This window comes from Paenibacillus sp. MAHUQ-63 (genome assembly GCF_028765165.1).
GTDB lineage: Bacteria > Bacillota > Bacilli > Paenibacillales > NBRC-103111 > Paenibacillus_E.
The window spans coordinates 1496332-1611674 of record NZ_JARADB010000001.1 but is presented as its reverse complement, the minus strand read 5'-3'; the positions used below and the strand labels follow the sequence as shown (position 1 = coordinate 1611674).

The window sequence follows — 115343 nt, the reverse complement described above, 5'->3', positions numbered from 1 at the left end:
TTCGGGCGGTTGTCCCTGCGGTCACGCAGGACCGGTCGACCTCCCAAGATATTGAGAATGTCGCTTCCGCGCTCTTGGAAGGGAAATGGCTGCAAGCGGTTGAGGCGGTAACCGGTTCGTTATTTTAAATCGAAGGAGATGGTGGGATGACAGGCGCAAACGAACATGGACAGAGAGCAGTCCGCGCACCGCGCGGCACCGAGCTTTCTTGCAAGGGGTGGGTGCAGGAGGCGGCGCTGCGCATGCTGATGAATAATCTCGACCCGGAGGTGGCGGAGCGTCCGGAAGATCTAGTGGTCTATGGCGGCATCGGCAAAGCGGCGCGCAATTGGCCGGCATATGACGCGATTGTGCGGGAGCTTCGGCGTCTGGCAGACGACGAAACGCTGCTCATTCAATCCGGCAAGCCCGTCGGCGTATTCAAAACCCACACGCGCGCACCGCGGGTGCTGCTGTCCAACTCGGTGCTCGTGCCCAAATGGGCGAATTGGGAGCATTTCCGTGAGCTGGAAGCGAAGGGGCTTATGATGTACGGACAAATGACGGCGGGCAGCTGGATCTACATCGGTACGCAGGGCATTCTGCAGGGAACCTACGAGACCTTCGCCGAGGCGGCCAGGCAGCATGCGGGAGGAACGCTCAAGGGTACGCTGACCTTGACGGCGGGCTTAGGGGGCATGGGCGGCGCCCAACCGCTGGCGGTCACGATGAATGAAGGCGTCGTGATTGCGGTCGAGGCCGACCGTTCGCGCATCGAGCGCCGTATCCAGACACGGTACTGCGACGTGCTGGCCGAATCGTTGGACGAGGCGCTGCAGCTTGCGGAAGAAGCGATGCAGGCTGGGAAGCCTCTGTCCATCGGGCTTCTCGGCAATGCGGCGGAGGTGTACCCGGAGGTCGTGCGGCGCGGGGTGAAGCCGCAATTCGTAACGGATCAGACGTCGGCGCACGATCCGCTCATCGGGTACATTCCCTCGGGCTTCACGCCGGAGGAGGCGGCTAAGCTGCGGGCGAGCGATCCCGAGCAGTATGTGCTTTTATCCAAGCAAAGCATTGCCGGCCATGTGCAAGCGATGCTCGATATGCAGCAGATGGGCTCCGTTGTATTCGACTACGGGAACAATATCCGTCAAGTCGCTTATGACGAAGGCGTCTCCGGAGCCTTTGATTTTCCCGGCTTCGTCCCAGCCTATATTCGCCCGCTCTTCTGCGAGGGCAAAGGGCCGTTTCGCTGGGCGGCGCTTTCCGGCGATCCGGAGGATATCCGCAAGACCGATGAGCTGGTGTTGAAGCTTTTCCCGGACAATGCGCACCTGCATCGTTGGATCCGGATGGCCGGAGAACGCGTCGCCTTCCAAGGGCTTCCGGCCCGCATATGCTGGCTCGGCTACGGCGAGCGAGAGAAGTTCGGGCTCGCTCTCAACGAGATGGTGCGCAGCGGAGAGCTGAAAGCACCGATCGTCATCGGCCGCGACCATCTGGATTGCGGCTCCGTCGCCTCGCCGAACCGGGAGACAGAGGCGATGAAGGATGGCTCCGACGCCGTGGGCGATTGGGCGATTTTGAACGCGTTGATCAACACGTCGGCCGGAGCCTCATGGGTATCGGTCCATCATGGCGGCGGCGTGGGCATGGGCTATTCGCTGCATGCGGGCATGGTTGTGGTCGCAGACGGAACGGATGCAGCGGCAGAGCGGCTGAGCTGCGTACTGACGTCAGACCCCGGCATGGGTGTCATCCGCCATGTCGATGCAGGATATGACGAGGCGGTGAAGACGGCGGAGAAGCATGGCATTCGCATCCCGATGAGCGAGCAAGGCTAGGAAGGAGGCTTACGATGGAACGGATTGATCTGCTTATCACAGGCATCGGGCGCTTGGTCACACCGCCGGGCAATGCGCCGCGTTGCGGACAGACGATGAAGGAAATACGTGAGATCGAAGATGCGGCAATTGCCATACGCCAAGGGCGTATCGCATGGTTCGGCCCAGCCCAAGAGGTTTGGCAGAGCCTTGAAGGGGTCGCCATTGCCGAGACGATCGATGCCGGCGGGCGCTTGGTCACTCCCGGCCTCGTCGACCCCCATACGCATCTGGTGCACGGAGGCTCGCGTGAGCACGAGCTGGCGCTGAAACGGTCCGGCGTGCCTTATTTGGATATTTTGGCGCAGGGCGGGGGCATTCTGAGTACCGTGAAAGTTACCCGGGCTGCCGGCGAGAGTGAACTGTACCACAAGGCGCGGCGCAGCCTCGATGAGATGCTGCTGAACGGAGTCACAACCGTTGAAGCGAAGAGCGGATATGGCCTTACCGTGGAGGATGAGATGAAGCAATTGCGCGTTGCGCAGCGCTTGCGGAGCTCGCATCCCGTCGACGTGGTGCCGACCTTCATGGGAGCGCATGCCGTCCCGCCCGAGTTCAAAGGGCGGACCGAAGCGTTCGTGGACCACATCGTGGAGGATATGCTCCCACAGGTAGCGGAAGCGGGGCTTGCGGAGTTCTGCGATGTGTTTTGCGAGGAGGGCGTTTTCTCGGTGGATCAGTCACGCCGGATACTGACGGCCGCCCTGCGGCTTGGACTGCGTGCCAAAATCCATGCCGACGAAATTGTCCCGCTCGGCGGAGCCGAGCTCGCCGCCGAGGTGGGAGCGATATCTGCCGAGCACTTGCTCGTCGCTACAGACCAAGGGCTTGCGGCGCTTCGGGCAAGCGGTGTCGTGCCGGTGCTGCTGCCGGGTACTTCGTTCAATCTCGGGTTGCTTTCGCACGCGCGTGCACGTGACATGATCGACACTTACGGGCTGCCGGTGGCTCTGTCCACAGACTATAACCCTGGCTCTTGTCCGACCGAGTCGATCCAACTCATTATGATGCTGGCGTCGCTTAACTTGAAAATGACCCCAGAGGAAATCATAACCGCCTGCACCCTCAACGCAGCGAATGCGTTGGGCCGCGGTGACGAGATCGGCTCCATCGAGATCGGCAAAAGAGCGGATCTCGCCATCTTCGACGCACCGAATATCGCCTATTTGCCGTACCATTTCGGTATTAATCACACGTTCGGCGTTGTGAAGAACGGAAAAGTCGTCGTGTGGAACCGTTCGCTGACGGATAAGGAGGCGGTAGAATGAGCCAGGACATTCCCTATCTCCGGGCGCCCGACCAAGCCGCCTTCCGCGATCGGATGGAGACGAAAGTCGCTCATTGGCTCCGCCAGTGGGACGGCAGCGAGCCGCTGCTTGCCGGCATCATCGGCGTTCCGCTCTCGAAGTCGTCGATCTCCCACTCCGGCGCTTCCGCGACGCCGGCCTCCATACGGGCGGCGTTCAAATCTTTCACGACGTACTCGTTGGAGTACGGAGTCGATTTGCAGGATTTGGCCGTCCGGGATTTTGGCGACATCCAGATGCATGTCACCGACATCGCAGAATGCCACCGCCGCATCGAGGAAAGCCTGCGCGCGCTGTATCGGAAGCAGCCTGCGCTGATCCCGATCATCGTCGGCGGCGATCATTCGACGAGCTGTCCGTCGCTCAAAGCTTTCGCAGACCGCTATCCCGGGCGCAATGTCGGTATCATCCACTTTGACGCACACCATGATGTGCGCAATTTCGAGGATGGCGGGGCGACGAACGGCACGCCGTTTCGGGGCATTCTGGAGTCAGGTGTCGTGCAAGGCCGGCACATCGTACAGATTGGCATTCGCGGGTTCATGAACTCGAAGCCGTACCACGAGTATGTGATAAACCAAGGCGTGCATGTCTTCACCTCACGGGATGTCAGACGCATGGGCATCGATGCCGTGCTGGACCAAGCGCTTGCGCTTGCCGGACAGGAGACGGATGCGCTCTATGTGAGCTTCGACGTGGACGTCATCGATCAGGCTTATGCGCCTGGCTGTCCCGCCATCGGCACCGGGGGCATGCATCCGTGGGATGCCATGGATGCGCTGCACCGACTTGGAGCGCTGCCGCAAGTACAAGGGCTGGATATGGTCTGCATCGATCCGACCGTCGATGTGCGGAATGTCACTTCACGGCTTGCGGTGCAGTTCATGCTCAGCTTTTTGGCCGGCGTTGCCCTGCGTCCGGTGTAGGAAAGAGGCACCTGCCAGATGAACTGGCAGGTGCCTTTTTATGGCTAAATCGGTAACGTTGATGGAAACTAGTGGGAAACTCTATCCCAAACGGCGGATAAATTGTACAATGTATGGAGCAAATTGAAGATGCAAATGTTTTTCTTGTTGGAAAGGATGAAGGAAATGGACAAGCGCCAGAGCGCAAAACATCAGAATGAGGCTGCTGTAGGGGGGGGATTTTATCCCGAAATGACAGTTCCGCTTTCACTCGCTGACCGTCTTGTTCGATTATCGAAGGGCGAATTAACGGAAATCCGTACGAATTTGGAGATTAAAGGCGTAAGCTCACTGAAAAAACAAGATTTGGCGATTGCGTTGGAAAGGCATATTCCGGATGCGCTGCCAGTTCTGCTTCATAAAATGGACGAGACCCGTTATCAGATTTTGAAACAGGTTGCCGGACGCGGAGGCGTCTCTCACACGCCGATAGACTTCTTTCAGCTGCATTATTTTGAGAGCAGAGGGCTGCTGTTTGCCGGTATTCACAAGGGGAAGTTTACGTTGGCTATGCCGCAGGAAGTGCTTCATAGCTTTCAGAAGCTGGACGTCAATGCCTATCGTGAGAAGTTCAAAAGGAACGCGGAATGGATCAAGCTGACGAGCGGCATGCTGTTTTACTACGGGCGGCTGAACGAAGATGAAATGTTGAACCTTGTCAAACAGCATATGGGATCTGACGTACAAGTGAGCGAATACTTGACGGTTATTAAGGAAGCCATTCCTTTCTATCAGCAAATCGTGCCCGATTCCAAAGGCTATCACAACATTGAGTTGATCAATCCGAAGCAAGTGCAGTTGGAGCAGGAATCCAGACTTAGCATCTCGTTGTATCCTTTTACCAAAAGCCAGCTGCTTGCTGCGGGAGAGCCTGGATTTGTTGACCGGAACCAGGTGCACAAAGCTTTTATCGATTTTATCCGCAAGAACTACTCCGTCGGATTTGAGGATGCTGATTTGATCGTAGAGGATTGTGTGGATCAAATTCGTAATGGCGCTGCCGCAGGTGTCATACTTCAATCCCTCCAGCAGCAGCTTGAAATCGATGATCTGGAGTTGACCAGAGGCTTCATGAGCTGCATTGCAGCACTCAACAACGGGACGCGTATGTGGGCCCTTAAGGGCTACTCGCCTAGCGAGCTCTCTGCGGCAATCAAGCCGGCGGGTGTTATGCAGCAAGCTCCCGCGCAAGCGGATGTCATCGATATGAGAACGCGGACGAAGATTGGCCGGAACGATCCCTGCCCGTGCGGCAGCGGCAAAAAGTTCAAGAAATGCTGCGCAAGTTAATATAACGGCGTGAAGTACTGGAGCAACACGTTTAACCGAGTAGACCGTCAGGGGATTGTTCCTTGCGGTCTATTTTGTTGTTGTGGCACTATCCCGTCGGCTCAGGCATCTTCCTGCTAACTTCCGGTACCGCTTTGGTCCAGCCTTCAGTCGGTCAGATGCCCGAAGTCTTGGGCCACTATCCCGTTGGCTCAGGCAGCTACCCGCTTAGTTCCGATACCGCTTGGTCCATCCTCCAGTCGGTCACGCACCCGAAGTCTTGGGCCACTATCCCGTTGGCTCAGGCATCTTCCTGCTAACTTCCGGTACCGCTTTGTTCCAGCCTTCAGTCGGTCAGGCGCCCGAAGTCTTGGGCCACTATCCCGTCGGCTCAGAACAGTCTCCCGCTAACTTCCGGTACAGCTTGGTCCAGCCTCCAGTCGGTCACGCACCTGAAGTCTTGGAGCACTATCCCGTCGGCTCAGCTACAACTTATGCGTCTTAAGGTCTCCGCATTTCTCCTTTGTACATATTACAGAATTAACGAGTTTAAACATTAATGCCTCTAACGAAAACAGAGCAGCTTCAAATGGAGGTGCCTATAGATCATTTGCATTTAAGTTCACTCAATCCGGATACGCGAGGGTAGCGCCAGTGTAGATACCACAGAAAAAGCAAACCAACGATACGATGCGTCAATGAGCGCCCTAACCGTAACCATTGGTGGCAGCGCAGTGGGTTGGGCAAGGAATGTGAGGTTGCGCCTATAGACTCATTTGCATTTGAGTTTACGGGGGTAGCAGCCAATGCAGTAGCAGTGCGGCGGACGATTGGAGACGAGTGCGGTCCAGAAGCCCGTCTGGATGCCCTAGCTCACATTTGATATTGCTTCCGGTGTTTTGTAAGATGGAGAGCAGATGAGAGACATTGGCAATGCTTGGAGGAGGGAACCCATGGCGCGCTCGAAGTCGCTTTGGTTATTGATAGGATGGTTTCTGGCCGCCGGCGCGGGTTTGCTCGTGCTGCAGTGTACAGGTATTTTGAAGCATATGGATTTAAGCCGGCTGACGGAGTGGCTGCGGGAGTCGGGTCCGCTCGGCGGGTTGTTGTACATTGTTGTGTACACGCTGCGCCCGCTCGTTTTGTTTCCGGCAACGCCGCTAACGCTGTATGGCGGTTATGTATTCGGAGCTTTCTGGGGGACGATCTACGATATTATTGGGGCCGGCGCCGGGGCGCTGCTTTCTTTTTATATCACGAGAAAATGGGGGCGTCATGGCTTTCAGCATATTTTGCGCAATAAGAAGCTGCAGTCGTTCGATCAAAAGGCTGAAGAGAGAGGCTTTATGGTCGTGTTGTACATGCGTCTGATGCCGTTTTTCCCGTTTGACGGTGTTAGCTATGGGGCTGGACTGTCCAAAATTCGTTTTTGGGACTATACATGGGGAACGCTGATTGGTATAATTCCCGGTGCTGTGGTGTATAACGTATTCGGTGCGTCGCTGCAGGATATCGGTTCAGGCAAGTTTTACGCAGCTGTCGGGATGTATGCGGTGTTTGCGCTCGTTCCGCTGCTTATTAAGCGAATGCAAGCTGTAAGAGCCCGTAAACGGGCGTAGCTGCAAAAGATATTAATTGGGGGAGAGTTCGGTCATGCAGGGGAAATCTTCGTACAGAAATGCGGTTTGGGGAACCGGTGCGATGGTGGCGATCTGTGCGCTGCTCATTGTATTTGTGGTAATCGCTTTAAGTTTATCGTCCGGTTGGCTGCAGGTCTTCGATATGACGCTAGGGCGCGTTGTCCAGTCTTTAAGAAGCGACGGGCTCACGCCGGTAGCCAAAGGGATTACGGTGCTGGGGAAAAGCAAAGCGGAATTCGCCGTTTTCGTCGTCGTGGCATTGATCTTGCTGTTCAAGCTGAAACAAAGAGGCGAGACGCTCGTGCTGCTTGTCGGCGTATTGACGGCGTGGGGACTGAACACCGCGCTCAAATATGCGTTCGGCAGAGAGCGCCCGCCAGGCCCTTGGCTGATCGAGGAAACGGGCTTCAGCTTCCCGAGCGGACACGGGATGGTGTCGAGTTTATTCTACGGGCTGATCGGCTATTTGTTCTGGCTGGCTGTGCGCGAGCGCTTCAAGGCGGCCTGGCTGATTCCAGCTGCGACAGCCGTACTGGTCGTCTGCATCGGACTGAGCCGCATTTACTTGGGCGTGCATTATCCAAGCGACGTGTTGGCTGGATTTGCTGTCGGCGGCGCCGGGTTCATCGGATGTATCATGACGGTACAGCGTATTCGCGACCGCAGAACGAATGCCACCCCAGGTGTGGATCGTTCCAATTCCAATCCCAATTTGCCAGCATAGTGGAAAAAGAATGGCATAAAGTTAAGCCGGAGCCATACACTTGTAGTAATTGCAGATCTATGTCGTAATCGAGGACAACGCCTTCAAGGGGTTCGTCCTTTTTTTCTTTTGTATCCGGGACGTTGTATAATCAAGATCATCGGCAGATGACTCAGAAAGAAGGGATGACTATGCTGAAATTAAGTATTCTTGATCAGTCACCGGTATCTTCCGGTTTTACACATAGCGAAGCGCTCCGGCAGACGATTCAGCTGGCGCAGGCGGCTGACCGCCTAGGCTACACGAGATTCTGGGTGTCGGAGCATCACAATTCGGTCGGCCTTGCCGGCTCTTCGCCGGAGGTATTGTTGTCAACCTTGGCGGCCCGCACCAGCCGCATTCGCCTCGGGTCCGGCGGCGTGCTTCTGCCGCATTACAGCGCCTACAAGGTCTCGGAAAATTTCCGCATGCTCGAAGCGCTTTACCCGGGGCGCATCGACCTGGGCATCGGCCGCGCGCCGGGCGGCACGCCGCACACGGCCAAGGCGCTGCGGGGCGTCGGCGCCGATCTGTTCGAGGGACTTGAGCGGTTCCCGGCGCAAGTCACGGACCTGCTCGGGTTCCTCACCGACTCGTTGGAACCCGGGCACGTGTTCGAGGGCATCCGCGCGACCCCCTTGGTAGAGGGAGTGCCCCAGGTATGGCTGCTCGGCTCCACCGGACAGAGCGGGGTGTACGCCTCGCAGGCAGGCGCAGCGTTCTGCTTCGCGCACTTCATCAACGGAGCGGGCGGACAGCATGCGGTGCGCAGCTACCGCAGCTCATTCAAGCCGTCCGCGCTCAACGTCGTACCGCAAGCGACGGTGTGCATCTATGTGCTCTGCGCCGATACGCAGGCAGAAGCCGAAGTGCTCGCTACTTCGATCGATTTGCGCATTCTGCAAATGGAAAAAGGCGAATTCACCGGAGTGAAATCGCCTGAGGAAGCGGCTGCATATGTGTACTCCGATTGGGACCAGACCCGGATCAGGGACAATCGGTCGCGGATGATTATCGGCGATCCGGGACAGGTCAGGGAGCAGTTGTTGAATTTGGCCGACAGCTATCAAGTCGATGAAGTCATGGTCGTCACAGGCGGCTATAGGCTGGAGACGAGGCTGCGGACCATCGAGCTGCTGGCTGACGCCTTCGGCCTGACCTAGGCACGACGAGCACATTCGCCATATTAACGCTACCGTTTGTTTCGTTTCTCGATCTCCTGTGTGACAACAAAGGCAAGCTCTTCGTTACCGAAGAGAGAGAGAACGCCCAGGACGGTGGCATCTTGGACATCACCGGCCTCCTCTTTGGGCACAGTCAGATCAAGCGCCTGCTGCAGGGCGGCATTGTTGGGCTGCTCCGGATAAGCGGAATGATACAGCGCAGCGGGATCCAGATCATGGTTAATGCACCACTGGGCAAAGACGAGAATCATCATATGTTCCTCGCGCTTATAATTTTCAATCATTTGTTCTTCCAGTTGTTTTCTATTCATACGAGGTCAGACATCTCCTTCAAACGGCCTAATCAGCTTTATCATACAGATGGGTTCATTATAACGAAAGTTCAGGTGCAATCACAATGATTAAGAATGACAAAATCAAAGCCTCCGAAGTTCAACTCACCGGTATGGACGGTGAAGACTTAGGCGTCATGTCCACGAAAGAAGCGCTGCAATTGGCGAAACAGCTCAAGGTCGATCTGGTCTGTACGTCGCTGATGAGCTCGCCGCCGCCTTGCAGGCTGATCGGCTCGGGGCAGGCGAAGCAGGAAGCGCTAGCCGAGAAGCAGCAAGCCCGCAAGCGGGAGCAGGGGCCTAAGGTTAAGGAGCTGCGTCTGACGCCGCAGATCGAGGATCACGACCTGGATACGAAGCTCGGTCAGGCGCAGCGGATTCTTCAAGGCGGCGATGCCGTCCAGTTCGTAGTAAAAATATCGGGCAAAGAAGGCGCCAAAGCGAAGGAACTCCTGGAGTCGCTCATACGGGACTTGAGCGCATACGGACGCAAGCAAACGGGCATCCAGCTCAGCGGCAAGCAAGCGTCGGTGCAGCTAGACCCGGTATAACAGCAAGCATGAACGCAGCTCCGGAGCAGGAGCGGACGTTCGTGCTTTTTTTCGCTGTCATACAAGCGCGGTCAAGCCGCATAGGGTAGGAAGGCGGGAGAATCGCGCGGGGCTTGTGCGCAAATAATGATAACCGCGTGGGGCATCCTCTCATAGAATAGGGTAAAATGGTAGATAATACCGGCTTAACGGATATGAGGGAAGCTTATGAATAATCATGAAGATGAGAAAAAAGCGCTGGAACAAGCTGCGATTGATATTTTCCTGGAAGTATACAATCTCAATAACGATGTGCCGCTGCGGATGATCAGACAGCAGGAGAAGCCCGATGCGCTCCTGGAGGGCGCGGATGCTCAGCCTGTGGGGCTGGAAGTGACGCATCTGTTCTACGATACGGAGGAGGCCAGGCTCATGATGTCGCGTTCCGAGCTGACGAAGCCGGGCTCCGAGGTGATCGACAACTTCATTAAGGTCATTAATGACCGGATTGCGATTAAGGAGCTGAAGTTCCAGGATTACTCGCATGAGTATCCTTGTATGCTGCTTATCCGGAATGTCTCCTTGCTCTTCGGCATGTCCGATGTGCTTAGCCATAAGCATAAGCTGGTGCAGCCCAAGGGATTGTTTACGCAGGTGTGGCTGTTGTCCAGAGATTTCACACCGGACTGGTTGTTAATTAATCTGAATGATGTAGGGAGCGGGGGATGAAATGAAACGGCTCTATCTGCTGCTTGGCGCAGCCTTCGGCCTGTATGCGTTGGGGATGATCGTGTATTTGCTCCAAGGAGATCTGTTCCGAATTCCGAATGACCTCATCGGCACGAGCGCAGACCCGCATACGTTCATGACACACCAGCAAATGGCGAAAGCCGAGTCGTTATCCCGCATCCGCTCCTTGGCCTATTTCTTAAGCGCACCGCTGCAAATCGGACTGATCCTGCTGTTCCTGGGCGTGGCTGTGCGAATTCGGAGTCTGGCGGAGAAGCTCTTCCGCGCTTCCTTGCTGCAGCTCACCGTATTTGTGCTGTTGTTCACGCTGCTGATGGACGTGCTCTTCCTGCCGGTGGATGTGTTTCTGTTCAAAGTCGATCAAGCCTACGGGTTATCCACGGAGACGCCGGCCATGTTCCTCAGCGACCAAGCCAAAGATTATCTGATTGGCAGCCTGGGGACCATCCTACTGGTTTGGCTGTTCAGAGCTGTCGTGCAATGGAGCCCCAACCGCTGGTGGTTCTGGTTCTGGCTGCTGTCCGTTCCGCTCATTGTATTCGTCACGTTCATTCAGCCTGTTGTGCTCGATCCGCTTTACAACGATTTCAAGCCGCTCCAGGATCAGGAGCTCAAAGCGCAAATTCTCCGGCTTGCCGCCGAGTCGCACATCCCGGCCGATCAAGTGTATGAAGTGAATATGTCCGAGCGGACCGCTGCGATTAACGCTTATGTGAACGGAATCGGCGGGAACGCCCGCATCGTGCTGTGGGATACGACACTGAAGAAGCTGCAGTCGGATGAGATATTGACCGTGATGGCGCACGAGATGGGACATTATGTGGAGAAGCACATCTATCTCGGGCTCGCCTACGGGATCGCGCTCAGTTTGTTAGGCCTGTGGCTCGCCTTCCACGCCTACCGCTTCTTCCTGAGACGTTGGGGCGCCAAATGGGGCATCCGGGGCGAGAACGATCTCGCCGCATTGCCTGTGCTGCTGCTGCTCATGACGCTGATGGGCTTCATCTCCGCTCCGGCGCAGAACGCCTTCTCCCGGGTGCTCGAGCATAGGGCGGACGTCTACGCGATGCGTATGACCGGAGACGGCGATGCAGCCATCCGCGCGTTTCAGCAGATTGCGATAGAAAATCTCTCCCCCGTGGCGCAGCCCAAGCTCGTTCAGTGGTTTCGCGGCTCGCATCCGGAGATTGCGGAGCGGATCATGTATTTCAAACAGTTCGAATAGCGCCATGTTCGCCGACTCGTTCGGAGAGCAGGCGCTTTCTTTGTCTGAAGCAATGCCTTATTGACAGTAGAAGCGTTTATTGACTAAGATAAACTATCTGCGGAAGATCAGATGACCAAAGGGAGGGACATTCTTGAAAGGGTTTACATACAGGCCGTTTTTTAACCGTTCCTTATTTCGCAAGCAGCTGCTTTCGTATTTCATAACCGTGCTGATCCCTACGCTAATGATTGTATCCGTATACTCTTATACGATTAGTGAAGATTTGACGTCCCAACTGGAGCAATCCTCCGACAGCAGTGTACAGCGCGTTTCCAAAAATATAGAGACGCTTATCGATCAAATCAGCTATTTCTCCTTGCAGCTGTCGTTTCTGCCGAATATGAACACGATGCTGCAGGATCCGTCCGCTTTTAACATGTACGACTACTATCAACTGAAAGAGCAGCTTCGTACGCAGGTCGTTTCGAATAAGCTGTTCTCCTCCGTATACATTTACATGGCGCTGAACGGCCGGTTTATGACTTCGAATGAGGGGTTGTTCGACGCAGGCGCTTTCTACGATAAAGAGGCATTGGAGCAGATTAAGCTGCATAGCGGTGCAACGTTCTGGTATCAAGTAAGGGAGAACGATCTGACGTTCTACAAGTCGATCCCCGTCACGGCAGCCAAGCCGCTCGGCACGCTCGTCATCAACATCCCGAAAGCGCTGTTTCTGAGCACCATCTATAACATGAACAGCGGCGGCGATCAGCGGATTTTCATCGTGGACAGTAATGCGCATGTCATTTCCCAATTCAGCAACGAAGAGAATGAGGCGATTAACAAGCTTCTGGCAGCGAACGCAGCTACAGCTTCGGATACCCTGCAGAAAATTCAAATCGGAGAGACCGCCTATTTCGCCCATACCCAAGCTGTCAAAGGCAACGGTTGGACGATCGTGAACTTAATTCCCTATGTCCATTACAAAGAACGGCTGTACGAGAAAATGTCCAAGCTCCTGCTCATTGTCCTTGCGGTTTTCTTTATCGGACTGGCCGTAGCGTACGCCTTTGCCGTGAAGATGTATAATCCGTGGAAGAAAATTATTGAAGCGCTCTCCGGCTCCGGGGACAATAAGCATGCGGCCGACGAATACTCCGTCGTGAGCGGGGCGATCTCCTCCATGATGGATACGATCAAACAGAACGAGCCGATGATGAAGGCTCATCTCATCTCGGACATTCTACGCAATAATATGACGGACAAAAGTACGATTCCGGCCCGATTGGAGCAGGTGGGCCTTACGTTCCACGAGCCGTATTATGCCGTCATCGTGGCGGTGGTCGATCCCTTGACGCAAGAGGATGCCGAAGATCCGCAGCGCAAGCTCGTCATCTACAGCATGGTGTCGGAGACGCTCAAGCGTTACTTGCCCGTGGAAGGCACCATGCTGGACGGCAGCAGACTCGGCTTTATCGTGAATTTGCCTAGAAGCCGCTGGGACGGCGAGCTGCGGGAGCTGATTCAGCGCGGTTGCGCCGACATGAACGCCGCTCTGCAAGGACAGCTGCAGGTGTCGCTGCAATTGGTCGTCAGCGGCTTGGGAGCGGCCGACCGCCTTCACGCCGCCTACGAGCAGACCCGCCGAATTCTGAATTATAAAGCGGTCATCACCAGGGGCGATGTCGTATTCATTGAGGATCACCAGAGCGAGCTGAAGTTCGTGTATCCTATGTCGCTGCAGAAGCAGCTGATTCACTCCGTGACCTCGATGAACCGGGAGAAAGCGGTCCAGTGCGTGGCCGATTTATTTGAACAATATTTATACAAGTCAAAGTATCCGCTGGAGAAGCTGCAGGGCATGATCGTCGTGCTGATGAGCTCCGTCTTGAATGAACTGCTGAAGGAAGGCCACGATATCGGCAGCTTGAACGAGGAAGTGGATATATTCAAATTGCATGAATGTCAGAATAACGATCAACTGCATCAGTTCATGATTACGCACATCCATAAAATCATCGCTTTCCTGGAAGGTCTGCAGGACAAGCAGGTCACGAATCTGTATGTGTCCAAGACGATCGCATATATGGAAGAGCAATATGCCCGCAATATTTCCATCACCGACATTGCCGATCATATCGGAGTGAGCAGCGGCCATCTGAGCCGCACGTTCAAGGCGGAGACGGGCAAGTCGATGCTCGAATTCCTCACCGAATACCGCATTAAGAAAAGCAAGGAGCTATTAAGCAGCCGAAGCGATTCGCTCCATGAAATCAGTCAGGCCGTTGGCTATAACGATGTGCAGAGCTTTATCCGGTTCTTCAAAAAATACGAAGGCATGACACCCGGTGAATACCGCAAAACGATCTAGAAAAACTGATATCAATGCGAAATTTATAACATCCGGCGTGCAATGATCATAAAATCCTCATGTTTATTGCAAACTGAGGATTTTTTTCATTCCCTTTCCCGGCTAGGATGAAAGCGTACACAACAACATGTGTAACGCTTCGGCGAAAGGAGGAGACGCTATTTGGATAAATCGGTCAAGGCTTCGGTACGTACGGGGATCGCTCCGGCGGCGCATGCCAAATCATCGGCATTCCTGAGAGGGTTTCATAAACACAAGTATTACTATTTATTGCTGCTGCCCGGGATCATTTATTTCGTCATTTTCAAGTACATCCCGATGGGCGGAGTCATGATCGCTTTTCAAGATTTCAAAATTGCCGGCAGCATGTTCACAAGCCCTTGGGCAGGGCTGAAATGGTTCCGCATTCTGTTCGAGTCGCCGGATTTCTGGGTCGCGCTGCGGAATACGGTTATCATCAGCTTCTATAAGCTGCTATTTAATTTCCCGGCACCGATCATTCTGGCCTTGCTGCTCAATGAGGTTCTGAACGGCGCTTTCAAGCGGATCATTCAGACCATCGTCTATTTCCCGCATTTCGTATCCTGGGTAGTATTGGGCGGGATCCTGTTCTCCGTATTTTCCGTGGACACAGGGCTGTTGAAGCTTCTGGGACTCTCGACGTCTCCGCTCATGAATCCGGAGGTATTCCGGGGATTCCTAGTCGGTACGGAGATGTGGAAAGAGGTGGGCTGGGGAACGGTTATTTACTTGGCGGCGATTGCCGGCGTCAATCCGGACCTGTATGAAGCGGCACGGATGGATGGAGCTAACCGCTTCCAGCTCGTTCGCCATATTACGCTGCCGTGCATTACGTCTACGATCGTTGTTCTGCTCATTTTGCGGACCGGCCAAATCCTCAACGCAGGGTTCGATCAAGTATTTATTCTGTACAATCCGCTCGTATATGGCGTATCCGATATTCTGGACACTTATGTGTACCGCGTCGGGTTAACGATGGGCAGATATTCCTTTGCTGCAGCAGCAGGACTGTTCCAATCGGCAGTAGGGCTCTTGCTGCTGATATTTACGAATTGGCTCGTCAGACGAATGGGCGAACGAGGACTTTGGTAAGGGGAGGGGGAGTGGCATGATCAAGAAAAGCATGGGGGAACGCCTATTTGAATGGTGCAATTATGGGTTTCTCCTAATCCTTAGTGCCGTGACGTTTTATCCCTTATGGCACGAAATATCGATTTCGCTGAGTACGTCGTCCTTGGCGATGAGAGGCGGCCTGTTCTTATGGCCGAGGGGGTTCAGCCTTGACGCTTATGGCCAGGTGCTGTCCTCGAGCTTTATTTGGCTGGCCTACCGCAACAGCATCATTGTAGCCGCAGCCGGTACCGTTCTTCACGTGCTGTTCACGGCAACGACGGCGTATCCGCTTAACCGCAAGAGCCTTCCGGGCGTGAAATTGTTAACGATCTTAATTATTTTCACGATGCTGTTCAGCGGCGGCTTGATCCCGACGTATTTGCTTGTCAAAAGCTTGGGCATGATCAACACGCTGTGGGCGCTCATGATCCCGGGACTGATCTCGGCATTCAACGTCATCGTGATGCAGAGCTTCATGCGTTCGATTCCGGAGGAGATCGAGGAGTCGGCGACGATGGACGGAGCCAACCCGCTGCGGATCTTTTTTACGATTATTTTACCGTTATGCAAGCCTGTACTGGCGACGATTGCCCTGTGGGAATGCGTTGCCCTGTGGAACAATTTCATGCAAGCGCTTATTTACCTGAATGATAAGTCATTGTACACGCTCCCGTTGCTGATCAAGGAAATTATTGCGGGTCAGCAGACGGCTTCGGAGTCCGGGCAATTCACGGTGTTTTCCGCCGAATCCGCCGTAGCGGCTACGATTATTGTCTCGATAATTCCGATTCTCGCAGTCTATCCGTTCCTGCAGAAGTATTTCATGAAAGGCACGATGCTGGGTTCCGTCAAATCCTGATATGACAATAGTGGAGGGGTCTTAGGATGAAAAAAATGAGCAAAATGCTATCGTTGGTCTGTGTCACATGTATGATGGGAGCTGTTCTCGCAGGCTGCGGCGCCGAGAATGAAACGGCGGGCAGTTCCAGCACGGGGGCGGATAACAGCGGCAAGGCTGCCGGCAGTAAGTCCCCGGTGACGTTTAACATTTTCATGAACGCGGGAATCCCTGAATATCCTGAAAATGGCGGGGAGGCCAAAGCCAAAGTGATCGCCCAGATGGAGAAAGCAGGCATCCAAGGCGTCGATTATAAGGTCAGTCTCCTTGCCGGAGACGAGTTCAAGACCAAACTGAACCTGCTGGCTTCCTCCGGGGAGCTGCCGGATTATTTCAGTGTCGATTCGACTACGCTGGCGCAGTATGTCAATCAAGGGCTGGTGAAGCCGCTCGACGATCTGTTGGCGAAGGCTCCGCACTTAATGAAGGTTGTGCCGAAGGAGCGCTGGGAAGGCGTTAAGTTCGACGGCAAAATCTATGCCATTCCATACGGGGTTCGGGCGGAATCGTTCAATTCCCCGAATGTCTCCGGCTTGCTGTTGCGGCAGGATTGGCTCGATAACTTGGGCCTTAAGAAACCGAAGACGCTCGATGAGCTGCACGATGTGCTGAAGGCTTTCTCGATGAACGATCCGGATAAAAACGGGCAAAAGGATACCTACGGGTTAGGCGGCAACAAAATGTCCATGTTCAGCTCCATTTTCGGCGCTTTCGGGATAAGCCTTGTCTCGCCGGGGACGACAGGACCGGTGTACTGGACGGAGAGGGACGGTAAAATTGTGAAAAGCTTCGTACTGCCGGAAACCAAGCAAGCGCTTGCCCTCTTGCAGTCGTGGTACAAAGAGGGCTTGATCGACCCTGAATTCCTAGTTATGGAGATCAAGCAGGGCGAATCCAGAATCGTCAATTCCAAGATCGGCGCTTATGAAGGCGATGTGTTCCATGTGGATCCCAAAGGGCATCAAATCCCTGAGGCGCTGGTGAAAGCGACGCCGACGGCGAAGCTGACGATGGTCGCTCCTCCCGTGGGGCCGACAGGCAAGCAGGGCATGCCGGAAGTGAATCCGTTCGCCGGGGGCAGCTTGCGGGCCGTCAGCGCCAAAGCCAAGGATCCGGAGAGATTGATGCAGATGCTGGATTGGTCGGTGAGCGAGGAGCCGAACGGCGGGATCAACCTGGTGACTTATGGGGAAGAGAACGTGGACTATACCTTCGATGCGGCCAAAAACTTAATTACGCAGAAATCCACGTATACGGAGCTGTATAAAAAAGGGTTCTCGAATCCGATCCGCTTCGTTCAGGTGACGGACCGCCGCTGGACGAACGAGGACGTTCGCGGGGCGCTCGATATTTCCTCGAAATATTTGCTGAAGAACGCGCTATGGAAAACGGTGCCTGCCGAGCTCGATTACCCGGATCTGGAGAAGAAGCTGTGGACCGAGTACTTCGTGAAGATTGTCACCGGCGTCTGGTCCATTGATAAGTTCGATGAGTTCGTACAAAAGTATTATCAGCAAGGCGGACAGAAGATTGAACAGCAAGCTAATGAGCTGTGGAAGAAGGGCTAAGGAGGGAAACCGCGGATGGCAGGCAGGGATGAGAGAGGCGCAGGATCGCAAGCAGGGATAGGAGCAGTTTCGGAAGCGGAATTAAGAGCTGGGGCAGGCGGAGAGAGAAGGGCAGAGGTGCAGGCAGAGACGGGCTCGAAGGCGCAGGCGGAGAGTCAGACCGGGACTGGGGCAGAGACTGGGAGCCAGGCTGGGGCCGAAACTGGGACCAAAGCTGGGACCAAAGCTGTTACCAAAACTGATACCAATGCGGGGACCAAAACTGAGACCAAGACACCAACGGGGAGGAAGCCGAATGTCATCGTCTTCTTCACGGATCAGCAGCGCTGGGATACGGCCGGGGTGCATGGCAACCCCCTCGATTTGACGCCGAACTTCGATCGCATGGCGATGGAGGGGACGCACGTCTTCAACTCGTTCACATGTCAACCGGTATGCGGTCCGGCGAGGTCCAGCCTGCAGACCGGGAAGTACGCCACGGAAACGGGCTGCTACGTGAACGGCATTCCGCTGCCGCAGGAGTCGCGGACGCTGGCCCATTACTTCCGGGAGCACGGATACCGAACGGGCTATATCGGCAAGTGGCACTTGGCTGACCGTGAGCCTGTTCCCCAGGATCAACGAGGCGGCTATGACTATTGGCTGGCTTCCAATATTCTGGAATTTTCCTCGGATGCGTATGACACCGTGATGTACGACAACGACGAGAGACCGGTTAAGCTGCCGGGCTACCGGGTGGATGCGCAGACGGATGCGGCGATCCGGTATGTGGACCGGCATCAGGACGATCCTTTCTTCCTGTTCCTCTCGTACATCGAGCCGCACCATCAGAACCATGCCGACAACTATCCGGCACCGATCGGGTACGAGGGACGTTACAGCGGCAAGTATGTTCCGGCGGATTTGGCGGCGCTGGGAGGAACGGCACACCAGCATCTAGGCGGCTACTACGGGATGATCAAGCGGCTCGACGAAGCGCTTGGCCGCTTATTCGACGCGCTGAGAAGCCTCGGGCTGGAGGAGGACACGATCGTGCTCTTTACTTCGGATCATGGCTGTCACTTCAAAACGAGGAACAGCGAGTACAAGCGCTCCTGCCATGACAGCTCGATTCGTGTGCCGACCGCGCTGACCGGCGGCTGCTTCCAAGCCGGTGGCCGCTTGCAGGAGCTGGTCTCCTTGGTGGATATCCCGCCGACGCTGCTGGATGCCGCAGGCATTCCGGTTCCCACGGATATGCAAGGCCGTTCCATCCTGCCGCTGCTGCGCGGCGAACGGGCGGACTGGCCGGAGGAAGTGCTCGTCCAGATCAGCGAGTCGCAGGTCGGCCGGGCGATCCGGACGAAGCGCTGGAAGTACAGCGTAAGCGCGCCGCATTTGGACGGCAACCGGATCAAGGGCTCGGAAGCGTATACCGAGGAGTTTCTCTACGACCTGCAGGCCGACCCGCACGAACTGTGCAACTTGGTCGGGCTGGAGCCGTACCAGGGCATAACCGCCGATCTGCGGGAGCGGCTCATTCGCAAGATGCAGGAAGCGGGAGAGTCGGCACCGTCGATCGAGTCCGCGCAGCCGAGAAAGCACGGCGCGCGGCGCGTTTCGGTGGAGGAGCTGCGCGTGAAGCTGTAACGTAAGGCTGCCGACCAGGCGGCAAAAAAGGCTAGTGAAGAGCGGAATCGCTGCTTCACTAGCCTTTTGGTGTATATCGAAGGGATCCGGCCTGCGGGCTAATCGACTAACGGACACACCAGCTCTTATTCACCCCAATCGAGCGGTTGTGAAATTGTAACGGACATGGCAGCCGTTATTCTCTCATTTCCGCGTGATTTCACCTTGCCATCGGGCAAATAAGGTCCCTGGTGTCCGTCAGATCTGCAGCGCGGCTGAATTCAGGGAATTAACGGCCGCGGTGTCCGTTAGACCTGAATGATGCAGACCGTTTACAGCTCATTCCGCCGCGTCATTTGCTGCCATACGGAGCCCTCGGCGGCATGCCCGCCTTCGATCCGCTCCAGCGCGATCTTCACCTGCATGCGGACCTCGAACTCGGGGTCGTCCGCCGCTTCGTGCAGGTCCTTCAGCACGGAGCTGTCGCCGACTTCGTATAAGAAGCGCGCGGCGCGCCAACGGACCAGCTTGTTGCGGTCCTTGAGCGCCTTCGCCATGGCCGGCATAGCGGCCGGGTCGCCCAGATCGGACAGCGTATCGCCCGCTGTCCGGCGCACTGAAGCCGTATCGTCCTCCAAGGCGCGATACAGGTAAGGCAGTACCTCGGGCTCCTTGATGTCCCCGAGGTACACCGTCGCCAGCCGCCGGATCGACGTGTTCTCGTCCTGCAGGGCATGGACGAGAAGCGGCAGCGTCTCCAGCGACGGCTGAATCCTCTGAAGCGCGGCGTAGCGCAGCTTCCAGTCGCTGTGGCGCAGCTGCTCCAGCACTGCGCCTGCTTCCAGGCCGGCTTCGGCATCCGCGGAAGCCGCGGCCGGGGTCTCCTGCATCGCCATGGAGACCAGGGATTCGACGCGGGCGGTGTCATAAGAAGCGTCCAGTTCCTGGACGACTTCGCCCGCGATGTCTTTGAGCTCGCCGTAGCGCACGCCGAGCTCTTCGAGCTTCCGCTCCTTGATCAGGTTCGGCGATGCCGTACCTGCGCGGACCGCCGCCTCGGTGAAGCGTTCGGGCATGGCCGCCCGAACTTCTTCACTGCCGGCGCGCACGCGTACCTGGAGCGGGATGCCGCGGAACATCTGCACGAGGACTTGGGCCTCGCCGAACGAAACATCGGCCTGCGGTTGTTCGGCCATCAGTCCGGTTCCGGACGCAGCCCCCGCAGCTTCGCCGAAAATGTCCCGGGCCTTGGCCAGAATGAACTGCCAGTCCCCTTTGGAGGTGCGGTCCAGCGCGATGAAGTCGGCTGCATGGAACACGCTGATGACGCCTTGAACGGCCATCAGTTGGCGGATAGGTTCCGGAGCCCCGGCGATGTTATCCTTGGTATAGGTGGTACGAACCCCTGCGGGCAGGGATTCATCCATGTTCAGCTTCATGGAATTCGGGCTTGGTGTAGGTTCGATAGAAATGATTTTCATAACGAAATGCTCCTTTCCGTCAATTGAAAAGACCCGGACGCATGACGTCCAGGCCTGTTATAGGCTGTATGTTAATCCAGATCAACCAGATTCCGGTTCAAATATTTGTCCAACGTCTTGGTCAGATCAAAAACGGTATGGGCCAGATCCACATTCTCGAAGACGTGATCGCACTGATCGCGGTAAGCCATCTCATCTTCATAATGAGAGAGATATTTCTGAATCATGTCTTCGGAATCTCCGCTTTCTCTCATCCGCTCCTCGAGGGTATTCCGCTGCGCATAGATGAAGACAAGCACGACGCGGTCGCCATACAGCTTCTTGAGCGTCTCCGCACCGAAACGGTTCAAGATCAAATAAATGCTGCCGCTATTCTCGAACATATGTTCAATATCGGCGCTTTTGATGCCATATAAATGATCATTGACGGTACTGACCTCAATGAATTCACCGTTTGCCTGCGTCTGGACGAATTGGGCAGGGGAGATAAAGTGATAATCTTGACCGTCTTCCTCGGTTGCTCTCGGAGGTCTGGTGGTGTAAGAAATCACTTGCTTCATGCCCAGTGTAGATCCCGACATTTCAGCAACTGTTTTACGACCAGCTCCGTGCGGACCGGTGAATACAAAAATCATTTCCTTGTCCTTTAATGCGTACATGGAACATACCTCCTTATTTGTGAAAAGTGGGGGGTAAATCCTACGTGCCTGCAACGGTGTTGAAACGATTTTTGTCTAAGTAGGATCATTTTCAACCATAGTTATATTTTACATGGTTCAGGTTGTTCGGTAAAGGTCTGGCTTTGAAAACGCTTTTTCGACTAGCGGTTTCTGCCGCGTCCGCCTTTCGGCGCACCGTCTCTAGATGCAGATCCGCGAGGTGCTGATCCGCGGGTTCCACTGCCGCGAGGCGTGCCGCCGCGTGCGCCGAAGCTATCGCTGCGGGAGCCGCGCTCCGCACTGCCGCCGCGTGCGCCGAAGCTATCGCTGCGGGAGCCGCGCTCCGCACTGCCGCTGCGCGCGCCGAAGCTGTCGCTGCGGGAGCCGCGCTCCGCATTGCCGCCGCGTCCACCGCCGCGGCCGCCGCGGGAAGCACCAGCGGCATCGTTACGTTCCGTACCGGCGTACTTGTTGTACGGCGAGAAGGAACGATCGCCGTTCTGTACGGTGCGCTTGCGGTCTGCACCTTCGCTGCGGCCTGCTGCGCGCGGAGCGCGCTCATCGCCGCGGCCCCAAGTGACGCGCGTCTTGCCAGCGCTTCGGCCGTCACCGCGGCCCGTTTCCACGCCTTCGGGTTCCTTGCTCACGGCGCGGCCCCATGTATTCGGATGGCGCTCCGAATTCACCTTCGACGGCCGTGCGCCTCTAGGCGCATCGCCGCGGCCTGCGCGGCCTGTGCCGTATTGCACGCCGGCTCTGTCTTCGCGTGCACCTGATCGGCCCCGGCTCTGGCGGCCTTCTCCGGCTCGCTCGCCGCGGCCTGTGCGGGAGCTGCCGCCGCTGCGGCGCCCGGAACCTCTGCCGCTGTGCTCAGCGAATTCCTCCGAAGTGGAGCGTACGCGGCGCTGTTGAGACTCGCCGCCGCGCAGCGACATTTTGATGCCTTTCTCGATCAGCTCGATCGTCGGCATATCCCGCTGCGTTGCGAAGGTAACGGCAACCCCCGTCTCACCGGCGCGGCCCGTACGGCCGATTCGGTGAATATAGCTCTCGGCATCCTGCGGTACATCGTAATTGAACACATGCGTAACGCCTTCGACATCCAATCCGCGTGCGGCAATGTCCGTTGCAACCAGGAGCTCGACGCGGCCATCGCGGAATCGTTTCATGACTTGCTCCCGCTTGGCTTGGGACAAGTCCCCGTGCAGCTCGTCGGACATTAGGCCCAATTCCTGCAGGGCTTCATTCAAGGCGATGGCTCTTGCCTTCGTACGGCAGAAAATCATCGCCAGATAAGGTCTGTACTGTTTGATGGCCGCAACCAAAGCGTCTAGCTTTTGGCGGTCGGTCGTCGGTACAAGCACTTGCTGAATTTCCGTCAATGTGACTTGTTTGCTTTGAATTTTGATCTCTCGCGGTTCTTTCATATAGGCCTTGGACAAGTTCATCACTTGGTCAGGCATGGTAGCGGAGAAGAGCAGAGTTTGGCGATAAGGAGACGTCTGGGCAATGATATCCTTCACTTCATGAAGGAAGCCCATGTGCAGCATCTGATCCGCTTCATCCAATACAAGTACTTTCAATTTATAGAAATTGATAGAACCGCGGCGAAGATGATCCAGCAGCCTTCCCGGAGTTCCTACTACTATATGTATGTTCCCTTGAAGTTTTCTAAGCTGTTTTTCTACATCCTGGCCGCCATAGGCCGCAAGTACCTTAGCTCCCGTAACGGGGGCTAGTGTTTTCAATTCGTTGGTGATCTGAATCGCGAGCTCCCGCGTAGGCGTCATAATCAGAGCTTGCACATCCGTGCTTTCTACATCGATGGTCTCTAATATCGGAAGAACGAAGGCTAATGTTTTGCCTGTACCTGTCTGTGCTTGTGCAATAACATCCGTGCCTTGCAGCAGCACGGGGATAGCTTCTCGTTGAATGGGGGTCGGTTCTACGACGCCTCCTGCTTGTAATACTTGGACAAGACGTTCTCTAATTCCTAATGAGGCAAATCCATTTGACATGGTAAATTGGCCAGCTCCCTTTTTCCTACTATTTATAGGGAACTTTGGTCATTGACCAAAATCTCCCCGGTGTAAGACGATTCCCCCATTGTACAGGAATGCCAGACAAATGAAAACAGGAGCCGGCCTACATGCAGTAATTATCTTCTTTATATATAGAAGAAATTCATCAGAACGTTGTTTAATCTTCCGGCAAAACCTGCGCCGTACCGAAAACCCGTGATACGGTCTGGTTGAAATCCGTTAAAAGCGGCATCAGCGAATGCCCTTTCCAGCTTTCTTGCGCATAGTTGTTCATTTGGTTAAGAAAATCACGGTTGGCGGAAATGTAAACATCCATCACACTTGGTTGAAGCAGACGAATTTTCTCAGCCATAGCTTGTTTGAAACGATGGGAGAGAAGATCGTGATGAATCGCTGTTTCATAACTATTATATCCATTGCTTAGATCATTGGAGGGCAGATAATCGTTGAACGGGGCATTATCATTATAGAAGCCTTTCAGCGTACCTTGGTTGTTTGCTTCCTTGGTCGTGCCTTTGGTGCCCGTTGCGCTGCTGTCGATCATTAGGGCGACATAGGCGTTTTTATCCGTTGTCATAACGATGGCCGTATTCACACCATTCATGGCATTCAGCTGATTGGATAGGAATTGGTTGTATTCCAGCTTCGTATTATCGTGCTTGACCGGTCCGTAGAGCTGCTGCGTTTGGTAGGCTCTCTCGGAATCTGTCGATTTGTCGACAGGGGATCCGAAGTTGGTATGGTCCGGGCTCTTGCCATATTCCCTTCCGCCTTCCGTACATCCGGTTAAAGCCAGCATGAGGAATAGCATTCCAGAAATAGGAAAACCTAACTTACTGAGCATCATAAATGACCTCCCTTATCACGTGTAATGTCTATTAGGATGGGATGTTTCTCTCCTTTTATTCGTGTTCACAAATATACACTTTTGTGCATAGAGAGGTGGGTGTATGGAAATAGCCATGGAGGGAAAATATATCGCTACAGAGCGGTTTAAGAACAATTTGTGAACTCTGCTCCAGCGATTGACAAAAACTTTTCACGAATTTATAGTTAATAAAGTGAATTGACATGGGCATGGCCATCGTGGTAAAAATAATGTTTTAAAAGTGGGGTTGATACAATGAGTCGATTGAAAAAGTTATGGCGTCTGCTACCCCTTCTAGCGGTAATGACGTTCTTGCTAACCGGGTGTGGAGACCCAACTCTGTCTGCTTTACAGCCAAAAGGTCCTGTTGCATCAGAGCAGCTATTCCTGATGAAATTAAGTCTCTTTATCATGGTTTTTGTCGTAATTGTCGTTTTTGCAATTTATGCGTATGTTTTGGTTCGCTACAAGAAACGCGATGGCGACAACAGCATACCGAAACAAGTGGAAGGAAGCCACGTGCTTGAGATCATCTGGACCGTCGTTCCGATTCTCTTGCTGTTAGTGCTTGCGGTGCCGACAGTATCCTACACTTTCAAACATTCTAAGAATTACACGCAGGACAAAGCCGCCGTTCACGTCAAAGTCACTGCACATCAATTCTGGTGGCAGTTCGAATATCCGGATCTGGGTATCGCAACAGCTCAAGAGCTTGTTGTACCAAAGGATAAAATCATTGCATTCGAACTCGTTTCCGCGGACGTTTCTCACGCATTCTGGGTACCATCCCTGGGCGGTAAAGTAGATACGAACCCTGGAATCTCCAATACGCTTTACTTGCAAGCTGATGAAATCTCCACGTTCCAAGGAAGATGTACAGAGCTTTGCGGAGCTTCTCACGCCTTGATGAATTTCACAGTTGAGTCTAAGAGTCAAGCTGATTTCGATGCTTGGGTAGCGAAAATGAAAGCGCCTGTTACTGTGCCGGCAACTGCACAGAAAGGTGAAGAACTTTTCAAAGAAAATTGTATGTCTTGCCACGCTGTTACAGCTAACGGCCCTGGTGTTGCTCCGAACCTCAAAGGTTTCGCAGACCGCGATACGCTTGCTGGTGTTCTGGAACATACGCCTGAGAAAATGGCTTTATGGATACATAATCCACAAGAGCAGAAGCCAGGTAACAAAATGCCGGCCTTCGGCAAAGAAGCAGGCGGCAAGCTTGACGATGCCCAAATTAACGATATCGTTCAGTACTTACAGACTTTGAAATAAACTTCTCAGGTAAAGGAGGTTCATACGTTGGCTCACTCTCATCCAGTAAAAAAACATACCGGACTTATGGATTGGCTTACAACAGTCGATCATAAGAAAATCGGTATCCTGTACTTACTTGCGGGCGGGTTCTTCTTCCTCGTAGGTGGACTTGAAGCCATTCTGATTCGGATTCAGCTGGCTTACCCCGACCAACATATTTTCGTCGGCGATGCATTTAACCAATTAACAACGATGCACGGAACTACGATGATTTTCTTTGCGGCGATGCCGGTCATCTTCGCATTCATGAATGCCATCGTTCCTCTACAAATCGGTGCAAGGGACGTTGCGTTCCCATTCGTGAACTCGCTTGGTTTCTGGCTGTTCTTCGCGGGCGGCATTCTGATGAACACAAGCTGGTTCTTGGGCGGTGCACCGGATGCCGGATGGACGGGGTACGCTCCGTTGTCCTCGATCACGGACTCCGGTTGGGGCCAAACGCTTGAAAATAACTTGCAAGGAACAGACTTCTATGTACTCGGTCTGCAAATTGCCGGTATCGGTACGCTTATCGGGGGGATTAACTTCCTCGTTACTATCATCAACATGCGTGCACCTGGTCTGACATATATGCGTATGCCGATGTTTACATGGGCTGCATTCATCACATCCGGTTTGATCGTTCTTGCTTTCCCTGCCATTACAGTTGCCTTGGTTGAGCTGATGTTTGACCGTGTCTTCGGCGGAGCATTCTTCGATGCAGCCAGAGGCGGTAACAACGTACTATGGGAGCATCTATTCTGGATCTTCGGTCACCCCGAAGTTTATATCTTGATCCTTCCTGCATTCGGTATCATCTCCGAGATCGTTTCGACGTTCTCTAAGAAACGTCTTTTCGGATATAGCTCCATGGTCTTCGCAACTGTGTTAATCGGTTTCTTGGGCTTCATGGTTTGGGTTCACCACATGTTCACAACAGGCTTGGGTCCCGTTGCCAACTCGATCTTCTCGATTGCAACGATGGCGATTGCGGTTCCTACAGGCGTTAAAATTTTCAACTGGTTGTTCACGCTATGGGGCGGACAAATCCGTTTCACAACGGCGAACGTCTTCGCAACGGCTTTCATCCCGACATTCGTTATGGGTGGAACGACAGGGGTTATGCTCGCGATTCCAGCGGCTGACTTCCAATATCACGATACGTATTTCGTAGTAGCTCACTTCCACTATGTTATCGTTGGTGGTCTGGTACTTGGCTTGTTCGCAGGTCTGTATTACTGGTGGCCCAAAATGTTCGGCCGCATGCTGAGCGAAGGTTTGGGTAAATTGCATTTCTGGTTGTTCTTCATCGGCTTCCATTTGACGTTCTTCCCGCAGCATTTCTTGGGTCTGATGGGGATGCCGCGTCGGGTATTTACGTACCAGCCAGGCTATGACCTGGAAGTAGGGAACTTGGTTTCTACAGTAGGCGCATTCTTGATGGGTCTTGGAACTATCGTGTTCTTGATCAACATCATCTCTACAATGAGAAAACCGGTTACAGCTGCAGCCGATCCATGGGATGGCCGCACATTGGAGTGGGCAATTCCTTCACCTGCACCTGAATACAACTTCAAACAAACTCCGCTCGTTCGCGGATATGATGCACTTTGGAAAGAGAAAATGGCTGGTAACAAACAGATGACTCCGGCTGAACCTGTTGGTTCGATTCATATGCCGTCCGCGTCGATCCTGCCGCTCGTTATGTCCATCGGCTTGTTCATTGCAGGTTTTGGTTTCATGTACAAAAACTACATTGTTGCAGGCGCGGGTTTGGTCATCACCCTGATCGCGATGTTCTTGCGTTCGGTCTATGACGACCACGGTTGGCATATTGAGAAAGAAGAGCTTGAAAATGACAAGGGGGTAAAGGCATGAGTAGTCATCACACGGGCGCACTGCCTGCTAATCCGGAAACGGCTACCCTCGAAGGGAAAAATAAGGTCCTCGGATTCTGGTTATTCCTTGGCGCCGAGGTTGTATTGTTCGGTTGCTTGTTCGCGACTTACATCGCGCTTCGCAACTCTGTTCCAGATGGTCCTACAGCAGAGGAAATTTTCAAGCTCAGCACAGTGGGCTGGTCGACATTTATCCTCTTAACAAGTAGTTTGACAAGTGTATTCGCGATTATCGCGATGCACAAACAAAAGCTAGGCCAACTATTGTTCTGGCTGTTGATTACGGTATTGTTCGGTCTTTCGTTCTTGGGTCTTGAGATTTATGAGTTCGTTGAGTATGTTCACGAAGGTCATAAGTTTACAACAAGTGCTTTCTCAACTTCGTTCTATACGCTTGTCGGGTTCCACGGAGCTCACGTAGCGTTCGGTATTTGCTGGATTACGCTGTTGATTTTACAAGGACTGAAGAAAGGTCTTACCGTTGTTACAGCTCCTAAGTTCTATGTAGCAGCACTGTACTGGCACTTTATTGACTTGGTTTGGGTATTTATCTTCACAGTCGTTTATCTGATGGGGAAGGTGGGTCACTAAGATGAGCAGCAACTCTCATGATACACACGCACCTAACAAACGAGTCAAACATGAATCTCCTTTGAATCACTACTTGTCTTACATTATCTCGATCCTGTTGACCATGCTTGCATTCGCAGTCGTTCTTTACGGAGACTTGGATCGTTCGTTCATTCTCATCTTTATCGTGACTTTGGCCCTTGTGCAAGCGGTCATTCAGTTGTTCTTCTGGATGCATGCCAAAGAAAGAGGTCACTTATTTCCACTGATCTTCATTGCGGGTGGAGCTTTCGTAGCTCTGACTGGTGTAATTACAGCCGTATATTGGATGTGGTGGTAAGCCATCAAGGAAGAGGCAACTTTGTCTAGGCAAAGTGCCTCCTCTTTGTTTTCAAGCGAGTTGAAAGGAGAAAGAGATCAGCTATGGGCCAAATTGGTGGATTTTTCGAGTTGTGGAGTCCTGTATTACTATTGGTGGTCGTTGTTGTCGGATATGTATATCATCGCTTTGTCACTAAGGGGAATGGGCAGCCTGCAAATTTCGAGACGGTTTCGGCCAGCCAGCGGATCTCTTTCTACAGTGGACTCGCGCTATTCTACATCGGTCAAGGCAGTCCGATTAATTATATCGGCCATCACTACTTGTTCAGTATGCATATGCTTCAACAAACGCTTCTGTATTTAGTCGTGCCGATTCTGATCTGGCAAGGGATGCGGGGATGGATGCTGCAGCCGCTGATGAAGAATGCTATTTTCCGCGTTGTGCTTACCTTTTTTACCCGTCCGCTCATTGCGCTTTTCTTATTTAACATGCTCTTCTCGATTTATCATATGCCGGTGATTATGGATTACTTGATGACCAATGATCTGGCATTGTTCGGCTACCATACGGTACTGCTGTTTACAGCGTTCATGATGTGGTTCCCTGTCTTCTGTCCGATCGATGAGCTGAATCGCTTGAACGATCTGAAGAAGATGGCCTATATCTTCGGTAATGGCGTCTTGCTGACACCGGCCTGTGCGCTTATTATTTTCGCAGACACGATCATTTATGACATGTATGCGAATGTGACGGTGCCGTTCCCTCATTTGTCGCCTCTTGATGATCAACAGCTTGGCGGTGTTCTTATGAAAATCGTTCAAGAAGTCGTCTATGGCGGTGTTCTTGCGTATATCTTCTTCCGTTGGTATCGCAGAGAGCGGAAGGATGACGACGATATGGAGCTGACGGAAGTACAAGAGGGCTTGAATAATCAGGGCGGGAACTGGAATCGCGCTTAGAAGAAAGGATTTAGGGAGATGCACATTTTACCGACGATTTCTACGATGTTTATTGTGATCAGCGCCATCTTTGTCGGGTTCGGCTGGTATCATATTGTGAAAGGCAACCGGGACACGCATCAGAAGCTGATGGTCCTGGGAGCGATCTTCGCATTGGCGTTCTTCATTATCTATATGTCTCGCACGCTGTTCGAAGGCAATACTTCATTTGGCGGGCCCGAGAGCTTGAGGCTGCCATATCATTTATTCCTATTCTTCCATATTGCTCTGGCAACGCTCGGCGGTGTTCTTGGTTTGATCACGCTGTGGCTGGCTTATAAGAACAAGTTCCTGAAGCATAAGAAGGTTGGAAGAGTGGCGGCGATCGTGTGGCTGCTTACAGCGCCTACCGGTGTGATGGTGTATGTTCTGCTGTATCTGATGTATCCGGGCGGTACGACGAAGCCTGTGATTGATGCGATATTTGGTTTATAAAAGAAAACCGAGCCTGTGGATGTTCACGGGTTCGGTTTTTTTGTTGTGAGCAAATACTAACGGACACACGGGCCTTTATTCATTGAAAAGGGCTTTTTGGAACGTCTAACGGACACACGTGCAGTTATTTGCCCATTTGGGGCGCGGTTTGCTTCAAAAACCTGACAATAAGGTACGCTGTGTCCGTTAGAATAGGCAAGGTGAGGTTTGGCCTTAGCCGGTGGCAGCCAAAACGGGTCGGCCAATTCAGCGGGGTGGTTGTCATATTTTACAAGATGACGGTGGTCAATTATTTAGGTAACCTAATAGAATCAAGATATAGTTAAGGAGTGCATCATGAGTAATCATCAGACATCATTGCAAGCTTCAAGCAAGAAAGCAGGGGCGGCGGAGCGGTTCACCTCTACCGGCTTTATTTTGGCTGCGATCGGCAGTTCGGTCGGGCTGGGTAACATGTGGAAGTTCCCTTATATTACGGGCAAGTATGGGGGGGCTGCTTTTTTCCTGCTTTTTATCGTGTGCTTAATCATAGTCGGGCTGCCGATTCTGCTGGCAGAGATGACGATCGGCCGCGGCGGCAGAGGGAACGCATCCGTGTCCTTTGTGAATTTGACAGGCAAAAAATACTGGGGAGCCTTCGGGTTACTGTCGATCATCACCGCTTTCATGATTATGTCGTACTATGCCGTCGTTGCAGGCTGGACGCTTCATTACACAGCCCAGTCGTTTACCGGACTCTTGTTCCAAAATGGCTCGGATTATAAAGAGAAGTTTGTATCGTTTGCCGGCGGTTACTGGCCAATTTTCTGGCAAGCCCTCGTTATGCTCATCACAGGCGGAATTATCGCCAAAGGGATATCGGGCGGGATTGAGAAATTCAACAAAATTTTGATCCCTGGATTTTTGGTGATCTTACTGGTGTTGATGGTCCGCTCGCTTACACTACCAGGGGCTTCGGAAGGGGTATCGTTCTTCCTGAATCCGGATTTCTCCAAGCTCAATGCGGAGTCTGCGCTTGTTGCGCTGGGACATGCCTTCTTCTCCTTGTCGTTAGGCATGGGTTGTATGCTGACGTACGGTTCCTATGTGGAAAAAAGACAATCGCTTGGCGCAGCAACGCTGGCCATCGGCTTTGGCGATCTGCTCTATGCCTTCATTGCCGGTTTGGTCATTTTCCCTACGGTGTTCTCCTACGGGCTGAAGCCTGGCGAAGGTGTGGGCTTAGCGTTCATGGCGCTGCCTGCCGCGTTCTCGCAGATGCCTTTCGGTGCTTTCTTCGGGGGGTTATTCTTCCTGCTGCTTGCTATTGCGGCCTTGACGTCGGCAATTTCCATTCTGGAAGTGCCGGTCGCCTATGCGATGCATAAATGGCAGTGGAGCCGTAAAAAAGCAGCTACGATTCTTTCCGTTCTGTGCTTCTTGGTAGGGGTTCCATCCGGCCTATCCGTCGGAGGGGTTCTCGGCAATTTCACGCCTGGCGGCAAAAGCATTTTTGACTGGATGGATTTCACCACCTCATATGTTTTGATGCCGTTCGGCGGGTTAATCGTGACCTTGTTCACTGCGTATGCGTGGAAAAAGGCGGGGGAAGAAGCCGGCCTGACGGGCTTCTGGTATAAGGCATGGATGTTCCTGCTGCGTTATGTGGCACCGATTCTCATTATCTTCGTTTTCTTGTACTCGGTAGGTTTGATCAAGTTTAACTAATGCACGAAGGCAAAAGCGGGCGCGTCCTGCTTTTGCCTTTTTTGCGCGGTGGCCGCAGCATTTCAGTTATTTTCCAAATTCCTGTAAACTAGGGATAGGCAAGTTACTTCGACAGGAAGGCAGGTGCAGAACGTGACATACCCGCTGACGGTAGACAACGTCTCCAAGCAGTACGGCGAGAAGACCGCCGTGAACTCGATTAACCTTCGCGTGAAGCAAGGCGAAATTTACGGGCTGTTAGGCGCGAACGGAGCCGGGAAGACGACAACGATGCGCATGGTGTTAGGCCTTATTTATCCGGATGCCGGAAGCATTATGTGGCAAGGGCGCGGTTACCGCGAGGAGCTGACGCGTTTGATGGGCTATTTGCCGGAAGAGCGCGGCTTGTATCCCAAGATCAAAGTAAGCGAGCAAATCATTTATTTAGCCGAGCTCAGGGGCTTAACCCGCAAGCGAGCGGAGGCCGCGCTCAAGACTTGGCTGGAACGGTTCGAAGTGCCGGAATACTATCATAAAAAAGTCGAAGAGCTATCCAAAGGGAACCAGCAGAAAATTCAATTCATTGCCGCCGTCATACATAATCCTGATATCTTAGTTCTGGATGAAGCTTTCAGCGGGCTTGATCCGGTGAATGTGGAATTGTTGAAGAAGATGGTCAAACTCTTGCGCGACGAAGGAAAAACGATCTTGTTCTCCAGTCACCGCATGGATCATGTGGAAGAGCTGTGCGAACATATTTGTATCCTGCACCGCTCGAATACGATCTTGCAGGGCAGCTTGAAGGAGATCAAAGCGTCTTTTCCGAAGGAGCATATCGTGCTGGAGACGGAGGAGCAGGTCGAAGGTTTGGAGCGGCTTCCGGGCGTAAGGGCGGTCGAGCGGCAGCAGAGCGGGTACCAATTGCGCATCGATTCGTCAGCTGATCCGCAGTCTATTTTGCGGCATGCCATGGAGCAGTCCAGCATCCAACGCTTTCAAATTATGGAGCCCACACTGAACGAAATTTTTATTCAAAAGGTGGGAAACGCACATGAATAGCACGCTAACCGTTATCAAATTTACGTATATGACCCGTTTCCGTTCCAAGTCGTTCCGCGTGATGTGTCTGATCCTGATCGTCCTGCTGTCCGTGCTCATCCATCTGCCTGCAATCATGGCCAAGCTATCTTCGCAGGAGGCGGCCACGGTCGGCGTCTTCCCGGGCAAACAAGCGGAAATTGCGAATAAGCTGGCCGCTTACTACAATACGCAGAATAACCCGGACATTAAGATAGTCCCGTTACAGGATGCCGGCAGCGCTGCGGGAAATGAGGCGCTGGCCAAGCAGCTCATCGCGGACAAGAAGATCAAAGGCTATCTGGAATTTACAGATGCGGCGGCAGCCGGCTTCCCCAAAGCCGTCTACAAATCTCCAGGCGCAATGGAGTTCTCGCTCAAGAGCAAGCTCCAAACCGGACTGCAGCTTGTGAAGACGGATGTCGCCCTGCAGGGCGCAGGCATAGCGTCTGAACAGAAAGCGATCATTCAGGCGCCCGTTTCGCTGGAAACCGTGCAGATCATGCTGAATGATCAGGGGGCAGCAGGCAAAACCGAATCGCAAATGGTGATGTCCTATGCGCTCGTATATGTAATGCTGTTCATGCTGTACATGGGTGTTATCGGTTTCGGCAACATGGTAGCGATGGAGATTACCGCCGAGAAGAGCTCACGGGTGATGGAGCTGCTCATTACGAGCGTAGCGCCGCTGAAGCAGATGTTCGGGAAGATCGTCGGCATCTGCTTGCTGGCGCTCACGCAAATTGCGCTATCCATCGCTGTCGCCGTCGTCAATCTCAGCTTGTCGAGCGGCAGCCGGCTCGTCTCGCAGATGAACTTGAACTGGGAAGACATGCAGATCTCGCTTATCGCATATTTCTTGATCTTCTATCTGTTGGGCTTCTTCATCTATGCCACGGTTTTCGCCGCGGTGGGCTCCTTGGTCAGCCGAACGGAGGATGTGGGGCAGGCGATTATGCCGGTTACGATGCTGATCGTTGCGGCCTTCATGATCGCGATCTTCGGGCTGAACAACCCGAATGCCGGCTTCGTCGTCACGATGTCCTTCGTGCCGTTCTTCTCCCCGCTGATCATGTTCCTGCGGATCGGCATGAGCTCTCCCGCTATCTGGGAGGTGTGGCTGTCCATCGCGATACAATTGGTTGCGATCGGCGTTATGGCGTGGATCGCCGCCAAAATATACCGCACAGGCGTACTGATGTACGGCAAGCGGCCTACCTGGCGGGAGCTTAGGAAGGCGATGCGGGCTTATAAGGTTTAGACAAATGAAAACCCTAGAACATTCATCCTTGAATGATCTAGGGTTTTTATCATGAAGTCGCACGGGGGTTCGTTCCCTTCATGATCCATGTGATCCATGTCACAAGCCCCCCTGAATGGGTGTGACATTTTTCACTTACAGGGCTTATGCATTTGATTAAAGTAAAGTTATACAAACTTGATTAAGGGAGAGTGATGGTGATGCTTACAGGAGTCATTTTGGCCGGTGGAGCGAACCGTCGGATGAAGGGAGAACTGAAAGCATTGCTTCCGTTTGGCGGACAGCCTCTCATTGTCCGGCAAGTGGATCGGATGAGGACGGTGTGTGATGAAATTATCGTCGTAACTAACGATCCCAGACCATATCTTCCGATTCTGGATCGCTCCGTACGCATTATAACTGATTTTTTCGCTGGTCATGGGACACTCGGCGGCATGCACGCGGCATTATCGTTAGCCAAGCATAACTCTGTATGGGTCGTAGGCTGCGATATGCCATTCATTTCATCCCAAGCCGCTGAGCTTATGCGGTACAGAAAGCAGGATGGCTTTGAGGCTGTGATTCCGCTCGTGGCGGGTAAGTTAATTCCCCTTCATGGCATTTATGACCGCGCATGCACAACGAGAATTGTTCCACTGTTGGATAGAGGTGAAACCACGCTATCGGCTTTACTGGATCATATCTTCTGGAGCGAGTTAGCGGATAGATACTTTCAGGAGAACGGAGTCGATCTGAATTTCATTTCCAGTATGAAGACTATGGAGGAGTACGAGGCTTTGCAAAACATTTGGATGCCGGGGATGTAACCAAAGATTCCGTTTTTAGTTGAGCGGATGTGATATGAATCACAGTGGTTGCGGGAGAATGCTTCTACAATAGGGACATAGCACAGCTAATTGAAAGTTGGAGGCGGGTCTTATATGAATGCTAGAAAGTTAGGCAATGAACAACCAGATCGAGTAAGGACCGATAAAGCGGATCAGGAACCAGCACTGAAGGGCACATTTGCCGCAGTCATGCTGCTAGGTGCATTTCTGGCCATAAGCTGGGTTGCTGTTTTCATATTATTCCTTGCAAGACAATAGTACAGATCATTATTCATTAAGGTGGGGTAGGCCATGCATATTCATAAACTAGAGAAAATTTGGCTAACAATTGGAATCAGTATGCTATTCGTGTTTCTCGGCGTATTGGGTGTCTCCGCATTTGCCATGGGGGTAAAGCCGCCGAGCGAGCATCATCATCAGATTGATCCTTCCAAGGTCCAAGAGACGGCTCCATTCGACAAACCCGGTTTGCATCAGACAGGGGAGCAAGAGTACGAAGCGGTGATGACCGCTTTTACCTTCGGCTATGCGCCGGATAAAATGGAAGTGCCTCTAGGAGCTACGATTAATTTTATCGTCACGAGCCAGGATGTCGTACACGGCTTTGAGATTCCGGGGACGAACGTCAATATGATGATTGTTCCAGGGGAAGTGAGCCATGTGAGCCATACATTTACGAAGCCGGGCGAGTACCTCATCTTATGCAATGAATATTGCGGTGGGGCGCACGAATATATGAAAACAACCATTATCGTAAAATGACAGCAAGTTACACAGAAGGGAGGATATCCGCATGAAGTTAGAACGTTTGGATAGGTTTGAACACAAATTCGATCTCAAAGACGGTAAGCTTGTCGTTGCTCATATCATCGTCGCTTTCATTGCTTTGCTCATTGGGGGAATCGCCGGGCTGCTGCAAACGATGGTGAAGAGCGGGACGATTAAACTGCCATATGGCATCGGCTATTATGAGTTGTTGACGGCGCACGGTGTTTTGATGGGGATTGTGTTTACGACTTACTTTATTATTGGTTTTCTATACTCCGGCATCTCATATACGTTGGGCGGTAAATTGCTGCCGATTGTACACCGTATGGGTTGGCTTGGGTTTGCTTTAATGACGGTGGGAACAGCCCTCGGAGTCGTTATGGTTTTGACGGGAAAAGCGAGCGTGCTCTATACGTTCTACGCACCTATGAAAGCTTCCCCTTACTTTTATATCGGTTTAGCCCTATTAGTGGTGGGCAGCTGGATTAGCGGGTGGGGGATCTTCTACCAAATGAAGTATTGGAAAAAAACGCATAAAGGCAAGCACTCTCCGCTGTTCGCTTTCATGGCGGTCATCACGTTCCTGATGTGGCAAATTGCTACGCTCGGTGTTGCCGCCGAGGTTCTGATTCAGCTCATTCCATGGTCCTTCGGATGGGTGGAAACGATCAATGTGATGCTCAGCCGCACCCTGTTCTGGTATTTCGGCCACCCGCTCGTGTATTTCTGGCTGATGCCTGCGTATATGTGCTGGTATGTGATCATTCCGAAGATTATCGGAGGCCGCATTTATAGCGACTCGCTGGCTAGACTGTCCTTTGTCCTACTGCTGCTCTTCTCGATTCCTGTAGGCTTTCACCATCAGCTGATGGAGCCGGGGATCAGTTCATTCTGGAAGTACCTGCAGGTTGTCTTGACCTTCATGGTTGTTGTTCCGTCGCTCATGACGGCCTTCTCGTTGTTTGCGACATTTGAGCTGAATGGCCGTGCCAAAGGAGCTAAGGGGTTGTTCGGTTGGGTCAAGGTGATGCCATGGAAAGATGTGCGGTTCTTTGCACCGTTCATGGGGATGTTGATCTTTATTCCGGCCGGTGCGGGCGGTTTAATTAATGCCAGTAACCAAATGAACGCAGTCGTCCATAATACACTTTGGGTGACCGGACATTTTCACTTAACCGTCGCGACAAGCGTGGCGTTAACGTTCTTCGGGATCACCTACTGGCTGCTGCCGGCTGTAACAGGCCGAGTGCTTACGCCGCGAATGAATAAACTTGGCATCATACAAGCCGTCATTTGGTGTGCAGGCATGTTCCTGATGTCAGGCGCCATGCATCTAGTCGGACTCTTCGGTGCGCCGCGGAGAACCGCATTCACGACCTATGAGGGGCATGCGGATGCAGCAGGCTGGATGCCGTATTATGTGTTCATGGCGGTTGGAGGCACCGTATTATTCATTGGCGTTCTGTTGATGGTGTACAACGTCTTCGCACTGCTTCGGGCGCCGAAGGGCGTAACCGAGTATCCGGTCGGCGAAGCCATGGAACAGGCTGAAGCGACTCCCGCTTATCTGGACCGATGGAGTGTGTGGATCAGTTTGTCGGTGGTGTTAATTTTGATTGCTTATACGATACCGTTAATGGATATGATGATGCAGCCAGGTGTCGGCTCCAAAGGTTTTGTGACTTGGTAACGTGAACTTGAGCACCAGTTTGAAGTGGGAAAAGGCTGGTGCTTTTTCTTCCAATTATGTTGTGAAATATTTCACAAAATATTCGTGGAACTGTTACTCCGAAAGTCCCTGATTGTGACATTTATCATAGTTGCAAGCAGGCCTTGAAGATTAAGCTAAGATCAGAAGACACAACCAGCGGCAACTCATCACTTAACTATAGAGGAGTGGATCGGCTATGGCAATGAAAGAGATGAAGATGAAGGAGCAAATCTCCGCGCAGGATGAAGTGGATCAGTTGGTTGCAAGAGCTAAGCTTGCGCAACAAGCTTATATGGAATTGGATCAAGAACAGGTGGATGCCATCGTCCAGCAAATGGCGCTTGCCGGGATCGACGCTCATATGACGCTTGCCAAGCTGGCTGTCGAAGAAACGGGCCGAGGCGTCTATGAGGATAAAATTACGAAAAATTTATTCGCTACGGAGTACATCTATCATAGCATCAAAAACAACAAGACCGTCGGCGTGATTGAGGAAAATACCTTTGAAAGCTACCGGATGGTAGCCGAACCGATTGGCATTATTGCCGGGGTAACGCCCGTCACGAATCCGACTTCGACGACGATGTTCAAGTCATTAATAGCAGCCAAAACCCGAAATCCCATCATATTCGCATTCCATCCGTCCGCTCAGCAATCCAGTGCCGCGGCTGCTGCAGCGCTGCTGGATGCCGCTGTGAAAGCAGGAGCCCCCGAGCATTGCATCCAGTGGGTGAAGCATCCGTCCGTGGAAGCTACTCAACGGCTGATGAATCACGCGGATGTCGCGTTGGTTCTGGCTACAGGCGGATCTTCCATGGTGAAGGCCGCATACAGCACAGGTAAACCGGCACTTGGTGTCGGCCCCGGCAACGTGCCTTGCTTTATCGAGAGATCGGCGAATTTACCTCAGGCCGTCAATGATTTGATTTTGTCCAAAACATTCGACAATGGCATGATATGTGCGTCCGAGCAGTCCGTTATTATCGAAGAAGCCGTTTACGCGGAAACGAAAAAGCTCATGGCGGATCAAGGGTGTTATTTCCTGGGCAAGGAGGAGACCGAGGCCGTATCCAAGCTTGTCATCAACTCGGACAAATGCGCAGTCAATGCCGTTATCGTCGGTCAATCCGCTGTGAGAATCGCGGAGATGGCAGGCGTCAAAGTACCGGCAACGACGAAAGTACTGGTCGCTGAGCTTACTGGCGTAGGGGAAGCCTTTCCTTTATCTGCCGAGAAATTAAGTCCTGTGCTTGCCTGCTATAAGGTGAAAACGGCGGAGCAAGGGATAGATCGGGCGGCCGAAGTGGTCAGATTCGGCGGTATGGGCCATTCCTCGGTCATCCATTCGCAAAACAAGGATGTGATCGAAGCCTTCGCAGCTAAGCTGCAGACAGGACGCGTAATTGTAAATTCACCGTCTACGCATGGCGCTATCGGGGACATCTATAACACCAACCTGCCTTCGTTAACCCTTGGCTGCGGATCTTACGGACATAACTCCACAACCTCCAATGTGAGTGCCGTGAACCTGATCAACGTGAAGAGAGTTGCTTATCGGACGGTTAATATGCAGTGGTTTAAAATACCGCCCAAAATTTACTTTGAGAAGGGCGCTACGCAATATCTGGAGAAAATGCCTGACATCACGCGCGTAATGATCGTTACGGATCCTATGATGGTGAAGCTGGGCTACGTAGAGCGGGTCGAATATTATCTGCGTAAGCGTAAGCTGCCCGTCTACATCGAAGTCTTCTCGGATGTTGAACCGGATCCGTCTGTTGAAACCGTAGAGCGAGGCAGAGCGCAGATGGCAAGCTTCGGGCCAGATTGTATTATTGCCTTGGGCGGCGGCTCTCCTATGGATGCAGCCAAAGCGATGTGGCTTTTCTACGAATATCCGGATACGAGCTTCGATGCCTTGAAACAGAAATTCATGGATATTCGGAAACGGGTTTACAAGTATCCGCGGCTAGGACGCAAAGCTAAGTTCGTTGCGATTCCAACCACTTCGGGTACAGGATCCGAAGTGACTTCCTTCGCGGTCATCACCGATAAGGAGAAAGGTAATACCAAGTACCCGCTGGCGGATTACGAGCTGACTCCGGACGTTGCCATCATTGATCCTGACTATGTCTACAGCTTGCCGAAGACAGCTGTTGCCGACACCGGCATGGACGTTCTGACGCACGCGATCGAGTCTTATGTATCCGTCATGGCCAATGATTACTCGGATGGTTTGGCCCTGAAGGCGATCCAGCTGGTGTTCCACAACCTGGAGAAATCCTATGCCACCGGCGATCCTGTCGCACGGGAGAAAATGCATAATGCCTCAACGATAGCGGGGATGGCTTTCGCGAATGCGTTCCTTGGCATTAACCACAGCTTGGCTCACAAATGGGGCGGCGAATATCATACGGCTCACGGCCGCACCAATGCGATCCTGATGCCGCATGTCATCCGCTATAACGCCAAGCTGCCGACAAAGTTTACATCGTTCCCGAAATACGATCACTTCGTGGCGGACCAGCGATATGCCGAGATCGCCCGGATGCTGGGGCTTCCTGCCCAAACAACGGAAGAAGGCGTCAACAGCCTGATCGAAGCCATTCGCCAATTGAATCAGAAGCTCGGTATTCCTGAGAAATTCCAGGATCTGGGCTTCAATCCTGAACAATTCGAGGCACGTGTCGATTACTTAGCGGACCGGGCTTTCGAAGATCAATGTACGACTGCGAATCCACGGATGCCTTTAGTCACAGAGTTAGCAGATGTTTATCGCAATGCGTTCTACGGCAAGTTCGAGTAAATGGAAATCAATCATCTAGCGAAATGCGGAGGTGCCGACAATGGCTGTACGAGAAGCAGATGTGCATATGAATAGTTGGAGAGGCTTTACGAAAGGCAAGTGGGAGCATCAGGTTGATGTCAAAGATTTCATTGATACAAATGTGACCCCCTACACCGGGAATCATGCCTTCTTAGCTGGTCCTACGGAAGCTACGGAAGAGCTATGGCGAATGGTCAGTGAATTGACCCGCAAGGAAAGGGAGAACGGCGGCGTTCTGGACGTGGACGTCAATACCGTATCCACAATTACCTCGCATGCGCCGGGTTATATTGCCCGGGAGAAAGAACAGATCGTCGGGCTGCAAACCGACGCTCCTTTGAAGCGCTCCATACAGCCTTTTGGCGGCATCCGTATGGCCGTAGATGCATGCGAAGCTTACGGTTTCAAGCTGCCTGAAGACATGGTCCGTCTGTTCACAGATATTCGCAAAACGCATAACCAAGGCGTATTCGACGCTTACACCACGGAGATGAAAACAGCCCGCAAAGCGGGGATCATCACAGGTCTTCCGGATGCATACGGACGTGGACGCATCATCGGCGATTATCGGCGTGTGGCCTTATATGGCGTGGACCGATTAATTGAGGAGAAAAAGAAGGACCTGCTTCAACTTGAAGTAGACGCCATTACCGAGGACGTCATCCGGCTTCGTGAAGAATTGTCCGAGCAAATCCGCAGTCTGCATGAACTGAAGCAGATGGCGAAGTCTTACGGCTATGATATTTCATCGCCGGCGGCTAATGCCCGCGAAGCCGTACAGTGGGTGTACTTCGCTTATTTGGCTGCCATTAAGGAGCAGAATGGCGCAGCTATGAGCCTTGGCCGCGTATCCAGCTTCCTCGATATATATGTCGAACGAGATTTGCAGGAGGGTACTCTGACGGAAGAGCAAGCGCAGGAACTCGTTGACCATTTGGTTATGAAGCTGCGTATCGTTAAGTTTTTGCGCACGCCGGATTATAATGAACTGTTTAGCGGAGATCCGACTTGGGTAACGGAGTCGATCGGGGGGATGGGACTGGACGGCAGGCCGCGTGTTACCAAAAATTCCTTCCGCTTCCTTCATACCTTGTACAACTTGGGTCCCGCCCCTGAGCCAAACCTAACGGTACTATGGTCTACGCAGCTTCCCGAAGATTTCAAAGCGTTCTGTGCGAAGGTATCGGCGGAGACCAGTTCGATTCAATATGAGAATGATGATCTCATGCGTCCTTATTATGGAGACGATTACGGCATCGCCTGCTGCGTCTCGGCGATGCGGATCGGCAAGCAAATGCAATTCTTCGGCGCCCGCGCCAATCTAGCGAAAGCATTGCTGTATGCCATCAACGGCGGTGTGGATGAGAAGCTTGGCATTCAAGTCGGACCTAAACTGGCTCCAATCGCTTCTGAAGTTCTGAACTATGAAGAAGTGGCAGAGAGATTCGATACTATCATGGAGTGGCTGGCGAAGCTGTACATGAACACGCTGAATGTCATTCACTATATGCACGATAAATACTGCTACGAGCGGTTAGAAATGGCATTACATGACCGCGAGATTCTACGAACGATGGCCTGCGGCATTGCCGGATTATCCGTAGTCGCCGACTCGCTCAGCGCCATCCGACATGCCAAAGTGCGCCCGATCCGCAACGACAAGGGGATTGCCGTCGATTATGAGATCGAAGGGGATTATCCGCAGTACGGGAACAACGATGAGCGCGTGGACGCAATTGCCGTCCAGTTGGCCGAAACGTTCATGAATAAGCTCCGCAAGCACCAAACTTACCGCGGCGCGGTTCCGACGATGTCCGTTCTGACGATTACATCCAACGTCGTCTATGGCAAAAAGACAGGAAGCACGCCAGATGGACGGAAAGCGGGCGAGCCATTCGCACCGGGCGCGAATCCGATGCACGGACGCGACCGTAAAGGGGCTTTGGCCTCACTGGCATCCGTATCCAAAATTCCGTATGAGCATTGCCTTGACGGTATTTCCAATACGTTCTCCATTGTGCCGAAGGCGCTCGGGCGTGAAGAAGATACGCGCATATCGAACCTCGTGGCTCTGCTGGATGGCTACATGGCGAACCAAGGGCACCATTTGAATATTAACGTATTCGACCGCGCTCAGCTGCTAGATGCCATGGAGCATCCGGAGCAGTATCCGCAGCTCACGATTCGCGTATCCGGTTACGCGGTTAACTTCATCAAGCTGACTCGCGAACAGCAGCTTGATGTCATTCACCGTACCTTCCATGGGACGATGTGAGAACAGAAAGGGGTGCAGACCCGATGAAAGGACGCATTCATTCCTTCGACACCTTCGGCACCGTTGACGGTCCGGGCATCCGCTTCGTGCTTTTCATGCAGGGTTGTGCGCTGAAATGTCAATACTGCCACAATCCGGATTCATGGGAAATGAACGCAGGAAGGCAGATGGACGTAGAGGAGATATTAGCGGAAATAGAGCCTTACTTGGCGTATTATCAACGATCCGGAGGGGGAATTACCGTGACAGGGGGGGAGCCGACCTTGCAAGCTCCCTTCCTGGCTCGTCTGTTTGCCGAGTGCAAACGACGTTATGGCTTGCATACGGTATTGGACACCAACGGTTTCTGTGAGCAAGGTCATGCCAATGAGCTGCTGAGCGTTACCGATTTGGTCCTGCTGGATCTGAAACAAATAAATCCTGACAAGCACATCGCACTTACGGCTCAGCCGAATGACCGGATCAAGCGCTTTGCCGTTCATTTGAACGAGATCCATAAACCCGCTTGGATCCGTCATGTTTTAGTCCCCGGTTGGACGGATGACTACTCGGATTTACTTGAATTGGGCAGGTTCATTGGGTCTTTGGACAACGTGAAGAAAATAGAGCTGCTCCCCTATCACAGGATGGGGGTGTATAAATGGCAGCAAATGGGCAAAACGTATCCGCTCGAGAGCTGCCCCATTCCAACCGATCGGGATGTTGCCCGTGCGCGAAGCATTATGGATCAGGGCATTCAAGCCAGCCCCAAAGAAGTGATCATGGATATCCATACAAATAGCGCCGGACTTTGATCCGGCACTATTTGTTATGTACTCTTACACTTCGAGTCTCCGATCGGGGATGATGTGATGTAACGCACAGCAAGAGTCAACGGTTGAATTTATACTATAGTTAGAAGTAAACGCCGTACTTTGGAGGGATTGTAAATGGCCATACATGCAATAAGCTCCATTTTGGGAATAGCCGCCTCGAACCCGTCTGAACTTGAGTTTGCCACCGATCGATTGCGGGAAGAGCACGATCGGCTGCGATACCAATTGAGAATTCTTGAAACAAGCGCCAAGGAAGTGGGATTGCTGAACGATCCTGCGAAGGGAATCCAAGTTCTGCATGATTTAAGGCAGCAAACTTCAGCGTTTGTTCAAGCTCTGGAGCGTCACGCCGAGTGGGAAGACCAGGAGTTGTTTCCCTTCCTGCAGGATTATTTCGACAGACAACCCGTTCCATCGATCACACCCTCTTTCTGGGTACTTGAAAAGGATCATCAATTGGCGCTTTTATTTATTCAAACGTTTCATGAAGCTGTTATCGATTTAACGCCGTTAGTCGCCAAAAAGCAGCTCGTTGAGGCAACGGCACATCTGATCCAGGCTTGTTTGATCCTTAACGACCACTTGACCATGGAGGAGCAGCTCGTATTCCCTTTGGCAGAAAAAGTGCTAACCGATTTAGAATACTTTTTCTCATAGGTGAAATAACGGCACGCTACACAAGGAGGAGATATTCAATGATTATTGAGCTCGGTTATCCCATTCATGAGATGCAAACCACCCCTTTCAAGCAGGTTGTACAACGATTGAAGGATGAGCACGATGCGTTAAAAAAGGAGCTCGACCTTGTCCAGGATAAAACAAACCATTTACGCGGTTCAGATGAATGGACGGATCTACTTCGAGAAATTCGGAAACAAATGGCCGCATTCATGACACAGCTGGAAGAGCACGAGCATTGGGAAGAAGAGGAAGTGCTTCCTCTCCTTGCACGATATGCCAATCAGGGCATGGAGCCGTCTTTTATAACTTCGACATGGGTCATGGAAGAGGATCACAAGCAGGCGGAACGCTTCGTTCGCTCGTTCAATGAAATTGCGGATCAATGTATGGCAACGAACGGCAAGGAGTTGAAGAGAGTGATCTCGCTGCTTCGTGTGGCATGTTCGGTATTGAATGAGCATCTCCTCGCGGAAGAGGAAATGTTCTTCCCAGTAGCAGATCAAATGTTAAATGAACGATAAGATGAGGTTCTTCTGAGGCGCTCTCATCCCGGTATCATTCGGGGAGGGCGCCTGTTATTTGTGAGCAAACGGGATTGAAACTTCAACAAAAAAAAGACCGCTCAGATTGAACGGTCTCTTCCTGGTTTCATCATTTTTAAATATGTCTCGGACGTATGGTTCCGGTAGGTTTGTTTTTTGTGCCTTCTTTTTTGTGAGTGAGTACATGGCGAAGCAGCGGCAGGAGGTAGTGGTCGACGCCGAATTTGCCTGTATTTGCTCCCCCTAGGAACAAGATCCCGCCAATGAGGATGAACCATGGGTTCGTGCTTACGGTGCCGGCGAACATGAACATGAAGTTCATGAGAAGTCCGCAAAACGCTGCCGCGGTTGTGAAAGCTCCGAGAATTAAGCCAAGGCCGACCAGGAATTCACCTAGCGGGATCAGGAAGTTAATAATCTTGACATTCGGCAATGCGAAGTTGGTTACAAAAGCGGTGAAAGTCGGATAAATAAGCTCGTTCGTCGCTTTGTCGATAACCGGGTTATTCACCGCATTATTGAGGAACCCTCCGGCATTGAAGTTCCCCATCAATTTTTCCCATCCGTGCGTAAGCCATTCATACCCTAGATACAATCGAACGAATAGAAGAACTGCAGCAGCGTACTTATTCTCTCTAAGCCAGTTCACTAACATCACAATCATCTCCTAAGTGAAATTTTCCACAAGAATCCTGACAAATGTCTTTCCGTGCATCCATAGAGATCGTTTCATAAACATTATCGTCTCTTCGGTTTATTTGCTGTCTCTCTACACTTTTATCTTACAATGTTCTGTGGTAACTGGATGTGATCAATGTCACAAGGAATTAATTTTAAATCCCGGTATAAGTCAGTAGCGAACGGTCACAATAGATAAGCAGGAGGTGAATATCTCTGTGGATTGTGATCAACCAGGTAAAGAATGTGGAATCGATAAAGAGTCATTGAAGGAAATTCTTCAGCAAACATTGGAACAGGAGACGGAACTGCTCCGTACTTATACCCTTACGTCAGAAAGCCTGCATGACAATGAGGAATTGAAAATTAGACTGCAAAATTTTGCAGAAGGAAATGCAAAGCGGTCTCGCCAGCTGCAAGATGAGTTGGATCGAATTTAGGCATATAAGAACCGGAGGCCTTATGCTAGATGAGCATAGATTTCCGGTTCTTCTACATACGGCAAATTTCTTTAGGGCAGTTCTCGCAGTGGCAGATATCGCGGAGATAGGTCAAATCTTTGATCACGATCTGTCCATTTTGGATCTCAACGGCATCCTCCTTTTTCATATCGCTCAACATCCGGTTGACGCTTTCCCGTGTAGCTCCGATCATATCCGCCATTTCGGTATTATTGATCTTGTAATTAATCAAAGTATGCGGACCTTTTGGAACGCCGTACGAATTGCTAAGTCGGATAAGCAACGAACAGAGTGCGCCTGGTTTCCCGTACATCATCAAATCGCGAAACTTCGTTTCCGTCATGCGGTGCATGAGCCCCATCCATTGCATAAACTCGATGGCCATATCCCCGTGCTGCCAAAGTAATACCTCGAGGTCTTTCCGCTGCATCACGCCAATCTCGCAATCGGTTGTGACTTCCGCGCTGAAGCTTTGTACGGAGTTCTGAAACGGATCCATCTGTCCGAATAAATCACCTGCTTGGTGCAGATATAAGATAAAGCTTTTGCCTGTTTCCGACAGCTTGGTGATACGGACTCCGCCTTTGATGATATAGTACAATTTATCCGCGACATCGCCCTCCCAGAAAAGATAATCGCCCTTCACCGCATGCTTGAGATACATAATGCTTTGTAGCTTATGGAAATTCTCTTCGGAGAAAAACTTCGTAATCCCTTTGTTATCTTCATTCCATTGACACTTAACGGCCATCTGTGCCAGCTCCTCAACGATTGTTTGTTAGCTATATCATAACGAATTCGAATGGATTTGATTATCGGGAGTTCTCCTGATCTTTGAAGGGTAAAACCCTTATATTGGAGTGAGAAAAATCACAGGTTCATACCTGATTTTCCTGATAACAGCCTGAGGGAATCCAAGGGATAGCCGGCATAAAACCCTGATCTTGAAATCAGGGTTTTCCCCGACTTACAAGACGAGTTCAAACGTCTACAATGGAAAGTAGGATAAATCTGCTCTGGTGCAGAATGGGAGGTGGCCAATATGGCAGATGGCGATGCAGAGATCATAGAGGAGCTGGAGCGCTTGCGAAGCCTGACGTCAAGTGATTTCATCGCGCTGGCGCCATTGAATGGCAATGTTAATGCCCATAACATACGTTGGAAGTATGCTATAGGCTTCAGAAATAAACGCTATCAGCAAATGGTGATTAAATCAGGTCAAGGCTTAGCAGGTTCTTCCCTGCGTCTGGGCAGATGGGTGAAAGTGGATGACACCCATTCGGATGCGGATGCCGTTCGACGCAGCTGTCCTGTTATACTTGCCGAACAGCTGCAAACAGCGGCTGTATTTCCGATCCTCACGGATTCCGATCATCCGCGTTCTTGGATAAGAGGATTATTGTTCATAGGGAAAAGAGCGCAGCTAAGGTATGAACAAGAGGAGATCCTGGCCGTTCAAGAGAAGCTTCATGTACTGGCATGGCATCTTAGGAAGCATAAAGGTGAAATAGCGAAATGAGTTCCATTACCGGAATTCATTCTTTTTTGTTATGATTAGGGTAATAATGATGGCGGGCCGTACTAGCCGATGAATTGGAGGATGGATATGCTCAAAATCCTGGTAGTTGATGATCATGCCGTAGTCAGGTCAGGCTTAATGAGTCTGCTGCATGGTAAGCATAACATAGAAGTGATCGGAGAGGCAGCTGACGGAGAAGAAGGCATTCAAGCCGCTCATCTGCTTAAACCGGATGTCGTATTAATGGATTTAAATATGCCTCAAGGCATGGATGGGCTTACCGCGACAGCGGAGTTAAAGCGGCTGATGCCGAATTTGGCCGTATTAGTCCTGACGATGCATGATGACGACGAATACCTGTTCAGAGCTATACACGCAGGCGCTTCTGGGTATATTTTGAAAAGCGCCCCGCACGAGGAGCTGCTGACCGCCATACGCTCTGTTGCTGCCGGCAACGCCTATCTATATCCAACAGCGACCAAGCGGCTCATGAGTGAATATATTGAACGTTTGAAGCACGGGGAAAATACGGGAACTTACGAATCTCTCTCGGAACGGGAAAAGGAAGTATTGGCGCTGATTGCCAAAGGATTCTCGAATAAAGAGATAGCCGACCAATTGATTATCAGCGTCAAAACGGTGGAATCGCATAAAAGCAACGTCATGGAGAAACTTGGGCTAAAAACGAGACCTGAGCTGGTGAAGTTTGCCGTCAAGAAAGGATTGTTGAACTTTGAGTAAGGATCTAAGCAGGGAGTATCCGGAAGTGATTGGCGAGAATGTAGCTGAGCTTATCGCACACCTGGACGATTATATTACTGACTCTTTGTTTCAAGATCACCTGAAGCAGTCGCTTAAACAACTGTCAGATGTTAAGTTTGCCCTAGATGAATCTTCCATTGTGGCAGTCACCGATCAAAAAGGGAAAATACAATATGTGAACGATAAATTTTGTGCGATTTCCAAATATTCACGTGCTGAACTGCTCGGTCAAGATCATCGCATTATTAATTCGGGTTATCACCGCAAAGAATTCATGACCTCGTTGTGGCAAACGATTTCTTCCGGCCAGGTGTGGCATGGAGAGATCAAAAATAAAGCGAAAGATGGCACGTATTACTGGGTGGATACGACGATAGTGCCATTTGTGGATGCACAAGGTCATCCCTACCAGTATCTTGCCATTCGCAATGAAGTAACGCAATTAAAGCGTGTCGAGGAAGAACTGCAGCTTATGATGTCACAGGTCATGCAAATTCAAGAAGAGGAACGAAGGAAATTTTCGCGTGAGCTGCATGATGGCATCGGTCAGAGTCTCTTCTCCCTATTGATACAGATGGATAAACTAATCGGAGAAAGTGAAAATTCAAATACTGAAATCACCCATCTACGGCAAGTTGTCTCCGGAATCATTGAGGAAGTTCGTAATTTGGCCTGGGAGATCCGTCCTTCTGTTCTGGATGATCTGGGGGTCGTGCCTGCCATTCGTACTTATATAGAAAATTATATGGAACATTACGGCATACGTGTAATCCTTGATAGCAATCTGCGTAGGCGATTAGGGGCGGTCGAGGAAACGACGATTTACCGTGTTATTCAAGAGGCTCTTACCAATATAGCCAAGTATGCCGATGTTTCCGAAGCTCATGTATCCGTTCATGATAAAGATTCGGTTGTTGAAGTGCGCATCGAAGATCGGGGACAAGGGTTTGTTCAAAGCGATGTCACGAAAGGCGTCGGTCTGTTCAGTATGGAGGAAAGAGCCAAGAGTGTTGGCGGACAATTCGATATTCGTTCGGCACATGGCCAAGGAACATGTGTCACCTTGATCATTCCGAAGAAGTGATTGTTTTCGCATCCGCTCATCAGATAGGGAACGTAATAATGGACGTATAGCCGGCGAGGCTATACGTCCATTTGTGTTTTATTGCGAAAGCATCGCTGCCATGTCCTCTTGAGCATCGCTGATTAGTTTAAGTCCGAAGGTCTCCACAAGCACATTCATCACGCCTGGATTGATGAATTCCGGAGGTTTAGGTCCGATGCGAATATCTTGAATTCCCAGGCTGAACAAACCGAGAAGAATAGCAACGGCTTTCTGCTCAAACCAGGAGAGGACGATGCTGACTGGCAGATCGTTGACGCTGCAGCCAAATGCATCGGCCAAAGCCATGGCGATTTTGACGGTGGAACCCGAATTATTGCATTGGCCAAGATCGATATAGCGAGGGATGCCCGTATCGGCCACCGTACCGTAATCGACATCATTGAAGCGGAATTTACCGCAGGAGGTCGTGAGAATGACGGTATCGTTAGGCAGTGAGGTGGCGAGCTCGCGGTAATATTCGCCGCCGGTTCCGGGCGCATCGCAGCCGGCAATGACGAAGAAGCGCTTGATTTTGCCTGCTTGCACAGCTTGAATGATTTCGGGAGCGAGCCCGATCACCGTTTCATGATGGTAACCGGTCGTAAGAACCTGCTCCGATTCTATGGTGACAGCGGGCAGTGACAAAGCTCTGTCAATCAATGGGGTGAAATCATCGCCCTCGATTTTGGTAACGCCTTCGAGACCTGCGATATCGTACGAAAAGAAGCGGTCGGCATAGGTGCCTTTAATTGGCATCACACAGTTGGTTGTAGCCAAAATGGCTCCTGGGAACTTCTCGAAAATACGCCGTTGGTCAAACCAGGCTTTACCTATATTTCCTTTCAGATGCGCATATTGCTTCAGTTTGGGGTAACCGTGGGCCGGAAGCATTTCGGAATGGGTATAGATGTTGATGCCTTTGCCCTCCGTTTGCTTCAGCAATTCCTCCAAAGCATAAAGGTTGTGCCCGGTTACGACGATGGCATGGCCTTCGATTTTGTTCTGAGATACCGTAATTGGCTGCGGCACTCCGAAGTGAGCCGTGTGAGCGCGATCAAGAACATCCATGATTTTAATGGCAGCAGAACCGACTTTCATAGCCATATCTATATGTTCCTGAAGATTGAAATTAGAATTCGTCAAAGTCATATACAAGGCTTCATGTGTAATGCGATCTACGTCAGGGTCGCTATAGCCTAGCTGTCTGGCATGCGTAGCATAAGCGGCAATACCTTTTAACGCAAATATCATAGTGTCCTGCAGGCTGGCGATATTTTCATCTTTTCCGCAGACACCGATGACCTTGCATCCACCTGTCGGGGTTTGCTCACATTGATAACAAAACATGGAATAATCCCTCCGTACCCATTTAGTAATATCCTCAGAACATAGATTAACAGATCCCCTTGAGAACATATGTGATCTATCTCACAACTGGATCAGGAATTGTCATAAACGGAGGTTAAGGGCACGGAGAGAGGAGATCAAAACCTGCCCCCTGCTGGTGTCGCCTCAGAGAGTCTACAGAAAACTCATATTCCCCTGACACTCCACGAATAAAAAACCAATTGAAAGACTTTCCGCAGGTTGTTGTTTTATCGGGGCACTCGCACTTGAATATTAACGACGAGCGTTCCATTTATCAGAAAGACTATACAGCACGCCGTTACCTTTTTATAAACTCTTAATGTTCGACCAAACTGCTCAGAGGCACTTCTTGTTCTTGCTCAGGCTGATCTAATGGATAAATGGTTGACGTTCGTTTCAATTTCCGAAGTATGAATTTTGATACACGTATGGACTAGTCGGTTCTTTTTGCGTATCTATCGTTTTTGCAACGATCGTTAATACGTTTTTACCGTCAAACATGCGTTTTTCGATGGTGCCGAGGGCGACCGCATACGCATTGTTATGCCATAGTTCGGGGGTATCGGTCTCGACGAGAATGGCAAGCGGCACAGAGTCTGTGACACAGCACCGCATCGAGAACCGTCCCAAGGCGAACTGGTTTTGAAGACCGGGCCGGCCATCATAAACACGATGCCGATATAAGGCGGCATGCCTTTGCGGATTAGCCGATGCACCACAGGGATGATTCCGCATTCGCAAAGCGGGAAGATGATGCCAAGCAAACAACCGAACAGGATGCCGGGAATCGTTTTTTTCGGTATCCACCGCTGTAGCGTCTGATCGCTAATAAAGGTTTGCAGCAGGGCCGAAATCGCGACGCCAAGTAAAATGAAAGGAAAAGACTCCAATAAAATGCCGATGACCATGATGCGAGAGTCGCTTATAAAGCTCATTAAGCTCATAAAACATAAAGTCCCCCCCTCTTGAGAATATGATAATGTCTAAAAAAAAGTGTTTTTCGTTTGTTTAATGTGTGTTTCGTTTGATATTATCATTGAAATGTTAGAACTACAATATCGATTTGTTAAAATAATGTAAATTATGACTGAAAATCAAGCTTGTTTGTAAACTATGTGTAAACTTACTTGACTTAAATGAGGTTATTTTCTTCAGTTTTTAATGATTCAGGATCAACTTTCAATAAAACCATAAATAATGTTATGAATTATGACATAAAGATCATTGACATACAACAAAACACAACATATAATCTGCGTATGAAAACAACTAAAAACAATTAATTTCAATTTATGAGTGTTGTTTTTGAGTTTGTTTTTGTGCTAATAACGATGCGGGGGGGATCTTTGATCGAAGATCGATCATCGAAAACGACTTTAGCACCTGGAGAAGACAAAATGAAAGCAGAGAGAAGAGTGCGGATCATCGGATAGGCCAGATCTCAGGAGAGGGAGAGGAATCGATACAATGAGAAAAAAATTAACTAAAAGTTTAGTCGTTGTGGCCACATTGGTATCATTACTGTCAGCGTGCGGAAAACCTGCAACCATGAATGAGGCGACCCCCGGGACGGCAAGTCCGGCAGGAACCGGGAGTTTGGATACTGCCAGCAAGGAATTAACCGTCTATACGGCTCTGGAAGACGATGCGATCAAGAACTATTTGGCCAGCTACAAGAAGAAATATCCTGATGTCAAAATGAACATTGTCCGGGATTCGACAGGTGTGATCACGGCCAAGCTACTGGCTGAGAAAGAAAATCCGCAAGCAGACGTTGTCTGGGGATTAGCGGCAACAAGCTTGCTGGTGCTTGATCAGAACAATCAGTTGGAGCCCTATGCTCCGCAGGGCGTAGATCGTATACTGCCAGATTTTAAAGATAAAAATGTACCTGCGCACTGGGTTGGCATCGATGCTTGGGAAACAGCTTTCATCGTGAACAAAAGAGAGATGGAGAAGCGCAAGCTGCCAATTCCCGAATCCTATGCGGATTTAATTAAACCGGAATACAAGGGCCTTATTACAATGCCGAATCCGTCTTCCTCAGGCACAGGCTTCCTGACCGTCTCCGGATTTATTCAACTGGATGGCAAAGACAAGGCATGGGACTATATGAGCAAGCTGCATGACAATATCGCCATGTACGTCCATTCCGGGTCGAAACCGGCTAAGCTCGCCGGCACAGGCGAGTACCCGATCGGCATTTCTTTCGGATACCGCGGTTTGCAAGAGCAGAAGAAAGGTTCCCCGGTTGAGGTCGTATTTCCGAAAGAAGGCTCAGGCTGGGATGTAGAAGCCAATGCGCTTATTAAGAAGAAATCGATCAAACAAGTATCTCAACAATTCCTCGATTGGGCCATTACGGATGAAGCGATGCAAGAATACAACAAAAATTTCGCGATCTTGGCTATCAAAACGGACGCTTCCAAGCTTCCTGAAGGTTACAAAGTAGACCCGATCAAGCAGTTAATCAAGAATGATTTAAATGAAGCTGCGAAAAATCGCGAGAGTATTTTGACTGAATGGGATAAGCGGTATAACACGAAGAGCGAGCCGAAATAGTCAAGCGAGTTTCCGGGCGGCTGCTCATTCATCCGTTGCTGTGAGCAGCCGCTTGCTTCTCAATCTAAGTTCAAGGAGGCAGCTTATGCCAGAAGCCTATTTATCCATTCAAGGTGTGAACAAAACATTCGACTCCTTTACGGCGCTTAGAGACATCAACATCGACATTCGTAAGAACGAATTCATTTGTTTGCTCGGTCCGAGCGGCTGCGGCAAAACGACGCTGCTGCGCATTATCGCCGGTCTTGAGAAGCCGACACGCGGGCGAATTACGGTTGGGGGCAGGGACATCACACAGCTGCAGCCGTCCAAACGCAATTTCGGCATGGTCTTTCAATCCTACGCCCTATTTCCGAATTTAACAGCCGCTCAGAATGTGGCTTATGGGCTGCAAGGAAGAAAGCTCACCAAGCGTGTAACCGACGAAAAAGTAAGCGAGGCGCTGTCGCTGGTCGATCTTCTGCACTTGAAAGACCGTTATCCCGCCCAGCTTTCAGGCGGACAACAGCAGCGCATTGCCCTAGCCAGAGCGTTCATCTTATCGCCGGATTTTCTCCTGTTGGATGAACCGCTATCGGCACTGGACGCCAAAGTTCGGACCAAGCTGCGGGAAGAAATATGCAATTTGCAAAAGAAGCTGGGCATTACAACGATTATGGTCACCCATGATCAAGAAGAGGCTTTGACCATGGCCGATCGGATTGTCGTCATGAATAATGCTGAAATGGTGCAAATCGGAACCCCTCAGCAGGTGTACGATCAGCCGGAATCGCCTTTTGTAGCCGATTTTATAGGATCCATTAATTTCCTGGCCTTCGGGCCGCACAAAGGGAACCTCCCGCTTACCGATTTTGCTGTCAGACCAGAGCATATCCGCATTTCTTCTCCAGGCTCAGGCTACCAAGCTGTCGTCAAACATATGGAGTTCAGAGGACCGTTTTACAGATTGCTGCTGCAGCCGATTCGCGAGCTGAAAGATCTGATCGGGAATCAACTGCTGGCCGTGGATGTATCTGCCGGGCAAGCGCATAAGCTGAGCTTGATGAAGTTCTCTGAAGTATCCGTTGAGTTCCCGCAAGAAAGGCTCATAACGTTTACGCCGGATGCCATGGTGACTGCATGATGGAGAAGCCGACTGCCACATGGATGCCGCCTGTTCGCCATAACTACCGAGAACTTTTTAATTTGCAAAATACCCTTATTGCCGTACTTGTTGTCACCCTGTTAATCACGACATTCGTGCCGCTCTGTTTATTGTTCAGTAAAGCTTTCTTCAACGCCAAAGCTGAATTTATCGGGATTCAGAATTTTATCAAATATTTTACTACGCCTTCTTTGGCGCAATCGTTATGGAATACGATAAACGTTTCATTGGCATCAACCGGCATTGCCGTCACGCTGGCTTTTCTGTATGCGTACGGAATTAGCCGAACGGCCATCCGCGGCAAATCCTACTTGTACTATGTCGCGATGCTGCCGCTTTTTGAACCGACGATGATGCACGGCATAGCCTTAACGTATTTATTCGGCAATCAGGGGCTGCTCACCAATGGCTTGTTCGGATTATTGCCTAGCGGCATTCATATCCAGATATACGGGCCCGTGGGCATCATCATATCCGAAGTGATTTACTTGTTCCCGCAAGCGTTTCTTATTTTCATTACCGCCCTGTCCATTACGGATCAGCGTCTGTACGAAGCCGCGGAAACATTGGGAGCGAGCAAAGCGCGGGTGTTTTTGACGGTTACGCTGCCTTCGGTCAAGTATGGTTTAATCAGCGCGATCTTTGTTTGTTTCACTGCCTGCTTTACGGATTTCGGAGCGCCGCAAGCGATCGGCGGCAAATTCAACGTATTGGCGACGGATATTTATAAGCAAGTCATCGGACAGCAAAATATGTCGATGGGTGCTACGGTTGGCATTTTGTTAACGATACCCGCTATTCTCGCCTTTGCCGTTGACCGGATGGTTGAACGAAAACAGCGTTCCATGCTTTCATCCAAATCGACGCCTTACCGAATTCATGCCGGTAAAACTCGCGATACGCTATATCAACTATTTGGTTTGATTATTTCTACCGGAATTCTTATCCCATTAATCACGATTGTCTGTGCTTCATTGATGAAAGTTTGGCCTTACAATTTAAGTTTCAGCTTCAAGCATTATGACTTTTCCAACGTCGCAGGCTCCGGCCTCGACCCGTTCTGGACCAGCTTGCAAGTGTCGCTGTTTACGGCGATAGCAGGAACGTTCATCACCTTTTTATTTGCTTATTTGATTGAGAAATCGCGTCATTTGAACGGTCTTCGGCAGATAGGCTATTTTCTGTCCGTATTGCCGCTTGCACTGCCCGGTATGGTAATTGGTCTGGCCTACATTTTCTTCTTTAACAATCCGGGCAATCCCTTGAACTGGATTTACGGAACGATGGTGATCCTGGTGCTGGCGAATATCACTCACTTCTATGGCGTGCCGTTCGTCACAGCGATGACTGCGCTGAAGAAGCTGGATAAAGAATTTGAGCTCGTTTCCGAATCGATGCGCGTCCCTTTCTACAGAACATTGCTAAAAGTAACGGTTCCGATGTGTCTGCCGGCCATTCTTGAAATTGCTATGTATTTCTTTGTCAACTCGATGGTTACCGTTTCAGCCGTTGTGTTTCTGAGATCTGCGGATTTGAATCTGGCTGCGGTTGCCCTGGTGAATATGGAGGATGCCGGCGACGTTGCAGCGGCTGCGGCCATGGCGGTACTCATTGTGCTTACGAATATTATCGTAAGACTGCTGTACACCGTACTTTCGAAGAAAATAAGAAGGAAGACAGAGGCATGGCAAATTCGAAAGTAACGGGCAAGGAGGTTACTGTGCGTGTCATTAATCGGGGAAGAACGTAAAGCGTATATTCTTCAACTCATACAATCGGAAGGCAAGGTCATTACCAATGAGCTTGTGGAAGTGCTGCAAGTCTCTTCCGAAACGATCCGCAGGTATCTGGAGGATCTCGAAGAGGCTAACAAGCTGAAACGGGTCTATGGAGGGGCGGTGAGGGTGAACCGTTCTCGCGAAGAGCCCTCCCATTTGATAAGGGAAGTGCTGCATGCGGACGAAAAACGAAGGATCGGCAAGGCCGCCGCAGCGCTCGTCCAGGACAATGAAGTGATTTTCATCGATGACGGCTCAACGACGCTGCAGATGATTGAACATTTACTTGATAAGACAAATCTCACGATCTTGACAAACTCTTTCCCTGCGCTTTACTCGCTCATTGATTATAAGAACAGGGAGCTTTACACAGGGGAACTATTTTTTATTGGCGGTAAAGTCAGTTCGATGCAATTCAGGGTGGTAGGCTCGCTAGCTGAGAAGCTGGTAACTAATTTTTATGCGGACAAAGCGTTTATCTCCATTGATGGGATGATGATCGACAAGGGAATTACAGCGTTCGATGAGGAGCGCGGAAAATTCGCACGGAAGTTGATGGAGCATGCCAAAACGAATATTGTGGTTTCCGACCATTCCAAAATCGGCATGGTGCAATTTCATAAAATGTCGGATTTGCAGGACATTGACATCATTGTCAGCGGAGTTCCCGCACCGGAAGCCTGGAAACCTGAATTAGAGCATATGGGTGTAGCGTGGATCGCATCCGAATAACGATAATGAAGAGACTTGGAAAGGGATGGTTTTAGTGGCGAAAAGTATTGAAAATCAGATTCAAGCGGTTATTTTTGATTGGGCAGGTACGATGGTGGATTACGGGTGTTTCGCGCCTTTGGACGTGTTTCTCCGAATTTTCGAAAAACGGGGGATTGCCATTACCGCCGAAGAGGCTCGCGGCCCGATGGGGCTTTTGAAATGGGATCATATCCAAACCTTATGCCGCATACCGCGAATCGCTCAATTATGGAAGGATAAATATGGCGCATTGCCGATAGACGCAGATGTGGATGATTTGTATGCCGATTTTGAACCGATGCTCTTTGATATTTTACCGGCCTATACGGATCCAATTCCTGGCGCCTTGGACTTAGTGAAAGAATTGCGGGCAAGAGGGTTGAAAATCGGTTCAACGACCGGATATACCGCAGAAATGATGAAGGTCGTCAGCCGGGAAGCCAAAAGGAAAGGCTATGAGCCGGATTCGTTGGTGACTCCTACCGAAGTGATCGCAGGTAGGCCGTATCCTTGGATGTGTTACGTAAATGCCATGAATTTGGGGGTTTATCCTTTTAAGTCGATTGTCAAAGTTGGGGATACAGTCAGCGATATCCAGGAAGGCGTCAATGCCGGCGCATGGAGCGTTGGCGTCGTGAAGGGCGGAAGCGAGCTCGGGCTTACCGAGGAGGAAGTGAACGCTCTGCCTGCCGAAGCATTGAAAGCGAAAATGAATGTCGTTGAGAAACGTTTCTTCGAGGCGGGAGCGCATTATGTAATCCCGTCGATCGGCGATCTTGTGCACGTCATCGATGACATTAATGCCCGTATGGCAGGAGGCGAGCAATAGATGAACAGAACAAATGTGACTGCAACGATGAATATGGATCTGATCGAAGACAACCCGTATTTGCTTTTGACGCCCGGACCGCTATCGACGAGCAAAAGGGTGAAAGCGGCCATGCTGAAAGACTGGTGCACATGGGATGACGACTATAATCGAATTGTTCAGGATATTCGCGGCAGGCTTGTACAATTAGCGACGAAAGAAACTTCGCTTTATAGCTCGGTTCTGATGCAAGGCAGCGGGTCGTTTTGCGTGGAATCCGTCATCGGAAGCGTGATTCCGCCGCATGGCAAGCTTCTCGTCATGGCGAATGGCGCTTACGGCCAGCGGATGGCGCAGATGGCAAGAATGCTGAACATCCCGCTCGTTCTTTTGGATAACGGAGAGGTTGCTCCGCCTGACTTGGGCCAATTGGAGCAATTGCTTCTTAAGGAAACGGATATCACGCATGTAGCGGTTGTTCATTGCGAAACGACGACAGGCATGTTAAATCCGATCAAAGGCGTCGGTGTAATTGCTAAAAAATACAACAAAACCTATATTGTGGATGCGATGAGCTCTTTCGGCGGAATTCCGATGGATATAGCGGAGCTGCAAATTGATTTTCTGATCAGCAGCGCGAACAAGTGCATCCAAGGCGTACCCGGATTCGGTTTTATCATCGCCAAAATTGATGAGATGAAAAAATGCGCAGGGTGGGCCCGTTCTCATTCCCTCGATCTATATGACCAATGGGATAAAATGGAAAATTACAATGGAAAATGGCGTTTTACATCGCCGACTCACGTTGTCCGGGCTTTCTATGAAGCGCTGAAAGAGCTTGCAGACGAAGGCGGAATCATCGCCAGACATAACCGTTACAAAGCAAACCAACGGGTGCTCGTTCGCGGGATGAAAATGCTCGGTTTTGAAACGCTGCTGCCGGAGCCATTGCAATCGCCGATCATCACCTCGTTTCTTTACCCGGAAAGCGAGGCCTTCCAGTTCCAAACGTTATATGAGAAATTGAAGCGCAGAGGCTTTGTGATTTATCCGGGCAAAATTACGAATGCGAACACGTTCCGGATCGGTAACATCGGAGAAGTGCAGGTAGAAGATATGATTCGTCTTGTCGATGCGATACAGCAAGAAACGTTTTGGACCTAACTAAAGGAGATGAATGAGTATGATTATTGGCGTGCCGAAAGAAATAAAGAACAATGAAAATCGGGTTGGCCTGACACCTGCCGGTGTCGTCACTTTTCAACATAACGGGCATGAGGTTTGGGTAGAAGCTAGCGCCGGTTCTGGGAGCGGCTTTGCAGATGAAGATTATATCGCAGCAGGTGCGATAATCGTTCCTTCCGCCAGGGATGCTTGGTCGGCTGAAATGGTTCTTAAAGTCAAAGAACCGCTTGCCGAAGAGTACGCGTATTTTCGCGAAGGATTAATTCTGTTTACTTACCTGCATCTTGCAGCGGAGCCGGAGCTAACTCGTGCGTTAACCGAAAAGAAAGTGATCGCTATCGCCTATGAAACCATTCAATTGAACAACGGCTCGCTGCCGCTTCTGACGCCGATGAGTGAGGTCGCCGGCCGGATGTCCATTCAAATCGGCGCCCAATTTCTGGAGAAGTCAAAGGGCGGCAAAGGGATTCTTCTCGGCGGCGTTCCTGGCGTAGCGCCGGCTGAAGTTGTCATTATCGGTGGCGGCGTCGTAGGGACGCAAGCGGCGAAAATGGCCGTCGGCTTAGGCGCAAGCGTGACGCTGCTTGATGTCAATGCGGAGCGCCTGCGTGAGCTGGATGATCAATTTCAGGGACGTCTGCGCACGTTAATGTCGCATGGAAGCAATATTGCGGAGGCGGTTAAGAAAGCGGATCTGCTTATCGGTGCCGTATTGATACCGGGGAGCCGTGCGCCACGGCTCGTGACGGAAGCGGTTGTGAAAACGATGAAACCCGGTTCCGTCATCGTGGATGTTGCGATTGATCAGGGCGGCTCGATTGAAACGATCGACCGAATTACAACCCACAGCAATCCGACGTATGTGAAGCACGGCGTTGTGCATTATGCCGTCGCCAATATGCCCGGGGCGGTCGCCAAGACATCGACAGTGGCATTAACGAACGTGACGATAGGCTATGGCTTGCAAATTGCGAATAAAGGCTATCGAGAAGCCGGACTGCTGCGTAAGGATTTGGCCAAAGGTTTCAACACGATTGAAGGCAAAGTCACGTATAAAGCTGTTGCTGAAGCGCACGGGTATCCCTATGTGGAGATCGATACGGTATTGAACGATCTGTCCGTTTCCGTATAGCCTCGCGCGTACTGCAAGAAGCGAGAGGAAAGGAGTGGGGAAAATCGGTGTTGATGTCTCCCTTTGTTATCAAGCTGGGTATTGCTCTATTTCTGGGCATGCTGATTGGCATTGATCGACAGCTAAAGCATAAGCCGGTGGGCATGAAGACGAACATGGTCATTGCCGTTGCAAGCTGCTTAATTACGATGGTCTCCATTGAGTCTGTAAGCAAGTTCTCTATGCCAGGCCACACCAATATGGATCCGATGCGGCTCGCTGCGCAAATCGTAAGCGGGGTCGGATTCTTGGGTGCAGGCGTTATTTTAAGAAAAAGCAATGATGAAATTTCCGGGCTGACCACAGCGTCTATGGTGTGGTCGGCTTCGGCGCTTGGCATAGCGACAGGCGCCGGATATTATATGCAGGCATTTGTAGCCGTCATCTTCATTATTCTGTCCGTCAATCTGTTTCCTGTCATCATCAAGTTGATCGGTCCCCGTTCACTCCAACAAAGATACCTGGAAGTAAGAATTGTTTGTTACCAGAGCCAGGACCCCAACCGGATTTTCAAAAGGCTGAAGGAATTAAACATGCAAGTGGAACGCGTCAAAGTGAAAGATGTAGAAGGAAGCTCCAACCAAATGGAATTGAAGTTGTTAACGTATGAAAAAGTGCAAGTAACGGATATATATGCTTCACTGAAATCCGTTGAGCATGTTTCTTATGTGGAAATTGAAAGCAGGTAAACCAAAACTGATGCATCGTTTGTGGTCGAAATCTTCTTTCGAGCTCAGCACAAGCCGGTATATTTACAAAACCATCAAACGCAAGTAACACTCCAATAACAAAGAAACAATAAAATGCAATTAAACATCGTGTAAATCAACGATTGCGTGTTGTTTTAAATTTGTTAAGGGGGTGACGACAGCTAATGTTACCCATACATCATTGATTTGCTCGCCGGCTCCATGCATGAAATTATCCATCAATATGTTTGAAGGAGGCTCCACATGTTGAATGCCAAGAAATTCGTGTCCGCACTCATGGCTTGCACCATCGCTTGCTCCGCTGTGTATTCGGCAGGAGCGGGATTTACTCCACCCGTATTCGCCGCAACCACTATCGACAAGCCAATACCCTCCATGCCTGCAGGCCGCTACGAACATGCCATCCAAGTTACACTCACCACCACAACCCCAGGGACAGACATCTATTATACGCTAGACGGCACATTGCCTGATGAAACAAGCCTTAAATTTACAGGGACTCAGATCGCTCTCTCAGAATCCACGAACATTTCGGTCATTGCCGTGAAAGACGGCGTATGGAGTACTGCCGGGACGTACGGGTACATCATCAAGACGGCCGAACAGCCGCTGCTGAAGTTCGCTGCATGGTCGGATGTCCATCTGGAGCCGGGTACGCCCGAAAGTGATGCCAGAACGCGAGCTCTCTATGAGAGCAATTTCGATGTCCTTTCTTCCATTTTCCCGAATCCGGACGCTATTGTCATTGCAGGAGATCTGATTAATGACAACAGCAATGGCAAAGGCGCCCATCATACGTTTGTTCGCGATGTAATCAATGAGCAGATGGCACGCAAAAACTGGTCCAACCTGCCTGTTCAAGTTGCCATAGGCAACCATGACGCTGCGGTTTCCAATGTCAGAAACGGTTATCCTGCCGAGTGGTTTACGGATCAGCCGGGCGGCTACTATGAGAAAACGATCAAAGGCTATTCCTTCTTCTTCCTCAATGGGAACAGCTATAATGGCGACACAGGGCAAAGAAATTGGCTCAAGGGACGGCTGTCGGAGTTAACCTCAGACCCGGCGAATCGGAATAAGCCGATCTTCATTACGCTGCACCACCCGATTTCCGGCACGGTCATGGATGGACAGCAAGCGACCAATGCGAATTTGAATACGGATTTGAAAGACTTTCCGCAGGTTGTTGTTTTATCGGGGCACTCGCACTTGAATATTAACGACGAGCGTTCCATTTATCAGAAAGACTATACAGCGGTCAATCTGGGATCCATGTCTTATATTGAGACCGAATCCGGGTATTTCACTGTAACGCCGGAGGGACTGGTAGATGAGGATCTAATGCCTCAGATGCAATCCCAGTTCATCGAGGTGTACGCGGATCGTATTGAGATTGAGCGAGTAGCTTACAATGGCGATCCGGGTTGGATTACGCTCGGAGGCGTCTGGCAGCATCAAAAAGCGCCTTTCAACAGTGCAGGAGCGTTGGCAGGAAAGAAGTGGGTTGTGAAATTAACAGGCAATACCAACGAAGAAATCAAAAGCAATTTTACGTACACAGCGGCCAACCGCAACAAAGTAGCGCCGCAATTCATGGCGAATCCCGACATCAAGGTGCTGCCAGGAGAGAATAACGTACCTGTGCTCTCGTTCAGACAAGCTAAGGACGATGAGGCGGTGCATCATTACGCCGTTACCTTATATGATCAGAGAACGGCTCAACTAGTCAAAACCTATAACGTTCTGTCGGACTTTTATTTTTCCCCGATTCCGAACAAAATGAATATTCCTATGTCGGGACTCGATTCGTCCAAGTCATACGTTATAAACGTACGGGCCGTGGATGCTCTCGGAAACATGAGCAATCCGTTACAAACGTTCTATCGCAGCAGCAGCACGGGGCCGGTGCTGACGCCGATCGACCCCGCTACGATGTGGAATCAGCTCGTGTCGGATATGAAATTTGACGGCAATCTGAATGAGGATGCCGCCGGTACAACCGGCTTGGCTGCCCAAAGCGGCAGTGTCACATTCGTCACGGGCAGATCGGGGCAAGCCGTCCACATTGCGCCCGGGAATTCCAATTACGTCGACCTGGGCGATAGAACCGATATGAAGTTCGGAAGCGGCGACTTCACAGTCTCGTTCTGGCACAAAGGCAATTTGGCAGGGGACCAGACCGTTCTAGCCAACAAAAACTGGAATTCAGGCGGGAATGCAGGTTGGTACATCGGTCCTGCGTCTACGGGCAACATGACGCTTAATATGGCGAACGGGACCGGAAAACGCGTCGATTATTCAGCTGCAAACGTGGGAGTGGAGTGGCATTCCTTCACGATATCGGTAGATCGGACGAACAAGAAGGCTTCAACATATGTAGACGGAGTTTTGGCGCAAACAAAGGACATATCCGTATTGGGCTCAGACAGCCTGGATGCCGGCTATAACATTATTCTTGGCGCGGATGGCAATAAAGGCAACGGAGGTGCGGATGTTACGCTGGACGACTTGAAAATATGGAAGCGCGCCTTGTCCGCAACCGAAGCTAAGGCGCTGTCCGATTCGTACAAGACGGCCGCTCTGTACACCTTTCACCAGTTGACGGCAAAAATTCAGGAAGCGGAGCAACTCGTTGCCCTTGTTACGGGATCGACCGGGGTATCGCTTCCCGCAGAAGCGCAAAGCGATTTATCGGCCCGGCTTGCTGCGGCCAAAGCATTGACGTTAAGCTCCGGCGAAGCCGAGATCGATCAGGCGTACATCGACTTAATGTGGGCTTTGCAAACCGCCCAAAGCAGCATCGTGTATACGTTTATTCCGAAATCCGCGTTCACGATCGATTCATACAGCTCGTATGCAGATAATGAGGATGCTGTTGCGAGCAACATGTTGGACGGTTCGGAATCCACGATTTGGCATTCCAAATGGGAAACGCCAACGGCTCCATTCCCGCATTGGGTCATCATCGATATGAAAAACACGTACAAATTGGACGGTATTCAAAGAAAGAGCCGTCTCCGACAAAATGCCTTGGAGTTTCCGAAAACATTTGAATTGTACGCTTCGGATCATAAGGCCGACTTAAGCGATCCTGCATTCCTCGGCAATGCAGCTAACAAGACAACCGGTACGTTCGGCAAAACCTGGACAGGTTCCGTGTATGCGGATTATGCCGCTTTGGACAAACCTGTGCAGGGACGCTATGTGAAATTCGTCGTTACCGGTACGTATAATACAAATCCATCCTTCACATTCACCAGCATGAGCGAGATCGATTTTACCGGCAAGCAGACTTCCAGCAGTAATGCAAGCTTGACGGATTTGAAAGTAAACGGCGCCACGGTAAGCGGCTTCGCTCCGGACAAGCTCAGCTATGCAATGTCTGTGCCGTATAGTACGACAACCGCGACCGTCACCTACACAGCGGCAAGTTCTTCCGCAATTGTTGCCGTGACCGTCGGCGACAGTCTGGTCGTCGGCGACAATCCGATCACCGTTACGGTGACGGCACAGGACGGTACGACGAGCGTGTACACGATCACGGTTGCCAGACCGGCTCAAGCTTCGGATGCGACGTTGAGCGATCTGAAGGTGAACGGAAATACGGTACCGAACTTCGCGCCAGGCAAGTTCGACTATGCAGCGTCCGTTCCTGCCAACACCACAACGGCAGCGGTCACTTATACGGCTTCAAGCCCCAATGCACAAGTAAACGTTGAGGGCGACGGAGAGTTCAACGGCGATAACAAGACGATTACCGTTACGGTGACGGCGCAGGACGGTACGAAAAAGGACTACCGTATTGTCATATCGAAACTAGCGCCAGCCCCGGCCAAATTCTTAACTATTACAAACGCCAATAAAGGCGTAGACTTAAATCAAATGACATTTACCGGCAATTGGAGTTTTGGCGGCGATTCATGGGCAAGTAAAATCGACAGCTATGTAGAGGTGCCTTTTTACGGAAATCAAGTGAAGGTTTATGGTGCCAAAGATCGTTCGCACGGGATTGTCGGGATTTCCATCGACGGTCAGCCTGAAACGAAGGTTGATTTATATGCGTCTGCTAGAGTGAAAGAAACTTACTACACGAGTCCCGAACTGCCATCCGGTTTGCACACGATCAAAGTGCGCGTTACTGGAGAGAAAAATCCTAGTGCCAGCGATGTGTTTGCGGTAGTCGAAAATGTTCAAGTGTCTGTCGATACCAGCTACATGAACATGACCGGCCCATCCGGTGTCCTGTCCGAAACCGAGAATATATTCGACATCAACTATGTCGGCAATCTGGATCAAATCGTACCTGACAGTGCCATCGTTCAAATTGATCCCGATAAATTTGAAGTAGCCGGTGCAGAATCTTCGCTACCTGGGGGAATCGCCCCGCAGATTGAGGATTTGGGTAACGGGAAGATTAAACTTTCGTTTACAAGCATTCAAGCCGTTGCTGCAAACATCGTCGTTCCGATTGCCAAGTTGAAACTCAAAGCAAAAGATGTCGATAAAACCGCCGCTAACTTGACGCTCGAGAATTTGACTGTAACCACGCCGGAAGGTCAGCAGGCAGCGGTCACTAGCCCATTCACCAAAACGGTGGACATTTTTGACACGGAAGAAATTACGCTCGATCGCGAAACGCTTTCCCTGAAAGCAGGAGGCTTCGACCTTGTCAGTCTGGATTGGACCCCGGCCATTGTCCTCAATCCGAGCATTCATTGGATTTCAAGCGATGAAAGTGTAGTCAAGGTTGAGCCTATCCAGGGCTCCAAGAAACAATTTAAAGTCATGGGGCTGAAGGCGGGTAAAGCAACGATTTCGGCCTTATCGACGAATGAGAAATCCGTCAAATCCATGCAAGTAGAAGTGTCCAACTCTACGGATGTCAATAGGGACGGAACGCTCACGCAAGAAGATAAAGATTTGGTGCAACAACTGTCAGGCTCCGCAACGGGCGATTTCGGGTGGGCGCAATCCGCCAAAGCAGACCTGAACGGAAATGGCAAAGTAGATGAGCAGGACGTACAAACGATTGAGCAACAATTAGCCAAGCATAACGGGACCCCTTATAAGCATGTATTTATTATCGGATTAGACGGCGCCGGAAATTTCGTGCAAAATGCGAATGCTCCAAGAATGAAGAAGTTTTTCTCGGAAGGCGCGGTTACTTATAATGCCAAAACAGAAAACTATTCATCGAGCGCACCGTCCTGGGGGGCCATACTGCATGGGGTCGGTTACGATACGCACAAAAGAGATAACGGGAATGTTTACTCTCCTTTTCCGGAACATGTCTCGTACCCTTCGATCTTTAAGCTCTTAAAGCAAGAACGCCCTTGGGTCAACATGGCGGCTATGAATCACTGGAATGAGATTTACATTGGATTAATCGAACGTTCCGCCGAGGTATATAATGATTTTGGCAGCGACAGTGCCATTACGCAAAAAATTGTTCAGCGGATCAAAACCGAAGGGAAAAACACGCAATTAATGTTTTTCCACCTAGACGACATAGACGGTGCTGGTCATTCCAAAGATTATGGCAGCCCGCAATACTATCAACAATATACAATAACGGACGGGTATGTAGGGAATATCCTGGATGCCATTGACCAAGCCGGTTTGACGGACGACAGCCTTATCATCATTTCAACGGACCATGGCGGGCATAACTATACCCATGCCACGACCGACCCTAGAGATACGACGATTTTCTGGGCGGCCAAAGGTAAAGGCATCAAGCCGGGAACGGTCATTACAAGTCCGGTCCGCGGTAAAGATACGGCAGCCGTCGTTGCCAAAGCATTAAGGCTGGATGCTCCGGCAGCGTGGGAAGGGACAGTTCCCCAAGGCATCTTCGAGGAGAATGATCCGTTAGCGTCCAACGCTTCCTTGAAGGATCTGCAAGTGAACGGAACGGTAGTGAACGGCTTCGCATCGGATAAGTATGCCTACACATTGACCGTACCGTATGAAACAACGGTGGCGGAAGTCACTTATACGGCAGTGAATCCTGCAGCGCGGGCCGTGGCTGTAGGCGGCGGGCCATTGGCCGTGGGACCGAACCCGGTCGCCGTCCATGTGACGTCGCAAGACGGAACGGCCGCGAAAGACTATCGCATGGTCATAAACAGGCATCCTCAAGCTGGGCCGTCGGACGCTGCTTTGCTCGATCTGCGCGTGAACGGGATGACCGTGGAAGACTTCGCTGCAGACAGATTTGGCTATGCTTTGTCTGTACCTTATGGAACAACGGTTGCAAGTGTCACCTATAAGGCAGCGAATCCGGCTGCATCCGTTACGGTGAACGGCGGCGAGAGTTTGCATGTCGGAGCCAACCCGATTACCGTTAAGGTTATCTCGCAGGACGGCACGACGACTAACATGTATACCCTTATGGTAACTCGGCAGGGGCTATCGTCCAATGCTTTCTTGCGCGAATTGAGCGTGAACGGATTGCAAGTGGCGGGTTTTGCTCCCGATAAGCTGGCCTACACGATGCATGTATCCAACGGCACAACAGTCGCCAATGTGACTTACGCCGCCGAAGATGGTGCGGCCACAGTCGTTGTCACCGGCGGCAACCTGATGGTCGGTTCCAATGTGATCTCGATCGACGTTACAGCGCAGGACGGCACGTCCAAGCGATATATCATTACGGTTCACCGCTTGGCGGATGACTCGGATGACTCAAGCTCTTCAGGTTCAATAGGAACACCGGCGCCGAATCCTCCGGTTAAGCCGGAGCAGCCTGCCGACACGGCATCCATTCAGGATGAAGACTTGGCATCCGGCTCCCCATCTGTTTCCGTCGCCTTGACGGAAGAGAAGAATCGCCTTGTGATTCCGATGGAGCAAGCAGAGAAGCTTAAGGGACGCCTTCTGCAGGTTCAATCGAAGAACGTCAAGGTGAACATTCCCGGCGACCTGTTGAAAGCCATCAGCGATTTACTGCCGAAGCCGGACGACTTTGCGGCGGTGGCCGTGCAAGTCGATTCGATTACGGCGGCGCAAGCGGAGCGGACATTGCAGGAAGCAAACCGTAAGGACAACGGCTTCTACAAGCTGGGCGGACAAATAATCGATCTTTCGATCTTCGCGACGGACGCTTCCGGCAAGCCGTATAGCATGGACAAACTTGCAATGCCAGTAACGATGACGTTCCCTATTCCCGCAGGCATGGATCCGAAGTTGGCTGGTGTTTATGAGATGAAGGAAGATGGAAGCCTAACTTATTGGGGCGGTAAGCGCGTTAGCGGAAATGCCGCCATCGAGGTCGAGGTAGATAACCTCAGCTCATATGCCCTGCTTTCCTTGGAGAAGAGGTACAATGATGTAACGGACGACCATTGGGCTTACGCCACAATTCGCGAGCTGTCCGCTCAACATATCGTTAACGGGGTGACAGACGCTGCCTTTGCGCCGGGCAAAGAGATTTCCCGCGCCGAGTTCGCAGCCTTGCTGGCGCGGACGCTCGGCCTCGCATCAGCAGGTACGACTCCGTTCGGTGATGTGACGGGGGATGACTGGTTTGCCAAGGAAGTGGGGGCCGCCTATCAAGCGGGCATCATTGCCGGCGATGCGCAGCACATGTTCGATCCGAACCGCAGCATCACGCGAGAAGAGATGGCGGTTATGCTCGTCCGTGCTTACGAGCACCGAGTAGGATCCAAGCTGGAGCCATTCTTGGAAGCGAGCTCGAAGGATGCTTCCGAGATTAGCGGCTGGGCTCTGCCTTATGTCAGCAGCGCGCTGAGAATGAACCTGCTGTCCGGACGCCAGGAAGGGCTGTTCGCCCCTGATGAACAGACAACCCGTGCGGAAGCGGCGCAAGCGATATACAACTTGCTGCAATAAGCATGATAAGTCGCCAATCTCCTGTACATGCAGGAGGTTGGCGGCTTTTTTGGCTTCCTTTTTCGGGGCAGAATGGCTCCCTAGGCTTATTCATTATATAATGACAAGTAAAACTTGCTGAGAACGAAGGTGTATGGCCTTGACTTTACAACAATTAAGATACGTCATTGAGGTTGCGAACCGCGGGTCCATTAACGAAGCCGCCAAACGGTTGTTTATTACGCAGCCCAGCCTCTCGAATGCGATCAGAGACCTGGAAGAGGAGCTGCAGCTGTCCATTTTCGATAGATCCAATAAAGGCATAACCCTCTCGAAGGAAGGGATCGAATTCCTCAGTTATGCCCGGCAGGTCGTCGAGCAAGCCGACTTATTGGAGAGCCGTTATTTGAATGCCAAGCCGGCCCCGCAGCATTTTTCGGTATCGACGCAGCATTATGCCTTCGCCGTGAACGCTTTCGTCTCCCTGGTCGAAGAGCACGGACAAGATGAGTACGAAATGGCTCTGAAAGAGACCAAAACCTACGAAATTATTGAGGACGTTAAACATTTACGCAGTGAAATAGGCATCTTGTACCTAAATGACTTCAATGAGAAAGTGATCAATAAGATGCTGAAGGAGGCCAATTTACAGTTTCACCTGCTGTTTACGGCCACGCCGCATATTTTCATCTCCATTAAGAATCCCCTGGCCAAGCAAAAGCTTGTGACGATCGATCAGCTTGCGCAATATCCGTATCTCTCCTTCGATCAAGGGGAGTACAATTCGTTCCATTTCTCCGAGGAAATTCTCAGCACGATTTCACATCCCAAAAGCATTCGTGTGACGGACCGGGCGACGCTGTTCAATCTGCTGATCGGACTGAACGGCTACACCATTTCGACCGGGGTGCTCAGCGCCGACTTGAACGGCAACGAAATTATTCCGGTGCCCTTGGATTGCCCGGAAAGCATTCATGTAGGGTGGATTTCGCATAAAAATACAGTGCTGAGCAAGCTCGGAACCGCTTATATCGAGGCGTTGAAGGTTGCTATCGCCCAGTGAGAACGATCACCTTGCAGCGTGATTAGCATGCAGGCTTGGTATATCTTTTGGCTATAACCAGCTATACCTTTATCGAATTACGCTATATCTACGAATCTGTGGTATTTTTTGTATAACATATTGCAGAGGAGTTATGGTTATGGTGAGAAGCAGTCATTTGGGATATCCGCGCATTGGTGCCGATAGGGAATGGAAGAAAGCATTGGAAGCGTTTTGGGCCGGCAAAATAGAAGAGGCTGCGTTCCAAGATCAGCTGCAGGAGATTCGGTTGAACCATCTGCGCAAGCAGCAGGCAAAGGGCATTGATTTGATCCCTGTAGGGGATTTCAGTTATTACGATCATATCCTGGATACGGCCGCCATGTTCGGAATCGTGCCGCAGCGGTTCGCCTATGCGGGGGGCGCTGTTCCCCTGTCCGTCTACTACGGCATGGCGCGCGGAACAAAGGAGGCAACGGCCTGCGAAATGACCAAGTGGTTCAATACGAACTACCACTATATCGTGCCTGAGCTGACGGATGCCGAGCCGGCATTGACGGAGAATAAACCGCTTAGCGCCTATCGCGAAGCGAAGGAGAAGCTGGGCATCGACGGGAAGCCGGTAATCGTTGGACCGCTCACGTTCCTGAAGCTTTCCAAAGGGTATCTTCAATCGGAATCCGATGCTTGGCTGGACCGGCTGCTTCCGCTTTATGTACAGGTTCTTCAGGAACTTGCCCAAGAAGGAGTAACGTGGGTGCAGATCGACGAGCCGATTCTTGTGACGAAGCTGAACGATGCGGATCTTCAGCGGCTGCGGCGCATTTATGAGACGTTCGCCGATGCGGTGCCGGGGTTGAACATTCTGCTGCAAACGTATTTTGAATCGGTGGATCATTATCGCGAGATTGTGGCGCTGCCGGTGAAGGGGATCGGTCTTGACTTCGTGCATGGCTTGGCGGGGAATCTGGCGTCAGTCCAGTCGCTTGGTTTCCCAGCGGACAAAATTCTCGCCGCCGGCGTCATCGACGGACGCGGGATCTGGAAGGCGCCGCTTCGCGAGAAGCTGCAGCTGCTGAGCGAGCTGGCTGAGACCGTCACGCAGGATCGTCTTATCGTACAGTCCTCCTGCTCCTTGCTCCATGTTCCGGTAACTGCGGAACGCGAGACGAAGCTTATAGCCGAATTAAAGGATGCGCTTGCGTTCGCCGATGAGAAGCTGGACGAGATCGTTCTTCTGGCGAAGGCAGTCGCTTCGGGCCATACTGCGGTTGCCGCCGAGCTGGACGCGAACGAGCGGGCGCTTGAGGCGCTCCGGCAGTCCGATGAGCGTCGCCGCACGAGCGTACATCAAGCTGTTGCCGCAATTAGCGCGGAGGAGCCGAAGCGCTCCCGCCCGTTTGCCGAGCGCCATGCGGCACAGCAGGCGAAATGGCGGCTGCCGCTGCTGCCGACAACGACGATCGGCTCTTTCCCGCAATCCGCGGAAGTGCGGAAGGCGCGCCAGCTTTGGCGCAAGGGCGAGTGGAGCAGCGAAAGCTATGCGAGCTTCATTCGTGAGCAAATCGATATCTGGATCAAGCTTCAGGAAGCGATCGGCTTGGACGTCCTCGTGCATGGCGAGTTCGAGCGTACCGACATGGTGGAGTTTTTCGGCGAGAAGCTTGCGGGCTTTGCCTTTACCCAGAACGGGTGGGTGCAGTCGTATGGTTCCCGCTGCGTGAAGCCGCCGGTTATATTCGGGGATGTCGCTTTCAAAGGAGCCATGACCGTCGAGGAGACGAAGTATGCCCAATCGCTGACGGAGCGCCCTGTGAAAGGCATGCTGACCGGACCGATTACGATTATGAATTGGTCGTTCGTCCGCGACGATCTGCCGCGCGAGCAAATCGCCTATCAATTGGCGTACGCGCTGCGGCAGGAAGTAGAGGCGCTTGAGCAGGCGGGTATCGGGATGATTCAGGTCGATGAGCCAGCGGTACGCGAAGGACTGCCGCTGAAGGAAGCGGAGCAAGCCGGGTACCTGGCTTGGGCGGTCAAGGCTTTCCGCATCGCGACATGCACGGTGCAGGAGACAACGCAGATTCATACGCATATGTGCTATTGCGAATTCCACGACATGATCGACTCGATTGACGCCATGGACGCCGATGTGATCTCGATCGAGACGTCCCGCAGCCACGGCGAGCTCATTCACAGCTTCGAGCTGAACACTTACAAGCTCGGTATCGGATTAGGCGTGTACGATATTCACAGCCCGCGCGTTCCGAAGGTGGAGGAGATGACCAACATGATCGATCGCGCCTTGCGGGTATTGGATCCGAAGCTGTTCTGGATCAACCCGGACTGCGGTCTGAAGACGCGCGGGCAGGAAGAGACGATCGCTTCCCTGCGCAACATGGTGGATGCGACGAGGCTGGCCCGCGCGCGGTATGAGGTTAACGTTTGAGAATGAAGATACCAAAAGAATAATCGGAGAAGCCTTGGCTCTTGAAGAGCCGGCAGGAACGGAACGAAGCCCCCAAGTAGGAAACTTGGGGGCTTTTTGTCGATCCTTACAATTTCTTAACCTGAGCATTACATAGCATTGACCCTTGCAACTTGGCATCAAGTTAGACTGGTTCCATAGCACGAATAAGCATTTCAAACACGCCATGTCTTCATGCCAAATTCAAGGAGGCTTCGATGAAAGTAGAGTTGCATTGCCATACCCGACTGTCAGACGGCTCATTCACGTTTGAACAAATATTGGAGCAAGCTGTGCAAGAAGGCGTCGTCCAGATCGCCGTAACGAATCATGATACGACCCGTGAGCTTGAGCTCATGATGCGTCAAGGACTGGAGCGGGGCATTGCGATCATCCCCGGTATCGAGATATCCGGCTACGATGAGGAGAGGCGGCGGAGAGTGCACATTCTCGGCTATTACATCGACCCCGGGAGCCCGGAGATCGAAGCGCTGTGCGGCCCTTTGCTGGAGAGGCGCCACCAAGGCTGCCTTCAGGCAATCGCCAGGCTGATGGAAGCCGGATACGCCATTACGCTTCAAGATGTCATGCGGTACGCGGAAGGCGGGACAGGCATCTATAAGCAGCACATCATGCATGCCCTGATCGACCGAGGCTATACGAAGTCGATCTACGGCGATTTATATAAGAAGCTATTCGCTCGCGGTCAGAACGGCGAGCAGCCGGGGATTGCCTATATCCCCACTGAATATGTCGATGCCCGTGAGGCGGTCCGGGTCATCCTGCAGGCGGGCGGGGTGCCGGTATTGGCGCATCCGGGGCAATACGGGAACTTCGAGTTCGTTCCGGAGTTGGTGGATGCCGGCTTGCAGGGCATTGAAGTGTGGCACCCGCTGCACAATGAGGCAGACGAGCATAGAGCCCGCGAGCATGCTGCAGCTTATGGCTTGATCATGACCGGGGGCTCGGATTTCCATGGCTTCTATGGAGAGAGAGAAGTCCTGCTGGGGAGTAAGAGTCCGGGCTTAAGCGTCGTGGAGGAGTTGAGGGCCCGGAGACAGGTGCTGCACGGGGATTCTATTGTCACAATCAAAGGAGATGTCACATCATGAAGCCTATTCACCAAACCACTTCCAGCCTCCCCTTGTCGACAGAGCCGGCGATAGCGGCTAGCAGCCACATCCTGAACAGCCATGCAGGAGCCTGGACCTCCATCGGCCCGCACAACAAAATCATCGAATCGCGCATCGGCGATTACACCTATACGATGGATGACGTAACCATCAACTATGCGGAAATCGGCAAGTTCACATCGATTGCTTCCCACGTCTGCATCAATCCGGTTGATCATCCCATGGACCGGGTCACGCAGCATCATATGACTTACCGGCGCGCAGCTTTCGGCTTTGCCGAGAGGGACGACGACTCGTTCTTCGAGTGGCGCAGAGGCAACCGTGTCACGATCGGTCACGATGTCTGGATCGGACATGGCGCTATCGTCATGAAGGGGGTTCATATCGGGACCGGCGCCGTTATTGGGTCGGGAGCGATCGTGACGAAGGACGTGGAGCCCTATTCCGTTGTTGTCGGCGTACCGTCCAGACCGCTGAAGAAGCGGTTCTCCCAGGAAATCATCGACCGTTTGTTGGCCATTGCCTGGTGGGACTGGCCTCGCGATTTGTTGGAGACGAGATTTCATGAATTGAACGATGTCGCCGCTTTTATTAAGCAATACGGCTGACCTTACCAAGGAGGCGTCTGTTATGTCTGAAGAGATGGATATTATGGATCACCTGATCGCATCGATTCAATCCGGCAAGTATGAGCCAGACGATAAGCTGCCTTCGGAGAACGAGCTTGCGGATACCTTCAAAGTTCCGCGCATTACCGCCCGCAAAGCGTATGAGCGCCTTCAAGAGCTCGGTTACATTTACTCCAAACAGGGGAAGGGCAGCTTCGTGCAGGACAGAAATCTGCGCATTCCCTTAGTGCTTAACGCCGATAAGAGCTTCAGCCAGAAAATGACCGAGATGGGGTATGCGTACCGGTCTCAGAACATATTTTGCGAGCCCATCGAATTTAATAACAAAATTTACGAGTCGCTAGGCGTCGGCGAAGAGGATCGCGTGTTCAAAATCGGACGCCTGCGCAGCATCGACGGAAGGCCGATCGCCCTGCATATTTCGTATGTGGCCGAAACGGTGTTTCCGGATATCGGGAGCGCGGGCAAAGCGATTACTTCCATGTTTCACTATTATCAGAACCGGGGCTATCATCGCTTCCGGTCGAACGAGACATTTCTCCGGTTGACGCATCCGACCAAGTATGAGCGGGAGCTTCTGGCTTGTTCGAGCCTGATTCCTCTGCTGGTGCTGGAGTCCGAATGCATCGACAGCGATTCCGGCCGAACGTTGGAATACGGCAAAACGATGTACCGGGGCGACGTATTCACCTACGTCATCTAGCTTTTACACAATCTTAACGGCTGCCGGCCTGGCAACAAGATAATGTAAGTGTCGAGGAGCGGATTAGTCGCAAGGAAGGAGTCTATGACCTTATGAAGCAAGAGACGATGAGTCGAAAGGTGCGGACGGAAATATTGGTGGACGGCTCGCTTAATCTCGCTGCCGCCTTAGCCGGCGAGATCAAGAGCAGCTATCCGGTTGCACTTATCGAAGAGCCGAATCATGGCCTGGTTATGGTTCGGGTGCGGGAGACGGCGAAGATGAGCCTGTTTTATCTGGGCGAAGTGCTGGTCACCGAATGTAAAGTTCGAGTCGAAGGAGCTTTGGGAATCGGTATTGTGAAAGGCGACGAGCCGGAGAAAGCCTATGATCTGGCCGTCATCGATGCGGCTTATGCGGCAGGTCTGGTGGAGACTGCGGCATGGTTCGGCCGTTTGCAGGCGGAAGGGCAGCGAATCGCCGCCGATCGCCATGCGCGCCATATGCAGGTTCTGCAAACGAAAGTGGATTTTGAAACGATGGACATCGATTGAGAGGATTTGAAAGGAGGTATCCCCTGATGCTGGATAGGGTTCATGATATACAAACCGCATACCGCAGAGTGGTCGACGCCATGGCACGGCCAGGCACGATTGCCGACCTGTCCGAGGAAGCGGCGAAGCTGGATGGAGTACAAGGCTGCTTGCCGGCGACCTTCTTGCTCGCTCAGATGCTGCTTGATACAGAGGTCACGTTCAAGGTGGTCTCGGAGCGGGAAAAAGAGACAGCCTACTGGTTAAGCCAGTTGACGTATGCCAAAGAGGCGGCGCTGGAAGAGGCCGACTTCATCTTCGTCCTGCAGGACGCTTCACCCGAGTGCCTGCTTCAAGCGATTGAAGCTGCTAAAGTTGGCGAACTGAAAGATCCGCACAGCTCTTCGACCGTCATTGTCGAATCGGCCGGTGTAGCCGGAGGCGGTACGAAACTGCGCTTCACCGGGCCCGGTATTCAAAGCTCGGCAGCAGCGCAGCTCGCAATCGGCGGCGATGAGTGGATTGACGCCAGAGCGGAGCGCAATGCGGAGTTTCCGCTGGGACTGGATCTTATGTTCACGGATGCTTCCCACCGGCTCCTTGCTGTGCCCCGAACGACTCAGGTTGTGAAGGAGGAGAAGCAGCCATGGGTTATGTAGCGGTCAAAGGCGGAACGCGCGCCATTGAACAATCCTTGAATCGCATCCGGTTCGAGCGGTTGCGGCAGGGCAGAGCGTTGGATGTGGACAGCGTACAAGCGGGGATGCGAAGTCTTGTCGACCAAGTGATGTCCGAGAGCAGCCTGTACAGCGAAGAATTGGCGGCTCTGGCGATCAAACAGGCGGAAGGCAGTCCGGAGGAAGCGGTATTCCTGCTTCGGGCCTACCGCTCCACGCTGCCAAGGAAGCATTACTCCAGAACGGTGCGCTCCGAGGAGATGCGCGTGGAGAGACGGATTTCCGCATCGTTCAAAGATATTCCCGGCGGGCAAGTGTTGGGAGCGTCGACGGATTATTCCCACCGGCTCCTGGATTTTGACCTGATGGATGAAACGGCGGAGACCGTCGCTGAGTGGCTGCAGGCATATGAGAGAGCGACGGTTGCTCCCGATGAAGGTCATGCGGAAGAGTCGGAGGGCCGTTTCCCCAAGGTGCTGGATTATTTGCGAAGAGAAGGCCTCATCTCGGAATGCCCGGTCGATCCTGCCGAGCCGGACGACGTTACCCGGACGAGTCTGACGTTTCCGGCGTCGCGCAGCGAGAAGCTGCAAGTGCTGACCAGAGGGCAGACCGGCGCCGTCACTTCCTTGGCATATGCGGTAATCCGCGGTTACGGCATGGTCCACCCGACGGTAGGCGAGCTGCGCGTCGGCGACATTCCGGTCTATATCGACAGCCCGCTGCAGGCTTCCGAGGATGAGGACGAAGCCTATTACATCGGAGATATCAAAGTGACGGAAGTCGAGATGCTCGTTCCTGCCACCGTAGAGAAGGAGAACGGCAGGAAGGAGCTGCAGCTGGATTTCGGCTACGGGCTCTGTTACGGGCAGAACGAGACGAAAGCGATCGCCATGAGTATTCTCGACAAGAGCCTGGAGAGAGGCGATAAGTCGGTTCCGACACAGAATGAGGAATTCGTTCTGTTTCATATCGATTCCGTCGAGTCGACCGGATTCATTTCGCATTTGAAGATGCCGCATTACGTGACCTTCCAAGCGAAGCTGAACGATGTCCGCAAGTCAAGGAAGCAGCCGAAGAATCAGCCGGGGAATCAGCCCGCAGATACGAAGCAGAAGCAAGAGCAGGAGGTGTGAGACAATGCGAATTTCATATCATTTCGCCTTCTTGGATGAAGGGTCCAAACGCGAGATCCGCAGAGCTACGCTGAAGGCGATCGCCATTCCGGGGTATCAGGTGCCGTTCGCCTCCCGGGAGCTGCCCATCGGCCGAGGATGGGGGACAGGCGGATTGCAGCTGACGTTGTCGCTGATCGGCAGGAACGATGTGCTCAAGGTGATTGACCAAGGCTCCGACGAATCCGTCAATGCGGTGAGCATCAAGAAGCTGATCGACAAGACGACTGGCGTTCCGACAGTCGATGCGACACCGGAAGCGACGCTCATTCAATCCCGCCACCGGATTCCGGAGATTCCGCTGACCAAGGAGCAGATTCTGGTCCTGCAGGTGCCGATGCCCGAGCCGCTGCGGATGTATGAATCGAGTGAGCTGGAGACGAAGAGGCTGCACGGGGAGAAGGATTATAGCGGCGCCTGGCTGATGCTGTTCGAGCAAATTATGAAGTATCGGGGAGTCTCCACGGGTGCCGATCATCCGGTTATGGTACATGACCGGTATGTGATGGCGCCGAGCCCGATACCGAAGTTCGACAATCCGAAGATGAATCATTCGGAAGCCTTAATATTGCTGGGGGCCGGACGCGAGAAGAAGATTTACGCCGTACCTCCTTATACGAAGGTCGTCTCTCTGGACTTCGAGGACGTTCCGTTCGCGCCGGAGTCTTTCCCCGGCCAATGCTGCAGGCAGTGCGGGGCGAGCGATGTGTTTATGGACGAACTATATGACCGGGAGCTGGATACAACGTACTACCAATGCAACGATACGAGCTACTGCTTGGATCGCATGAACGAGAAGTCTTCCTAGAAGGTAGAGGTGAAGGAAAAATGAGTCATATCGCATCCCCCATTATGAGAGTCAACCGTCTATATAAACAGTTCGGCGCAGGCTGCGAGCATTGCAGCGATCCGGCGAGCCGCCATCTGGACCGCAACTATTGCCGGTCCTGCGGAACCGTCTATTCATGTCAGGACATCACATTCGACCTGTATCCCGGAGAAGTGCTGGGCATCGTGGGCGAGAGCGGCAGCGGCAAATCGACGCTGATGCGGTGTCTGTACTTCGATCAAGAAGTGAGCGGAGGCGAAGCTTATCTGGAGCCGTACAAAGACGGCGGCAGCAACATGTTTCTGGAGTCTTCCCAGCAGAAGAAATATATCCGTAACCATTTGATGGGCAAAGTGTATCAAAATCCGGTTCTGGGATTAAGGATGGGCTTCTCCTCCATCGGCAATATCGCTGAGAAAATGATTGCCGCCGGCAATCGCCGTGTCGCCGCGATGGAAGCGCGGGGGAGCGAGCTGCTGGAGCGGGTTCATATCCCGGTATACCGGATGAAGGAAGCGCCGAAGAACTTCTCCGGCGGGATGCAGCAGCGGGTGCAAATTGCCAAAGCGCTGTCGAACAATCCGCCGATCCTGTTATTGGACGAAGTGACGACGGGATTGGATCTTTCGGTGCAGGCGAATGTGTTGGATCTGATCAAGCATCTACAGAGAGAGCTGCAGATCAGCATGCTGCTCGTCTCGCACGACCTTGGCGTGATCCGCATGCTGGCGGACCGGACGATGGTGATGCTGGACGGACGCGTCGTCGAACAGGGCCTAACCGATCAGATTCTTGAGGATCCGCAGCATGCCTACACCCAGCAGCTCGTTCATTCTCTGTTATAGCCAAAGCGAATACCTGGGAGGAGGACTTAGGATGTATGTAATAACGAATGGCATCATTATCACGGAAGAAGCGATATTGGAAGGATACGAGATTCTGGTCGAGGGGGACCGCATCTCCCGAATCGCCCGGAGAGGAGAGCTCCTCCGGGATGAAGGCACGGAAGTCATCGACGCGTGCGGAGGCTATGTGACGCCCGGGATGATCGACATTCATTCGGATTATATCGAGCACATGACGGCTCCGCGGCCTACTTCGCTGATCGACTTCCGGATCGGTCTGCGCGAAACGGAGAAGGAGCTTATCTCCCACGGTATTACGACCATGTATCATTCCCTGTCCATCTTCAAATCCGTGGATTATAAATACCGGCCGATCCGTGAGCCCGAGAACGTGCGCAAGCTGATCGATCTCATCGACCGGACACACAACAGCAAACACTTGATCCGCCACCGGTTTCACGCCAGATTCGAGATCGACAACCTGGATCAGATCGATAACTTGAAATCTTACATTCAAGAAGAGAAGGTCCATTTGGTATCCTTCATGGATCATACGCCAGGCCAAGGGCAGTACAGGGATTTGGAAGTGTACAAGAAGACCGTCCGCGGCTATGACACCATCAGCGATGAGAACATCGCCGTCCTGATCGCTAATCATCAGACGAAGGAGAAGATGACGGTCGAGGCGATCCGGGAAATCGCGGAAATGGCTAGAGTCAGAAATATCGCCATCGCTTCGCATGACGACGATTCGGTTGAGAAGCTGGACCTGGTGCAGAGCTTCGGCACCGCAATCAGCGAATTCCCGATCACACTAGCCATTGCCCGCAAAGCGAAGGAGAAGGGACTTCACACGGTGGCCGGCGCGCCCAACGTCATTCTGGGCGGCTCGCACAGCGGCAACCTGTCCGCCGCCGAAGCGATTGAAGACGGCTGCATCGATATTCTATGCAGTGATTACTATCCGGCAGCGATGCTGCACGCGGTCTTCCAATTAGCGGCCTCTTCGCAGCAAGCTCTTGTGGAGATGTTCAAGCTGGTGACGCTGAATCCGGCCAAAGCGGTCAACATTGCGGATGATTACGGCTCGATTGAGGCAGGCAAGAAAGCGGATCTGTTGATCATCGAACGGATTGAACCGGATGATTTCCCAGTCGTGACGACCGTGTTCGTTGACGGCAAATTGATTCAAAAAACGAATTACCGCATCTAACAGGAGGTGATGGCATGGAGTACTTGCTGTCGATCGAACAGCTGTCCAAGTCGTTTACGCTGCACAATTTAAACAAACATATTTCCGCGGTGGATGATGTCAACATGTATGTGAAAGAAGGCGAATTCGTCGGGATTACCGGCAAAAGCGGCAGCGGCAAATCGACCGTTCTGAAATGCATCTACCGCACGTACTTGCCGAATGGCGGCAGCATCTGGTACGACTCCGCGAGATTCGGAACCATCGATTTGGCGGCCGCTTCGGAGCGAACGATCATCGAGCTGCGCAAGCTCGAGATCGGCTATGTGTCCCAATTTCTGAATGTGATGCCCCGGACGACAGCCAGAGAGCTGGTCCGCAACGCCATCGTCGAAATGGGGCAGCCCGCAGACTACGCCGAAGCGGAGACCGTCCAGATGCTGGAGCATTTCGAGCTGGACCGCAGCTTGTGGGACAGTTACCCGGCTACGTTCTCAGGCGGCGAGAAGCTGAGATTGAATATCGCGAGGGCGATGGTCAAGCGGCCGAGACTGCTGCTGCTCGACGAGCCGACGGCCAGTCTGGATCACAGCTCGAAATTGAAAGTGAAGGTGCTCATCGAGCAGTTGATGAAGGAAGGCACGACGATGCTGGGCATCTTCCACGACCTGGAATTCATGGAGCATCTGTGCCATCGCGAGTATCAAATTCGGGCAGGGAGATTCTTCACGGCGGAGAAAACGAGCTAGCTTACAATATCTTAAAATTATCAGAACATTCAGAAAATAAACGTCGATTATACTCATAGTGTTATGTTCCAATTAATGAAGATGGTTATTATCGGGAGGGGTTTCCACGTGACAAAGCTCAAGACTCTCATCATTTCTTTATGTTTGGTTGCCGTAGCCACCGGCTGCGCAGCGAAGACCGGCGATACACAGAACGCCGCCGCATCTGCCAAGACGAAAGACACCATCACGATTGCCTGGTACCCGAATGAATCGGGAGCTGACTTGAAGAACGCCCGGGAGGAGCTCGGGAAAGTGATCGAAACCGCCACAGGCAAGAAAGTCGAACATAAAACAACGACGGACTATATCATCGCCATTGAAGCGATTGCCAGCGGTGGAGCGGATCTTGCTTTCATGGGACCGCAAGGCTACGTTGAAGCGAACGCGAAGAACAAAAAGGTTCAGCCGCTCGTCGTGGCGAGCGGGGAGTCGGGCACCCTGGACGACGCCGTTTATTACAGTTGGTTGAATGTACGCAAAGGCGAGGAAGGCTCGTACAAGAAAGGCGAAGGCTTCGCGATGGACGCGATTGCCGGCAAGAAATTCTCTTTCGTTTCCAACTCCTCAACGTCCGGGTTTAAAGTGCCATCCGCCGGAATCATCGGTTATTTCAACAAACAAGAGAAGTTCAAAAGCCTGACGGTCGACGACCTGCTGCAAGGCGGCAAGGACAAGTTCTTCTCCGAGGTGCTGTTCGGAGGCACTCACCAGGGCGCGGCAGTGAACCTGCTGACGGGCAAAGCGGACGTCGCCGCTTTCTGCGATACGTGCGTGTCTAACTACGTGGAGCTGGAGTCGGGAACGGCCAATAAGCCGGGTGCGGTCTATAAGGTCAAACAAGGCGCGGCGGAGCCGTTCAACACGCTGATCGGCAAAGAGTTTACAATCATTTCGTCCACGCCTGTATTGAACTCGCCTTTTGCCATCAACACCGATACCATTAGCGCCGAAGACCAGAAGAAGCTGAGAGATGCCTTTATCTCCGATGAAGTAACCAAGAATCCGAAAGTATTCCTGCCCAAGGATTCCAAGGAGTCCGGTCTGTTCAAGCAAAAGACAGGAAAAGAAAAATTCCTTCCCGTTGAGGACGCTTGGTTCAATCCGGTCAGAGATCTTTCCAAATAAGCGAAACACTAGCAGGACATAACCGATCGAGGGAGTAACCATGACAACGTTATTGGAATTCAAACAAGTGTCCAAACAGTACGGCACGGATACAAGAGCGTTATCGGACGTTAATTTCGCAGTGAAAGCGGGAGAATTCGTATCTATCATCGGACCTTCCGGAGCCGGCAAATCCACGCTCCTTCGCTGTATTAACCGGATGATTGACGCGAGCAGCGGAGAGATCATTTTCGACGGCGCGAGCATTATGGATTTTAAGAAAAGCGACTTGAAACGGCTGCGTACGCGGATGGGGATGGTTTTCCAGCATTACAATCTGGTGGACAGGCTGACCGTGGTCGAGAATGTGCTGCACGGGAGGCTCGGTTACAAGTCCACGCTGGAGGGCGTTCTGGGGCTTTACACGAAAGAAGAGAAGCGCCAAGCTTACGCCATTCTGAAAATACTCGGGCTCGAGGACCATGTGTATAAACGCTGCGACCATCTGAGCGGCGGTCAAAGACAGCGTGTGGGCATCGCGCGGGCGCTCATCCAGGCTCCCAAAATGCTGCTGTGCGACGAACCGATCGCCTCGCTGGATCCGAATGCATCCAAAGTCATTATGGACCATTTGCGCAGCATCTCTACGAAGATGGGGATCACCGTTATTGTCAATTTGCATCAAGTGGATACCGCCCTGCAATACTCGGACCGGATTCTTGGCGTGAACAAAGGAACGATCGTGTACGACGGCCCTCCGTCCGGGATCAAGCGCGAGCAGCTGTCCATGATTTACGGCTCAGCTCTCGAAGAGCATGCGGGGGAGCTGAAGGCTGAGCTGGAGGCATCCTATGCCTGATACCTTCTTCCTCCGCAAACGGATGAATACGCTGGCCTTTTGCCTCTTGCTGCTGGCCGTTACGCTAGCTACGATGATCATCACGGACTATGATGTGGTGAAGGGCTTTACGTCCATACCGAAAGCGGCGCAGTGGGCGGCAAGCAATTTTTACCCGACTGAGAAAGCGATGGGCAAACTTTCCGATATCGTCGGCTCCCTGACGGAGACGCTGCTCGTCTCAATTGCCGCCACGACGGCGGCCGCCGTGTTCGCAATGTTATTCGCTATCCTAGGCTCCCATACGACCGGAGTGGGGGGCGTCTTCAGCTTTGTAAGCCGCTCTATCGCTACATTGTTCCGCAATATCGATGTTGCCGCATGGTCGATGATTCTGCTCATCTCCTTCGGCCAAAATGTACTGACCGGGTATTTTGCCCTCTTCTTCGGCTCCTTCGGGTTCTTGACGCGCGCCTTCATGGAGTCGATCGACGAAGTCAGCTCCTCCTCCGTTGAAGCGCTGAAAGCGACGGGGGCCAGCTACTTTACGATCATTTTCCAATCGGTCATCCCTTCGAGCATGCCCCAGCTGCTTAGCTGGATGCTGTTCATGGTGGAGACCAACATCCGCCACGCCACATTGATCGGCATTTTGACCGGTACCGGAATCGGATTTCTCTTCAGCTTATATTACAAAAGTCTAAATTATAGCGCCGCCTCCTTAGTCGTTATCGTCATCGTCGTTGCAATCTTCTGCATCGAAGCCGTCTCCAACTATGTCAGGAAGGTGATCTTGTAATGGATTTACATGAAACCGTAAGGGCCGTCTATGACAAGGGCAGCGGTCAGGATGCGGTATTCGGCACGCGGACGCGAGTGATGAATAAGCAAAAGATCGTGATTCGGCTTACACTGGGCGCTTTGGCAGCGTTGACGCTATACGGCTTTGCAACGTTCGACTACAAGGGCGTGCAGCTTGGGGAGGCCGTGTCTTCGACCCTGCAGACGGTCAGAACGATGTTCCTCCAGCCAAGGTTAACCCACTTCACGTTCGTCGAGGCGCTCGGTCAGATTGCCATTACTCTAGGGCTGGCGTTTCTGACGACATTGTTCGGCGCAGTGATCGCCCTGTACCTAGGCTTACTGGCGGCACGGAATTTATCCCATCCGCGGCTGTCGGTCGTGATTAAGGGTGCCGTCGCCTTTATTCGGGCGGTTCCTACGGTGTTATGGGTGTTGATTTTTGCGGTTGCGGCGGGGCTAGGCAGCGTTGCGGCCGTCATCGGGATGACGTTCCACTCCATCAGCTATCTCGTGAAGGCTTACTCGGAATCCTTCGAAGAATTGGATCAAGGTACGATTGAAGCACTGAAGGCGAGCGGGGCGAACTGGTGGCAAATCGTTTTCCAAGCTGTCCTCCCTTCCTCGGCCTCCTATTTGATTTCATGGACTTTCATGCGCTTCGAAATCAATTTCGCCGTCGCCGTCGCGATGGGGGCGGCAGCCGGAGCAGGGGGAATCGGTTATGACATGTTTATGGCGAGTTCGTTCTATTACGATGTCAGGGAGATTGGCGCTATCACGTACTTCATCTTGGGCTTTGCCATCCTGCTCGAGATCGCGGCTTCGGGGATTAAGAGGAAATTGCGAGTCCATAACTAATGCAAACGGGTTGAGAAAACGCAGACCATGCGAATTCTCAACCCGTTTATTCATTGGCTGGCGGTTTACTCGCTGACCATGCGGTTCGTTAAGCTGCCAAGCTTCTCGATAGTAATCGTCACGGTATCGCCGTTCTGCAGGTACACGCGTTTGTCCACCGGATCTCCGAGCACGACGCCTTCCGGCGTTCCCGTGAGAATAATGTCTCCCGGATACAGTGTCATATGCTGCGAAATGTAGCTGACAATCTCGTCGCAGTGGAAAATCATATCCGCCGTGTTCGAGTTTTGGCGCACCTTGCCGTTGACGGTGGTCGAAATGCTCAAGTCGTTCGGGTTGCCGACCTCGTCCGCCGTAACCAGGTAAGGTCCGAGCGGGCTGAAATCATCGCATGATTTGCCCAGCAGCCACTGCGCCGTACGCATCTGCAGATCGCGGGCAGACAGGTCGTTCACGCAGCAGTAGCCATAAACATGGTCCAGAGCGTCCTCTTTGGAAATATATTTGGCCTGCTTGCCGATGACGATGACGAGTTCAGCCTCATAGTCGACTTCTTTGGTGACGCGCGGAAGGGCGATATCATGCCCATGACCTGTAAGCGTATTGTTGAATTTATTAAAAAGAATCGGATACTGCGGAATCGGCGCATTCGTTTCTTCCGCATGCTTGCGATAGTTCAGGCCGACGCAAATGATTTTGCCGGGATCCGTTACGCAAGGACCGTAGGTGACAGACGATTCGCTGAGGAGAAGGTCCGCGCGGTCAGCGCTTTCCAACGCAAGGTTGACGAGCTGGCGCAGCGCTTCCGTCGCTGCTGCTCCGCCTTGAATCGCTTCGTGCACATTGGCGGGTACAGCGAAAGCGGGATTGAAGCGGCGAACGGCGCCGGCGACGTCCAGCACACCCTGATCGGTCAGCACGCCGAGCGCTAAAGTTTCGTTTTGATGGAATGTGAGCAATTTCATGTGGGAGCCTCCTAATGATTATATAAAATTCAATAATAGCTGTGGATAACTTCATCTCGCCGTTAGGCGTTCTTGCCGAACACGACGCCTCCGTCAATATACAGCGGTGAGCCCATCATGAATTTGGAATCGTCGGAGGCCAGGAACAATGCGGCTAAAGCCACGTCATCCGGGCGACCCAACTCGTTGCTCAGCTGCCGGGTTTTGAGCGATGCGATGGCCGCTTCCGGATCGTCATACGACGTGCGAAGATAATTCTCCACGAACGGCGTCATAATCGTTCCCGGCAGCAAGGCGTTCACCCGGATGCCGTAGGGGGCATAATCCACCTGCATGGATTTGGTGAGGGCCAGCACGGCGCCTTTGGTTGCGGCGTAGGAGGCGCGGCGGGCCAGTCCGATTTCGGCGATGCAGGAAGACATATTAATGATAGACCCTGACTGGCGTGCCATCATATGGGGAAGAACGTGCTTGGACGGAAGGAATACGCCCTTCACGTTAATGCTCATGATGCGGTCCCAAGCGTCCGGCTCCAGCTCATGCAGCGCACCGACACCGCTGATGCCGGCGTTGTTGAAGAGCACATCGATCCGGCCGAACTCCTGGATGATCTGCTCAACCATCGCCTGGACGGAATCGGAGTGGGTCACATCCGCCCGGATGAAGCGGGCCGTTCCGCCGGCTTCGGTGATGGCGTTCACCGTCTCGATCCCCTTCGCTTCGTCGAGGTCGTTCACGATGACCTGGGCGCCTTCCCGCCCGAATAAGAGAGCCGTGCTTTTGCCGATACCGGAAGCAGCGCCTGTGATGAGAATGACTTTGCCTTGCAATCGCATGTTCAATTCCCCTTTGCTATTCGGATAATTGTTGAGCCAGCTTGCATACTTCATCTATACAGATCTGCTTCTTCTGTTCCCACTGAGGCAACATCATGGAGCAGCTGACAGCGGCGATTACGTTCCCTTGCGCATTGCGAATCGGAGCGGCCGCACAACTGAAGCCGAGGACGGCTTCCTCCAGATCCAGCGCATAGCCTTGCTTGCGGATTTGTTCCAGAGAGCTTCTCAGCGCCTGCAGCGTCGTGATGGAATGCGCGGTGAGCTGAGGAAAAGGCTCCTGCTCCTTCGTGTACAGCGAGTCGAGCTCCTCATCCGTGAGACCGGCGAGCATGACCTTGCCGAGCGCAGTGGCGTGTGCGGGCAGGCGCATGCCGGGTCCGGAAGCCAGCCGGACAGGTGTAAGCGCTTCCTCTTTGGCGAGGTAGAGTACTTCATTGCCGTCCAATTTGGCTAACTGGAGCGACTCCCCGAGCCTAAGCTTCGTTAAGGACGCCTCTTTGTGGAAGGACTCGTTCAGGTCGCGGTGCTGGTTAGCCGCATGTCCGAGCCGTGAAAGCTCGCGTCCGAGGCGGTATGTTTCGCCGGCTTCCTTTTCGATCCACCCGAGATTCTCCAGCGTCAGCAGCAGGGAGTACATCGAGCTCTTGTTGATTTGGAGCGCGCGCGAGATATCGATGAGCTTCAGCTTGCCTGGCTGGCCGGCGATTTCTTTCAGGATCAGGTGTGCGCGTTCAATGGCTGGAACGCGGTATTTATCGTCCAATCGGGGGCCTCCTAGATGTCGGTGGTTTATTATAGAAAACCGAGTTTATGTATTGGAACCATCATAGCATAATTTTTGGCAAATGACGAGGGGGAAAACAGGGGAGTCACTACGAAGTGTGTCTCGCTCAACGAGAGTCTCGCCCATAGCGGGAAATTCTCCTGTTAAATGAAGCCTGATGGGGCCTCGAATGGCGAGTAACAGGAAAAACTCCCGTTAATCGGCCCGTATTCGCTGTCTTTACGCGGAAAAGGGAAGAATTAACGGGAGGAATTCCCTTTATTCGTAGAACTGGGCTAATATTGTCGGGAATAACGGGAGAAATTCCAGTTACGCCCTGCAGGAGAATGAGATAACAAGCCTCCCTTTACAGGAGTCTCTCCCATACAGTGGTAATTCTAGTTCTGTCTAGGGCGAGAACGAGAAAACTGGCCACCCTTCACGAGAGTCTCGCCCGTAGCGGGAAATTCTCCTGTTAAATGTAGCCCGATGGGCCTCGAATGATGAGTAACAGGAAAAACTCCCGTTAATCGGCCCATCCCGCGGTTCACGCGGAAAGGGGACGAATTAACGGGCGAGCAGCTCCTTATCTGCTGCCCGGAATGAACTGCTTCAGCCACCCGCCGAAGCTCTGCGGATTGCGCGTCTGAATGAGCACGACGCCCTCGCCGCGGAACCGGCAGACGACGCCTTCGCCGCTCGTAAAGCTGGAGAGCCAGCCTTTCGAGGCTTTCTCGATCGTATACGCGGTATAATCCGGCCAAGCGACAAGATGCCCGTTGTCGATGACAACCTCTTGCCCGGGCGCAAGATTGATGGCATGAATTGCGCCGTAAGAGGAGAGGAAGACCGTGCCTCTGCCGCTAATCTCCACAATGAAGAAGCCTTCACCGGACATGAAGCCGCTCATGAGATTTTGCATTTTCGTATTCACCTGAATGCCTGAGGTTCCGGCAAGGAAGCCGTCCTTTTGTACATAAAGCTTGTACGATCCGTCCAGCTCCACAGCCTCGATATCGCCGATGACGGCCGGAGCCAGTAAGACTTCGCCAGACCCCCGAGTCGGCGTCAGCTCCTGGAAGAAAAATTTCTCGCCGCTCAGCATCCGGCCCAGCCCGCGCATGATGCCGCCGTCCACGGTGCCCTTCAGCTCGATATTCGGCGACATGGAGACCATGGCTCCGGCTTCGGCTTTGATGTTCTCACCGGCTTCCAGCTCCACGCGCAGCATGGGAAATGCACCTTTATACAAAATTTCGTGTTTCATGAAATGTCCTCCATAAGTAGATTAGATAATTGGCTATGTAGGGGCTGTTCTCGAACCCTCCAAGCTGCGGTTGAAGTAGACAAATACGGCGCTCAGCAGCAATATACTCATCGTGACGATGAACACGGACCTGAACCCGAACTCAGCGGCAAGGTGACTGCCGAGCAGCGGCCCCAACAGGTTGCCGAGAAACAGCGACGAGGTGTTAAAGCCGTAGGCAGTCCCTTGAATCTGCGTCGGGGCGAGCTTTCTGACCAGCACGTTGAGGGACGGAATCATGCCGCCGATGAACAGTCCCAGCAGGAATCTTCCGACCAGAAGCATTGTGATGCCTGTTGCGAAAGCCTGCGGAATGAAAGCGAGTGCCGCCATACAGAGCGCGATGACGAGCGTTTTGCGCTGACCGATCCGATCGCCGAGACGTCCGAGGGAAGGGGCGCCGAACAAGTTGGCGATGCCCGTAATCGCAACGACCAAGCCGGAGAGCAGCTCCAGATGGCTCCCGGTGTAGATGTTCTTCGCATATACGGTCACGATCGGCTCGATGCTCATCATCCCGACTTGCATGATCAAGGATGCCGCGAAGACAGGGAGCAGGGGCCGGAACAGCCGCCATTCGGTGCGCTGCTTTGTTTTTTTCGGGGCAGGGGCCTTGCGCTCCTCACGTATGAAAATCATCACAATCAGGCTGGCGCAGAGCATGAGAGCGCCGGTGATGAAGAACACATGGCTGTAGCCGATAATACTGGCCAGCAAGCCCCCGACTAGCGGGCCGATCAGCGAACCGGCAATCGATCCCGTCTGCAGCGTGCCGAGCGATTTGCCGGAATGCTCCGCCGGTGTCAGCGAAGCTTGCAGAGAGACGGCCATCGAGATGAACCCGGAGAAGAATCCGTTCAACAGCCGCAAGGCGAGCAGCTGCCACGGATCCGTGACAATTCCCATCAAGGCGGTCACGACCGCCATGCCGAAGCCGGCGCGAAGCAGCATGATTTTGCGGCCACGCCGGTCCGCGATAGCTCCCCATAGGGGCTGCGTGAGGAACGAGGTAATGAATTGGGCGGCGACGATCCAGCCTGTCCACCTGACGATTTCCCCTACGTCGTGAACGCCCAGTTCTTCCACGTAGAGCGGCAGGAACGGAAGGATCAGATTCATCCCGCACATGATGGAAAAGTTAGCCCCCCATAAGATCCATAATGACTTCTTCCAATGTAAGGGTGCAGGCATTTCGAGGGCTCCTTTTCTTTTTTTACAGTATAGCATACTTCGAAAGAACGACATTTATGGGGAAACGCCAAAAAAAGCTATCCTCAGCGGATAAGCCGCTTAGTGAGGATAGCTGCAGGAGACTATGTATTCATACTGGACATCATCGTGCCGAAGATGATGACGACGAAAACGAGATAAATGACAAGCCCGATCGCTGCCCAGATTAAGCTGGCTTTGGCGTAGTTCGATTTTGTCGGGTTTTCGCTTTTGCTGAAGGCCCATACGAACAGCAGCACGATATTCACGATCGGAATGGCGAGCAGAAGGATGGTAATCATCCAATCCTTCACACTTAGCACAGGCGCCTGTTGTTCTTGCATACGGTTCAACTCCCTCTCAGTCATTTACCTTACTGTATTGCAAGCCGCCTTCCGTTATGACTTTTAGTTTACATAACATGGCCCAAGAGGGGAGGTCCCGCACTCGCGCCCGCACTCGCATTCGCACTCGCACTCGCACCCGCATGCGCATGCGCAGGACAGCACGTTCTCTATCTGCGGTAGGTACGAAAAACGATATCCCGGTTATAGTTGCCAAAGCTTTCACCGTACAAGGTCAGCCCGCCGACATGCGCCGCATCCGCCGGCACTTCAAGCCGCAGTGTCCACTCGTTGCGCGACATGCGGATGTCCTTGATCGTGACTTCGGACAGACGCTGCCCGTCAAGGAATGTGCCCTGCTCGGTGATCCGGATCACTTTCAACCAACCGTATTGGTTGATAGAGTCCGGCCACCAAGCAGGGGTTAACAAGCCCCGGCCTTGCCCCGAATCGCCGGGACTGGTCCAATAGCCGAGCAGCGTATCATTGACGTAGAAATGGATATCCGACGGCCAATCCTCGGCAACTCCCGGCGCTTCGGAGCCAATTTCCAGCGAAATCTCGATCTCCTCCAGCGTTTGGCTGGGGAGCACGTAATTCGGGATGCGGTATTCCACGAAGCCGCTCCCGAACCACAGGATCTTCGCATGCATCCGCTCAGGCTCGAGAAAATAGCGCGGATCATCGTACTGCCCGATCACATGGTCGGCTGTGGCGAGACCGCACGTAGGCTGTACCTCGAAGCGCGTGTAGTGCCCGATGGGGACGGACACTTCGTCGAACGTGCGCTGCGGCTCGCTTTGCTGCTGCGGCAGCTGTAAGTGCACGCTATCCGCGGCCAAGGTGCAGATTTTGTGCGTGCCGCCTTGTTTGCGCACAAGGGCCGTGCGAATGAGCCCTCCGGCTTCCAGCTTTTTGACATGCATCGTCACAATGGCGCTGCTCAGACCGAGCGTTGCGGCAAGATCCTTCACATTCATCTCCTGCACCGCGAGCAGCTCCAGGATGTGCAGCCGCACCTCGCTGGCCAAAGCCTCATAGAGCGGCAGCCATTTGCGCTCCGTTGTTGCGTATATCATGAGATCGACTCCTTCAGCGACTGATTCATATAAATATAAATCCAAAACATCCGCAAGGAAAGGGTTGAAATCGGGCGGAGTTTATTGTTTAATAAAGACAATAACATTGTATTTATATTAATTGATTTATATTTTTATTAATTATACGACGAGGTGAAGGTAATGTCTATGAAAGCAAGCATGATTATTGACAAAGATTTCAAAGTTGGCGAAGTGGATTCCCGTATTTACGGATCCTTTATCGAGCATTTGGGCCGCGCTGTCTATGGGGGCATTTATGAACCCGGACATCCGCAAGCGGATGAGCAGGGTTTCCGGGCGGACGTATTGGAGCTGGTCAAAGGTTTGGATGTGCCGATCGTTCGATATCCGGGGGGGAACTTTGTATCCGGCTATAACTGGGAGGATGGCATCGGACCGGTGGAGAAGCGCCCAAGAAGACTGGATCTGGCATGGCGCACGATTGAGCCGAATCTGGTCGGCCTTAATGAATTTATGGATTGGTGCCGTAAGGCGAACACCGAAGCTATGATGGCTGTGAATCTCGGAACCCGCGGACCGGATGAAGCCAGAGATATTATTGAATACTCCAATATTCAAGGCGGGACGTATTGGAGCGATTTGCGTATTTCGCACGGGTACAAGGCTCCCCATAACATCAAAACGTGGTGCCTAGGCAACGAAATGGACGGTCCATGGCAGACGGGAGCCAAAACGGCGCTCGAATACGGCCGCGTTGCTTGTGAAACGGCCAAAGTCATGAAGTGGGTGGACCCGTCGATCGAGCTTGTAGCTTGCGGCAGCTCCAGCTTGACCATGGCGACCTTCCCGGAATGGGAGGCGACCGTGCTCGAGCATACTTATAATCATGTCGATTACATTTCGCTGCATCAGTATTACGGCAACCGCGACAAGGATTCCGCTAACTTCCTGGCCCAGTCCATGGGGATGGACCGCTTCATCCATACGGTTATATCGACGGCGGACTATGTTCAAGCTAAGAAGCGCGGCAAGAAGAAAATCAACCTGTCTTTCGACGAATGGAACGTGTGGTACCACTCTAATGAAGCTGACCGCCGCATCGAGCCGTGGTCCATCGCTCCGCCGCAGCTTGAAGACATATACAATCATGAAGATGCGCTGCTCGTAGGGTGCATGCTCATATCCATGCTGAAACGGGCGGACCGCGTGAAAATGGCCTGCTTGGCACAGCTCGTTAATGTCATCGCACCTATTATGACAGCAAACGGCGGGGCAGCTTGGAAACAAACAATCTATTACCCGTATATGCACGCCAGCGTTTTCGGGCGCGGAACCGTCTTGGTGCCGCTGATCAAATCGCCGAAGTATGACGCGAAAGACTACACGGACGTTCCTTATCTGGAGGCTGTAGCGGTACATAATGAGGAGAAAGATGAAGTCACCGTCTTCGCCGTTAACCGCCACTTGACAGAAGCGCTTCCGCTGGAGCTTGATCTGCGCAGCTTCGGAGCCTCTCAAGTCATTCAGCATATCGTGATGGAGCATGACGATTTGAAGGCCGCGAATACGATCGATGCCCATGACCGTGTGAAGCCCCACAATGGAGGCAGCGCAACCGTCGATGGCAACGGCCGTATTGTTGCAACGCTTGGCAAAGCATCATGGAACGTGATTCGTCTCAAATTGGTGTAAGCAGCGAGTTGATATGAAGTTGAAATAACCCGAGACATGGTCAGGAGTATAAGCTCCGCCATGTCTTTTTATTTTGTGCACGTTACACATTATTTACAGCCTGACGCCGAAATAAATCGATTATGCGTTTCACATACTATCACTATCACTCAAGCAGGCAGCGGCATCCTCTAACCCAAGGTTAGAAGCAAGCCCAGGGTTTACGTCTATGACACTCTAGTGAACTTCTTTCTTCTCCAGCCTTGGCTCTGTTATGATGAAGGGAAATATGTCGTTAAGGAGTTTCCTGCACATGAAAACTAAGCTGCTGATTGGAAGCATGATGATTGTGGCATTGGGGTTATCCGCCTGCGGAAATGGAAATGAGAGCCACAAAGAAGCGCAAACCACACCTGCCAAGTCGGATCCGCAACAGGTTTATCAAAACTTTTGTATCTCTTGTCATGGTAATCAATTACAGGGCGGAGAAGGTCCGAACATTCAAAAAGTCGGCGAGCGCTTGACCGAGGAGGAAATCGTGAAGCGCATACAGAAGGGTGGCGGCGGAATGCCACCGTTTCAAGTCGCACTCAAAGAAGAGGAACTAAAGGCGTTGGCGTCGTGGTTGGCCGGCCTTAAATAATGGAAGGAAATGGGTTCCCTAAGGTTCCTTTAAGGTTATCTACATATTTTCTTCATAATTGGGGTTTACAATAGGGGCTAGAGGAGAGTGATGCAAGATGCACCCCAATGTGAAGCCCCGGAGCCGTCTTCGGAAGAAACCGAGTAAGAAGACGAGAACACAACGTCTGGGAGCGACGATTTCCCTATTGCTTTTTTTCATTCTGTTGCCTGTCTGTTCAGTAGCCGGTATGGAGCTGTTAGAACGCGGCTCGCTGCAGGATACGATGAAATGGATATCCTCCAATGAACCGCTTTTTCTATTAAATGTAGGAATTACTTTCTTTTTCCTGGCTTTTATTTACGCTTTGGTGGGATCCTTGGCGATCTCCGGAGCGATCTCCACCCTGCTGCTTGGCCTCATGGCCTTGATTTCTTACATGAAGGTGACAATGATCGGGGAGCCGTTCTTCCCGTGGGATATTTTGCTCAACAAAGAAAGTATGGATATTGCATCCCTAGTTACAGGTAAAGCGGCACTTCTACGAATCGGTGCAGTAGCGGCGGCGGTTGTCATCGTTCTAGTATTAAGATGGGTGATACCGCGCTCTACCCTTCCAGTCATCTCCAGAATTGGGTTAGGGCTGTTTTCGCTCTATGCCTTATATGCATTTGGGATTAAAACACCGTTAGCCGGCAAAATTCTGGATCATGCGGGCGTGAGTGAAATTGTATGGAACCAGCAGGAGAATTATGCGAATAATGGAACGGCGCTGGCTTTTACGTTGAATGTGAAAAATTCGATCGTGCAGAAGCCGGAAACGTACAGCAGTGAAGCGATAGCGACAGTCGCGGCTTCGATCGGAGAGGTATCGCAGAAGGAACCGGCACCTGCGGCGAAAGTGGTTTCGGCGAGCGCCCAGCCAAGCAAAAAGCCGAACGTTATTTTCATCATGAGCGAAGCCTTCTGGGACCCTACGCTGCTGCCGAATGTCAAATTCAGCCAAGATCCTCTGCCTACCGTTCATCGGCTGCAGAAGGAATCATCCTCCGGGTACTTGCTGTCCCCGCAATTCGGCGGGGGTACGAGTAACGTCGAATTCGAAGTGCTGACAGGCAATTCCATGAGCTTCCTGCCGGGCGGATCCATTCCGTACCAGCAGTACGTCAGCAAGCCTGTTCCGAGCTTGGCGAGTTATTTCGCCGATCAAGGCTATAAAAGCATGGGGATTCATTCTTATGAAGGCTGGTTTTGGGACCGGAACTCGGTCTATAAGCAGCTGGGCTTCGAATCTTTCAAAAGCAGCGAGCATTTCGTGAATCCGGAAACGAAGGGGTACTTCATCTCCGATGCCGAGGTGTCCCGCAATATTATGAATGAAGTGGACAAAACGGAAGAGCCGATGTTCATCTATACGGTCACGATGCAGAATCATGGCCCTTACGATGACCCGCGGTACGGCGAAAATCAATTCAAGGCTGAAGGCAACCTGACGCCGCAAGCCAAAACAATTCTCGAAACCTACACGCAAGGCGCGCATGATGCCGATCAAAGCTTGCAAATGCTCATCGACCATTTCAAAGATTCGGATGAGCCGACGATGATTGTTTTCTATGGTGACCATTTGCCTATGCTGGGTCTGGATTATCAGGTGTATAAGGAAGCGGGCTTCCTATCTACCAGCAACGCCAATGATTGGTCACTGGAAGAAGTGAAGAAAATGCACAGCATTCCGCTGGTCACCTGGTCCAACTTCGATATGCCGAAGCAGGATATTCCGCTCTTGAGCGATTCCTTCTTAGGCGCTCACGTACTGGATATGCTTCATATGGAAAAGACGGCGAATTTCACGTTGAACGCGGAGTTGGCTGACAAGGTGCCGGGATTGCTGAGCAATCTCGTTGTAGATCAGGACCAAACGCTTCATGCCGAAGCGCCAGAATCCGTGAAATCGCTCTTGGACGACTATAGGAACGTGCAGTATGATTTGCTCTTCGGTAAGCAGTATTTGGCCGAACATATTGATCATGATTATTTGACGAAGTCGTCGCAGCCTAGCTACAATGCCGAGTTCGACGACCCTGGCACGAAGCTGCGGGCAGAGGAGCAGAGCAGTACGCCTCCTGAGGCGAAGCCGGCAAGCGTGCAGTAGATGAGGAAGGATGCCCTGGGGGCATCCTTTTTTTGTTTTGGCGGCGTGCCCCGCGGGAGCCGGAAGGCGCTAACGGACACAGCGGCCGCTAAATGCGCGAAACCGCCGCATGGCCGGATCTAACGGACCCACGTGCGCTTATTTGCCCACTTTTCGACGATCGCACGCCGAAAAGGGACAAATAAGCGCAACCGTGTCCGTTAGAAGTTGAATTCGGCCCCGCCCGGCCGAATAAGGTCCGCTGTGTCCGTTAGCCGTGCCACGCGACCCACGTGTCCCCCGGGGCTCGAAAAAAATCATTGCCATCCCCAGGGCATATTTGGTAATATGGAACTCCGTCTCTACGCTGCGGCTGCAGTAGAAAAGTTTTTTAGGCATTAAAAAACAGAGGAGGTGTTTTATGCTTTTCGCGGTTTTGGCCCGCAAGGCATACGCAAAAAATTTGCAGTTCCGCGGCTCGCATCTGCTGCATAACGCTGTAAGCGCGGTTTTCGGCTTTATCTACGCCAGCATTTGGACGGGACTCGGGTCCGACTCGTCGCTCGGCGAATACGGTGTAAGAGGCATGGTCGGCTATATCGCCTTCAACCAGGCGATCCTCTGGATCACGCAATTCACGACGAACGGACTTGGGCTCGAACAGTCGGTGCGCACCGGTCAAATTGCGGTCGATCTGATGCGGCCCGTCCACTTGTTCTATCAAGCGATGAGCAAGGAATGGGGCCAGGTGTGGTACCAGTTCGTTTATAAGTTCATCCCGATTTACACCCTCTACTACTTCATCTTCTCCTTACAGCTTCCGCACAAGGCTTCCGTATACGGCTGGACGGCGCTCGCGCTCGTATCAGCAGCTTATATCTCCATTTGCATGAATTATCTCATCGGTGTGGCCGCCTTATGGACCACGGAATCCCGCTGGCTCTACTGGCTGAGTTACTCGCTGAGCACGCTGCTCTCCGGATTCTTCATTCCGCTGGAATGGCTGCCAGGGTGGCTGCGAACGATCAGCCAATATACGCCATATCCGTATTTGCTTTATTATCCGACCCGAATTTATATGGGACTTGAAGAAGGAACAGCCATGCTCGGAGCCCTCCTATGGGGCATCGGGTTTACTTTTGTCTGTCTGGCCGCCACACACCTGGTCCGGAGGAAGCTGGAGGTGCAGGGCGGATGATGTCCGTGAAATTATTTATGATGTTAATTAAGGCGAGCTTGCGCAGCAGGATGCAATACAAGTTTAATTTTCTATTCTCAACCGCTATGGCGGCATGCATACAAATTTCGGAATTTCTTATGGTGGCGCTGGTCATGATGCGTTTCGGCGATATCAAAGGTTGGTCGCTGTATGAGGTGTGTTATTTGTACGGAGTCATCATGATCTCCAAAGCGATCTACCGGACGCTGGCTTCGGATGTGCATCATCTCGAGAAATATCTCGTATCCGGCGATCTGGATGCGCTGCTGATTCGTCCCGTTCCGGTACTGCTGGCGCTGATGACCCAGAACTCGCGGGTACTCTTCGCCGAAATCGGGCAAGGCCTCGTGCTGCTGGCCATTTCGATGAAAGCGCTTATGGCATTGGGGCAAATCGGCTGGCCAGCGATTCCGTTAACGGCATTAATCATCGTCAGCGGAGCGGTCATTTTATTCGCCATCGGGCTGGCAACAGCCGCTTCCGGCTTCTGGCTGACACGGATCGAATATTTGCAGAATATGACGGAAGACGCCACGCATACGGCAGCGCGCTACCCGCTCTCGCTGTATCCCAAATGGCTGCAAGGTGCGCTGATGGTGCTTGTACCCGTCGCTTTCGTGAACTATATACCGGCTTTATATGTGATCAGGCACCAGGGCGGTATCTGGCTGCTGCTAGGTACGACGGCTGTCGCGTGTGCAGCGCTGTGGCTGGCGATTCGGTTCTGGAAGCTTGGGCTATCCCGCTATCAAAGTACGGGCAGTTAATGACATGAAGGAGGAAGGGAACCTATGATTACCGTGACGAATTTGCGAAAAACATTCCAGACCCCGATCATTCAGGAAGGCCGGTTTGCCGGTCTTCGAACGTTGTTCTCGCGGGCTTACAGAGAGAAGGAAGCGGTGCGGGATCTGAGCTTTGAGATTGAATCCGGCGAGTTCGTCGGGTATATTGGACCTAACGGAGCTGGCAAATCCACGACGATCAAGATGCTGACCGGCATCCTTCATCCGACTTCGGGGGAAGTACTGATTCATGGCTACAGCCCGCAGAAGCATCGAAGGCGCGTGGTTGGCAAGCTTGGGGTCGTCTTCGGCCAGCGCAGCCAGCTGTGGTGGGATCTGCCGGTGAAAGATTCCTATGAAATTTTAACGGCCATGTACCGCGTTGACGAGAGTGTCGCCCGCCGGAGGCTTGGTGAGCTGAGCGAGCTGCTGGAGCTGAAAGAGCTGCTGGATATGCCGGTGCGCAAGCTCTCGCTGGGCCAGCGGATGCGGGCGGATCTGGCGGCTTCCATGCTCCATGATCCCGATATTTTATTCCTCGACGAGCCGACGATCGGGCTTGACGTTGTAGCGAAGAAGAACATTCGCGGCTTCCTGCAGACGTTGAACCGGGACTTCGGCAAAACCATTTTGCTCACGACGCATGATATGGACGATATCGAGCAGCTATGCCGGCGGGTGATTGTCATCAATCACGGGCAGATCGGCTATGACGGCTCAATCGATACGTTAAGAGACAGAATCGGCTTGCCGACGATCTTGAAAATTACGTACCGCGGCGATATTCGTATCCCTGCGGACTGGGAGCAGCCGTTCCGGCTGGTATCGCAAGAAGCGAATGTGCTTACCGTTGCGTGCAACCGCCAGGAACTGAAGGCGATGGACGTGCTGAGAGTCGTCAGCCTCTGGGGCGATATGGATGATGTACATATGGAAGAACCCGAGTTTGAAGAAGTGATTCACGGGGTATACAAATAGGCAGGAGGAAGATACAGATGCCAATTGATCATGAAGAAAGAGAACGGGAAGCGCGGCGTGTTTCCTCTGTTCGCTCCCGCATTCAAGAACGAATCGTCGATTTAGGCGAAACGGTGGATCAACGCCGCGCCGAAGTGACGGCCATCGGCCGCAGCTTCTGGGACGACATCTCCGTCAATGCGGACAATGCGGACGATGTGATCGAGACGGCGGCGAGCATGGCCCAGCAGGAGCATGTCCTGCTCGGCCAGAAGCGCAGCTATCAGGTCGCGCAGGATGCGCTGTATAAGCTGCAGCGCGTTGTCGATGCGCCGTATTTCGCACGCATTGATTTCCTGGAGCGCGGGGAGCAGGACCGGGAGAAGATCTATATCGGTCTTACCTCCTTCATCGATCCGAATTCGGATGAAATTCTAATTTATGACTGGCGTGCGCCGATTGCCAGCTTATTCTATGACTATCCGCCGGGGCCGGCAACGTACCGCACGCCGGAGATGGATGTCAGCGGCGAGCTGCTGCTCAAACGCCAATACATTATTAAGGCCGGCGAGCTGCAGGACGTGTTCGACACGGGCATTTCCATCGGCGACGAGATGCTGCAGAAGATGCTCAGCCGCAGCGCCGACGAGAAGATGCACAGCATCGTGACGACGATCCAGCGCGAGCAGAACCAGATCATCCGCGATGACCGGCACAAGGTGCTGGTCGTACAGGGCGCGGCCGGCAGCGGCAAGACGTCGGTCGCACTGCAGCGCATCGCGTATTTGCTCTACAAATACCGGACGACGCTCAGCTCCGACAATATGATTTTGTTCTCGCCGAACTCTCTGTTCAGCGATTATGTGTCGCACGTGCTTCCGGAGCTCGGTGAAGCGACGATGCAGCAGACGACGTTTCAAGACTATTTGAATCACAAATTGGGCAGCACCGGTCTGAAGCTCGAAGATCCTTATGATCAACTGGAATTCATTCTGACGGGCACGGAGCAGGACTCCGACTACCGGGCGCGGCTGCAAGGCATTCAGTACAAAGCGTCGGCGGCTTTCCTGAACGTTATCGAAGCTTACGGCGAGAAGCTGAAGAGCGGCGGCCTCCGCTTCGTCGATCTGGCGGTGGGCCAGAAGGTGCTGATAACCGCCGGTGAATTGAGCGAGCGCTTCTACAGCAAAGCTTCGATTCTAGCGCTCGGCGAACGCATGGAACAGCTGTCCGAATGGATGCTGGAGAAGCTTGATGCGATCCAGGCCGACGCCCAGAAACGCTTTTACCGCAAAATGGTGCGGGAACCCAAATATATGGGCACGGAGCCGGAGATGAAGAAGCTGAGCAAAATCAAAGCGCACAAGGCGATTGCTCCGCTGAAGGAGAAGGCGCGTAATCTTGCTTACGTCGACGTGCTTGGCATGTACCGCGAGCTCTACGCGAACCAAGAATTGCATCAAGAGCTGACGGGCGGGCAGCTTCCGGAAGATTGGGACCGCATCTCCGCTTTCACGGCCGGCGCGCTGGATGCAGGGCTGCTGCATTACGAGGATGCAACGCCGCTTGTTTATCTGAAGGGCCTTGTGGAAGGCCAGCTGCGGGTAGGAACGATCCGCTACTGTCTGGTGGACGAGGCGCAGGATTATTCGCCTTTCCACTACGCGTATTTGAAGAAGCTGTTCCCGCGCGCCAGATTTACGCTGCTGGGCGACTGGAACCAAGGGATTTTCACGCATGCGAACGCTTCTGACGCGGACGCTCAAGGCTCCAAGAACGAATACAGCTCGATCAGCGAGCTGATGAAAGAAGAAGAGACGGAGACGATCCGTCTCGTGAAGAGCTATCGGTCGACGCGTGAAATCGTCGATTTCGCCAGCCGCGTGCTGCCGTTCGGCGAGCCGATCGAGCCGTTCTCGCGCAGCGGCGAGCCACCGCGCATCCTGCGTGCGGCGGACGAGAACGAGCTGCGCCGCCTCGTGGCGGACGCGGCGCTCACGCGGCAGCGCGGCGGCGCCGGCTCCGTCGCGATTCTGTGCAAGACCGCTCGCGAGACGGAATCGGCATATGCGGGCTTGCTGCCGCTGCTGCCGGGTCTGGCGCGGATCACGAAGGAGACGCTGCACTATGAGGCAGGCGTCATGATCATGCCGGCGTATCTCGCCAAAGGGCTCGAGTTCGACGCCGTCATTCTCTACGACGCCGGGGCGGATATCTACGCGGAGGCGAAGGAGCGCAAGCTGTTTTACACGGCTTGCACCCGTGCGCTCCATCACCTGGATGTCTGCCATTTAGGTGAATTAACCCCTTTTCTGGCGCAAAGTTAGACATTCGTCCATACCCATCCGCCCTGCCCGGCATAGGATATACCAGGCTATAACGCAAGATTCGACGGGCAGGAAGGAGGAAGTCGCCAATGTCAGGAGTTGGATACTCTAGCGCAGCGGTTGTTCTGGTACTGTATATTTTGTTGGTTATCATTCTGGCAACATTCTAATAGATGCTTTCTGAGAAGCGCCTTTCGGATCGTCCGAGAGGCGTCTTTTTGCGTTCGGTCCCTTCTGCATAAATCCACCTGGATTGGATACCTTAACGAAGAAACTATTGCCACCTTATCCCAAAAATGGGGGATTTCCCATGCCGGTCATGCATAAGAAAATTACGGCGCTTCAACTGTATTACGTCATCATTATTTCGATTGCGATAACGGATCACGTGCTCTTAATCCCTGTTCTGCTGCATTACGGCAAACGGGACTCCTGGGTCGGAGCGGGGCTTTCCCTTCTGCCTACGCTCGTATGGATTTGCTTGTTGTTTATCGTCATCCGGCGGTCCGGACAGCAAAATATGCTGCTCTGGGTTCGCCAGAGATACGGAAGCTTCCTCACGTCCCTTCTGAAGCTCATCATCATCGGCATTGCGGGGACGCATGCAGCCATTACCCTGCAGGATATGGTGACTTGGACCCATATTTCTTATTTGCCCCGAACACCGCCGCTTATGATCTCTCTTGCGTTTATGCTGTTCTGCTTCTTTGCCGCGCGTGAAGGGATTCGGGCCATTGCGATTACTTCGGGCATTCTGCTGCCTGTCGTTGTATTGCTTGGTTATTTTGTCATGGGGGCGAACTTTCAGTACAAAGATTACAGCCTGCTTACCCCTCTATTTACGCATGGCTATGGTCCCACCATCCAAACGCTGTATTTATCCTGCGGCGCGTCCTTCGAACTAATCAGTATCGTTTTCCTTCAACACCACGTCGATACCCGCATTAAGCTTCCGGCGCTGCTCATCATCGGGGGGTGTTTGGTAGGACTGACCATTGGTCCGTTGATCGGGGCCATTGCCATATTCGGTCCTTTCGAAGGGGAAGAGCTCAGATATCCGGCGTTTGAACAATGGCGCATGGTGACGCTCGGGAAATATATTTCTCATTTGGATTTCCTGTCTATCTTCCAATGGATCTCTGGTGCGTGCGTCCGGATGTCTATGCTTATGTTTATCATCATCGATGCACTGATGATTCGCAAGAAAAGCAGCCGTACGCTGCTGCTGGTCGGTATCAGCCTCCTCTTCGTATCCGTATGTCTCCTGCCGATCACAGACAATCAGATGGTGTATTTTATCCAAACCTGGTATTACCCCATGATGTTCCCTGTAGGCGCCGGGCTGCTCGGTGTCCTGCTGCTGCTGTCCATCTTGCCTGGTAAGCGAAAGGAGAAGGTGACGAAGTGAATGAACAACAGGTAAGGGAATGGTTCGCCGAATCGGCCGATGTAATCGTGAAAAGCTATGCTTTAACCGAAGATGAACCCGGTCATAAGGTGGTGCTTCTGTACTGCGACGGTATGATCAACAAAGATCATATTGAACAGCGGGTGGTGCCTCATCTTCAGCGGTTTATTTACCAACGGAGAGAGAGAGGCACGTCCGGGCTGGCGCTTCCGACGCTGCTTCAAATGCAGGAAATTACGGGGTCTGATGCGGTCGCAACGATGACGCTTCAAGTCTATTCAGGGTTCTTGGTTATCTTATTCGAAGCGGAGCAGCGTTTCTTCAGCCTCGATCTGTCCAACCCGCCGAACCGCTCCCCGGAAGAATCCAATACGGAGACTTCCATTAAAGGACCGCGGGATGCGTTCACGGAGAACATTACGACGAATATCGCGCTCATTCGCAAAAGACTGTTAACACGCAGTCTATGCTGCGAACGGATGACGCTCGGCAAACGAAGCCATACATCCGTAGCTCTTATGTATCTGGGCGATGTGATCGATTCGGATGTGCTCGAGGACGCAAGACGCCGGCTGCAGGCCGTCGATCTCGATGCCTTGATTTCCAGCGCTCAACTGGAGGAATTGTTAACGGAGCAAAAGTTCAATTTCTTTCCCTTGCTCGATTATGCGGGAAGACCTGATTTCATAGCGGACAGCCTGCTGCGCGGCCGCTTCGCCATCCTTGTGGACGGATCGCCTATGGTTCTCATGGCTCCTGCGAATCTCATGTTCATTTTGAAGTCGCCGGAAGATGTGCATTCGCCCTATTACTATGTGGCGTTCGAACGCGTGCTTCGGTTAGGGGGGTTGGTCGTCGCCACACTGCTGCCAGGTTTCTGGATATCGCTATCCGCCTTCAACCTGGATCAAATTCCGTACTCGCTTGTCGCCACCATCTCAGCGTCCAGACTGGGGCTTCCGATGTCAGGACCACTGGATTTTGTGATCATGCTGCTGCTGTTTGAGCTGTTCCGTGAAGCAGGTGCGAGACTGCCGAAAGTCGTGGGACAAACCGTGACGGTTGTCGGCGGGCTAATTGTCGGGGATGCGGCGATACGTTCGGGGATAACAAGTCCGACGACGCTCGTCATTACCTCAATCTCGACTATCTCGATGTACACGCTTGTCAATCAGGCACTTGCGGGTACGGTGACGATCTTGCGGATACTTATCTTATTTGAATCGATGATCTTTGGCATATACGGGTTCATGGTCTCTTTGATCGGGCTTATCCTGTATATGTCGACGTTAGAGTCGTTCGGAGTTCCCTACTTGTCGCCGTTGTCGCCGCCTCGCTTCAAGGAAATGATTCCGGCTATACTCGCTAAACCATTCCGCAGTATGAAGCATAGACCGAAGATGCTGAGTCCGAAAGATGACACGCGTCAGAACGGGGGCGCCTCATGAAGATGGGACGCTTGGTTCGGATGGCGGCCGGGTTGCTGATAATCGTTAGCCAGACAGGCTGTTGGGACATCAAAACCATCCAAGACACCAATTATTTGACGGCCATCGGATTTGATTATCAGAAAGGCCGCTACATCGTCTACGGTCAAATGCTGGATTTCGCTTCTGTTGCCAAGCAAGAGGGGAGCAAAGCATCCCAACCGCCGCAAATTTGGGTAGGCCGCGAAGAAGGAGATACGGTTAACGATGCTTTTAATAAATTGTACAAGACGACTCAGCAGCGCGTTTTTTGGGGGCATGTCAGCGCCTATTTGTTCTCAAGCAGCGCACTTAAGCAAGGTATCGGCAAATTCACGGACGGCTCCGTACGATACAGCGAAACGAGGTTCACACAGTGGATTTACAGCACGGATGAGTCGATCGAAGCGATATTTACGATCATTCCATTTTTCAATGTCTCGCCAATGTCTTCCATCCTCATGAATCCGACAGAAAATTATCGCCAGCGGTCTTATATTCGTCCATTCCGGTTGTATAAAGTGGCGGCTTTGCTGCGTGAGCCGGGTTATACCCTCATGATACCGACTTTGAGCATCCGGGACGACGTCTGGACGAGGAATCAGAAGCCGGACCCTAAATTGGAAGTGAACGGCGTTTACGCTATTGGCAAGCATGAACGAGTGAATTGGTTATCCGAGAGCCAGTTTACGGGGGACCGGTGGATGGAGAGAAACACGGCTCGTTCCCCGCTTGTCATTTACAAGGATAATAAGCCAATCCATACGTTGTCGATCAATAAACCGAAGGCTCGTATAACCTTGCACAAGAGCGATGCTCTGGTCTTCGATGTCCACGTGAAATGCAAGGCAGTCTCGGTGGAAGTCACGGAGAATGTACCTGAGGATTTTTTGCAGAAACAGGCTGAAAAGCAAATAGCGGAAGAAATTAAAATGACCTTCGAGCAAGGCAGGAAACGCGGTGTCGATGTGTACCAGTTAGAGCATGCCCTGTATAAGCAGGACTTCAAGTCGTGGGCGAAGCTGACCTTGAACGGTACGCAGCCGCTGGAAGGGTACCAGCTGGGGGATATCCAAGTCGAAGTTCAGCTCAGGCATTCGGGGATGCTCAAATTAAAAGACAAGGAACCTCAATATTGATGAAAAGGGTGAGCGGGCTGCTTGCCTTTTTTGTGCGGGGTGATTTGTTGCGCGGATTCGTCTACTGTGAGCGGGCGGTTATCGGCGAAATTTTCCGCGTTGAGCGAAATCTATATGATTTTTCGAATAGAATGAGCGGGTTGTCGCCGAAAAGGGGAAAATGTGTTCTATTTTTCATATAGAATGTCGCTCTCCACCCCGCCCGCTGTCCGCTCACACGCAGATCATCCACGGCCGGTTCACACCCCGCCTTTCACTCACACGCTGATCATCCGCCGACGGATCGCGCACCGCATTGCGTTCGCTCGCTGATCATCCACCGCCGTTTCACATCCCGCCTTTCACTCATTCGCTGATTATCCACCGCCGGTTCACGTCCCGCCTTTCACTCGCTGATCCTTCGCCAACATATCGCCCCGCTCACATACTGCTCCCCCACCAGCCTCCTCTCACTTTAGAAATATTTAAGAATTGTTTTAGGGTGAATTAATAGGTGATTTAGTGGCTATTAAGATCGAGAGGATAAGGTGGTTACATGGAAGCGAGAGACGCATCCAAATCAGATATAGCGTTAGAGAACGCGGAGGCCAAGAAGATATGAATAAAAAGTTAGCCATGATGGGATTGGGTGTAGCGGTAGGCAGCATGATGCTGGTAACGAGCGTATATGCGGGAGTGGGCGACGCCCCGGGATATGAAACGTTCAAGTCGGCAGTGAAGCAGACGGCGGCCGTTCATAATGTCACGCGCCAAGTCAACGTAACGCTTCAAGATAACGGCGCTGAGCTGTTGAACGTCAAGTCGACGATCAAGAGCAGCGGCGACAACCAAGCGGGAAGCGCTGCGGTTACCGTGAAGAGCGGCAATGACGAGCAGACGATTCACTTCTACAACCAAGACGGGAAGCACATCATCAAAACAGACGACTCCGAGACCTACAAATTGCTGGAAGGCGAAGGGATGGGCCGCAAGTTCAAAGATCGTGAAGCTCACACGCCAGACCCGCAGATCGTTAGCGAAGTGGAAAACGTCGTCGACGCCCTCGTAGGCAACCTGAAAAACTATGTGACCATGGATGAAGCTGCGGGCAATGTGAAAGAGATTCATTTTAAATTGTCCGGCAGCCAAATTTCACCTGTGATGAACACCATCGGTTCCCTTGCCATCAAGCATGCAACCATCGAGAACGGTCGCCATCCGGTGCCGGCCAAGGCGGATACGCTTGGCGTGGATATAACGACGCTCAAGAACAGCCTGCCGCAATTGACCTCCGACATCAAAATGGATGAAGTCGAGGTGAACGCCAGCGTTGACGCGGATAACCATATTACGAACCAAACCGCACAAATTCATATTTCCGGCAAAGACGCACAGGGAGCGGCGCACGATGTGGTGCTGAGCGTGGATATGACGCTGTCCAGCCTGAACTCGACAACGCCGGATACGGTGGATTTGACGGGCAAACAGCTGGAAACCGTCAAGTTTGATCACGAACAATCCCACAAAAACTGGGGCGGCAGCAACTAATTCGCTTCACCAAGGAGGCTGTGCGAAATCTGGCGCTCACCTCCTTATTTCCTTGAAAGGCGGCTAACGCATGAAGCCAGTCGTTGAAATTATGAATCTGACGAAAGTTTACAATAACCAGCGAGGTATCCATGATGTCCATATGACGGTACAGCAGGGCGATATATACGGGTTCTTCGGGCCGAACGGCGCCGGCAAAACAACCGTCATGAAAATCATGACCGGCCTTGTCCGGGCGCAGCAAGGCACGGTGAAGCTGTTCGGCTACGACGTCTCCGCGCAGTACGAGCAGGCGATGGCGAAGGTAGGCGTATTGATCGAAACCGCCGAAGCATACACCTACATGAGCGGCAGACGGAATTTGGAGCTGGCGGCGCGGTTTTATCCCGGTGTCTCCAAGCGGCGCATAGACGAAGTTCTGGACATCGTCGGGCTTACCCCGTATCAGCAGGAGAAAGTGGCGGGCTACTCGCTCGGCATGAAACAACGGCTCGGACTTGCCGCGGCCATGCTGTCGAAGCCGGAGCTGCTCATCCTCGATGAACCGACGAACGGTCTCGACATCGAGGGCATGGTTCATATCCGCGAGATCATTATGCGCCTGGCACAGGAAGAGCGCATCACCTTCCTGATCTCCAGCCATCTCATTCACGAGATGGAGCTGATGTGCAACCGAATGGGCATCATTCATCAAGGCCGTTTGGTCCGCGAAGGTCTCGTGTCAGAAATAGCCTTAGGCAGCGCGTCGCTGGAGGAAGCGTATTTGCGCGAAATTCAAGAAGTTAGGAGGGCGGTCGCCCATGCATAGCTTAACAGCCAACCTGTGGAACGAATCGCTCAAAATCACGTACAAGAAGAAAACGCTCTTCTTCCTGGCCTTCACGCTGCTGCTTCCCCTCATCGCAGGGCTGCTGCTGTCCAGGTTTCAGAGCGGTATCGGGATTGGAGCGATCGCCTCACAGGATTTTCCCATCATTATGTTGGGACTCTTAAGCAGTATCTTTCTGCCGCTCTTCATTTTCATGGGCGCCGCGGACGTCTTCGCCGGGGAAATGGGCGACCGCACGATGAAAAACACGCTCACGCGGCCAATCACGCGCATCAAGGTGTTCGCATCCAAACAGCTGGCGCTGGGTATTTTCATCGCGCTATACTTGGCTGCCGGATTGCTGGCGTCCGTCGTGTCGGCGCTGTTTTTCCAGCATTTCGGGGGCTTATCTGCGATTGCCAAATGGTTCCTCGCCTACGGCGCAGCTTTCCTTCCGCTGCTGGTGCTCAGTATGGGCGCTGTATTTCTGGCGCAATTCTTCTCCAGCTCCTCCTCGGCGCTCACAGTCAGCATTCTGCTCTATTTAGCCTTCAAAGTAGCGGCCTTCTTCATCCCGCAGATCGCCATGTATTCGCCTACGGCTTACACGGATTGGCATATGCTTTGGATCGGCAGCGGACTAGCGCTCGGCAAGGTGAGTAGTATCTTTATGTTTTTGATAGCGTGTAGTATATTGTTTTTTACAGCAGGTTATTATGTGTTTGATAAAAAGGAGATCTGACTTCGATGTCGATTCGCTTACGGCTGGTACTTTCATATATCGCCATGCTGCTCGTACCCCTTGTCCTTCTGGGGCTGGCCGTGATCCTAATCTCCATCGCGACGTTCGGCAGTTTGAAGTCGGGCTTTCAGGTCGATTTCTCCCAAGGCAATCCGATCAAGCGCGTTGTCGAACAGGAACTGGACAATGTCGCGTACATGAAAGCCAAAACGGAAACCGATCCTGACGCATTCCTCGACCCCGTGTTCATCAAGGACCTGGAGGATCGATTCCACAAAATCAATATGGGCATCATCATTCGCAAAGACAAAGAGATTACGTACAGTTCCCCCTATCTCAAAGAAGGTGAAGCGGAGGATACGTCCAAGCTCCCGGCCTTCGGCACTTCATCCGGTCAATTCCACCGGAATCAGGCTTCATTCTGGGTAACCCGGCAGCAGGATTTTCTCTTCTCCGATAAAAGCAAAGGATCCGTCTTCGTGTTTCTGGACGGGGGCCCTTTCCAGAAATATTTGCATCAGTTTTCCAAATCGGTCATTTTAACATTCGTCATTATTCTCGTTGTCACGAATGGGGTGCTCACGTACTTCGTTTCGCGAAGCATTATTCGGCCTCTTCGGGCGCTCAAACGGGCGGCGGAGGAAATCAAGGACGGCAACCTCGATTTCGAGGTCGTGCCGCAATCAGACGATGAAATCGGCGAGCTTAGCCGGGCTTTCGAAGAAATGCGCCGCAAGCTGAAGAAATCCGTCGAAGTTCAACTGCAATATGAAGAGAACCGCAAGGAGCTCATTTCGAATATTTCCCATGATTTGAAAACGCCGGTGACCGCCATCAAAGGCTACGCCCACGGCATCATGGACGGCGTCACGAATTCCCCCGATAAGCTGGAGAAGTATATTCGTACGATTTATACGAAAGCGGCGGATATGGACCGGCTCATTGACGAACTGTTCCTTTTCTCCAAGCTGGATTTGGGCAAAGTGCCGTTTCAGTTCGAGTCCGTAGATCTGGGTCAGTATGTGCTGGATTGCGCGCAGGAGCTGCAGTTCGATATGGAGAAGAAAGGCGTCCGCTTCACACTGGCTGAGCTGCCGAAGGAGCCGCTGATCGTAACGGCCGACCGGGATAAGCTGCGGCGGGTGCTGCTGAACATTATCGAGAACGCGATCAAATACAGCGATGAAGGCAACTGCCATATTACCTTGACACTTCGAGAAATCGACGGCAATGCCGTCATTCAAATAAAAGATACCGGACATGGGATCGCGGAGGAGGCACTGCCTCATATCTTTGACCGGTTCTACCGGGCGGATCCTTCGCGCAACACGGCGACCGGAGGCAGCGGGCTTGGGCTCGCGATAGCCAAACAAATCATGGAAGAGCACGGCGGCCGTATCGGCGCAACGAGCATGATCGGCATGGGCACGACCGTCTACATGGCATTGCCGCTGAACCGGCAGGAGGAGAATCAGGCATGAGCCGCATACTAATCATTGAGGATGAACAAAGCATTGCCGAGCTGGAGCGGGATTATTTGGAGATCAGCGGCTATGAAGTCGATATCGAGAACAGTGGCGATAAGGGGCTGCAGATGGCCCTGGCCGCGGAGTATGATCTCATCATTCTCGATTTGATGCTGCCGAAGATCGACGGCTTCGAAATCTGCCGGCGCATACGCAGCGAGAAGGACATTCCCATTCTGATGGTTTCCGCCAAAAAGGAAGACATCGATAAAATCCGCGGCCTCGGCCTCGGCGCCGACGATTACATCATCAAGCCCTTCAGCCCCAGCGAGCTGGTGGCCAGAGTCAAAGCGCATCTTGCCCGTTACGAACGGCTGATGGGGCGGCGCGAAGCGAAGAACGACGAGGTTCGCATACGCGGCTTGATGATCGACAAGACTGCACGCCGCGTCTTCGTGAACGAGAAGGAAGTCGTCTTCACGACGAAGGAGTTCGATCTGCTCGCACATCTTGCGATGAACCCGAATCGGGTGTACAGCAAAGAGCAGCTGTTTGACCTCCTGTGGGGGATGGACGCCATGGGCGAAATCGCGACCGTGACGGTGCATATCCGCAAGCTGCGCGAGAAGATCGAGCAGGACCCTTCGAATCCGCAATATATTGAGACGATCTGGGGAGCGGGGTACCGGTTCCGGATTTAAAGCCTGGCCAGAGTGGGAAACTCTGGTTGGGCTTTTTTTGTCTATGCTTTGGTGAGGGGATTTAAACGCAGTTAAATACCCAGAAACCGGATCTGTTCAAGCCCGGTCTTTTTTTGTTTGCACACATGAAAAACGTGGTAATTAACTTATGGTTATTTACAGATTGGAAATGTTAAGATATTGTAAATGCTAACTTTAACATTCGATTTGACATAGAGGAGACCACAACGATGGTACTAACTGTAGATGCTCAGGACTTGATCAAATTAGGGATCGCAGCTGTTTTTGGCTTAATTATCGGTCTTGAACGGGAAATCCGGAATAAGCCGCTCGGGCTCAAAACTTCGCTAGTCATCTGCTTAGCCAGCTGTTTGTTGACGATCGTATCGATCGAATCTGCGAATAAATATGCAGTCGCGGGGCTGCATGTGATGGACCCGATGCGGCTTGCGGCGCAGGTGGTGAGCGGGATCGGCTTCCTGGGCGCCGGGGCCATTCTGCGAAAGCATAACGATGTCATTATCGGGCTAACGACGGCGGCGTTGATCTGGGGCGCGGCGGGCCTGGGGATCGCGGTGGGAGCCGGGTTTATTATAGAAGCTTTCTTCGGCCTGCTGCTCATTATGGTGAGTGTTGTCGTCTTGCCATATTTCATTAAGAAAATGGGGCCAAGACCGCTATTGATGAAGGATTTGCGGGTGAGGCTCGTCGTCAACCACGAAGCTAATTTAACGGAAATTATTAAGGCCATTATTGCCAAAGGTTATAAAATGAAGAGCGTTCACATCAAGGAATTGAACCAGGAGCTGCAAGAGCTCAATTTCATCGTATTCATTGACCGTAAATACGCTTCGGAAGTATACGATGAGTTGAAGAGTATGGCGTATATCGAAATCGCCGAAGTGGAGACATTGTAAAAGAAGGGATCGGGCTGGCGTAGTTGCCGGTTTCCGGTCCTTTTTTTTTGCGATGCCAAGCCAAATGCCGCTTGCAATTACTACGAATGTGTAGTAAATTAGGGGTAGTCAATTTAATACGATATCGTAGTTTATTCGAAGAAAGGGATGCCCATGCAGCAGCTGTTCGAGCTTTTTTTCAAAAATGGTCTGCGTCCGCTTAGTGTGTTCCCCGACACGTCACACCTGGAATTGCAGCTTACGAGTTCGGATTTTGCCGCTCTGCTGCTACTGAAATTCCATGAACAGCTGACGATGTCCCAAATGGCAGATTTCTTGGGAGCCCCCCTCAGCACGGTGACGAGTATCGCCAAACGGCTTGTGCGCAAAGGTTACATCTACAGAGAGAAGTCGCAGCAGGACCAGCGCATTATCGTCAATCGGTTGACGGAAGATGGGGAGTTGATCGCCGAAGAGGCGCTCGGCACGATGAATAAGATGTTCGGCCGGATCGAAAGCGCGCTGTCAGCCGAGGAGCTACAGCAGTTTATTCGTCTTTCGTTGAAGGTGGCCAAAGCGTTACAGCATAACGCGGAACCGGAGGAGCCGGTGAAATCTCCGAAATTGAGATCCATTGAGATCGAGTAATTTTTTTATTCAAATACTACGAAATCGTACTAATGGAGGGATCCGTCATGCGCATTATTATCTATACGGGTAAAGGCGGCGTCGGCAAAACGAGCATCGCCGCAGCGACAGCTTACCGGCTGGCAGCCGAAGGCCAACGAACGATCGTTTTGAGCACGGATGCCGCTCACAGTCTGTCGGATTCATTGGGTATCCAGCTTGGGCCAGAGCCCATGCTCATCCATGACCGGCTATGGGCGCAGGAGATCGATAGCTTGAAGGAGACGGAGCGGCATTGGGGAAGTGTGCGCAGTTGGTTCACGAGCTTCATGCAATGGGCCAACTTGGATGACATCGGTTCGGAAGAGCTGATGATATTTCCGGGCTTCGAGGAGCTGTTCTCTCTGCTAAGAATCAAGGAGCATGCGGAAAGCGGACTGTACGATGCGATTATCGTCGATTGCGCGCCGACAGGAGAGACTTTACGGCTCCTAAGCTACCCGCAGCTGCTCAAGTGGTGGGTACGCAATATTTTCCCATTCGAGCGCAAAATTCTGAAGCTGGCCCGTCCGGTTATGAAGGTTACCAAAGGCTTGGAACTGCCCGGAGACGATGTGATGGATAGCTTCAGCCAAGTCGTCGAACAGCTGGAGAAGCTGCAGCAGGTCATCGCCGACCCTGAGGTTACAAGCATTCGCCTGGTCGTCAACCCGGAGAAGATGGTGATAGCGGAAGCCCGGAGAGCTTTGACGAGCCTGAACTTATACGGCTTTCACACCGATGCGGTTATCGTCAATAAAGTGTTGTCCGAAGAGGCGGCAGGCGGGTATTTCGCGCAGTGGAAACAAATTCAGAACCGGTACGAGGAAGAAATCCAGCATTGCTTCCATCCGCTTCCGATCTTGCGGGTGCCGCTTATGCCCCTTGAGGTGGTGGGCAAGGATATGCTCGAGCGTGTTGCTGCTGCGGCTTTTGATGATCGGGCCTGCGGGGCCATTCTGCATCGGGGAATCCTGGAGGAAGTGAAGAAAGCGGAGGCAGGCTATGAGCTTCGGATTTCGCTGCCTTTCACCGAGAAGAAGCAGCTGCAATTGAATCAAAAAGGCGATGAGTTAACGCTGCAGGTCGGCGGCTATAAGCGCATCGTTGCGCTGCCGAGAGTTTTGCTGGGGCGCCAAGTGCAAGCGGCCCGGCTGGAGGACGGCGTACTGACGGTCCGGTTTGGTCTAGTGGAATAAAAAAGAGGAGGAAACGATTATGAGCGCACGCACGAACCTGCAAGACCTTGAGGATATCGTAAGCTGTCTGGAGGAAGTGAAGAATATCGTGGTGGCAAGACTCGTTCCAGAAGAAGCCAGAACCCATTTCCGGCAAGCGGAGAAAGAGGTGCTGCTCGGAGTCCGCTCGCTGCTTGATGCGGCGATTGGACGTTTGGACGACGAGCAGCCCCGGAAGAAAGAACGGTCGAAGCAGATCCCGGTTGAGGAATAAGTTTGTACGAGAAGGGGGAGATGAGCATGGGGATTCAAAAACACAGCGGGTGGATGCTGGAGTGGACTGCTTATCTACACACGGCGATCGGGTTAATTCTGTTCTGGAAGCCGGTCAGTGACATCGCCGCAGCCGGAGTATGGAATGCGGTCGGCCGGGATATCGACAGATCCAATGCAATCTGGTTCCTGTTCTTTGGGGTGCTTCTATGGAACATTGCGCGGATGCTGCGCTGGTTGACCACTCGGCAAAGCATTCCGATTCCTCGTTTCGTCGGCTGGCAGATACTCATTTTCTCCATAATAGGCGCGATCTGTATGCCTGTCTCCGGGTTCTGGCTTGTAATTCCCCAAGCGATCTATATGTTGAAACGATAGGCGAATTCTCCGGCCTCCGCGAGGATCAGTGAAGCAACTATAGGCGAATGTCTAACGGAAATGGAAGACGTTATTTAACGAAATTAACGATATTGCAGAATCTAACGGACACAGGAGGCGCTATTTGCTCCGAATATGCATGCTAGCCATGTTTTTAACCCAAATAACGTCTGTGGTGTCCGTTAGACTGGAATAAGCAGCTTTTTTGGCCAAATAGAGTCCTTATGGTCCGTTAGGATGTGGAGAGTTGTGGGGATCGCGCCAAGCCCAAGCCCGAACCCGAACCCGAACCCGATCCAGATCCAGATCCAGATCCCGGCGGAACAGCAAGCCCGCCCGTATTAAGCCGTAACACCGACGGCGGCAGCAAATTTCGCGCCGATCTCGCGACACATTTGTTTTTCCTCTTTGGATGGGTTCAACTCGATTTTGATCCCGTCGAACACTTTATCCGTCCCCCGTTCAGCAAGCTTAGCTTCAATCGTATCTACGGCTTTGCCGAAATGATCGTAAGACGAGTCCGCTGATCCGAATGCACCGGATTTGCGGCCTTTAAGATCCAGGCTGTCCAGCTCATCGTAGAAATCCTCGAATTCATCCGGCAGATCGCCGTCGCCCCACGTGTAAGCTCCAAGCAAAATGCCGTCATACGCCTCCAATTCCGCTCCGCTGGCGTCCATAACGGATTTCACGACAGGCTCAATGCCTGCTTCGCGAATGCCATCGGCGATTTCTTCAGCAATTTCCTCCGTATTCCCTGACATGCTGGCGTACACGATAATAATTTTTGGCATGAATATCCCTCCATAGGAACGATGTAGTTAAATGATAACGATTATCAATCTCATAATAAGTGATAATGATTTTCATTGTCAACAAAAAACGCAATGAAAAAAATTCATTCTTACGCTGCGCGAGCCAAGAGCCGAGAAGGACAATGCAGCCTGCAGGAAGAATGATACAATATCGCAACAATGCACCGATGTTAAAGGGGGAGCTGGCATGGAGGATGTGCTGCAGCATTTGAAAAATCTCGGCTTCACGGATCTGGAAGCGAAGTGCCTGCACGTGCTCGCCGAATGCGGCACTCAGACGGGCTACGAAATCGCCAAGCAGCTTGGCGTTTCGCGCTCGAACGTTTACTCCGCGCTGCAGAAGCTGGCGGAGAAAGGCGCGGTGCTCACCAGCCATGGGGAGCCTACGCACTACCAAAGCGTGCCGATCGGAGAGATCGGCGAGCGCATTGAAGCGGAGCTGCAAGCATCAATCCGCTACGTGAAGGAGCACATGCCGAAGCAGGATGCGCACCGGTCGGAATACTACAGCTTGGAAGGCGACGCCAAGGTGATGGAACGCATTCGGAAGGAGCTGCGCAAGGCGAGGGAGGAAGTGCTCTGCGACCTGTGGGCGCAGGAGGCGCAGCTGCTGAAGGAAGAGCTGCGGAAGGTGCCGGAGCAGGGCGTGCGTCTCTTGGTCTCGTCGGTCGGCGATACGCCGCTGCCGGGCAGCGTTCCGCAGTTCCCGCATAAGCGCGATGCGGCGTGGAACGAGCGCAAGGGGCGCAAATTCACGCTATTAATCGACCGCAAGCTGGCGATCGTCGGCACTCGCGGAGGCGATGAACAGACGCTCGCAATGCTGACGGAGCATCCCGCCATGGTGGAGCTGCTGCTGAACAGCTTCTGGCACGATGTGGTGATTCACGAGCTGCAGCAGGATATGGGCGCCAAGCTGGAGGATAAATACGGCAAAAACTTCAAAAAAATCATTCAGAAATACACAACGGGAAAAGATAAAGACGCTGCTGCTGCGGATTCGCCGAAGCGACCGATTGACAGAGCGGGCGAGGGGAAGCCGGCGGACGACAAGTCCGGCGAAGGCTTGACGCCAACAGGCAAGACCCGCGAGAACAAAGCGAGCGAAGAGAAATCGACGGAAAACAAACCCGGTGAAGGAAAGAGGAAAAAGAAGAAATGACGTATCAGCATCAAGGAGAACATGGGATGAGCGAACGGCAAGAGGGCATTCTACGATCGGCGGAAGCGCTGGTGAAAGAGAAGCTGGAACGCGATAGCAGCGGCCACGACTGGTGGCACATCTACCGCGTCGTGCAGACGACGAAGCGCATCGCCGCCCGGGAGGGCGCCGACGCGTTCGTCTGCGAGCTTGCGGCGCTGCTTCACGATGTCGCGGACGAGAAGCTGAACGCGGATCCGGCAGCCGCGCAGCGCGAGCTCGAAGCATGGCTGGCTGACAGCGGCACGCCGGCAGCCGCGGTGGACCACGTGCTCGAGATCATCGGCACGATGTCGTTCAAAGGCGGCGCGCGTCCCCCTATGCGCACGCTGGAAGGCCAGGTCGTGCAGGATGCCGACCGGTTGGATGCGATAGGCGCGGTGGGCATCTCGCGCGTATTTGCCTATTCGGGCTGGAAGGGCCGCCCGATTCACGACCCTTCCGTCATGGTGCGAGAGCACATGACGGCTGCGGAGTATCGCTCAGGTAACGATACCGCGATCAATCACTTCTACGAGAAGCTCCTGAAGCTGAAGGAGCTGATGAACACGGCCTACGCGCGTCAGCTCGCGGAGGAGCGGCACCGGTTCATGGAGCAGTATCTCGCGCAGTTCTACGCGGAGTGGGAAGGCGAACGATGA

104 protein-coding genes and 1 pseudogene (1 of these 105 running past the window's edge) are annotated in these 115343 nt (G+C 52.4%); 86 read left to right on the top strand and 19 right to left on the bottom strand.

The features are described from left to right. From hutH to PUT07_RS07035, 9 genes are all read left to right on the top strand, one after another. On the top strand, positions 1–128 hold the 3' portion of the coding sequence (gene hutH, locus PUT07_RS07075) for a histidine ammonia-lyase (protein WP_274467500.1). The gene continues 1444 nt to the left of window position 1, outside the view; the window shows 128 of its 1572 coding nt (coding positions 1445–1572); its start codon lies off the left edge, out of view; its stop codon occupies positions 126–128. 18 nt (positions 129–146) lie between these two features. After that, the gene (gene hutU / locus PUT07_RS07070) at positions 147–1823 is read left to right on the top strand and encodes a urocanate hydratase (protein ID WP_274467118.1); all 1677 of its coding nucleotides are present in this window, start codon (positions 147–149) and stop codon (positions 1821–1823) included. A gap of 14 nt (positions 1824–1837) precedes the next feature. Then, positions 1838–3130: an imidazolonepropionase gene (gene hutI, locus PUT07_RS07065; RefSeq protein WP_274467117.1), complete on the top strand. Its 1293-nt coding sequence runs from the start codon at positions 1838–1840 to the stop codon at positions 3128–3130. Further along, the gene (gene hutG / locus PUT07_RS07060; protein ID WP_274467116.1) at positions 3127–4095 is read left to right on the top strand and encodes a formimidoylglutamase; all 969 of its coding nucleotides are present in this window, start codon (positions 3127–3129) and stop codon (positions 4093–4095) included. Before hutI ends, hutG begins: the two co-directional genes overlap by 4 nt. Before the next feature lie 165 nt (positions 4096–4260). Then, positions 4261–5424 carry a YecA family protein gene (locus PUT07_RS07055; RefSeq protein ID WP_274467115.1) on the top strand — a complete coding sequence of 388 codons (1164 nt, stop codon included), beginning with the start codon at positions 4261–4263 and terminating at the stop codon, positions 5422–5424. Positions 5425–5486: 62 nt separating this feature from the next. Next, positions 5487–5723 (top strand): hypothetical protein, encoded by a 237-nt coding sequence (locus tag PUT07_RS07050; RefSeq protein WP_274467114.1) that lies wholly within the window; start codon positions 5487–5489, stop codon positions 5721–5723. Between the two features lie 633 nt (positions 5724–6356). Beyond that, positions 6357–7022 (top strand): TVP38/TMEM64 family protein, encoded by a 666-nt coding sequence (locus PUT07_RS07045; RefSeq protein WP_274467113.1) that lies wholly within the window; start codon positions 6357–6359, stop codon positions 7020–7022. Positions 7023–7056: 34 nt separating this feature from the next. Continuing rightward, a complete protein-coding gene (locus PUT07_RS07040; RefSeq protein WP_274467112.1) occupies positions 7057–7767 on the top strand; it encodes a phosphatase PAP2 family protein in 711 nt (236 codons plus the stop codon). A gap of 170 nt (positions 7768–7937) precedes the next feature. Next, positions 7938–8948 carry an LLM class flavin-dependent oxidoreductase gene (locus tag PUT07_RS07035; protein WP_274467111.1) on the top strand — a complete coding sequence of 337 codons (1011 nt, stop codon included), beginning with the start codon at positions 7938–7940 and terminating at the stop codon, positions 8946–8948. Between the two features lie 29 nt (positions 8949–8977). Here the strand turns inward: PUT07_RS07035 and PUT07_RS07030 are convergent, their stop codons facing one another. After that, entirely contained in the window at positions 8978–9280 is a 303-nt protein-coding gene (locus tag PUT07_RS07030; protein ID WP_274467110.1) for a hypothetical protein, read from the bottom strand. A gap of 86 nt (positions 9281–9366) precedes the next feature. Between PUT07_RS07030 and infC the strand changes: the two genes are divergently transcribed. The 8 genes from infC to PUT07_RS06990 all read left to right on the top strand — a co-directional run bounded on the left by infC (position 9367) and on the right by PUT07_RS06990 (position 19388). Next, positions 9367–9852, top strand: coding sequence for a translation initiation factor IF-3 (infC, locus tag PUT07_RS07025; RefSeq protein WP_274467109.1), 486 nt, complete (start codon positions 9367–9369; stop codon positions 9850–9852). Between the two features lie 207 nt (positions 9853–10059). Beyond that, positions 10060–10560, top strand: a complete 501-nt coding sequence (locus tag PUT07_RS07020) for a hypothetical protein (RefSeq protein WP_274467108.1) — start codon at positions 10060–10062, stop codon at positions 10558–10560. A 1-nt stretch (position 10561) separates the two neighbouring features. Further along, complete coding sequence (locus PUT07_RS07015) at positions 10562–11806, top strand: M48 family metallopeptidase (RefSeq protein WP_274467107.1); 1245 nt, start codon at positions 10562–10564, stop codon at positions 11804–11806. Positions 11807–11939: 133 nt separating this feature from the next. Further along, positions 11940–14159 (top strand): AraC family transcriptional regulator, encoded by a 2220-nt coding sequence (locus tag PUT07_RS07010; RefSeq protein ID WP_274467106.1) that lies wholly within the window; start codon positions 11940–11942, stop codon positions 14157–14159. Positions 14160–14321: 162 nt separating this feature from the next. Next, entirely contained in the window at positions 14322–15272 is a 951-nt protein-coding gene (locus tag PUT07_RS07005; protein ID WP_274467105.1) for an ABC transporter permease, read from the top strand. 16 nt (positions 15273–15288) lie between these two features. Beyond that, entirely contained in the window at positions 15289–16152 is an 864-nt protein-coding gene (locus PUT07_RS07000) for a carbohydrate ABC transporter permease (protein ID WP_274467104.1), read from the top strand. Positions 16153–16178: 26 nt separating this feature from the next. Further along, positions 16179–17759: an extracellular solute-binding protein gene (locus PUT07_RS06995; RefSeq protein ID WP_274467103.1), complete on the top strand. Its 1581-nt coding sequence runs from the start codon at positions 16179–16181 to the stop codon at positions 17757–17759. A gap of 15 nt (positions 17760–17774) precedes the next feature. Then, positions 17775–19388 carry a sulfatase-like hydrolase/transferase gene (locus PUT07_RS06990; protein ID WP_274467102.1) on the top strand — a complete coding sequence of 538 codons (1614 nt, stop codon included), beginning with the start codon at positions 17775–17777 and terminating at the stop codon, positions 19386–19388. Positions 19389–19699: 311 nt separating this feature from the next. On the opposite strand, the gene PUT07_RS06985 is transcribed toward PUT07_RS06990, so the two are convergent. From PUT07_RS06985 to PUT07_RS06970, 4 genes are all read right to left on the bottom strand, one after another. After that, positions 19700–20848: a conserved virulence factor C family protein gene (locus PUT07_RS06985; protein WP_274467101.1), complete on the bottom strand. Its 1149-nt coding sequence runs from the start codon at positions 20846–20848 to the stop codon at positions 19700–19702. Between the two features lie 71 nt (positions 20849–20919). Then, on the bottom strand, positions 20920–21507 hold the full coding sequence (locus PUT07_RS06980; protein WP_274467100.1) for a guanylate kinase: 588 nt from the start codon (positions 21505–21507) through the stop codon (positions 20920–20922). 161 nt (positions 21508–21668) lie between these two features. Next, complete coding sequence (locus PUT07_RS06975) at positions 21669–23525, bottom strand: DEAD/DEAH box helicase (RefSeq protein WP_274467099.1); 1857 nt, start codon at positions 23523–23525, stop codon at positions 21669–21671. Positions 23526–23706: 181 nt separating this feature from the next. Beyond that, complete coding sequence (locus PUT07_RS06970) at positions 23707–24396, bottom strand: YhcN/YlaJ family sporulation lipoprotein (protein WP_274467098.1); 690 nt, start codon at positions 24394–24396, stop codon at positions 23707–23709. A 276-nt stretch (positions 24397–24672) separates the two neighbouring features. Between PUT07_RS06970 and coxB the strand changes: the two genes are divergently transcribed. The 18 genes from coxB (at position 24673) to PUT07_RS06880 (ending at position 44382) form a co-directional block, all read left to right on the top strand. Then, positions 24673–25689 (top strand): cytochrome c oxidase subunit II, encoded by a 1017-nt coding sequence (gene coxB, locus PUT07_RS06965; protein WP_274467097.1) that lies wholly within the window; start codon positions 24673–24675, stop codon positions 25687–25689. Between the two features lie 27 nt (positions 25690–25716). After that, positions 25717–27588: a cytochrome c oxidase subunit I gene (ctaD, locus tag PUT07_RS06960; protein ID WP_274467095.1), complete on the top strand. Its 1872-nt coding sequence runs from the start codon at positions 25717–25719 to the stop codon at positions 27586–27588. Further along, entirely contained in the window at positions 27585–28199 is a 615-nt protein-coding gene (locus PUT07_RS06955; protein WP_274467094.1) for a cytochrome (ubi)quinol oxidase subunit III, read from the top strand. Before ctaD ends, PUT07_RS06955 begins: the two co-directional genes overlap by 4 nt. Position 28200: 1 nt before the next feature. Beyond that, positions 28201–28518, top strand: coding sequence for a cytochrome C oxidase subunit IV family protein (locus PUT07_RS06950; protein WP_274467093.1), 318 nt, complete (start codon positions 28201–28203; stop codon positions 28516–28518). A gap of 83 nt (positions 28519–28601) precedes the next feature. Continuing rightward, complete coding sequence (locus tag PUT07_RS06945; RefSeq protein ID WP_274467092.1) at positions 28602–29459, top strand: cytochrome c oxidase assembly protein; 858 nt, start codon at positions 28602–28604, stop codon at positions 29457–29459. An 18-nt stretch (positions 29460–29477) separates the two neighbouring features. Next, positions 29478–29933 carry a DUF420 domain-containing protein gene (locus tag PUT07_RS06940; protein ID WP_274467091.1) on the top strand — a complete coding sequence of 152 codons (456 nt, stop codon included), beginning with the start codon at positions 29478–29480 and terminating at the stop codon, positions 29931–29933. A 336-nt stretch (positions 29934–30269) separates the two neighbouring features. Continuing rightward, a complete protein-coding gene (locus tag PUT07_RS06935) occupies positions 30270–31640 on the top strand; it encodes a sodium-dependent transporter (RefSeq protein ID WP_274467090.1) in 1371 nt (456 codons plus the stop codon). A 132-nt stretch (positions 31641–31772) separates the two neighbouring features. Then, the gene (locus tag PUT07_RS06930; protein WP_274467499.1) at positions 31773–32678 is read left to right on the top strand and encodes an ABC transporter ATP-binding protein; all 906 of its coding nucleotides are present in this window, start codon (positions 31773–31775) and stop codon (positions 32676–32678) included. Next, entirely contained in the window at positions 32671–33957 is a 1287-nt protein-coding gene (locus PUT07_RS06925) for an ABC transporter permease (protein ID WP_274467089.1), read from the top strand. Before PUT07_RS06930 ends, PUT07_RS06925 begins: the two co-directional genes overlap by 8 nt. 200 nt (positions 33958–34157) lie before the next feature. Beyond that, the gene (gene mobA, locus PUT07_RS06920; protein ID WP_274467088.1) at positions 34158–34763 is read left to right on the top strand and encodes a molybdenum cofactor guanylyltransferase; all 606 of its coding nucleotides are present in this window, start codon (positions 34158–34160) and stop codon (positions 34761–34763) included. Between the two features lie 114 nt (positions 34764–34877). Then, complete coding sequence (locus tag PUT07_RS06915; protein WP_274467087.1) at positions 34878–35042, top strand: cytochrome c oxidase subunit 2A; 165 nt, start codon at positions 34878–34880, stop codon at positions 35040–35042. Positions 35043–35075: 33 nt separating this feature from the next. Continuing rightward, a complete protein-coding gene (locus PUT07_RS06910) occupies positions 35076–35546 on the top strand; it encodes a cytochrome c oxidase subunit II (protein ID WP_274467086.1) in 471 nt (156 codons plus the stop codon). Between the two features lie 31 nt (positions 35547–35577). After that, positions 35578–37242: a b(o/a)3-type cytochrome-c oxidase subunit 1 gene (locus PUT07_RS06905; protein WP_274467085.1), complete on the top strand. Its 1665-nt coding sequence runs from the start codon at positions 35578–35580 to the stop codon at positions 37240–37242. 217 nt (positions 37243–37459) lie between these two features. Beyond that, the gene (adhE, locus tag PUT07_RS06900) at positions 37460–40069 is read left to right on the top strand and encodes a bifunctional acetaldehyde-CoA/alcohol dehydrogenase (RefSeq protein ID WP_274467084.1); all 2610 of its coding nucleotides are present in this window, start codon (positions 37460–37462) and stop codon (positions 40067–40069) included. A gap of 40 nt (positions 40070–40109) precedes the next feature. Then, positions 40110–42365 carry a formate C-acetyltransferase gene (gene pflB, locus PUT07_RS06895; protein WP_274467083.1) on the top strand — a complete coding sequence of 752 codons (2256 nt, stop codon included), beginning with the start codon at positions 40110–40112 and terminating at the stop codon, positions 42363–42365. 23 nt (positions 42366–42388) lie between these two features. After that, entirely contained in the window at positions 42389–43159 is a 771-nt protein-coding gene (gene pflA, locus PUT07_RS06890; RefSeq protein ID WP_274467082.1) for a pyruvate formate-lyase-activating protein, read from the top strand. A 135-nt stretch (positions 43160–43294) separates the two neighbouring features. Further along, on the top strand, positions 43295–43837 hold the full coding sequence (locus PUT07_RS06885; RefSeq protein ID WP_274467081.1) for a hemerythrin domain-containing protein: 543 nt from the start codon (positions 43295–43297) through the stop codon (positions 43835–43837). Positions 43838–43875: 38 nt separating this feature from the next. Beyond that, positions 43876–44382 (top strand): hemerythrin domain-containing protein, encoded by a 507-nt coding sequence (locus PUT07_RS06880; protein WP_274467080.1) that lies wholly within the window; start codon positions 43876–43878, stop codon positions 44380–44382. 136 nt (positions 44383–44518) lie between these two features. On the opposite strand, the gene PUT07_RS06875 is transcribed toward PUT07_RS06880, so the two are convergent. Beyond that, positions 44519–45058, bottom strand: coding sequence for a DoxX family protein (locus tag PUT07_RS06875; RefSeq protein WP_274467079.1), 540 nt, complete (start codon positions 45056–45058; stop codon positions 44519–44521). Between the two features lie 241 nt (positions 45059–45299). On the opposite strand from PUT07_RS06875, the gene PUT07_RS06870 reads away from it, so the two are divergent. Then, on the top strand, positions 45300–45521 hold the full coding sequence (locus tag PUT07_RS06870) for a hypothetical protein (RefSeq protein ID WP_274467078.1): 222 nt from the start codon (positions 45300–45302) through the stop codon (positions 45519–45521). 52 nt (positions 45522–45573) lie between these two features. Here the strand turns inward: PUT07_RS06870 and PUT07_RS06865 are convergent, their stop codons facing one another. After that, a complete protein-coding gene (locus PUT07_RS06865; RefSeq protein ID WP_274467077.1) occupies positions 45574–46293 on the bottom strand; it encodes a Crp/Fnr family transcriptional regulator in 720 nt (239 codons plus the stop codon). A 291-nt stretch (positions 46294–46584) separates the two neighbouring features. Here PUT07_RS06865 and PUT07_RS06860 point away from each other — a divergent pair, with 291 nt between their 5' ends. From PUT07_RS06860 to PUT07_RS06850, 3 genes are all read left to right on the top strand, one after another. Next, positions 46585–47061 carry a hypothetical protein gene (locus PUT07_RS06860; RefSeq protein WP_274467076.1) on the top strand — a complete coding sequence of 159 codons (477 nt, stop codon included), beginning with the start codon at positions 46585–46587 and terminating at the stop codon, positions 47059–47061. 87 nt (positions 47062–47148) lie between these two features. Then, positions 47149–47802, top strand: coding sequence for a response regulator transcription factor (locus tag PUT07_RS06855; RefSeq protein ID WP_274467075.1), 654 nt, complete (start codon positions 47149–47151; stop codon positions 47800–47802). Continuing rightward, positions 47795–48907, top strand: coding sequence for a PAS domain-containing sensor histidine kinase (locus PUT07_RS06850; RefSeq protein WP_274467074.1), 1113 nt, complete (start codon positions 47795–47797; stop codon positions 48905–48907). The genes PUT07_RS06855 and PUT07_RS06850 overlap by 8 nt, the downstream gene beginning before the upstream one ends. 78 nt (positions 48908–48985) lie before the next feature. Here the strand turns inward: PUT07_RS06850 and hcp are convergent, their stop codons facing one another. From hcp to PUT07_RS35570, 4 genes and pseudogenes are all read right to left on the bottom strand, one after another. Next, the gene (hcp, locus tag PUT07_RS06845) at positions 48986–50275 is read right to left on the bottom strand and encodes a hydroxylamine reductase (RefSeq protein ID WP_274467073.1); all 1290 of its coding nucleotides are present in this window, start codon (positions 50273–50275) and stop codon (positions 48986–48988) included. Between the two features lie 337 nt (positions 50276–50612). Then, complete coding sequence (locus PUT07_RS35580) at positions 50613–50696, bottom strand: small, acid-soluble spore protein, H family (protein WP_379239638.1); 84 nt, start codon at positions 50694–50696, stop codon at positions 50613–50615. Further along, the gene (locus PUT07_RS35575) at positions 50693–50911 is read right to left on the bottom strand and encodes a TIGR03943 family putative permease subunit (RefSeq protein WP_379239623.1); all 219 of its coding nucleotides are present in this window, start codon (positions 50909–50911) and stop codon (positions 50693–50695) included. Before PUT07_RS35575 ends, PUT07_RS35580 begins: the two co-directional genes overlap by 4 nt. 44 nt (positions 50912–50955) lie before the next feature. Beyond that, positions 50956–51204 (bottom strand): annotated as a pseudogene (locus PUT07_RS35570) (permease); the annotation flags it as partial. 640 nt (positions 51205–51844) lie between these two features. Between PUT07_RS35570 and PUT07_RS06835 the strand changes: the two are divergent. From PUT07_RS06835 to PUT07_RS06715, 25 genes are all read left to right on the top strand, one after another. Then, on the top strand, positions 51845–52858 hold the full coding sequence (locus tag PUT07_RS06835) for a putative 2-aminoethylphosphonate ABC transporter substrate-binding protein (RefSeq protein ID WP_274467071.1): 1014 nt from the start codon (positions 51845–51847) through the stop codon (positions 52856–52858). A gap of 85 nt (positions 52859–52943) precedes the next feature. After that, positions 52944–53981, top strand: a complete 1038-nt coding sequence (locus PUT07_RS06830; RefSeq protein WP_274467070.1) for an ATP-binding cassette domain-containing protein — start codon at positions 52944–52946, stop codon at positions 53979–53981. 23 nt (positions 53982–54004) lie between these two features. After that, positions 54005–55705 (top strand): putative 2-aminoethylphosphonate ABC transporter permease subunit, encoded by a 1701-nt coding sequence (locus PUT07_RS06825; RefSeq protein ID WP_274467498.1) that lies wholly within the window; start codon positions 54005–54007, stop codon positions 55703–55705. Positions 55706–55726: 21 nt separating this feature from the next. After that, positions 55727–56512 (top strand): DeoR/GlpR family DNA-binding transcription regulator, encoded by a 786-nt coding sequence (locus PUT07_RS06820; protein WP_274467069.1) that lies wholly within the window; start codon positions 55727–55729, stop codon positions 56510–56512. A gap of 34 nt (positions 56513–56546) precedes the next feature. Next, the gene (gene phnX, locus PUT07_RS06815; RefSeq protein WP_274467068.1) at positions 56547–57362 is read left to right on the top strand and encodes a phosphonoacetaldehyde hydrolase; all 816 of its coding nucleotides are present in this window, start codon (positions 56547–56549) and stop codon (positions 57360–57362) included. A gap of 27 nt (positions 57363–57389) precedes the next feature. Beyond that, complete coding sequence (gene phnW / locus PUT07_RS06810; RefSeq protein WP_379239637.1) at positions 57390–58505, top strand: 2-aminoethylphosphonate--pyruvate transaminase; 1116 nt, start codon at positions 57390–57392, stop codon at positions 58503–58505. A 19-nt stretch (positions 58506–58524) separates the two neighbouring features. Beyond that, positions 58525–59658 carry an alanine dehydrogenase gene (gene ald / locus PUT07_RS06805; RefSeq protein ID WP_274467497.1) on the top strand — a complete coding sequence of 378 codons (1134 nt, stop codon included), beginning with the start codon at positions 58525–58527 and terminating at the stop codon, positions 59656–59658. A gap of 50 nt (positions 59659–59708) precedes the next feature. Further along, positions 59709–60386: an MgtC/SapB family protein gene (locus PUT07_RS06800; protein WP_274467495.1), complete on the top strand. Its 678-nt coding sequence runs from the start codon at positions 59709–59711 to the stop codon at positions 60384–60386. A gap of 264 nt (positions 60387–60650) precedes the next feature. After that, positions 60651–68261, top strand: a complete 7611-nt coding sequence (locus PUT07_RS06795) for a cadherin-like beta sandwich domain-containing protein (RefSeq protein ID WP_274467066.1) — start codon at positions 60651–60653, stop codon at positions 68259–68261. Positions 68262–68400: 139 nt separating this feature from the next. Then, on the top strand, positions 68401–69303 hold the full coding sequence (locus PUT07_RS06790; RefSeq protein WP_274467065.1) for a LysR family transcriptional regulator: 903 nt from the start codon (positions 68401–68403) through the stop codon (positions 69301–69303). A gap of 139 nt (positions 69304–69442) precedes the next feature. Then, a complete protein-coding gene (gene metE, locus PUT07_RS06785; RefSeq protein ID WP_274467064.1) occupies positions 69443–71731 on the top strand; it encodes a 5-methyltetrahydropteroyltriglutamate--homocysteine S-methyltransferase in 2289 nt (762 codons plus the stop codon). Positions 71732–71967: 236 nt separating this feature from the next. Then, positions 71968–72861 carry a PHP domain-containing protein gene (locus PUT07_RS06780; protein WP_274467062.1) on the top strand — a complete coding sequence of 298 codons (894 nt, stop codon included), beginning with the start codon at positions 71968–71970 and terminating at the stop codon, positions 72859–72861. Then, entirely contained in the window at positions 72858–73490 is a 633-nt protein-coding gene (locus PUT07_RS06775; RefSeq protein WP_274467061.1) for a DapH/DapD/GlmU-related protein, read from the top strand. The genes PUT07_RS06780 and PUT07_RS06775 overlap by 4 nt, the downstream gene beginning before the upstream one ends. Before the next feature lie 22 nt (positions 73491–73512). Beyond that, positions 73513–74214: a GntR family transcriptional regulator gene (locus PUT07_RS06770; RefSeq protein WP_274467060.1), complete on the top strand. Its 702-nt coding sequence runs from the start codon at positions 73513–73515 to the stop codon at positions 74212–74214. A gap of 92 nt (positions 74215–74306) precedes the next feature. Continuing rightward, positions 74307–74747 (top strand): phosphonate C-P lyase system protein PhnG, encoded by a 441-nt coding sequence (gene phnG / locus PUT07_RS06765; protein ID WP_310192261.1) that lies wholly within the window; start codon positions 74307–74309, stop codon positions 74745–74747. A 26-nt stretch (positions 74748–74773) separates the two neighbouring features. After that, on the top strand, positions 74774–75385 hold the full coding sequence (gene phnH, locus PUT07_RS06760) for a phosphonate C-P lyase system protein PhnH (protein WP_274467059.1): 612 nt from the start codon (positions 74774–74776) through the stop codon (positions 75383–75385). Beyond that, complete coding sequence (locus PUT07_RS06755; protein WP_274467058.1) at positions 75373–76539, top strand: carbon-phosphorus lyase complex subunit PhnI; 1167 nt, start codon at positions 75373–75375, stop codon at positions 76537–76539. Before phnH ends, PUT07_RS06755 begins: the two co-directional genes overlap by 13 nt. A 4-nt stretch (positions 76540–76543) precedes the next feature. Beyond that, a complete protein-coding gene (locus PUT07_RS06750) occupies positions 76544–77386 on the top strand; it encodes an alpha-D-ribose 1-methylphosphonate 5-phosphate C-P-lyase PhnJ (RefSeq protein ID WP_274467057.1) in 843 nt (280 codons plus the stop codon). Between the two features lie 20 nt (positions 77387–77406). Beyond that, positions 77407–78252 (top strand): ATP-binding cassette domain-containing protein, encoded by an 846-nt coding sequence (locus tag PUT07_RS06745; protein WP_274467056.1) that lies wholly within the window; start codon positions 77407–77409, stop codon positions 78250–78252. A 31-nt stretch (positions 78253–78283) separates the two neighbouring features. Then, a complete protein-coding gene (gene phnM / locus PUT07_RS06740) occupies positions 78284–79465 on the top strand; it encodes a phosphonate metabolism protein PhnM (RefSeq protein ID WP_274467055.1) in 1182 nt (393 codons plus the stop codon). Positions 79466–79479: 14 nt separating this feature from the next. Then, a complete protein-coding gene (locus tag PUT07_RS06735) occupies positions 79480–80193 on the top strand; it encodes a phosphonate C-P lyase system protein PhnL (RefSeq protein ID WP_274467054.1) in 714 nt (237 codons plus the stop codon). 108 nt (positions 80194–80301) lie between these two features. After that, positions 80302–81360 (top strand): phosphate/phosphite/phosphonate ABC transporter substrate-binding protein, encoded by a 1059-nt coding sequence (phnD, locus tag PUT07_RS06730; protein ID WP_274467053.1) that lies wholly within the window; start codon positions 80302–80304, stop codon positions 81358–81360. 40 nt (positions 81361–81400) lie between these two features. After that, positions 81401–82198 (top strand): phosphonate ABC transporter ATP-binding protein, encoded by a 798-nt coding sequence (phnC, locus tag PUT07_RS06725; protein WP_274467052.1) that lies wholly within the window; start codon positions 81401–81403, stop codon positions 82196–82198. Then, positions 82191–82976, top strand: coding sequence for a PhnE/PtxC family ABC transporter permease (locus PUT07_RS06720; RefSeq protein WP_274467051.1), 786 nt, complete (start codon positions 82191–82193; stop codon positions 82974–82976). The genes phnC and PUT07_RS06720 overlap by 8 nt, the downstream gene beginning before the upstream one ends. Further along, the gene (locus PUT07_RS06715; protein ID WP_379239622.1) at positions 82976–83839 is read left to right on the top strand and encodes a PhnE/PtxC family ABC transporter permease; all 864 of its coding nucleotides are present in this window, start codon (positions 82976–82978) and stop codon (positions 83837–83839) included. Before PUT07_RS06720 ends, PUT07_RS06715 begins: the two co-directional genes overlap by 1 nt. 65 nt (positions 83840–83904) lie before the next feature. On the opposite strand, the gene PUT07_RS06710 is transcribed toward PUT07_RS06715, so the two are convergent. The 7 genes from PUT07_RS06710 to PUT07_RS06680 form a co-directional block, all read right to left on the bottom strand. Then, positions 83905–84804 carry a fumarylacetoacetate hydrolase family protein gene (locus tag PUT07_RS06710; RefSeq protein WP_274467050.1) on the bottom strand — a complete coding sequence of 300 codons (900 nt, stop codon included), beginning with the start codon at positions 84802–84804 and terminating at the stop codon, positions 83905–83907. Between the two features lie 62 nt (positions 84805–84866). Continuing rightward, the gene (locus PUT07_RS06705) at positions 84867–85640 is read right to left on the bottom strand and encodes an SDR family NAD(P)-dependent oxidoreductase (RefSeq protein ID WP_274467492.1); all 774 of its coding nucleotides are present in this window, start codon (positions 85638–85640) and stop codon (positions 84867–84869) included. A 16-nt stretch (positions 85641–85656) separates the two neighbouring features. Next, a complete protein-coding gene (locus PUT07_RS06700) occupies positions 85657–86406 on the bottom strand; it encodes an IclR family transcriptional regulator (protein WP_274467049.1) in 750 nt (249 codons plus the stop codon). A gap of 586 nt (positions 86407–86992) precedes the next feature. Then, the gene (locus tag PUT07_RS06695; protein ID WP_274467048.1) at positions 86993–87673 is read right to left on the bottom strand and encodes a TIGR00266 family protein; all 681 of its coding nucleotides are present in this window, start codon (positions 87671–87673) and stop codon (positions 86993–86995) included. 33 nt (positions 87674–87706) lie between these two features. Next, on the bottom strand, positions 87707–88903 hold the full coding sequence (locus tag PUT07_RS06690) for an MFS transporter (protein WP_274467047.1): 1197 nt from the start codon (positions 88901–88903) through the stop codon (positions 87707–87709). Between the two features lie 122 nt (positions 88904–89025). Next, the gene (locus PUT07_RS06685) at positions 89026–89265 is read right to left on the bottom strand and encodes a hypothetical protein (protein WP_274467046.1); all 240 of its coding nucleotides are present in this window, start codon (positions 89263–89265) and stop codon (positions 89026–89028) included. Positions 89266–89435: 170 nt separating this feature from the next. Next, a complete protein-coding gene (locus tag PUT07_RS06680) occupies positions 89436–90344 on the bottom strand; it encodes an ArsR/SmtB family transcription factor (RefSeq protein ID WP_274467045.1) in 909 nt (302 codons plus the stop codon). A gap of 162 nt (positions 90345–90506) precedes the next feature. On the opposite strand from PUT07_RS06680, the gene arfA reads away from it, so the two are divergent. The 20 genes from arfA (at position 90507) to PUT07_RS06580 (ending at position 112686) form a co-directional block, all read left to right on the top strand. Beyond that, positions 90507–92018, top strand: coding sequence for an arabinosylfuranosidase ArfA (arfA, locus tag PUT07_RS06675; RefSeq protein WP_274467044.1), 1512 nt, complete (start codon positions 90507–90509; stop codon positions 92016–92018). A 292-nt stretch (positions 92019–92310) separates the two neighbouring features. After that, positions 92311–92640, top strand: a complete 330-nt coding sequence (locus PUT07_RS06670) for a c-type cytochrome (protein WP_274467043.1) — start codon at positions 92311–92313, stop codon at positions 92638–92640. A 97-nt stretch (positions 92641–92737) separates the two neighbouring features. Further along, positions 92738–94771 (top strand): LTA synthase family protein, encoded by a 2034-nt coding sequence (locus PUT07_RS06665; RefSeq protein ID WP_274467042.1) that lies wholly within the window; start codon positions 92738–92740, stop codon positions 94769–94771. Positions 94772–95171: 400 nt separating this feature from the next. Beyond that, positions 95172–95948 (top strand): ABC transporter permease, encoded by a 777-nt coding sequence (locus tag PUT07_RS06660; protein ID WP_274467041.1) that lies wholly within the window; start codon positions 95172–95174, stop codon positions 95946–95948. Continuing rightward, the gene (locus tag PUT07_RS06655) at positions 95945–96736 is read left to right on the top strand and encodes an ABC transporter permease (protein ID WP_274467040.1); all 792 of its coding nucleotides are present in this window, start codon (positions 95945–95947) and stop codon (positions 96734–96736) included. The genes PUT07_RS06660 and PUT07_RS06655 overlap by 4 nt, the downstream gene beginning before the upstream one ends. A gap of 24 nt (positions 96737–96760) precedes the next feature. After that, positions 96761–97732 carry an ABC transporter ATP-binding protein gene (locus PUT07_RS06650; RefSeq protein WP_274467039.1) on the top strand — a complete coding sequence of 324 codons (972 nt, stop codon included), beginning with the start codon at positions 96761–96763 and terminating at the stop codon, positions 97730–97732. A 17-nt stretch (positions 97733–97749) separates the two neighbouring features. Beyond that, positions 97750–100038: an RNA polymerase recycling motor HelD gene (gene helD, locus PUT07_RS06645; protein WP_274467038.1), complete on the top strand. Its 2289-nt coding sequence runs from the start codon at positions 97750–97752 to the stop codon at positions 100036–100038. A gap of 310 nt (positions 100039–100348) precedes the next feature. Next, a complete protein-coding gene (locus PUT07_RS06640) occupies positions 100349–101446 on the top strand; it encodes an endospore germination permease (RefSeq protein WP_274467037.1) in 1098 nt (365 codons plus the stop codon). Further along, the gene (locus PUT07_RS06635; RefSeq protein ID WP_274467036.1) at positions 101443–102894 is read left to right on the top strand and encodes a spore germination protein; all 1452 of its coding nucleotides are present in this window, start codon (positions 101443–101445) and stop codon (positions 102892–102894) included. Before PUT07_RS06640 ends, PUT07_RS06635 begins: the two co-directional genes overlap by 4 nt. Then, the gene (locus PUT07_RS06630) at positions 102891–104051 is read left to right on the top strand and encodes a Ger(x)C family spore germination protein (RefSeq protein WP_274467035.1); all 1161 of its coding nucleotides are present in this window, start codon (positions 102891–102893) and stop codon (positions 104049–104051) included. The genes PUT07_RS06635 and PUT07_RS06630 overlap by 4 nt, the downstream gene beginning before the upstream one ends. Positions 104052–104648: 597 nt before the next feature. Continuing rightward, a complete protein-coding gene (locus tag PUT07_RS06625) occupies positions 104649–105578 on the top strand; it encodes a hypothetical protein (protein ID WP_274467034.1) in 930 nt (309 codons plus the stop codon). A gap of 70 nt (positions 105579–105648) precedes the next feature. After that, a complete protein-coding gene (locus tag PUT07_RS06620) occupies positions 105649–106386 on the top strand; it encodes an ABC transporter ATP-binding protein (protein WP_274467033.1) in 738 nt (245 codons plus the stop codon). Further along, positions 106379–107128, top strand: coding sequence for an ABC transporter permease subunit (locus PUT07_RS06615; protein WP_274467032.1), 750 nt, complete (start codon positions 106379–106381; stop codon positions 107126–107128). Before PUT07_RS06620 ends, PUT07_RS06615 begins: the two co-directional genes overlap by 8 nt. 5 nt (positions 107129–107133) lie before the next feature. Further along, positions 107134–108609, top strand: a complete 1476-nt coding sequence (locus PUT07_RS06610; RefSeq protein ID WP_274467031.1) for a sensor histidine kinase — start codon at positions 107134–107136, stop codon at positions 108607–108609. Next, complete coding sequence (locus tag PUT07_RS06605) at positions 108606–109295, top strand: response regulator transcription factor (RefSeq protein WP_274467030.1); 690 nt, start codon at positions 108606–108608, stop codon at positions 109293–109295. The genes PUT07_RS06610 and PUT07_RS06605 overlap by 4 nt, the downstream gene beginning before the upstream one ends. Before the next feature lie 230 nt (positions 109296–109525). Continuing rightward, complete coding sequence (locus tag PUT07_RS06600) at positions 109526–110212, top strand: MgtC/SapB family protein (protein ID WP_274467029.1); 687 nt, start codon at positions 109526–109528, stop codon at positions 110210–110212. Between the two features lie 153 nt (positions 110213–110365). Beyond that, complete coding sequence (locus PUT07_RS06595) at positions 110366–110839, top strand: MarR family winged helix-turn-helix transcriptional regulator (RefSeq protein WP_274467028.1); 474 nt, start codon at positions 110366–110368, stop codon at positions 110837–110839. A 47-nt stretch (positions 110840–110886) separates the two neighbouring features. After that, positions 110887–112056: an ArsA family ATPase gene (locus PUT07_RS06590; protein WP_274467027.1), complete on the top strand. Its 1170-nt coding sequence runs from the start codon at positions 110887–110889 to the stop codon at positions 112054–112056. 19 nt (positions 112057–112075) lie between these two features. Continuing rightward, positions 112076–112309: a hypothetical protein gene (locus PUT07_RS06585; protein ID WP_274467026.1), complete on the top strand. Its 234-nt coding sequence runs from the start codon at positions 112076–112078 to the stop codon at positions 112307–112309. Between the two features lie 26 nt (positions 112310–112335). After that, on the top strand, positions 112336–112686 hold the full coding sequence (locus PUT07_RS06580) for a DUF6463 family protein (RefSeq protein ID WP_274467025.1): 351 nt from the start codon (positions 112336–112338) through the stop codon (positions 112684–112686). Positions 112687–113027: 341 nt separating this feature from the next. Here the strand turns inward: PUT07_RS06580 and PUT07_RS06575 are convergent, their stop codons facing one another. Continuing rightward, complete coding sequence (locus PUT07_RS06575; protein WP_274467024.1) at positions 113028–113480, bottom strand: flavodoxin; 453 nt, start codon at positions 113478–113480, stop codon at positions 113028–113030. Between the two features lie 208 nt (positions 113481–113688). Here PUT07_RS06575 and PUT07_RS06570 point away from each other — a divergent pair, with 208 nt between their 5' ends. Next, positions 113689–114663 (top strand): TrmB family transcriptional regulator, encoded by a 975-nt coding sequence (locus tag PUT07_RS06570; RefSeq protein WP_274467023.1) that lies wholly within the window; start codon positions 113689–113691, stop codon positions 114661–114663. A 26-nt stretch (positions 114664–114689) separates the two neighbouring features. Then, complete coding sequence (locus tag PUT07_RS06565) at positions 114690–115343, top strand: HD domain-containing protein (protein WP_274467022.1); 654 nt, start codon at positions 114690–114692, stop codon at positions 115341–115343.

Excerpts from the sequence above, each read along its gene's own strand:
- hutU (WP_274467118.1), top strand. The coding sequence starts at position 147 with ATGACAGGCGCAAACGAACATGGACAGAGAGCAGTCCGCGCACCGCGC.
- hutI (WP_274467117.1), top strand. The coding sequence starts at position 1,838 with ATGGAACGGATTGATCTGCTTATCACAGGCATCGGGCGCTTGGTCACA.
- hutG (WP_274467116.1), top strand. The coding sequence starts at position 3,127 with ATGAGCCAGGACATTCCCTATCTCCGGGCGCCCGACCAAGCCGCCTTC.
- PUT07_RS07055 (WP_274467115.1), top strand. The coding sequence starts at position 4,261 with ATGGACAAGCGCCAGAGCGCAAAACATCAGAATGAGGCTGCTGTAGGG.
- PUT07_RS07045 (WP_274467113.1), top strand. The coding sequence starts at position 6,357 with ATGGCGCGCTCGAAGTCGCTTTGGTTATTGATAGGATGGTTTCTGGCC.
- PUT07_RS07040 (WP_274467112.1), top strand. The coding sequence starts at position 7,057 with ATGCAGGGGAAATCTTCGTACAGAAATGCGGTTTGGGGAACCGGTGCG.
- PUT07_RS07035 (WP_274467111.1), top strand. The coding sequence starts at position 7,938 with ATGCTGAAATTAAGTATTCTTGATCAGTCACCGGTATCTTCCGGTTTT.
- PUT07_RS07030 (WP_274467110.1), bottom strand. The coding sequence starts at position 9,280 with ATGAATAGAAAACAACTGGAAGAACAAATGATTGAAAATTATAAGCGC.
- infC (WP_274467109.1), top strand. The coding sequence starts at position 9,367 with ATGATTAAGAATGACAAAATCAAAGCCTCCGAAGTTCAACTCACCGGT.
- PUT07_RS07020 (WP_274467108.1), top strand. The coding sequence starts at position 10,060 with ATGAATAATCATGAAGATGAGAAAAAAGCGCTGGAACAAGCTGCGATT.
- PUT07_RS07015 (WP_274467107.1), top strand. The coding sequence starts at position 10,562 with ATGAAACGGCTCTATCTGCTGCTTGGCGCAGCCTTCGGCCTGTATGCG.
- PUT07_RS07000 (WP_274467104.1), top strand. The coding sequence starts at position 15,289 with ATGATCAAGAAAAGCATGGGGGAACGCCTATTTGAATGGTGCAATTAT.
- PUT07_RS06995 (WP_274467103.1), top strand. The coding sequence starts at position 16,179 with ATGAAAAAAATGAGCAAAATGCTATCGTTGGTCTGTGTCACATGTATG.
- PUT07_RS06990 (WP_274467102.1), top strand. The coding sequence starts at position 17,775 with ATGGCAGGCAGGGATGAGAGAGGCGCAGGATCGCAAGCAGGGATAGGA.
- PUT07_RS06985 (WP_274467101.1), bottom strand. The coding sequence starts at position 20,848 with ATGAAAATCATTTCTATCGAACCTACACCAAGCCCGAATTCCATGAAG.
- PUT07_RS06980 (WP_274467100.1), bottom strand. The coding sequence starts at position 21,507 with ATGTACGCATTAAAGGACAAGGAAATGATTTTTGTATTCACCGGTCCG.
- PUT07_RS06975 (WP_274467099.1), bottom strand. The coding sequence starts at position 23,525 with ATGTCAAATGGATTTGCCTCATTAGGAATTAGAGAACGTCTTGTCCAA.
- PUT07_RS06970 (WP_274467098.1), bottom strand. The coding sequence starts at position 24,396 with ATGATGCTCAGTAAGTTAGGTTTTCCTATTTCTGGAATGCTATTCCTC.
- coxB (WP_274467097.1), top strand. The coding sequence starts at position 24,673 with ATGAGTCGATTGAAAAAGTTATGGCGTCTGCTACCCCTTCTAGCGGTA.
- PUT07_RS06955 (WP_274467094.1), top strand. The coding sequence starts at position 27,585 with ATGAGTAGTCATCACACGGGCGCACTGCCTGCTAATCCGGAAACGGCT.
- PUT07_RS06950 (WP_274467093.1), top strand. The coding sequence starts at position 28,201 with ATGAGCAGCAACTCTCATGATACACACGCACCTAACAAACGAGTCAAA.
- PUT07_RS06945 (WP_274467092.1), top strand. The coding sequence starts at position 28,602 with ATGGGCCAAATTGGTGGATTTTTCGAGTTGTGGAGTCCTGTATTACTA.
- PUT07_RS06940 (WP_274467091.1), top strand. The coding sequence starts at position 29,478 with ATGCACATTTTACCGACGATTTCTACGATGTTTATTGTGATCAGCGCC.
- PUT07_RS06935 (WP_274467090.1), top strand. The coding sequence starts at position 30,270 with ATGAGTAATCATCAGACATCATTGCAAGCTTCAAGCAAGAAAGCAGGG.
- PUT07_RS06925 (WP_274467089.1), top strand. The coding sequence starts at position 32,671 with ATGAATAGCACGCTAACCGTTATCAAATTTACGTATATGACCCGTTTC.
- mobA (WP_274467088.1), top strand. The coding sequence starts at position 34,158 with ATGCTTACAGGAGTCATTTTGGCCGGTGGAGCGAACCGTCGGATGAAG.
- PUT07_RS06915 (WP_274467087.1), top strand. The coding sequence starts at position 34,878 with ATGAATGCTAGAAAGTTAGGCAATGAACAACCAGATCGAGTAAGGACC.
- PUT07_RS06910 (WP_274467086.1), top strand. The coding sequence starts at position 35,076 with ATGCATATTCATAAACTAGAGAAAATTTGGCTAACAATTGGAATCAGT.
- PUT07_RS06905 (WP_274467085.1), top strand. The coding sequence starts at position 35,578 with ATGAAGTTAGAACGTTTGGATAGGTTTGAACACAAATTCGATCTCAAA.
- adhE (WP_274467084.1), top strand. The coding sequence starts at position 37,460 with ATGGCAATGAAAGAGATGAAGATGAAGGAGCAAATCTCCGCGCAGGAT.
- pflB (WP_274467083.1), top strand. The coding sequence starts at position 40,110 with ATGGCTGTACGAGAAGCAGATGTGCATATGAATAGTTGGAGAGGCTTT.
- pflA (WP_274467082.1), top strand. The coding sequence starts at position 42,389 with ATGAAAGGACGCATTCATTCCTTCGACACCTTCGGCACCGTTGACGGT.
- PUT07_RS06885 (WP_274467081.1), top strand. The coding sequence starts at position 43,295 with ATGGCCATACATGCAATAAGCTCCATTTTGGGAATAGCCGCCTCGAAC.
- PUT07_RS06880 (WP_274467080.1), top strand. The coding sequence starts at position 43,876 with ATGATTATTGAGCTCGGTTATCCCATTCATGAGATGCAAACCACCCCT.
- PUT07_RS06875 (WP_274467079.1), bottom strand. The coding sequence starts at position 45,058 with ATGTTAGTGAACTGGCTTAGAGAGAATAAGTACGCTGCTGCAGTTCTT.
- PUT07_RS06865 (WP_274467077.1), bottom strand. The coding sequence starts at position 46,293 with ATGGCCGTTAAGTGTCAATGGAATGAAGATAACAAAGGGATTACGAAG.
- PUT07_RS06860 (WP_274467076.1), top strand. The coding sequence starts at position 46,585 with ATGGCAGATGGCGATGCAGAGATCATAGAGGAGCTGGAGCGCTTGCGA.
- PUT07_RS06855 (WP_274467075.1), top strand. The coding sequence starts at position 47,149 with ATGCTCAAAATCCTGGTAGTTGATGATCATGCCGTAGTCAGGTCAGGC.
- hcp (WP_274467073.1), bottom strand. The coding sequence starts at position 50,275 with ATGTTTTGTTATCAATGTGAGCAAACCCCGACAGGTGGATGCAAGGTC.
- PUT07_RS35575 (WP_379239623.1), bottom strand. The coding sequence starts at position 50,911 with ATGCGGTGCTGTGTCACAGACTCTGTGCCGCTTGCCATTCTCGTCGAG.
- PUT07_RS06835 (WP_274467071.1), top strand. The coding sequence starts at position 51,845 with ATGAATGAGGCGACCCCCGGGACGGCAAGTCCGGCAGGAACCGGGAGT.
- PUT07_RS06830 (WP_274467070.1), top strand. The coding sequence starts at position 52,944 with ATGCCAGAAGCCTATTTATCCATTCAAGGTGTGAACAAAACATTCGAC.
- PUT07_RS06825 (WP_274467498.1), top strand. The coding sequence starts at position 54,005 with ATGCCGCCTGTTCGCCATAACTACCGAGAACTTTTTAATTTGCAAAAT.
- phnW (WP_379239637.1), top strand. The coding sequence starts at position 57,390 with ATGAATATGGATCTGATCGAAGACAACCCGTATTTGCTTTTGACGCCC.
- ald (WP_274467497.1), top strand. The coding sequence starts at position 58,525 with ATGATTATTGGCGTGCCGAAAGAAATAAAGAACAATGAAAATCGGGTT.
- PUT07_RS06795 (WP_274467066.1), top strand. The coding sequence starts at position 60,651 with ATGTTGAATGCCAAGAAATTCGTGTCCGCACTCATGGCTTGCACCATC.
- metE (WP_274467064.1), top strand. The coding sequence starts at position 69,443 with ATGGTGAGAAGCAGTCATTTGGGATATCCGCGCATTGGTGCCGATAGG.
- PUT07_RS06780 (WP_274467062.1), top strand. The coding sequence starts at position 71,968 with ATGAAAGTAGAGTTGCATTGCCATACCCGACTGTCAGACGGCTCATTC.
- PUT07_RS06775 (WP_274467061.1), top strand. The coding sequence starts at position 72,858 with ATGAAGCCTATTCACCAAACCACTTCCAGCCTCCCCTTGTCGACAGAG.
- PUT07_RS06770 (WP_274467060.1), top strand. The coding sequence starts at position 73,513 with ATGTCTGAAGAGATGGATATTATGGATCACCTGATCGCATCGATTCAA.
- phnG (WP_310192261.1), top strand. The coding sequence starts at position 74,307 with ATGAAGCAAGAGACGATGAGTCGAAAGGTGCGGACGGAAATATTGGTG.
- phnH (WP_274467059.1), top strand. The coding sequence starts at position 74,774 with ATGCTGGATAGGGTTCATGATATACAAACCGCATACCGCAGAGTGGTC.
- PUT07_RS06755 (WP_274467058.1), top strand. The coding sequence starts at position 75,373 with ATGGGTTATGTAGCGGTCAAAGGCGGAACGCGCGCCATTGAACAATCC.
- PUT07_RS06750 (WP_274467057.1), top strand. The coding sequence starts at position 76,544 with ATGCGAATTTCATATCATTTCGCCTTCTTGGATGAAGGGTCCAAACGC.
- PUT07_RS06745 (WP_274467056.1), top strand. The coding sequence starts at position 77,407 with ATGAGTCATATCGCATCCCCCATTATGAGAGTCAACCGTCTATATAAA.
- phnM (WP_274467055.1), top strand. The coding sequence starts at position 78,284 with ATGTATGTAATAACGAATGGCATCATTATCACGGAAGAAGCGATATTG.
- PUT07_RS06735 (WP_274467054.1), top strand. The coding sequence starts at position 79,480 with ATGGAGTACTTGCTGTCGATCGAACAGCTGTCCAAGTCGTTTACGCTG.
- phnC (WP_274467052.1), top strand. The coding sequence starts at position 81,401 with ATGACAACGTTATTGGAATTCAAACAAGTGTCCAAACAGTACGGCACG.
- PUT07_RS06720 (WP_274467051.1), top strand. The coding sequence starts at position 82,191 with ATGCCTGATACCTTCTTCCTCCGCAAACGGATGAATACGCTGGCCTTT.
- PUT07_RS06715 (WP_379239622.1), top strand. The coding sequence starts at position 82,976 with ATGGATTTACATGAAACCGTAAGGGCCGTCTATGACAAGGGCAGCGGT.
- PUT07_RS06710 (WP_274467050.1), bottom strand. The coding sequence starts at position 84,804 with ATGAAATTGCTCACATTCCATCAAAACGAAACTTTAGCGCTCGGCGTG.
- PUT07_RS06705 (WP_274467492.1), bottom strand. The coding sequence starts at position 85,640 with ATGCGATTGCAAGGCAAAGTCATTCTCATCACAGGCGCTGCTTCCGGT.
- PUT07_RS06695 (WP_274467048.1), bottom strand. The coding sequence starts at position 87,673 with ATGAAACACGAAATTTTGTATAAAGGTGCATTTCCCATGCTGCGCGTG.
- PUT07_RS06690 (WP_274467047.1), bottom strand. The coding sequence starts at position 88,903 with ATGCCTGCACCCTTACATTGGAAGAAGTCATTATGGATCTTATGGGGG.
- PUT07_RS06685 (WP_274467046.1), bottom strand. The coding sequence starts at position 89,265 with ATGCAAGAACAACAGGCGCCTGTGCTAAGTGTGAAGGATTGGATGATT.
- PUT07_RS06680 (WP_274467045.1), bottom strand. The coding sequence starts at position 90,344 with ATGATATACGCAACAACGGAGCGCAAATGGCTGCCGCTCTATGAGGCT.
- arfA (WP_274467044.1), top strand. The coding sequence starts at position 90,507 with ATGTCTATGAAAGCAAGCATGATTATTGACAAAGATTTCAAAGTTGGC.
- PUT07_RS06670 (WP_274467043.1), top strand. The coding sequence starts at position 92,311 with ATGAAAACTAAGCTGCTGATTGGAAGCATGATGATTGTGGCATTGGGG.
- PUT07_RS06665 (WP_274467042.1), top strand. The coding sequence starts at position 92,738 with ATGCACCCCAATGTGAAGCCCCGGAGCCGTCTTCGGAAGAAACCGAGT.
- PUT07_RS06660 (WP_274467041.1), top strand. The coding sequence starts at position 95,172 with ATGCTTTTCGCGGTTTTGGCCCGCAAGGCATACGCAAAAAATTTGCAG.
- PUT07_RS06655 (WP_274467040.1), top strand. The coding sequence starts at position 95,945 with ATGATGTCCGTGAAATTATTTATGATGTTAATTAAGGCGAGCTTGCGC.
- PUT07_RS06650 (WP_274467039.1), top strand. The coding sequence starts at position 96,761 with ATGATTACCGTGACGAATTTGCGAAAAACATTCCAGACCCCGATCATT.
- helD (WP_274467038.1), top strand. The coding sequence starts at position 97,750 with ATGCCAATTGATCATGAAGAAAGAGAACGGGAAGCGCGGCGTGTTTCC.
- PUT07_RS06640 (WP_274467037.1), top strand. The coding sequence starts at position 100,349 with ATGCCGGTCATGCATAAGAAAATTACGGCGCTTCAACTGTATTACGTC.
- PUT07_RS06630 (WP_274467035.1), top strand. The coding sequence starts at position 102,891 with ATGAAGATGGGACGCTTGGTTCGGATGGCGGCCGGGTTGCTGATAATC.
- PUT07_RS06625 (WP_274467034.1), top strand. The coding sequence starts at position 104,649 with ATGAATAAAAAGTTAGCCATGATGGGATTGGGTGTAGCGGTAGGCAGC.
- PUT07_RS06620 (WP_274467033.1), top strand. The coding sequence starts at position 105,649 with ATGAAGCCAGTCGTTGAAATTATGAATCTGACGAAAGTTTACAATAAC.
- PUT07_RS06615 (WP_274467032.1), top strand. The coding sequence starts at position 106,379 with ATGCATAGCTTAACAGCCAACCTGTGGAACGAATCGCTCAAAATCACG.
- PUT07_RS06610 (WP_274467031.1), top strand. The coding sequence starts at position 107,134 with ATGTCGATTCGCTTACGGCTGGTACTTTCATATATCGCCATGCTGCTC.
- PUT07_RS06605 (WP_274467030.1), top strand. The coding sequence starts at position 108,606 with ATGAGCCGCATACTAATCATTGAGGATGAACAAAGCATTGCCGAGCTG.
- PUT07_RS06600 (WP_274467029.1), top strand. The coding sequence starts at position 109,526 with ATGGTACTAACTGTAGATGCTCAGGACTTGATCAAATTAGGGATCGCA.
- PUT07_RS06595 (WP_274467028.1), top strand. The coding sequence starts at position 110,366 with ATGCAGCAGCTGTTCGAGCTTTTTTTCAAAAATGGTCTGCGTCCGCTT.
- PUT07_RS06590 (WP_274467027.1), top strand. The coding sequence starts at position 110,887 with ATGCGCATTATTATCTATACGGGTAAAGGCGGCGTCGGCAAAACGAGC.
- PUT07_RS06585 (WP_274467026.1), top strand. The coding sequence starts at position 112,076 with ATGAGCGCACGCACGAACCTGCAAGACCTTGAGGATATCGTAAGCTGT.
- PUT07_RS06580 (WP_274467025.1), top strand. The coding sequence starts at position 112,336 with ATGGGGATTCAAAAACACAGCGGGTGGATGCTGGAGTGGACTGCTTAT.
- PUT07_RS06575 (WP_274467024.1), bottom strand. The coding sequence starts at position 113,480 with ATGCCAAAAATTATTATCGTGTACGCCAGCATGTCAGGGAATACGGAG.
- PUT07_RS06570 (WP_274467023.1), top strand. The coding sequence starts at position 113,689 with ATGGAGGATGTGCTGCAGCATTTGAAAAATCTCGGCTTCACGGATCTG.
- PUT07_RS06565 (WP_274467022.1), top strand. The coding sequence starts at position 114,690 with ATGAGCGAACGGCAAGAGGGCATTCTACGATCGGCGGAAGCGCTGGTG.